At 43.3% G+C, this 83,156-nt stretch carries 78 protein-coding genes, 9 tRNA genes, 1 pseudogene and 1 riboswitch (1 of these 89 running past the window's edge); of the genes and pseudogenes, 15 read left to right on the top strand and 73 right to left on the bottom strand.

Translation table 11 applies throughout. The features are described 5' to 3' along the window. Positions 1 to 42: 42 nt before the first annotated feature. From E0D70_RS05275 to thrS, 16 genes are all read right to left on the bottom strand, one after another. Positions 43 to 119 (bottom strand) — tRNA-Asp (locus E0D70_RS05275). A gap of 50 nt (positions 120 to 169) precedes the next feature. Beyond that, positions 170 to 245, bottom strand: a tRNA-Val gene (locus E0D70_RS05270). Between the two features lie 50 nt (positions 246 to 295). Continuing rightward, a tRNA-Asp gene (locus E0D70_RS05265) sits at positions 296 to 372 on the bottom strand. Between the two features lie 50 nt (positions 373 to 422). Then, positions 423 to 498, bottom strand: a tRNA-Val gene (locus tag E0D70_RS05260). 144 nt (positions 499 to 642) lie between these two features. Then, positions 643 to 718 (bottom strand) — tRNA-Thr (locus tag E0D70_RS05255). A 42-nt stretch (positions 719 to 760) separates the two neighbouring features. Continuing rightward, positions 761 to 836 (bottom strand) — tRNA-Thr (locus E0D70_RS05250). Between the two features lie 46 nt (positions 837 to 882). After that, positions 883 to 958: transfer RNA gene (locus E0D70_RS05245), tRNA-Thr, on the bottom strand. Positions 959 to 1,026: 68 nt separating this feature from the next. Beyond that, positions 1,027 to 1,102, bottom strand: a tRNA-Thr gene (locus E0D70_RS05240). Positions 1,103 to 1,116: 14 nt separating this feature from the next. Beyond that, a tRNA-Pro gene (locus E0D70_RS05235) sits at positions 1,117 to 1,193 on the bottom strand. A 297-nt stretch (positions 1,194 to 1,490) separates the two neighbouring features. Then, positions 1,491 to 1,787, bottom strand: coding sequence for an integration host factor subunit alpha (locus E0D70_RS05230; RefSeq protein WP_133011221.1), 297 nt, complete (start codon positions 1,785 to 1,787; stop codon positions 1,491 to 1,493). A 4-nt stretch (positions 1,788 to 1,791) separates the two neighbouring features. After that, positions 1,792 to 4,176 (bottom strand): phenylalanine--tRNA ligase subunit beta, encoded by a 2,385-nt coding sequence (gene pheT / locus E0D70_RS05225; protein ID WP_133011220.1) that lies wholly within the window; start codon positions 4,174 to 4,176, stop codon positions 1,792 to 1,794. Between the two features lie 22 nt (positions 4,177 to 4,198). Continuing rightward, positions 4,199 to 5,194 carry a phenylalanine--tRNA ligase subunit alpha gene (gene pheS / locus E0D70_RS05220; RefSeq protein ID WP_133011219.1) on the bottom strand — a complete coding sequence of 332 codons (996 nt, stop codon included), beginning with the start codon at positions 5,192 to 5,194 and terminating at the stop codon, positions 4,199 to 4,201. 128 nt (positions 5,195 to 5,322) lie between these two features. Further along, the gene (gene rplT / locus E0D70_RS05215; protein ID WP_115898707.1) at positions 5,323 to 5,679 is read right to left on the bottom strand and encodes a 50S ribosomal protein L20; all 357 of its coding nucleotides are present in this window, start codon (positions 5,677 to 5,679) and stop codon (positions 5,323 to 5,325) included. A 46-nt stretch (positions 5,680 to 5,725) separates the two neighbouring features. Continuing rightward, positions 5,726 to 5,920 (bottom strand): 50S ribosomal protein L35, encoded by a 195-nt coding sequence (rpmI, locus tag E0D70_RS05210; RefSeq protein ID WP_036162540.1) that lies wholly within the window; start codon positions 5,918 to 5,920, stop codon positions 5,726 to 5,728. A gap of 62 nt (positions 5,921 to 5,982) precedes the next feature. After that, the gene (gene infC / locus E0D70_RS05205; RefSeq protein ID WP_133011218.1) at positions 5,983 to 6,516 is read right to left on the bottom strand and encodes a translation initiation factor IF-3; all 534 of its coding nucleotides are present in this window, start codon (positions 6,514 to 6,516) and stop codon (positions 5,983 to 5,985) included. A 14-nt stretch (positions 6,517 to 6,530) separates the two neighbouring features. Further along, positions 6,531 to 8,462, bottom strand: coding sequence for a threonine--tRNA ligase (gene thrS, locus E0D70_RS05200; protein ID WP_133011217.1), 1,932 nt, complete (start codon positions 8,460 to 8,462; stop codon positions 6,531 to 6,533). A gap of 245 nt (positions 8,463 to 8,707) precedes the next feature. Between thrS and E0D70_RS05195 the strand changes: the two genes are divergently transcribed. Further along, positions 8,708 to 9,334: an O-methyltransferase gene (locus tag E0D70_RS05195; protein WP_133011216.1), complete on the top strand. Its 627-nt coding sequence runs from the start codon at positions 8,708 to 8,710 to the stop codon at positions 9,332 to 9,334. Positions 9,335 to 9,430: 96 nt separating this feature from the next. Beyond that, positions 9,431 to 10,153, top strand: a complete 723-nt coding sequence (locus E0D70_RS05190) for a GIY-YIG nuclease family protein (RefSeq protein WP_133011215.1) — start codon at positions 9,431 to 9,433, stop codon at positions 10,151 to 10,153. Positions 10,154 to 10,274: 121 nt separating this feature from the next. On the opposite strand, the gene E0D70_RS05185 is transcribed toward E0D70_RS05190, so the two are convergent. From E0D70_RS05185 to E0D70_RS05165, 5 genes are all read right to left on the bottom strand, one after another. Beyond that, entirely contained in the window at positions 10,275 to 11,621 is a 1,347-nt protein-coding gene (locus E0D70_RS05185; RefSeq protein WP_133011214.1) for a class II 3-deoxy-7-phosphoheptulonate synthase, read from the bottom strand. A 48-nt stretch (positions 11,622 to 11,669) separates the two neighbouring features. Further along, the gene (locus E0D70_RS05180) at positions 11,670 to 12,281 is read right to left on the bottom strand and encodes a helix-turn-helix domain-containing protein (protein ID WP_133011213.1); all 612 of its coding nucleotides are present in this window, start codon (positions 12,279 to 12,281) and stop codon (positions 11,670 to 11,672) included. Positions 12,282 to 12,434: 153 nt separating this feature from the next. Further along, the gene (locus E0D70_RS05175; RefSeq protein WP_133011212.1) at positions 12,435 to 13,352 is read right to left on the bottom strand and encodes a GGDEF domain-containing response regulator; all 918 of its coding nucleotides are present in this window, start codon (positions 13,350 to 13,352) and stop codon (positions 12,435 to 12,437) included. Positions 13,353 to 13,358: 6 nt separating this feature from the next. Beyond that, entirely contained in the window at positions 13,359 to 17,786 is a 4,428-nt protein-coding gene (locus E0D70_RS05170; protein ID WP_133011211.1) for a PAS domain S-box protein, read from the bottom strand. An 89-nt stretch (positions 17,787 to 17,875) separates the two neighbouring features. Then, complete coding sequence (locus tag E0D70_RS05165) at positions 17,876 to 18,121, bottom strand: hypothetical protein (protein ID WP_133011210.1); 246 nt, start codon at positions 18,119 to 18,121, stop codon at positions 17,876 to 17,878. A gap of 433 nt (positions 18,122 to 18,554) precedes the next feature. On the opposite strand from E0D70_RS05165, the gene E0D70_RS05160 reads away from it, so the two are divergent. After that, positions 18,555 to 19,346 (top strand): nucleoside-specific channel-forming Tsx family protein, encoded by a 792-nt coding sequence (locus E0D70_RS05160; protein ID WP_133011209.1) that lies wholly within the window; start codon positions 18,555 to 18,557, stop codon positions 19,344 to 19,346. A 241-nt stretch (positions 19,347 to 19,587) separates the two neighbouring features. On the opposite strand, the gene E0D70_RS05155 is transcribed toward E0D70_RS05160, so the two are convergent. The 6 genes from E0D70_RS05155 to E0D70_RS05130 all read right to left on the bottom strand — a co-directional run bounded on the left by E0D70_RS05155 (position 19,588) and on the right by E0D70_RS05130 (position 27,788). Continuing rightward, complete coding sequence (locus E0D70_RS05155; protein ID WP_133011208.1) at positions 19,588 to 20,817, bottom strand: ABC transporter substrate-binding protein; 1,230 nt, start codon at positions 20,815 to 20,817, stop codon at positions 19,588 to 19,590. Positions 20,818 to 20,860: 43 nt separating this feature from the next. Then, entirely contained in the window at positions 20,861 to 22,846 is a 1,986-nt protein-coding gene (locus tag E0D70_RS05150; RefSeq protein ID WP_133011207.1) for a beta-galactosidase, read from the bottom strand. Between the two features lie 282 nt (positions 22,847 to 23,128). Beyond that, complete coding sequence (locus tag E0D70_RS05145; protein WP_133011206.1) at positions 23,129 to 23,761, bottom strand: 2-dehydro-3-deoxy-6-phosphogalactonate aldolase; 633 nt, start codon at positions 23,759 to 23,761, stop codon at positions 23,129 to 23,131. A 155-nt stretch (positions 23,762 to 23,916) separates the two neighbouring features. Further along, positions 23,917 to 26,058: an alpha-galactosidase gene (locus tag E0D70_RS05140; protein ID WP_133011205.1), complete on the bottom strand. Its 2,142-nt coding sequence runs from the start codon at positions 26,056 to 26,058 to the stop codon at positions 23,917 to 23,919. A gap of 3 nt (positions 26,059 to 26,061) precedes the next feature. Continuing rightward, entirely contained in the window at positions 26,062 to 26,913 is an 852-nt protein-coding gene (locus E0D70_RS05135) for a carbohydrate ABC transporter permease (RefSeq protein ID WP_133011204.1), read from the bottom strand. Continuing rightward, positions 26,913 to 27,788, bottom strand: a complete 876-nt coding sequence (locus E0D70_RS05130; RefSeq protein ID WP_133011203.1) for a carbohydrate ABC transporter permease — start codon at positions 27,786 to 27,788, stop codon at positions 26,913 to 26,915. Before E0D70_RS05130 ends, E0D70_RS05135 begins: the two co-directional genes overlap by 1 nt. Before the next feature lie 174 nt (positions 27,789 to 27,962). On the opposite strand from E0D70_RS05130, the gene E0D70_RS05125 reads away from it, so the two are divergent. Both E0D70_RS05125 and E0D70_RS05120 read left to right on the top strand, forming a co-directional pair. Continuing rightward, positions 27,963 to 28,751: an IclR family transcriptional regulator gene (locus E0D70_RS05125; RefSeq protein ID WP_133011202.1), complete on the top strand. Its 789-nt coding sequence runs from the start codon at positions 27,963 to 27,965 to the stop codon at positions 28,749 to 28,751. 10 nt (positions 28,752 to 28,761) lie between these two features. After that, the gene (locus tag E0D70_RS05120) at positions 28,762 to 29,868 is read left to right on the top strand and encodes an ABC transporter ATP-binding protein (protein WP_133011201.1); all 1,107 of its coding nucleotides are present in this window, start codon (positions 28,762 to 28,764) and stop codon (positions 29,866 to 29,868) included. Between the two features lie 104 nt (positions 29,869 to 29,972). Here E0D70_RS05120 and E0D70_RS05115 read toward each other — a convergent pair whose 3' ends face one another. The 3 genes from E0D70_RS05115 to sbcB all read right to left on the bottom strand — a co-directional run bounded on the left by E0D70_RS05115 (position 29,973) and on the right by sbcB (position 33,412). Beyond that, entirely contained in the window at positions 29,973 to 30,677 is a 705-nt protein-coding gene (locus E0D70_RS05115) for a dienelactone hydrolase family protein (RefSeq protein WP_133011200.1), read from the bottom strand. A gap of 232 nt (positions 30,678 to 30,909) precedes the next feature. After that, positions 30,910 to 31,947 (bottom strand): AI-2E family transporter, encoded by a 1,038-nt coding sequence (locus E0D70_RS05110; protein ID WP_133011199.1) that lies wholly within the window; start codon positions 31,945 to 31,947, stop codon positions 30,910 to 30,912. Between the two features lie 13 nt (positions 31,948 to 31,960). Continuing rightward, entirely contained in the window at positions 31,961 to 33,412 is a 1,452-nt protein-coding gene (gene sbcB, locus E0D70_RS05105) for an exodeoxyribonuclease I (protein ID WP_133011198.1), read from the bottom strand. 79 nt (positions 33,413 to 33,491) lie between these two features. On the opposite strand from sbcB, the gene E0D70_RS05100 reads away from it, so the two are divergent. Continuing rightward, a complete protein-coding gene (locus E0D70_RS05100) occupies positions 33,492 to 34,001 on the top strand; it encodes a YchJ family protein (protein ID WP_133011197.1) in 510 nt (169 codons plus the stop codon). Positions 34,002 to 34,128: 127 nt separating this feature from the next. Here E0D70_RS05100 and E0D70_RS05095 read toward each other — a convergent pair whose 3' ends face one another. The 8 genes from E0D70_RS05095 to alc all read right to left on the bottom strand — a co-directional run bounded on the left by E0D70_RS05095 (position 34,129) and on the right by alc (position 43,333). Continuing rightward, the gene (locus E0D70_RS05095; RefSeq protein WP_133011196.1) at positions 34,129 to 35,196 is read right to left on the bottom strand and encodes an ABC transporter ATP-binding protein; all 1,068 of its coding nucleotides are present in this window, start codon (positions 35,194 to 35,196) and stop codon (positions 34,129 to 34,131) included. Positions 35,197 to 35,260: 64 nt separating this feature from the next. After that, a complete protein-coding gene (locus E0D70_RS05090) occupies positions 35,261 to 36,907 on the bottom strand; it encodes an ABC transporter permease (RefSeq protein WP_133011195.1) in 1,647 nt (548 codons plus the stop codon). 66 nt (positions 36,908 to 36,973) lie between these two features. Continuing rightward, positions 36,974 to 38,038 (bottom strand): Fe(3+) ABC transporter substrate-binding protein, encoded by a 1,065-nt coding sequence (locus E0D70_RS05085; RefSeq protein WP_133011194.1) that lies wholly within the window; start codon positions 38,036 to 38,038, stop codon positions 36,974 to 36,976. Between the two features lie 107 nt (positions 38,039 to 38,145). Then, the gene (locus tag E0D70_RS05080) at positions 38,146 to 39,141 is read right to left on the bottom strand and encodes a sterol desaturase family protein (protein WP_133011193.1); all 996 of its coding nucleotides are present in this window, start codon (positions 39,139 to 39,141) and stop codon (positions 38,146 to 38,148) included. A 31-nt stretch (positions 39,142 to 39,172) separates the two neighbouring features. Further along, positions 39,173 to 40,540: a DUF4856 domain-containing protein gene (locus tag E0D70_RS05075; protein WP_133011192.1), complete on the bottom strand. Its 1,368-nt coding sequence runs from the start codon at positions 40,538 to 40,540 to the stop codon at positions 39,173 to 39,175. Between the two features lie 269 nt (positions 40,541 to 40,809). After that, positions 40,810 to 41,730: an aldo/keto reductase gene (locus E0D70_RS05070; protein ID WP_133011191.1), complete on the bottom strand. Its 921-nt coding sequence runs from the start codon at positions 41,728 to 41,730 to the stop codon at positions 40,810 to 40,812. Positions 41,731 to 41,806: 76 nt separating this feature from the next. Further along, the gene (locus E0D70_RS05065) at positions 41,807 to 42,337 is read right to left on the bottom strand and encodes an ureidoglycolate lyase (protein WP_133011190.1); all 531 of its coding nucleotides are present in this window, start codon (positions 42,335 to 42,337) and stop codon (positions 41,807 to 41,809) included. Positions 42,338 to 42,346: 9 nt separating this feature from the next. After that, positions 42,347 to 43,333, bottom strand: coding sequence for an allantoicase (alc, locus tag E0D70_RS05060; protein WP_133011189.1), 987 nt, complete (start codon positions 43,331 to 43,333; stop codon positions 42,347 to 42,349). Between the two features lie 208 nt (positions 43,334 to 43,541). Between alc and E0D70_RS05055 the strand changes: the two genes are divergently transcribed. Continuing rightward, entirely contained in the window at positions 43,542 to 44,447 is a 906-nt protein-coding gene (locus E0D70_RS05055; RefSeq protein ID WP_133011188.1) for a MurR/RpiR family transcriptional regulator, read from the top strand. A 63-nt stretch (positions 44,448 to 44,510) separates the two neighbouring features. After that, positions 44,511 to 45,788 carry a 3-phosphoshikimate 1-carboxyvinyltransferase gene (aroA, locus tag E0D70_RS05050; RefSeq protein ID WP_133011235.1) on the top strand — a complete coding sequence of 426 codons (1,278 nt, stop codon included), beginning with the start codon at positions 44,511 to 44,513 and terminating at the stop codon, positions 45,786 to 45,788. Positions 45,789 to 45,989: 201 nt separating this feature from the next. Here aroA and E0D70_RS05045 read toward each other — a convergent pair whose 3' ends face one another. The 8 genes and pseudogenes from E0D70_RS05045 to E0D70_RS05010 form a co-directional block, all read right to left on the bottom strand. Continuing rightward, complete coding sequence (locus E0D70_RS05045; RefSeq protein WP_133011187.1) at positions 45,990 to 46,313, bottom strand: chaperone modulator CbpM; 324 nt, start codon at positions 46,311 to 46,313, stop codon at positions 45,990 to 45,992. Positions 46,314 to 46,316: 3 nt separating this feature from the next. Continuing rightward, positions 46,317 to 47,303, bottom strand: a complete 987-nt coding sequence (locus tag E0D70_RS05040; protein WP_133011186.1) for a DnaJ C-terminal domain-containing protein — start codon at positions 47,301 to 47,303, stop codon at positions 46,317 to 46,319. A 298-nt stretch (positions 47,304 to 47,601) separates the two neighbouring features. Next, complete coding sequence (locus E0D70_RS05035) at positions 47,602 to 48,084, bottom strand: Spy/CpxP family protein refolding chaperone (protein ID WP_133011185.1); 483 nt, start codon at positions 48,082 to 48,084, stop codon at positions 47,602 to 47,604. Positions 48,085 to 48,308: 224 nt separating this feature from the next. Then, a pseudogene (locus E0D70_RS17760) lies at positions 48,309 to 48,983 on the bottom strand (methyl-accepting chemotaxis protein); the annotation flags it as partial. A 506-nt stretch (positions 48,984 to 49,489) separates the two neighbouring features. After that, complete coding sequence (locus E0D70_RS05025) at positions 49,490 to 50,893, bottom strand: APC family permease (protein ID WP_133011183.1); 1,404 nt, start codon at positions 50,891 to 50,893, stop codon at positions 49,490 to 49,492. A 37-nt stretch (positions 50,894 to 50,930) separates the two neighbouring features. Further along, the gene (locus E0D70_RS05020) at positions 50,931 to 52,223 is read right to left on the bottom strand and encodes an NAD(P)/FAD-dependent oxidoreductase (protein WP_133011182.1); all 1,293 of its coding nucleotides are present in this window, start codon (positions 52,221 to 52,223) and stop codon (positions 50,931 to 50,933) included. Between the two features lie 63 nt (positions 52,224 to 52,286). Next, positions 52,287 to 52,706: a RidA family protein gene (locus tag E0D70_RS05015; protein WP_133011181.1), complete on the bottom strand. Its 420-nt coding sequence runs from the start codon at positions 52,704 to 52,706 to the stop codon at positions 52,287 to 52,289. 80 nt (positions 52,707 to 52,786) lie between these two features. After that, positions 52,787 to 53,926 carry an ornithine cyclodeaminase family protein gene (locus E0D70_RS05010; RefSeq protein ID WP_133011180.1) on the bottom strand — a complete coding sequence of 380 codons (1,140 nt, stop codon included), beginning with the start codon at positions 53,924 to 53,926 and terminating at the stop codon, positions 52,787 to 52,789. Between the two features lie 233 nt (positions 53,927 to 54,159). Here E0D70_RS05010 and E0D70_RS05005 point away from each other — a divergent pair, with 233 nt between their 5' ends. Continuing rightward, complete coding sequence (locus tag E0D70_RS05005; RefSeq protein WP_133011179.1) at positions 54,160 to 54,993, top strand: helix-turn-helix domain-containing protein; 834 nt, start codon at positions 54,160 to 54,162, stop codon at positions 54,991 to 54,993. Between the two features lie 527 nt (positions 54,994 to 55,520). Here the strand turns inward: E0D70_RS05005 and E0D70_RS05000 are convergent. From E0D70_RS05000 to rsmI, 9 genes are all read right to left on the bottom strand, one after another. Next, positions 55,521 to 55,763, bottom strand: a complete 243-nt coding sequence (locus E0D70_RS05000; RefSeq protein WP_133011178.1) for a DUF2164 domain-containing protein — start codon at positions 55,761 to 55,763, stop codon at positions 55,521 to 55,523. Next, complete coding sequence (locus E0D70_RS04995) at positions 55,760 to 56,185, bottom strand: secondary thiamine-phosphate synthase enzyme YjbQ (RefSeq protein WP_133011234.1); 426 nt, start codon at positions 56,183 to 56,185, stop codon at positions 55,760 to 55,762. The genes E0D70_RS05000 and E0D70_RS04995 overlap by 4 nt, the downstream gene beginning before the upstream one ends. Positions 56,186 to 56,339: 154 nt before the next feature. Next, the gene (gene thiH / locus E0D70_RS04990; protein WP_133011177.1) at positions 56,340 to 57,503 is read right to left on the bottom strand and encodes a 2-iminoacetate synthase ThiH; all 1,164 of its coding nucleotides are present in this window, start codon (positions 57,501 to 57,503) and stop codon (positions 56,340 to 56,342) included. Beyond that, the gene (locus E0D70_RS04985) at positions 57,500 to 58,276 is read right to left on the bottom strand and encodes a thiazole synthase (RefSeq protein ID WP_276312841.1); all 777 of its coding nucleotides are present in this window, start codon (positions 58,274 to 58,276) and stop codon (positions 57,500 to 57,502) included. Before E0D70_RS04985 ends, thiH begins: the two co-directional genes overlap by 4 nt. 1 nt (position 58,277) lies before the next feature. Further along, a complete protein-coding gene (thiS, locus tag E0D70_RS04980; protein ID WP_240536990.1) occupies positions 58,278 to 58,487 on the bottom strand; it encodes a sulfur carrier protein ThiS in 210 nt (69 codons plus the stop codon). Then, a complete protein-coding gene (thiE, locus tag E0D70_RS04975) occupies positions 58,480 to 59,922 on the bottom strand; it encodes a thiamine phosphate synthase (protein WP_133011176.1) in 1,443 nt (480 codons plus the stop codon). The genes thiS and thiE overlap by 8 nt, the downstream gene beginning before the upstream one ends. A 13-nt stretch (positions 59,923 to 59,935) precedes the next feature. Next, the gene (gene thiC / locus E0D70_RS04970; protein WP_133011175.1) at positions 59,936 to 61,888 is read right to left on the bottom strand and encodes a phosphomethylpyrimidine synthase ThiC; all 1,953 of its coding nucleotides are present in this window, start codon (positions 61,886 to 61,888) and stop codon (positions 59,936 to 59,938) included. A gap of 189 nt (positions 61,889 to 62,077) precedes the next feature. Continuing rightward, positions 62,078 to 62,182, bottom strand: a riboswitch (TPP riboswitch). Positions 62,183 to 62,287: 105 nt separating this feature from the next. After that, positions 62,288 to 63,076: a transporter substrate-binding domain-containing protein gene (locus E0D70_RS04965; protein ID WP_207923199.1), complete on the bottom strand. Its 789-nt coding sequence runs from the start codon at positions 63,074 to 63,076 to the stop codon at positions 62,288 to 62,290. 106 nt (positions 63,077 to 63,182) lie between these two features. Continuing rightward, positions 63,183 to 64,064, bottom strand: a complete 882-nt coding sequence (gene rsmI / locus E0D70_RS04960; protein WP_133011174.1) for a 16S rRNA (cytidine(1402)-2'-O)-methyltransferase — start codon at positions 64,062 to 64,064, stop codon at positions 63,183 to 63,185. A gap of 11 nt (positions 64,065 to 64,075) precedes the next feature. On the opposite strand from rsmI, the gene E0D70_RS04955 reads away from it, so the two are divergent. Genes E0D70_RS04955 through E0D70_RS04945 form a run of 3 tightly spaced genes read left to right on the top strand, consistent with a single transcriptional unit; the run spans position 64,076 to position 66,856 of the window. Beyond that, a complete protein-coding gene (locus E0D70_RS04955) occupies positions 64,076 to 65,923 on the top strand; it encodes a penicillin-binding protein activator (RefSeq protein WP_133011173.1) in 1,848 nt (615 codons plus the stop codon). Then, positions 65,868 to 66,257: a YraN family protein gene (locus E0D70_RS04950; RefSeq protein WP_133011172.1), complete on the top strand. Its 390-nt coding sequence runs from the start codon at positions 65,868 to 65,870 to the stop codon at positions 66,255 to 66,257. Before E0D70_RS04955 ends, E0D70_RS04950 begins: the two co-directional genes overlap by 56 nt. 5 nt (positions 66,258 to 66,262) lie before the next feature. Beyond that, positions 66,263 to 66,856 (top strand): SIS domain-containing protein, encoded by a 594-nt coding sequence (locus E0D70_RS04945; RefSeq protein WP_133011171.1) that lies wholly within the window; start codon positions 66,263 to 66,265, stop codon positions 66,854 to 66,856. A gap of 87 nt (positions 66,857 to 66,943) precedes the next feature. Here E0D70_RS04945 and E0D70_RS04940 read toward each other — a convergent pair whose 3' ends face one another. The 8 genes from E0D70_RS04940 to zapE all read right to left on the bottom strand — a co-directional run bounded on the left by E0D70_RS04940 (position 66,944) and on the right by zapE (position 73,156). Further along, a complete protein-coding gene (locus E0D70_RS04940) occupies positions 66,944 to 67,327 on the bottom strand; it encodes a ClpXP protease specificity-enhancing factor (RefSeq protein WP_133011170.1) in 384 nt (127 codons plus the stop codon). Positions 67,328 to 67,511: 184 nt separating this feature from the next. Continuing rightward, positions 67,512 to 68,144 (bottom strand): glutathione S-transferase N-terminal domain-containing protein, encoded by a 633-nt coding sequence (locus E0D70_RS04935; protein WP_133011169.1) that lies wholly within the window; start codon positions 68,142 to 68,144, stop codon positions 67,512 to 67,514. A 101-nt stretch (positions 68,145 to 68,245) separates the two neighbouring features. Beyond that, on the bottom strand, positions 68,246 to 69,016 hold the full coding sequence (locus tag E0D70_RS04930) for a cytochrome c1 (RefSeq protein WP_133011168.1): 771 nt from the start codon (positions 69,014 to 69,016) through the stop codon (positions 68,246 to 68,248). Positions 69,017 to 69,019: 3 nt separating this feature from the next. Further along, complete coding sequence (locus E0D70_RS04925; protein WP_133011167.1) at positions 69,020 to 70,255, bottom strand: cytochrome b; 1,236 nt, start codon at positions 70,253 to 70,255, stop codon at positions 69,020 to 69,022. Further along, on the bottom strand, positions 70,255 to 70,848 hold the full coding sequence (gene petA, locus E0D70_RS04920; protein WP_133011166.1) for a ubiquinol-cytochrome c reductase iron-sulfur subunit: 594 nt from the start codon (positions 70,846 to 70,848) through the stop codon (positions 70,255 to 70,257). Before petA ends, E0D70_RS04925 begins: the two co-directional genes overlap by 1 nt. A 220-nt stretch (positions 70,849 to 71,068) precedes the next feature. Then, on the bottom strand, positions 71,069 to 71,461 hold the full coding sequence (gene rpsI / locus E0D70_RS04915) for a 30S ribosomal protein S9 (RefSeq protein WP_133011165.1): 393 nt from the start codon (positions 71,459 to 71,461) through the stop codon (positions 71,069 to 71,071). A gap of 14 nt (positions 71,462 to 71,475) precedes the next feature. Continuing rightward, on the bottom strand, positions 71,476 to 71,904 hold the full coding sequence (gene rplM / locus E0D70_RS04910) for a 50S ribosomal protein L13 (protein ID WP_133011164.1): 429 nt from the start codon (positions 71,902 to 71,904) through the stop codon (positions 71,476 to 71,478). Positions 71,905 to 72,055: 151 nt separating this feature from the next. After that, positions 72,056 to 73,156, bottom strand: coding sequence for a cell division protein ZapE (zapE, locus tag E0D70_RS04905; RefSeq protein ID WP_133011163.1), 1,101 nt, complete (start codon positions 73,154 to 73,156; stop codon positions 72,056 to 72,058). Positions 73,157 to 73,284: 128 nt separating this feature from the next. Between zapE and E0D70_RS04900 the strand changes: the two genes are divergently transcribed. Further along, complete coding sequence (locus E0D70_RS04900) at positions 73,285 to 73,731, top strand: ZapG family protein (RefSeq protein ID WP_133011162.1); 447 nt, start codon at positions 73,285 to 73,287, stop codon at positions 73,729 to 73,731. A gap of 65 nt (positions 73,732 to 73,796) precedes the next feature. Here E0D70_RS04900 and E0D70_RS04895 read toward each other — a convergent pair whose 3' ends face one another. Further along, positions 73,797 to 74,561 (bottom strand): Nif3-like dinuclear metal center hexameric protein, encoded by a 765-nt coding sequence (locus E0D70_RS04895; RefSeq protein WP_133011161.1) that lies wholly within the window; start codon positions 74,559 to 74,561, stop codon positions 73,797 to 73,799. Between the two features lie 14 nt (positions 74,562 to 74,575). On the opposite strand from E0D70_RS04895, the gene E0D70_RS04890 reads away from it, so the two are divergent. Further along, positions 74,576 to 75,643: a S1C family serine protease gene (locus E0D70_RS04890; RefSeq protein ID WP_133011160.1), complete on the top strand. Its 1,068-nt coding sequence runs from the start codon at positions 74,576 to 74,578 to the stop codon at positions 75,641 to 75,643. Here E0D70_RS04890 and E0D70_RS04885 read toward each other — a convergent pair. The 9 genes from E0D70_RS04885 to E0D70_RS04845 all read right to left on the bottom strand — a co-directional run bounded on the left by E0D70_RS04885 (position 75,637) and on the right by E0D70_RS04845 (position 82,575). Beyond that, entirely contained in the window at positions 75,637 to 76,191 is a 555-nt protein-coding gene (locus tag E0D70_RS04885) for an SRPBCC family protein (RefSeq protein WP_240536989.1), read from the bottom strand. The two genes, E0D70_RS04890 and E0D70_RS04885, sit on opposite strands and share 7 nt — an antisense overlap. Then, positions 76,184 to 77,533, bottom strand: a complete 1,350-nt coding sequence (hisD, locus tag E0D70_RS04880) for a histidinol dehydrogenase (protein WP_133011158.1) — start codon at positions 77,531 to 77,533, stop codon at positions 76,184 to 76,186. Before hisD ends, E0D70_RS04885 begins: the two co-directional genes overlap by 8 nt. After that, entirely contained in the window at positions 77,533 to 78,177 is a 645-nt protein-coding gene (hisG, locus tag E0D70_RS04875) for an ATP phosphoribosyltransferase (protein WP_133011157.1), read from the bottom strand. Before hisG ends, hisD begins: the two co-directional genes overlap by 1 nt. Position 78,178: 1 nt before the next feature. Continuing rightward, positions 78,179 to 79,441 carry a UDP-N-acetylglucosamine 1-carboxyvinyltransferase gene (gene murA, locus E0D70_RS04870; protein WP_133011156.1) on the bottom strand — a complete coding sequence of 421 codons (1,263 nt, stop codon included), beginning with the start codon at positions 79,439 to 79,441 and terminating at the stop codon, positions 78,179 to 78,181. Between the two features lie 22 nt (positions 79,442 to 79,463). Then, on the bottom strand, positions 79,464 to 79,700 hold the full coding sequence (locus E0D70_RS04865; RefSeq protein ID WP_133011155.1) for a BolA family protein: 237 nt from the start codon (positions 79,698 to 79,700) through the stop codon (positions 79,464 to 79,466). Between the two features lie 200 nt (positions 79,701 to 79,900). After that, entirely contained in the window at positions 79,901 to 80,521 is a 621-nt protein-coding gene (locus E0D70_RS04860) for an MlaC/ttg2D family ABC transporter substrate-binding protein (protein ID WP_240536988.1), read from the bottom strand. A gap of 5 nt (positions 80,522 to 80,526) precedes the next feature. Continuing rightward, positions 80,527 to 80,994 (bottom strand): outer membrane lipid asymmetry maintenance protein MlaD, encoded by a 468-nt coding sequence (gene mlaD, locus E0D70_RS04855; RefSeq protein ID WP_133011153.1) that lies wholly within the window; start codon positions 80,992 to 80,994, stop codon positions 80,527 to 80,529. A gap of 1 nt (position 80,995) precedes the next feature. Then, entirely contained in the window at positions 80,996 to 81,778 is a 783-nt protein-coding gene (mlaE, locus tag E0D70_RS04850; protein ID WP_133011152.1) for a lipid asymmetry maintenance ABC transporter permease subunit MlaE, read from the bottom strand. Further along, positions 81,778 to 82,575 carry an ABC transporter ATP-binding protein gene (locus E0D70_RS04845; protein WP_133011151.1) on the bottom strand — a complete coding sequence of 266 codons (798 nt, stop codon included), beginning with the start codon at positions 82,573 to 82,575 and terminating at the stop codon, positions 81,778 to 81,780. The genes mlaE and E0D70_RS04845 overlap by 1 nt, the downstream gene beginning before the upstream one ends. Positions 82,576 to 82,747: 172 nt before the next feature. Here E0D70_RS04845 and E0D70_RS04840 point away from each other — a divergent pair, with 172 nt between their 5' ends. Continuing rightward, positions 82,748 to 83,156, top strand: partial view of a calcium/sodium antiporter gene (locus E0D70_RS04840; RefSeq protein WP_133011150.1) — the 5' portion only. The gene runs 554 nt beyond the window's last position; 409 of the gene's 963 nt are visible here — the first part of the coding sequence; it begins with the start codon at positions 82,748 to 82,750; its stop codon lies beyond the right edge, outside the window.

Here is an 83,156-nt window from a genome sequence, read left to right as displayed (position 1 = left end):
CTAAACCCTACTAACCAATAACTTATTGCTTAAATAAGTAATTGGCGGAATGGACGGGACTCGAACCCGCGACCCCCTGCGTGACAGGCAGGTATTCTAACCAACTGAACTACCACTCCAATACTATGTGTTTTAAGTCCCAGCAGACTCATCTTTTACATCGATGCGATGGTGGGTGTGGAGAGGTTCGAACTCCCGACATTCGCCTTGTAAGGGCGACGCTCTCCCAACTGAGCTACACACCCGCATTAAGCTAAACCCTACTAACCAATAACTTATTGCTTAAATAAGTAATTGGCGGAATGGACGGGACTCGAACCCGCGACCCCCTGCGTGACAGGCAGGTATTCTAACCAACTGAACTACCACTCCAACACTGTGTATTTTAAGTCCCAGCAGACTCATCTTTTACATCGATGCGATGGTGGGTGTGGAGAGGTTCGAACTCCCGACATTCGCCTTGTAAGGGCGACGCTCTCCCAACTGAGCTACACACCCGTCATAATTTTACATCTTATTAGATGTGGAGTTTGAACTCCCAGTATCTCGCGCCTTGCTAGGAAACGAATATCCTAACTGAGCTACGCACCCAACAATAGCTTTACATCTTTTGTAGATGAGAAAATAACAATTCAAGTTAAATGGTGCCGCCACCAAGAGTCGAACTCGGGACCCTCTGATTACAAGTCAGATGCTCTACCAACTGAGCTATAGCGGCTTAACGCTGAATCAATTTTCTATACGACTCAATTAAGAGAAGTGGTGCCGCCACCAAGAGTCGAACTCGGGACCCTCTGATTACAAGTCAGATGCTCTACCAACTGAGCTATAGCGGCAATTCAATGACGCAGTTTACTTTTAAACTCATCTTCTATTAGAAGATGGTGCCGCCACCAAGAGTCGAACTCGGGACCCTCTGATTACAAGTCAGATGCTCTACCAACTGAGCTATAGCGGCTTTAATAAAAGCAAAATCTATTTTTTATTCATTCCTTCTAAAAGAAGAAAAGAACTTCGACCAAAATATGGTGCCGCCACCAAGAGTCGAACTCGGGACCCTCTGATTACAAGTCAGATGCTCTACCAACTGAGCTATAGCGGCATTTCTCAAATTTTTGGTCGGGACGGCAGGATTTGAACCTGCGACCACTAGCACCCCATGCTAGTGCGCTACCAGGCTGCGCTACGCCCCGATGCAAACAGCAACACTGTCGCTGTCAGCGGGGGCGTATATTACTATAACGAATTGAAAAGGGAAGAGTTTTATAAAGTTTTTTTTAATTTAATCGGATCTATTTATGAGTAAGGGAATATCGCTTACCTATTGATCTACATAAATTTCTGACTTCGTCAAAGCAACCCTACTCGCCGCCCTCCCATAACCAACAAACAATCGTTTCTTTAGGCGCCTACAGCATCACGTACAACATATAACAATATATGAAAAAAGCCACCCTATTACAGGATGGCTTTTCTGGATTCACTGCAAGCTATTCTTGCATATAACTCTCTACCTTTGACTTAAGCTTCTGCCCAGGCCGAAAGGTAACAACAGTTCGAGCAGTAATTGGGATCTCTTCACCCGTTTTAGGGTTACGACCTGGCCGTTGACTCTTCTCGCGAACTTCAAAGTTACCAAAACCTGATAACTTCACTTGCTGTCTCTCAACAAGAGTCTCTCGGATCACATCAAAAAAACCTTCTACAAGATCTTTTGCATCCTTTTTAGTAAGACCAACAGAATCTACTAAATTTTCGGCTAAATCCGCTTTTGTCAACGATGCCATAAGATTACCCCCTTACAACGGCCCCTAACTTCTCAGCTAATGCCGCAACAATTGTTTCCACAGAATTGTTTACTTCTTCATCACTAAGAGTGTGGGAAGGATGCTGCCACGTCAAGCCCAAAGCGACACTTTTTTTCGTCTCATCAATGCCTTGGCCTTGATAGATGTCGAATACAAGCACCCCTTTGAAAGCTTCCCCTGCGGTTTCAGAAATAACTTTTTCAAGATCAGCAACCGGCACAGAACGATCGACCAATAAAGCCAAATCACGACGCACTTCAGGGAACTTTGAGATCGCCTTATATTCTGGCAATTTCGCATCAAGCACAGCCGCCAACGCTATATCAAATACATACAAAGGCTGATTCGCCCCTAATGTTTTTGATAGTTGCGGGTGTAACTCACCCAAGATACCAACAAACTCACCATCAACGAACACATCAGCAGAACGACCAGGATGTAAGAACTCACACTGAGAACGCTCATACGTAGGCTGACGACCATCATTCAAGTCAAACAAAGCATCTACATGGGCTTTAAGGTCATAAAAATCGACCTTATCACTATTGTGATACCAAGCCTCAGAATCACGACTGCCCGCAATTAAACCTGAAATCTGTTGCTGTTGATCCAATTCATCCAGCGCATCAACCGTGCCAACAAAACGACGACCCGTTTCAAATAAACGCACTCGAGACTGTTGGCGATTCTGGTTATGCAAGTACGCTTTCACCAAGCCTGGAATCAAACTCGGACGCATCACACCCATATCGGCAGAAATTGGGTTCGCTAGTGGCACTGGCTCGATGTCTGGTAAAAATTGCTTACTAAGCACAGGATCAATAAAACTGTACGTAATAGCTTCTTGATAGCCTTGCGCAACCAACACTGAACGCAAAGCCTGAATCGGTGTTTTGCTTTCTGATTGAGGTGTAAAGTTCACCGCCGCTTGAGGCATAGAAGAAGGCAGATTATCGTAGCCGTAAATACGCGCCACTTCTTCGATCAAATCCGCTTCAATCGCGATATCAAAACGATGAGATGGCGCCTTCGTCACCCAAGCCTCATCCGTCACTTCAATCATTTCGAGACCAAGGCGCGTTAAGATATCCGTCACTAGGTCTTTGTCGATTGAAATTGCTAAGTATTGATCTAGCTTCTTACGACGCAATGTCACCACAGCCGCTTCAGGTAAAGAAGCAGGCGCCTCCTCACGAACGATAGGACCTACTTGTCCCCCAGCGATCTCAAGCACCAAGGCCGTTGCTCGCTCAATGGCTTTTTCCTGCAAGGTTGCATCAACACCACGCTCAAAGCGATGGGAAGAATCTGTATGCAAACCGTAGGAGCGCGCTTTACCTGCTAATGCAAGCGGCGTAAAGAAAGCACTTTCAAGTAAAATATCTTGCGTAGCCGCATTAACACCTGACCCTTCGCCTCCCATTACACCAGCAATGGCCAATGGCGCTTTTTCATCCGCGATTACTAAAGTGTCTTCGCGCAACGAGATTTCCTGACCGTCAAGCAAGACAATTTTTTCATTCTCTTTCGCCATGCGTACAACAACAGACTGGGACAAATGCGCCAAGTCGAATGCGTGCATCGGCTGACCTAACTCAAGCATCACATAGTTAGTAATGTCGACAATAGGATCGATTGAGCGAATACCGCTACGACGCAACTTCTCACTCATCCATAACGGCGTCTTCGCGGTAACATTTACACCACGAATAACACGACCTAAATAGCGAGGGCACGCCTCTGATGCGTCAACTCGAACAGAGAAAACATCATCAATCGTCACATCTGCCGCCACAACAGAAACAGGTGTGACATCAACTTTGTTCAATACGCCCACTTCACGAGCCAAGCCCGCTAAACTCAAGCAATCACTACGATTTGGCGTTAGATCCACATCAATAATTTGATCATCTAACCCCAAGAAAGCACGAAAATCGTCACCCGCTTGAGCTTCAGACGGCAATTCCATAATGCCATCATTGTCATCGCTCACACCCAACTCTGAGGCAGAACACAACATACCAAAAGACTCAACTTGACGTAGTTTGGCTTTTTTGATCTTAAAATCCGCACCCAACACAGCGCCAATTTTGGCAAACGGAATCTTGATGCCAGCACGCGCATTTGGCGCACCACACACAACTTGGAACTGCTCAGCGCCATCAGACACCTGACACACTTGCAGCTTGTCTGCATTGGGATGCGGCTCAGCACTGATGATCTCACCAACAACAACGCCTGAAAATTCAGCCGCTACAGGTAAAACCTCATCCACTTCAAGGCCAGCTAAAGTAATCTGAGTAACCAAATCATCACTATTGATGCTTGGATTGACCCATTCTCTTAGCCAATTCTCACTAATTTTCATAAAAACATCCTAGGTCGATTGGTTACTTAAACTGCTTAAGGAAACGTAAATCGTTCTCGAAAAACATACGAAGGTCATCTACTTTGTAGCGCAACATAGCAAAGCGCTCTACGCCCATGCCAAATGCAAACCCTGTGTATTTTTCTGAATCGATACCCGACATCTCAAGCACTTTAGGGTGAACCATGCCACAACCTAATACTTCCAACCAAGACTCTTCGCCTTTGCTGTTGGTACGCATGATATCCACTTCAATAGAAGGTTCAGTGAAGGGAAAATAGCTAGGACGGAAGCGCACCTTAAGATCATCTTCAAAGAAGACATTCAAAAACTGCTGCAAAATACCCTTCAAGTCAGCGAAAGAGATATTTTCATCAATCAACAACCCTTCTACCTGGTGAAACATCGGCGTGTGCGTCTGATCAGAATCGCAACGGTAAACACGACCAGGACAGATAATACGAATTGGCGGCTGAGAGGTCTCCATAGTGCGCACTTGCACTGGAGAGGTATGTGTTCTCAATACCGTTGTCGGATTAAAATAGAAAGTATCCTGCATCGCTCGCGCTGGGTGGTGCGCAGGAATATTTAACGCTTCAAAGTTGTGGTAATCATCTTCGATTTCTGGCCCTGCAGCCACATCAAAGCCAATCCCACGGAAAAAGTTTTCAATGCGTTCCATTGTGCGTGTTACTGGGTGAAGACCACCAATCTCTTGGCCTTTCCCTGACAATGAAATATCAATGGTTTCGGTTGCTAATTTTGCATCCAGTGCCGCCTTAGCAAGCTTACCCTTACGCTCAGTAATTTTTTCCTGAACTTGACCTTTGGCTTCATTTACCAACTGCCCAAATTTCGGTCTATCTTCTGCAGAAACATTACCTAACTGTTTCAACAAAGCGGTCAAAGCCCCTTTCTTTCCTAGGTAATGCACACGTACATCATCCAAGGCGGACTCAGTCTCAGACGCTGCCACTGCGTTTAACGCATCAGCAAGAATCTGTTTTAGATTCTCCATTTACATACTCCAAAAAATAAAATAGGGGAAGAGCGTTAGCTCTTCCCCTATTAAAGACTGCATTGGGTCATTCTTTCTATTAAGACAGGATCTTGCAAGATCAAATCACCCTAAGGCTACGTCAGAAATTAAGCCAAGCTAGCTTTCGCTTTTTCAACGATTGCAGCAAAAACTTCTTTCTCGTACACAGCTAGATCAGCCAATACTTTACGGTCGATTTCGATTGCTGCTTTTTTCAAGCCAGCAATGAAACGGCTGTAAGACAAACCATTGATACGTGCAGCGGCGTTAATACGAGCAATCCACAATGCGCGGAATTGACGCTTCCGTTGACGACGGTCACGGTATGCATATTGACCAGCTTTGATAACTGCTTGTTTAGCTACACGAAATACACGGCTACGTGCACCGTAGTAACCTTTAGCTTGCTTTAAAATCTTTTTGTGACGGCGACGAGCCTGAACACCACGTTTTACGCGAGGCATAATATAAACCTTATACTAATGAATTAATGAACTAAAAAATATCGACCTAGATGTATGGCAACATACGTACAATCAAAGCTTTATCGCTTTGAGCGATACTCTTCATTGCACGAAGATGACGCTTACGCTTAGTCGATTTTTTAGTCAAAATATGACTAGTATGAGACTGCTTATGCTTAAAACCATTCGCGGTACGTTTAAAGCGCTTAGCTGCGCCACTGTGTGACTTAATTTTGGACATGATAAAACCACTCTCGCATTCGTTAATGTTAGTGTAATTTTCAATAACAGATGTTATTTAAACTACTTCTTCTTTTTGGGGCCTAGCACCATAGTCAATTGGCGACCTTCCATTTTCGCAGCTTGCTCCACTACACCATAATCCTCTAAGTCTAAAGCGACTCGATTCATAAGCTGCATGCCAAGCTCCTGATGGGCCATTTCACGACCGCGGTATCGTAGTGATACTTTGGCCTTATCCCCGCCTTCAAGGAAACGTATCAGGTTGCGGAGTTTTACCTGATAATCCCCTTCCTCCGTCCCTGGACGGAATTTCATTTCTTTAACTTGAATCTGCTTAGCATTTTTCTTTTGAGCCGCTTTCGCTTTCTTCGCCTCAAAAATATGCTTGCCGTAGTCCATGATTTTACAAACAATGGGGTCTGAATCGGCAATTTGCACTAGGTCAAGGGTTACTTCTTGAGCCGCTTTCAGTGCCTCTTCAAGCGAGACAACGCCAACTTGTTCACCATCAGCTGCAATTAAACGCACTTCGGTGGCTCGAATGTTTTCGTTGATTAGAGGACGCTGCTTGCTTGCATTACGTCCACGATTCATATTACCTTTTATAGCTATTTCTCCATTTCTTGTTTACGACTACGGCGAGCTACTTCTTTATTAAGCAAATCTTCAAAATCAGAAATACTCATCACTCCAAGATCTTCGCCGGAACGAGTTCGGACAGCAACTTGTTGCTGCTCCACTTCTTTATCCCCAACTACGATCATATAAGGTACGCGTTGAAGAGTATGCTCGCGAATTTTAAACCCGATCTTCTCGTTTCTCAAGTCAAGTTTCGCTCTAAAGCCGTTTGAATTTAATCTTTTTTCCAAATCAGAACAATAATCTGCCTGACGATCTGTAATATTCATGATAACAACTTGTTCAGGCGCTAGCCAGACCGGAAAGGCACCTTCTGTGTCTTCGATCAAAATACCGATAAATCGTTCCAACGAACCAACAATGGCACGGTGCAACATAACCGGTGTTTGGCGAGAGCCATCTTCAGACACATATTGCGCATTCAGACGAGTCGGCATTGAGAAATCAACCTGGATCGTACCACACTGCCAAACACGACCAATCGCGTCTTTCAGAGAAAATTCGATCTTAGGTCCGTAAAAAGCCCCTTCACCAGGTAACTCTTCCCAATCCAATTCAGCGACATTTAATGCATCTGATAAGGCTTTCTCCGCTTTATCCCACACTTCATCAGAGCCAACACGCTGCTCCGGACGAGTTGATAAACGATAAATAATTTGATCAAAACCAAAGTCTGCATACACTTCGTGTAACAGATCGATAAATTCTGACACTTCTTGCTGAATCTGACCTTCTGTAACAAAGATATGACCATCATCTTGCACAAAGTTTCGCACTCGCATAATACCGTGTAACGCACCAGAAGGCTCATTACGGTGACAAGAGCCAAACTCAGCCATACGAAACGGCAAGTCACGGTAACTTTTCAAGCCTTGATTATACACTTGAATATGACATGGGCAGTTCATTGGCTTCACCGCGTAATCACGGTTCTCTGAGTGAGTCGTAAACATGTTTTCATGATACTTACCCCAGTGCCCAGACTTCTCCCATAACACGCGGTCAACAATCTGAGGGGTTTTCACCTCTTGATAATTGTTCTCACGCTGTTTGTTACGCATGTACTGCTCAATTGTTTGGTACAAGCTCCAGCCTTTAGGATGCCAGAACACCATACCTGGCGCCTCTTCTTGCACATGAAACAGATCCAGTTTTTTGCCCAACTTACGATGATCACGCTTTTCTGCTTCTTCAATGCGCGTCAAGTACGCCTTTAATTCTTTTTTGTCATTCCATGCTGTGCCATAAATACGCTGCAGCATTTCATTATTGGAATCACCACGCCAATAGGCGCCTGCCAACTTCATCAGTTTAAAGTGGCGTAATACGCGAGTGTTCGGGACGTGAGGCCCACGACACATGTCGACGTATTCTTCATGGTAATACAAGCCAACATTTTCTACCGAGTCATCCAAACCATCTATCAAAGAGATCTTGTAAGACTCACCGCGCGCTTCAAATTCAGCCCGAGCTTCTGCAACTGGCGTCATTTTCTTAACAACGTCGTAGTCCGTTTTTACCAACTCAGCCATGCGTTTTTCAATCGCTGCCATGTCTTCAGGGGTAAAAGAACGTTCATACGCAATATCGTAATAAAACCCATCATCAATAACCGGACCAATCGCCATTTTTGCCGTTGGGAACAATTGCTTTACAGCGTGTCCAACCAAGTGCGCGAATGAGTGACGAATGATTTCAACCCCTTCAGGGTCTTTTCCCGTTACGACACTGACATCTGAGTCTTCAGAAATAAGTTCGCAGGCATCGACTAAAGTACCGTTAATTCGACCAGCAATCGTTGCTTTCGCAAGACCCGGCCCGATATCTTCAGCCACTTGCATAACAGTAACTGGGTTAGAAAAAGTACGTTGGCTGCCATCAGGCAAAGTAATTACAGGCATTTTTTTCTCCTATTGGAGTCAGTGGTGCTCCATACCAAAGAGCACATGTCAATTTAAGGCGCCTAAAATAGCATTTTTACAGATATCTTGCGAACGCTTATTTACTGATTGCAAACACTAAAAAAACCAACAAAAAAGAATAGTTCAAAATCAAGCCTTTTTTCTTTTTTTAACCATAGACATTCTCGTCGGTCAGGGTAAAATTGTCGGCTGTTTCGCAACAAAATAAATCATTGAAAGGCCTTATGGATCTTAACCATCTCGACAACTACTGCATTGACACCACTCAATCAGAACCAGATCTTCTCATTGAATTGGTTGATAAAACCTATTCAGACATGGGATACCCTAATAAGTTGTCTGGCAAAATCATTGGCCGTACTTTGAAGATTCTTGCCACCATAAAGCAACCTAAGCGCGCTTTAGAGATCGGTATGTTTACCGGTTACTCTGCTTTATCTATTGCTGAAGGCATGCCAAGTGACGGTGAGATCATTTGCTGTGAAACCAACCCCCGAGCAATTGAGTTTGCTCAGTCTTTTTTTGATCGTAGTCCGCACGGATACAAAATTAAAACAATTTTTGGTCCTGGCTTAGATACAATCCAAAGTCTTGAAGGTCTTTTTGACCTAGTATTTATCGACGCAGATAAGCGCAATTACCTTAATTATTACGAAGCAGTATTACCACTCGTAAGTAAAGGCGGGTTAATAATCATTGATAACTCTTTATGGCAAGGCCGAGTCCTAGACCCTAAAGAGAATAGCGACATCGCCGTCAATGATTTAAACCAATTAATTGCGCAAGATAACCGAGTCGAAAATGTTCATCTCAACGTCCGCGACGGACTAAATCTCGTCGTAAAAATCTAAATTCTATTTTTCTATAGACCTGATTCGCTTTCGGACAACCATTAGCAAATCGGGTTTGTGTGCTATTCAAAAGATACTAAGTAAGAGGCAGCGATTTTGGTCGTTTTTAAAATCACAAATAATATCACCGGTAAGCACTACATTGGCACGTCTTTCAATAGCGGTTTTCAACGCTTTGAACAATACGTTGAAGCAGCGAATGAAGGTCTGGATTTCCCACTTTATGATGACATTCGAGAGCATGACATAAGTGCATTTGCTGTCGAAGAGCTTTTTGAAACAGAAGATAAGCAAGAGCTTTACGAATTAGAAAAAGACTACGTCTCCATTTATAACGGAGAAAGTCTACGCGGTTATAAAATTGGCCAAACAACAGCAAAGTCAGCTGGTCTAAGTTTTGGCAAAAAGGCTATGTTTGACGCAAACGGCGTCTCTACTGCCGAGCAGCCTAAGAAAACACGCAAGGCCGCTGTAAAAAAGTCAATTGAGCTACCAATAAAAAAAGAAGTTGCACCGAAGCCGACGGCTCGCTCCTTTTTTGGTGAGCTCATAGGTGAAGATCGTTTAGACTCTCCTGCATCGACCGCTATAGCAGCAGACCCCACAAAACCCTCTGACATAACAAAAGTCGAGCGCCCTAAAAGCAAAGCAAGCATGCAACGCATGCTTCGTGAAGCAGAGAAAACCTCTAAAAAGGAACGCGAAGACAAGCTGAAAGCGCAACAACAAGCCGAAGCTGAAGAGATGGCAATGATTATGGCGAAAATTGATATCACATCAAAAACCGCTACATCTTCTTTCCGTCGCCGTAAAGGCTAGACTATAGAGTCGAAGAGCTTCGCTCTGACAGATCAGCACATTAAAAAGCCCAGCGAATATTTATTCACTGGGCTTTTTTTGTCTAGGTATGCAAAACAGCATTCACCTCAGAACAACACACTTACGCACGCGCTTTTTTTAACGTATCCGAAATCATAAATGCCAACTCTAGAGACTGATCCGCATTCAAACGTGGATCACAATGCGTATGATAACGATCCGCAAGTCCCTCTTCTGTCACCTGAAACGCACCACCAACACATTCAGTGACATTCTGACCGGTCATTTCAAAATGCACACCACCAGCATAACTACCTTCTGCTTTATGCACTTGGAAGAATTGCTGAACTTCACGTAACACATGATTCACATGACGAGTTTTATAGCCTGAGCTCGCTTTCACTGTGTTGCCGTGCATTGGGTCACTGCTCCAAACCACTTCTTTGCCTTCTTTTTGAATGGCTTGAATCAGCTTAGGCATACCTTCTTCTACCTTATCGGCACCCATACGAACAATGATATTTAAACGACCTGGATCATTGTTCGGATTTAAGGCATCACACAGGCGCAATAAGTCTTCAGGGTCCATTGTTGGACCCGCTTTAACACCAATAGGGTTATTTACGCCTCGTAAGAACTCCACATGCGCACCATCTAGCTGACGAGTGCGATCTCCGATCCATAGCATATGAGCAGAACAGTCATACCAATTGCCAGTTAAGCTGTCTTGACGAGTCAACGCTTGTTCGTACGGCAACAACAAGGCTTCATGAGACGTGTAAAATTCCGTCTCTTGCAGCTGAGCCATACCACTACCAACACCACACGCCTGCATAAACTGCATCGCATCGTCTATTTTGTCGGCAATGCCTTGAAAGCGCTCGCCCGCAGGGCTGGCTTTTAAGAAGTCTAGGTTCCATTGGTGTACTTGATTAAGGTCTGCAAAGCCACCTTGAGAAAAGGCACGCAACAGATTCATGGTTGCCGCACTTTGATTATAAACCTGAACTAAACGCTCAGGATCTGGCACCCGCGCTGCTTCGGTAAAATCAATGCCATTGATAATGTCGCCACGGTAACTTGGCAGCTCAATCCCATTAATAATTTCAGTGCCTGCAGAGCGCGGCTTAGCAAATTGCCCCGCCATTCTTCCTACCTTAACGATTGGGCATTTTCCGGCATAGGTCAGTACCACCGCCATTTGCAACATCACTTTAAACGTGTCGCGAATATTATCGGCATGAAATTCAGCAAAACTCTCGGCACAGTCTCCACCCTGAAGCAAAAAGGACTCACCCTTTGCGACTTTAGATAAGGCTGACCTCAATTGACGCGCTTCTCCAGCAAATACCAAAGGTGGCATTTTACCAAGTGTGCCTTCTACCTGAGCCAAATGCTCGGCGCTTGGGTACACAGGCTGCTGCAATGCGGTTTTTTCTCTCCAACTGGCTGGATTCCATTGATTCATAACGTTTAAAACCTTTTTATTTATCTATTATTATTCTGGCGTTGATCTCTATCGAGCAACGACCCAGAGAATTTCTGCATCTTTGGTAGATGTCGATACCACAGTGTGACCCATGCTTGCATCATAATACACACTGTCCCCTTCTTTTAATTCAATTGGCTCATAGAGCTCAGAGAAAAAATTAATCTTTCCTTCTAACACCAACAAAAACTCTTCCCCATCGTGACGAACCCACTCTTTGAATTCATCAAAGCTTCTTGCTCGCACCTTCGTTTTAAATGGCACCATTTTTTTTCGACTGATGGAAAAATTTAACAATTCATGCTCATAAGTCGCTGTCGGGTGCGGCTCCCCTTTGCCCTTGCGCGTAATATCACGACGCCCTGCAATCGAATGCTCACTAGCCTCAACAAACAACTGAGGTAAATCCATTCCCAGCCCTTTAATCAGCTTTTGAACAATAGTAAAACTCGGCGACACCTGATCATTCTCAATTTTAGAAAGAGTAGATCGCGCAATCCCTGTCCTTTTGCTGACTTCCTCTAACGTCCACCCTTTGGTTAAGCGAATTTCCTTCACTCGCTTCCCCAACTCCAAAGGCTCAACAAAGCGATCAGGGTCCGATGCTGTAGCCGTTTCTAAAGACGGTCGACTTACCATAATTCACCTACTTTGCACTAAGACCTAAAAGTTTACTAAAAGAAACGACGTTAACCTATTGGATATTTCTTCCCTACTGCAATAAAAAGAAAAATGCCCGCTAATACGGGCATTTTACATGTTTATTTTTTAATGTTTTTGAATAAGTACGCCTTAATCCTGATATACCACTCTATCACGACCTGTCCTCTTCGCATCATATAAACAAACATCCGCTTTTTTATAGATCGATTTTTTTGAATCCGTTTCTACATTGAATGCAGCACACCCTATACTAATCGTAATTGGAATACTGACTCCCTTATAGACAACTGGACGCTCAGCGACTAATCGTCGATACCTCTCACAAACCAACTGAGCACCATCACCGACGGCATTAGAAATAAAGACACCAAATTCCTCACCTCCAACACGCCCTACTACATCATCAGTACGCAACCCTTTAGAGATTCTATCTACTATTTCAACCAGAACAATATCACCAGCATCATGGCCATATTCATCATTCACACGCTTAAAGTAATCTAAATCAAACAAAGCAAGAGAAAAAGAAGACGACAATCTTTGTGAACGTGCAACCTCTCTATCTAGCACTGCTTCAAAAGCTCGACGATTAAGTATTCCAGTCAAATGATCTATTGACGCTTGATTCTCTAAAATACCATTCGCAATAATAAGACGATGCCGCATATCAGCAATTCGCTGCATGGCTAACATTTTTGCAGCCAATACCTTTTGATGAATGGGTTTAATTAAATAATCATCTCCTCCAGTACGAATACCTTCTTCAATATCATCCACTTCAGCACTGGCACTTAAAAAAATAATAGGTACCCACTCTAAGTTGCGGGACTCTTGAATACTGCGAATTTTACTCACTGCTTCAAAACCTCCCATTTCAGGCATTTGCACATCCATAAGGATGAGATCAAGCTCATTGGCAACTTCAATGTACTGAATAATGGCCTGCTCACCATTGACCGCTTCGATCACATTATGCTCTAACTTAGACAAATACATTTTCAGCAAAAGCCGATCCGTATTCGTATCATCAACAATGAGTATATTCATAAAACCTTATCGTTCTTTATTAAGCAGTTCAGAAAATAGCGCATACTCTTTTATCAACAAGATGATTAACGAGTGAACACCTTGAACCTTTCCCTGCCGAGTTATGCTTTCTAATTGCGCAGAAAGAGCAGATAGCGCCCGCCCACCTAAATTTTGAGAAATGGATTTCATACTATGGGCCGCTCTAGAAACTACGTCTAGATCCACCTGCGAGTTTTTTTTCTGATTTTCTTTTTCTAAGATCATAACAATAGAGTCTGCATCTTCATAAAACGCATCAAACAACATAATCACATCGTCGCCTAGCACACCCTTTAATTCTTCTAATACTGTTAGATCCAATCTAATTTCTTTGCTTTCTTGCCAATCATTGCCTAACTCGCTTTTGGCAACTGAATTAACCAAACTCTCTTCCTGATGAAAGCACTGTTTGAAAATTCGCACCAGATCCTGTGTTTTAAACGGCTTAGCAATTAAGCCATCCCCACCAGCTGACTCCACATCAGACAACCTTTCATTAAGCGCATCTGCCGTCAATGCAAAGATAGGTACTCTTTTATTACCAGTCGACCCTTTCTCTGCGCTTCGAATAGCTCGCATAGCCGTTAAACCATCCATTACCGGCATATGTAAATCCATCAGAATCAAATCAGGCTGATAAGCTTTCCACTTTTGCACCGCTACTTCCCCGTTCTCAGCCTCAATAATACCGAGTCCCATTCTTTCAATTAGACCTCGAGCAACAGCTATATTAGCTTTCATATCCTCAACAATAAGCACAGTTCCAGAAAACTGCTGATGGTTTTCTTCTAGCGGCTGAACCATTCGCTCACCAAATTCAAAGTAAGATATTTGCTTTCCTATCACTTGACTATTAAGTGCTGCACTAAGACCTAAAGATAAAGAATGATTATCCACAGGCTTGGTCAAACAAACATTCACACCAGCCTCCTGTAGATCACTTCGATTTAAACGCCCGGACGAAGATGCAATAATGATTGCAGGACAATAGTTATCAAGACTTTGCTCTCGAATACGGCGACTCAATTCTAAACCGTCTAATTCTGGCATTTGGTAATCTAAGATAACTAAGTCATAGGGTTTCTTTTCATGCTCTGCATTGACCACACTCTGATAAGCATGCAGCGCATCAAGCTCTTGATCACACTGAATACCAAGCTCTAATAATTGATTTGATAAAATCATCAAATTAATCGCATTATCATCCACCACTAATGTTTTGGCACCTCGCCACCGAGAAAGATCCACTTTTTCGGGAGATTCTTTGACATAACTTTCCATCAACACAAGCGACACAGTGAAAGAGGAACCAACACCCTCTTCACTTTGCAACACCACACTGCCGCCCATTAATTCGACTAACTGCTTAGTAATGGCCAACCCAAGTCCAGTTCCACCGAATTTACGCGTTGTTGAAGAATCTTGTTGCGTAAAAGCCTTGAATAAGGAATCTTGAACACAGGCAGCAATGCCAACACCTGAATCCCTTACCTCTATAGAAAGGCTGGTGCTTCCAAGTAAATCGGCCTGTGACCTAACACTCACAACAACCTGACCTTGATGAGTGAATTTAATCGCATTACTAACAAGATTAATTAATACCTGCTTAATTCTAAAAGCATCACCAACAAAGCGCTTAGGCGTGTGACTTGTATACTCAACTAATAAATCTAAGCCTTTTTTTTCTGCACTAACAATTAATAAGCGAACCACATCATAAATCGTTTTTTCAAGATTGAAGTCGACATTTTCAATCGCTAGTTGACCCGCTTCTATTTTGGAAAAGTCTAATATTTCATTAATTAATTCCAACAAACTTTCGCCAGACTCCTGAAGAATAACCAGCTGCGAAGCCTGCTCATCCGTTAAAGTAGAATGTGAAAGCAGCTCAGCCATACCTAACACACCATTAAGTGGCGTTCTGATCTCATGACTCATCGTTGCCAGAAAATTGCTTTTTGCCTTATTCGCCATTTCTGCTTCATGACTTGCTTTACGAAGAACAACCTCCGTTTCGACTTGCGCCGTAATATCTAAATTCACTCCAATTAGCCTTGATGGCAGGCCATTTAGGTTACGCTCCAAAATACCTTTTGCCTTCAAGTGACGAATTTGACCATCTAAACGCACTATCCGAAACTCTGTATCATAACTGCCTACGCCCTGAATAAACTTTTCTAGCTTATCTCTTAACATGGCAACATCATCAGGATGGATTAATTGCAACCAGACACTATATGGATCACTTACCTCTTCCTTAAGTACGCCAAAAAGACGATACATCCAATCGTCCCACACCAGCTCATATGTATTTAAATCCCATTCCCAAACCCCTATGCCAGCGGCATTTGAGGCCATGGTAAAGCGCTGATTTGCTCTTAATGCTTCCTGCTCGCCTTGAAGTCGGCTAGTAATATCTGTCATATGACCAATATAACCTTCGACATTACCGTCTTTCCCTTTAATCATGCTTCCAGCGGTCTCACAGTAAAAAATACGACCACTTTTATCTCTGTAAGCAATGCGGTTTACCGGCTGTCTATTAGTACTATTTTCTGCATAACACTCAGCACCAATACGAGCATAATCACCTTGATCTGCATACAACATAGCAGTATCTTGACCCACAACCTCTTCGGCTGAATACCCAAAAAGAGCACAAAATGCAGGGTTTATCATAACGACCTTGCGAAGATTATTGACCAATGCAATCGCAGAAGGGGCGTCCACAAATAAAGATTCAAAGAGCTTTTTCTGCTCCAACACTTCTTGTTCAATTTCAAACTGCTTAGTTCTATCCTGAAAGGTAATGACAGCACCTTGAACCAGATTATCGCCATCCTTCATGGCGACACAATTATATTCACCAATAAAGACACCTTCCTTCCCCCACAAAGGCTCTGCCAGTGACTGGCTACTCTCGCCGGTTATCAACGTTCGATTAAACGGGCACTCTTCAAGTAAATAAGGCCTACCATCAAGATGAGAATGATGAAGCATATCGTGATAGTGCTGCCCCAATAGCTCATCTAAACGATAACCTGTTATATGACTGGCCGCTTGGTTAGCAAAAACAATTCCTCCCTCCAAATTAACACCAAGAAAACCATCATGGGCTGAATTAAGTAACAGGCTTTGTTGACGCTCCGACGCTTTTAGCTCTTTCAGAGCATTGTCTTGAGTTATTTCATTACCTACCCATTGAGCGAGTAGTTTCATAAGCTCAATATCATCTTCACTAAACAATTCTACTTTAGGGTTAGGGCTGGAAAAATTAAGCGTACCCCAACTTTCACCATCAATTTTAATCATTGCGCCAATATAGGCTTCCAAGCCAAAATTTTGATAACAAGGATGATCTTTGATCGTACTTTTGGCTGTATGATGAAAAAAGGTTGGTCTATCGTTATTGAAGGTATGCACACAGTACGTATGGCCTAAATTAAACGCCATACCGGGAGAAAGATCATTACTTGGGGAAATACAAAACTCTACTGTATAGGCTTCATCTTTGATCGAGCTGATAATCCCTAGAGGTAAATTATATTGAGAGACACCAACACTTAAAATACTTTGCAACTTTTCCTCTAAAGTTGTCGTGGAATTAGCCGTGATCTGATGAAGGTCTCGCAGTGTTTTTAATGTTTTTCGTTGTGCTGTTACATCTTGAGCAACAAGATACAAGCCTACAACCCGGCCGTTATTTTTTTTAGGCGTACAAATAGCTTCTAACACAAGTCCTTCAGTATCAAAAGCACCTTGTAACTCAACTCGAAACGATGTTTTTAAACCACTTAATGTTGAGTCTAAATAACTCTTTACTGCACAATAAACCCTCTCGCCAAGGAGGTCACAAATGTGCCTGCCCATTACTTCGTCGAGGGGTAAATTAAAGTTATTTATGAGTTTTTTATTAGCGAATCGAAAGCGAAACTGCTCATCAAGAATAGCAATGGCGCTTGAGTTATCATCCGCAAACTCAAGCAGATCATCATAATGATCAAAAAATGGCGTGAAATCCTGCTTAGTGGTATTCACCAAAATAAGCTGCTTCAAACTATTTGCTAAAAAATATAAATCATCAAAAAACTCATCAGAAAAACCGACACTTTCATTTTTAGTGAAAAGCATCAAATAGACAGCCTCAGCACCTCGATCATCAAGTCGCCGGACTATGATACTTCCGTGGGATACAATACCTTTCCAGAAGGCATTTAGTTGATCATGCGAATCTGCAAGACTTTCGACAGTAAGGTCAGACGTCAAAGATGAGTCTCGAAAAGACTCTATTAGTTGCACCATTTGCGTATCTTGATCATTTGCCAACACACTACTATTTTCAAAAATAATAGCGGCTGAACGCATATTCAAAAAACGCCCTGAGCTCTTCAACGCTGAAATTAACGCAATCATGCCAACTTACACTCCATTTTGATAAATCAATAATAGAATAAGCACATTAGGCATACAGCTCTATTACGTATAAAAATGTAAGTGACGCCTTATGGCAAAAATTTGTCTAGTAACACACAGTCTTTTGTTTCATTTCGGCTTGATTTCACTCTATCCAATATTTTTTGAGCTACTTCCTTTTGCCTAGATGGCACATATTTGGAATCTACTGTCTGCTGTACCGTCTCTAAATACGTATTTAGCTTAGGAGTGCAATAATCCTTGAAAGCAAAAGCACTAGATGAACTTAAAATAAGAACACCACTTAACGCAACAAAACCAATTTTTAACGACATATAACACTACCTTTATAAACCAACCTATAGAGCAATCAATAATAACGAAATACAGCTTTTTCTAAAACCTGTTATTTACTTATAGATGCACCTCGCTCCTGACTGTAAGTTTGAAAAGTTGTCCACTAGGACAATTTTTCAAAAAAACATTCAAAATTATTTTTCAACTGAAATGCACCAAAAGCTAACATTTACTCGTTATTTATTTTTTAAAAAAATGTAATGACTTGAATTTTAAGAATAAAAAAACAAATTCTAACGTCAGCCTATTGGTGCACTGAGAACAAAATCTCTCTAAAAAAGGGCATCATTTTATTTACATAAATTGCCATTGTAATGACAAAAAAACGATGTAACATCCACATTAAGGTCTTAATTTTGACCAGTTGGTTATATATTCAAATACTAATATCCACATAAAATGGAGAAAAAAATGCGCAAATTACTTTTGGCACTAGGCATGGCAGCCGCAACGACAACTGCCTTAGCAACTGATTATTCCGATGACATTCATAAAAACGATTACTCTTGGAAGCAGTTTAACCTGATGTATGCTTTTAATGAGCTACCAGGGAAAAATAGTCATGACTACCTAGAAATGGAATTTGGCGGGCGCTCAGGTATTGTAGATTTATACGGATACCTTGACGTTTTCAATATCACTAACGATGCCGACAGTGATAAGTATGGCAAAGACAAAATGTTTCTGAAACTTAACCCTCGATTCTCACTGGATGGCATTACTGGTAAAGACCTTTCATTCGGCCCTGTTAAGGAATTATACATCTCCACACTATTTAACCAAGATGGTGGTTATGGCACATATGCTGTAAACAATTATTTCGTTGGCTTAGGTGCGGATGTAGAGATGCCATGGCTAGGTAAAGTAGGCATGAATCTATACGCACTGTACGATGAAACGAATAACCGTGATGACTGGAATGGCTATCAATTTTCTACGAACTGGTTCAAGCCTGTGAAAACGTTTGATAACGGTTCTTTTATCGCGTATCAAGGGTATCTTGACTATCAATTTGGATTAAAAAGCCAATACAGCACCGCAAGTTCTGGTGGTGCAACATTTCAGGGGATTTACTGGCACTCTAAACGCTATGCGGTTGGGTACGGTCTGAAACTTTATAAAAATATTTACGGCATCCGAGACTCTTCTAGCTTGAGATCAACGGGAGTATCTAACTACCTTTCTGTCACTTATAAATTCTAAGCAATCATAATTTATAATGATTGTAGTGGCATAGATATCGCGGCCTACTATGCCACTAGCACACTGTGCTGTGGCCGTGATATTTGTCTAATCACCTTCTTCAAGCAAGATCTCTCTTTAATTATCCCCAAAAGATAGGGCACTTGTTTAAGACAATAAAAAAGCCCACTAGTCACTTCACTAGCGGGCTTTTTACTATGTATTTAGAAATATGATTCTAAACATTTCTAACCAATAACAATTATTTCACATCAAAAGAGCGTTTTCTCACGCCTTCTAGGCGTTTCAAAATAGCGTCTAAACGATCAGGTTTCACCATAAACTCTTGGAAACCTTTCATGCCTTCACGAGCCATAGTAGGCGATGTGTCTCGATCGTAAAACTGCGATGTACCAGAAGCAGCTTTAAGCATTTTCACACCATCATTTAGGAACACATTATCTGGAGCATGAGCGTCTATATTTGTTGGTATTTGCAATAACGCCGCATTAACCAAAGTCTGATTATCAGCTCGTGCCATAAACGCTAGGAATTTACGCGCGTCTTTTTTGTTTTTAGCTCGTGTTGGAATATGAACAGTATCCATTGGTGCATCTTCAGCCACTGGTACTTTAGAATTGATAATAGGGAATTGGAAGAAACCAATTTTTCCATCTAATTCTTTCGGGAAATTAGGCGTGATAAAGTTACCAATTAAGTACATAGCAGCCTTACCGTTATACAAGAAAGGTTGCGCTTCTTGCCATGAATAAGACGCGTGGTTTTTCAAGAAGTAACCAGGTTTAACCAACTCGTCCCAGTATTGAAATACCTTACGAACTCGTGGATCAGTGTAAGCCACTTTGCCGTCCATTAGGTCCATATGAAATTTCAAGCCATTCACACGTAGATCTAAGTAATCAAACCAACCTGCCGCAGGCCATAAGTACTTAGTCCCTATCGTAATAGGTGTTACACCATTCGCTTTTAACTTAGCGTTTACAGCTAAAAACTCATCCCAAGTTTTTGGAACTTTTAGGTCTAATTTGGCAAAAATATCCTTACGATAATAAAGGCCCCATTGGTAATAAGTATACGGTATACCGTACTGTTTGCCTTTAATCGTCATCGCCGCAGTAGCAGAAGGCATTAATTTTTTCAGATCTTCTTTTTTCCAAATATCACTCACATCTTCAAACATGCCGCGATCAACAAACGTTTTCATGCGGTTACCCGCATACCAAAATACAACATCTGGAGGACTTGTTGCCAACCAGTTACGAATGGCTGTTTTATAACCTTCTTTATCATATAGGTTATATTTCACTTTGATATCAGGGTTTTCGGCCTCAAATTTTTGAATCACTTCTTGAAACGCTTTTTTAGGCGCCGGATCCGCTTGATCTGAGTTGATCACCAAGGTACTGGCTTGAGCGAACGAAACCGCTGCAAAAGCAAATGCCCCAATAAGTAAATGTGATATTTTTTTCATTTGATAGTTCCCTTTTTCTTTTTATTGACGAAAGTAACAGCAATCACTTGCTATCAGCAGTGTCTCTCTGCCAAATAGCCAAACCTGCTGATGGTAAAGTATCAGCACCAATTATAAGCTGAGCATTATCAGGATGATAATACGCTGCTTGTAGTCCGTAATTAAAGGCAAAAATTAATTTACCTCGTTCACGAATTCGTACACCAGATGGCAAGTATTCCGTTGCCAATCCAGCCTTTTCTGATAATTTCACAAGGCACGCTTTTAACAAAGGTTTATCAAGGCAAGAGCCAAGGTAAAAGCGTTTATTGTCACCCACCAAAACAGGATTACCTGCATTGTCTTTTAACAGACAGGGTAAGTCGGTGGCAATTTGCTCATGCCAAGTATGTAATTTACCCTCACCCCAATAACCCGATACCGCAGGCTGGGTATGCTTTGGTAATGCATCAACTCGCTCAACCGACAAAGGTAGTAATGTCGCTAACGGGCCTGGTGCTAAATTTTCAGGAATTTGATAGCTGTCCGTTTTACTGCCGGTACGCGGGCCAGCTAAAAGCACGCCCTTATAGTCGTCTAGCCGTTTTTGAAGATCGCTAGAAATATGCGCTTGAGCGGGTAGTATTAACATTTCGTAAGTATCAAGTGGCGCATCAGCCGACACAATATTGATGGACAAGCCTATCTCACGTAATGCTTCGTATAAACGATAACACCAGCTCATATAGCTATATGCTCGTGATTGAGGCTGAATATCCAGCGACCAGCATGCGTCATAATCAAACATCAACGCGACCTTGCCAGATTCTGGTAAAGCCATCAAATCATCTGCATCTAGCCCCATGACTTGAGACAATTCCCGAACCTCTTGAGCTACCTGCGCCGCTTCTTTTGCCGCTTCAGCTTTCTGTCCATTAGGGCGCAACAAACCAGTGTGCATTTGCTCTTGCCCAAACGGAGCCTGACGCCAACGGAAATATGAGACAAGTTCAGCACCATGCGAAAAAGCCTCCCACGTCCATAAACGTACAGCACCATCCGCTGGCGTTGGATTATGTGGTGCCCAATTTACAGGTCCCGGTTGCTGCTCCATGATCCACAAGCGCCCTTTGCCACAACCTCGATATAAATCATGGTGAAAAGCGCCAAAATCTGGGTGACCAACTCGTAAATAAGTCTGCTTTTCTTCTGGTGTATAGATGTCTTCTTGATCCAAAAAGCCTAATGGATAAGTGTCCCAACTCGCTACGTCTAAGTCTTGGCCCACTTTATGGTGATCAAACGCAGTAAAAAAGCCCATGTAGTTATGAACTAAATCGCGCTCTTTTGAATACTGACGAAGAATATCTGCTTGTAATTTATTAAACGCGACCACTTGATCTGAACAGCAACGCTGGAAATCTAAACGATGAGATGGATTAGCTTCTGTCACTGTCAGGTTAGGCAAATCGACTTCATCAAACGAACAATAATCCATACTCCAAAAGACATTCCCCCAAGCCGCATTTAATGCATCAATGGTGGTATATTTGTCTTTTAGCCAAATACGAAAAGCCATTAAGTCTGCTTTGGCATAGCTCAAAATCGTATCATGGCAACCATATTCATTATCAGTCTGCCACGAAGCAACCGCTGGGTGCTGACCATAACGTTTAGCCATTAAGGTGACAATCCGATGGCACTCTTCACGATATTCAAGGCTTGCAAAAGTATAATGGCGGCGTGAACCAAAGTGACGAACACGACCCAGCTCATCCTTTGCTAACATGGATGGGTGACGATCAACCAACCATTTAGGCGGCGTTGCCGTCGGTGTCCCTAAAATAACTTTTAGCCCTTGAGCATATAGCGTATCCAATGACTCATCCAACCATTCCCAATGTAACTCACCGGGTTGTGGCTCAATCGTACTCCAGCTAAATTCGCCAATTCGCACATATTCAATGCCAATCTCTCGCATCTCTTTAGCGTCTTGCTGCCAACGACTTTTCGGCCAATGTTCTGGATAATAACAAACACCTAACTTCATTCTAGGCTCCTGCACATGACTGGCTTAATAGGCCAGTCACAATTAGTTCAACGGCTATAACATGACCAGTCAATGCTGTTGAGCTAATTGCTCTTCAGTTGTATCAACACTGGCCAGCGCAATAAAAAAGGGACTCTCTATCCACTCAATCAAAAACACAACTTGTTGGTTTTGAAAAAGATATTTCTAAAGTAGAAGATACAGAAGACACTTTTTTAGGCAACATCTAATGATCGTATTCAACGCTATTTTGATGTCTCAAACGACCAATTTGGTCGCATATTATGCCTGATATTTTTTCCAAGCCGCCATAAAGGACTCTGCATTGGCTTTAGTAACCGCTACCTCTTGTCCTTTTTTATACAAAGCAGACCCTAAACCGAATCCCCTAGCACCTGTGTCCAAATACTCTTTAACATTATTTGGTGTCACACCGCCGACAGGACACAACCAAGCTTGAGCAGGAATCACAGCCCCTAATGCTTTAATAACATTAATACTAGGCAATGCTTCTGCTGGAAAAAGCTTCACCGCATCTGCACCAGCATGCAAAGCAGCGAACGCTTCACTCGCTGTGAAAAAACCTGGCATAGCATACAAACCAGCAACTTTGGCTGCTTTAATCAGTTCTACATCGGTATGTGGACACACCATTAACTTTGCGCCAGTAGCAACAAGCTCAGTCAATTGAGGCATGGTCAAAACGGTACCAGCCCCAATAAGCGCTTGGTCACCAAACGTCTTTTGTAATAAACGAATGCTCGTAAACGCATCGGGTGAATTAAGAGGCACCTCAATTAATCTAAATCCTGCGTCGATTAAGACTTGAGTGTGTGCAACCACTTCACTAGGCTGAATGCCTCGCATAATGGCCACCATTGGAAACTCGGTCATTAATTCGTTGAAAGATTTCATTCTGTCATTCCTCTCTATTGTTTTTTTGTATGCAGCTTGGTAAAGACTGACTAGCCAAGCGCTTTAGACCTCGAATACTTGCCTCACTCGCTTCTAATGATTGAGTACGGACATTGTGAAAAGACAATGCTATTCGATACCGATGACTGAATTTTTTAGGTTGGCTCCCAATTCGATACGGCACGAATCGAAAGCAATAGTAAGGATTCCGGGTCCAAAATAGGCAATTGCAAACCCAGTTGACCTAAGGTCGCACCGTTTAAAATAAGATTGTTTTTCCACCATTCAGGGAGGGATTTCATCAAATGCCCTGGCAGTGGACTGTGTTCTAATACGGTAATTCGATAGCGCTGCTGCGGGATAAGTCCGGGCAAACGAATTGGCAATGTTTGTGCTTGTTTCGGCATCGCAAGCTGACTGTAAACCAATATGCCTGCCATGCCATCCTGACTTAGCGCCCATTGAGTCTGTGCGCGACCATCAGCACTAGGCAATCGCCAGTTGCGACCAGTATGCAAAATTGAACGATGATTTTTGTAGTGTAAAATCCAACGAGCAATGGTCTCTTTCTGCTGAGCATTCGCATCCAGCAAGTTCCACTCAATGCCCAAATGCCCCAATAAAGCGGTACCGGCACGAAATGCGACATTGTGGATTCGGCTTGTAGTATGACTTTGATCTGGACCGATATGCGATCCCATCACTTCCGGCGGAAAGAAATAACTAAAACCACGCTGAATACTTTGACGCTCTAATGCATCGTTGCAATCAGACGCCCAAAAACGTTTTGTGAATTTTAAAATACCAAAGTCAACGCGCGCGCCCCCAGAAGAGCAGCTTTCGATTTCTAATGCGGGAAATGCGGTATTTAATTCACCAAGTAAGCGGTACAAAGCCATTACTTGTTCATAAGCCTGCGGTGCAATCGCACCACTGGGTTGAGTATAATCTCGATTCATATCCCATTTAATATAGTCAATGGGATACTCTGTTAACAGACTAAACAAGCGTTCACGAATATAAGCATAGGCATCTGGTTCAGCCAAATTCAAAACCAGTTGATGACGAGCTAAGGCCGCATCGTATTGCGGTAACTGTAACGCCCATTCTGGATGCGCTCGAAAAAGGTCTGAATCGGGATTAACCATTTCTGGCTCAAACCATAAACCAAACTCCATCCCTAATGTCTTAACATGATGAATAAGTGGCAGTAACCCCTCGGGGTATTTTGCCGGCTCAACAAACCAATCCCCCAGTGCCGCCTTGTCATTATTACGATTGCGGAACCAACCATCATCTAGAATATATCGCTCTACACCTACTTGTGAGGCGGCATCTGCCAGTGCTTTTAAACGATCAACATCATGATCAAAATAAAAGGCTTCCCAAGTATTGATATGTACAGGACGTGGCTTAGTGAGTGCTAAGTATTGACGCGCTTCTTTATGGAACGCCTGGCTCATGAGATTCAGGCCAGAGCAACTGTGACTAGCAAATAGCTCTGGTGTCGCGATGGATTGAGCTGAATTAAGTATGATTTCATCAGGTAAATATAACGCTTCGGCTTGCAGGTAACGATGGCCTTCAAGGGTATAATCGGCTTTTAAGCGATGATTACCACTCCATGCCAAATGCGCTCCGATCAATTCACCTTGTTGCTCAGTAAATCCCTTTTCCCCAAGAATGACGCTAGGGAAATTGGCATGAGAATTTCGCCCGTGACGATTTTCTTGTAACCATGTTGATTGCCAATCACTGGATTGTTGCTGGAATTCTTGGCACCAGCGTCCATAGAAACTCATCATTTGAGTGAAATGACAAGGCATTGGCAAAGTGCAAGCAAGGCGATGAAGTGTGATATCCAATTGGCCATCATTGGTTAATGCCAACTGCTGACGCAATAGACCAGAACCTGTCAAACCAATTGATAAGCACACTGATAACTGCGCTACTGTGTCTTCTAGCTCAATATCAAAGCCAAATTCAAGTTGATGAACGGCCTTCAATGACCAACACATTGCCCAAGCTGGTCGGTCTACCGCGCTAGCTTCAACACCGGGTGACTGCAACCAACCACGTCCCGCTTCGGGGATCAAACTCATACAAACGGGCTTGTCCATATAAGCTTGTGGTATGGCTTGCTGCTGTGACAGGTATAAACTTTTTAAATGCGTGTCATCAGGTAAAGCTTGACCAAAATATACCAACTCAGGCGCACCTTCAAAAGGGCAAGCAATTACTAACGTTTTGCCATCTTGATCCTGTCGGTACAGTTCCGCATTTAAAATGTCGTCCATTTTTTATCCCTTTGTAGCACCTAACGTTAAACCAGCAATAAAGTGACGTTGCATTGCGAAGAATAAAACAACAGGAGGCAGCGCAGCGATAATAGAACCCGCTGAAATTAATTGCCAAGATGCCATCCACTGACCCTTCAATGCACTGATACCAGCCGTGATAGGTCGCACATCATCACTTTGTACCAAGACTAATGCCCAAAAATAATCATTCCAGATAAAGGTGAAAATCAATACTGATAAGGCGGCTAAAGCAGGTCTAACCAAAGGTAATACGATATGACGGAATATTTGCCATTCACTCACACCCTCTACACGCGCCGCTTCGATCAACTCATCTGGTAAGCCAATAATGAAGTTACGCATAAACAAAGTACAAAACCCTGTTTGGAAGGCAATATGAAAGAGAATCAAACCACTAGCGGTATCATACAACCCCATATCGATAGTGAGGTTTCGCACTGGAATCATTAAAATCTGAAAAGGTACAAAGTTGCCGGCAATAAATGCCGCAAACAACCCTATACGACCCCTAAATTTAAATTTCGCTAGTGCGTATCCAGCAAGTGTCGATAGCGCAACCGCGCCGATAACCGCAGGCACGGTAATAATTAACGAGTTTAACAAGTAACGCAGCATCGGCGTTTTAGTAAACACTTCCGTATAGTTCTGTATGAACATCCACTGAGTAGGTATGCCCCAGTAATTACCCGCATTTAAATCCGCCGTAGATCGTGCAGAGGTCAGTAACACGGCAATCAAAGGCAACAACCACAAAATCAAAGCAATCCAGATGGCCACTCGATAACTGATGTTAAAAGGTAAAGACTTTTTTTCTATAGGTGTAGGAAACATTAGGCTTTCTCACTCTTCAGCATACGCCATAGGAAATAGGCAATATAAATATCCATAATCAAGAACAGGATAGTGGCAATAGCTGCACCGTAACCCGCACGATAATTGAAGATAGATTGTTCATACATGAAGTAAGCCAGCACGCTAGAGCTACCAAATGGTCCACCAGCTGTCATAGTGGCAACCAAATCGAAACTTCGAAGAGCCCCTATTACGGTGACTACGATGGCAATAAAAGTAGCTGGTTTTAACTGAGGAAGAATCACATGACGTAGCATTTTCCAGCCATGCGCTCCGTCTAATCGAGCGGCTTCAATTTGGTCAGGACTAAGGTTATTTAAGCCTGTGAGATACAAAATCATGCAGTAGGCGATTTGTGGCCATAAGCCAGCAACGATAATGCCGAACGTGACCCAGTTCTCATCAGATAAGACAGCGATTGGTTGAAAACCAAATAGCTCAATTGCTTTGTTAAACAAACCAAAACTTGGATCGTAAAACCAAGAAAATACAAGACCAACAACGACTTGAGATATTACAAAAGGGAAAAAGAACATCGCTTTAACAAAACGAATCCCCATCACTTTCTGATTCAAAAATAACGCCAGCATCAAGCCAATAGGCGGCGCTAGCATAAAAAATATTAACCAATAAATGTTATTAACTAATGCTGTCCAAAATTGCCCATCACTGAACAATTCAATGTAATTACCAAAACCTACAAAGGTTTTTGCGCCAAGTCCGTCCCACTCAAAGAAACTTAACCAGATACTTTGAGCAATAGGGAAGATAACGTAGACCGAAAACAAAATGACTGCCGGGGCAAGAAACAAAAACGGCATCCATTGTTGCTGTTTGCTATGCATTTTCTGCATGGCTAACCCACCTCTTATTCTTATTAAAATACGGGTTGTCATACTTGACAGACAACTCACCTGATAAAATAATGGAATAGAGTCTTAGTTTTTGCAACAGATATTGAAAAAAATGTGGAACTTAGTACCAAAAACACATATAACCATAATACAAAATTATTTTTGGAGAAAAAAATGACAAAGTTGGAGCAAAAAAGCGGAGGCTCCTCATTGGATAAAGCCTTAAGTTTGCTCCAAGAAGTATGCAAAGCAAGCACTCCATTACGCTTTGCAGAAATTGTTGAAAAGGCACAACTTCCAAAAGCAACCGTTCACCGCATTCTATTATCTCTGGTTTCAAAAGGTTTACTACGTTTTGATAGCAGCACCCAATCATACCACCCAGGATATGGCTTATTAGAGCTTGCTCATAATGCTTGGTCACGTATGGATGTCAGAGATGTAGCGGCTGATCAAATAAGATATCTATGGAATAATACGGGAGAAACTGTTCATCTTGCTGTTCTAGATCGTGGCGATGTGATCTATATTGATAAACTTGAAAGCCAGAAAAGTTTACGCTTGTTTTCAGCGGTTGGCAGGAAGGGTCCAGGTTATTGTACCGGCCTTGGAAAAGCGATAATGGCCTTTTTAACAGAAGAGCAGCTTGAAGAAGCCATCAATGAGCAATCATTTATCCGTCACACACCAACCACCATAACAAACGCAGAAGCATTGAGAGCAGAGCTACTAACAATCCGAGAAACTAAAATCTCTTTAGATTTAGAAGAACACGAAGAAGGCATCCAGTGTGCGGCTTCTGTTATTTTTAATCACTTAAATGAACCCATCGCAGCACTCAGCATAACAGCTCCGAAGTTTCGAGTTGATGAGGCGCGTTTTCAACACTTTCAAAGCTTAGTTAAAGAAGCTTGCTTGGAAGTCTCCACACGAATGGGGGCCATCGCCTCCGATAAGCATTAGGAATAAGTTCATGGCAACAATAAAATTAAAAAACGTCATCAAGCGCTTCAATGAGGTTGAAACAATACATGGCGTTAACCTAGATTTGGAGGACGGCGAGTTTGTTGTTTTCGTTGGTCCATCTGGCTGTGGTAAATCAACATTGCTACGTTTGATTGCAGGTTTAGAAGACATTACAGACGGCACCCTAGAAATTAATGGCCAGAACATGAATGATGTGGCGCCTGCGGATCGCGGCGTTGCCATGGTATTCCAGTCGTATGCTCTTTACCCGCACATGACAGTTGAAGAGAATATGAGTTTTGGCTTACGAATGACGGGCGTTGATCCAGAAAAAATCAAAAAACAAGTTGCTAATGCTGCCAGCATCCTTCAGTTAGAGAGTTTGTTAGACCGCAAACCAAAACAACTCTCAGGTGGACAGCGCCAACGTGTGGCCATTGGTCGTGCTATTGTCCGTCAACCGGAAGTCTTCCTATTTGATGAACCATTATCGAATCTAGATGCAGAACTTCGTGTGGATATGCGGATTCAGATCGCTCAGCTTCATAATCGCTTGAAATCCTCAATGGTGTATGTAACTCATGACCAAGTTGAAGCGATGACACTAGCAGACAAAATCGTCGTGCTTCGTGCCGGTAACGTTGAGCAAGTTGGATCACCGTTGGAGCTTTACCATAATCCTGCGAATGAGTTTGTTGCTGGTTTCATCGGTTCTCCCAGAATGAACTTTTTAGACGCCAAGGTTCTTGAAATTGACGAGAAAAGTCTTGCCACGATTGATGTAGCAGGACAAACAATACAATTGACAGTCGACACATCAAAAGTAAGCGTTAATGTAAGCGTTACTCTTGGCCTTCGCCCAGAGCACGTAAAAGAAACAACAGAAGATGTCGACTTCTCTCTTGATGTGAAAGTAGACGTAGCCGAGCATCTAGGTGGCACTACCTTCTTATATGGCCATTACAAAGGACACAAACTCACCATAGAAGCGAGTGGTCAAAATCTGACTAAAAATGGTGAACTCGTAACGGTTGGCGTCAACAAAAAAGACTGCTACTTATTTAACAGCAAAGGGGAAGCATTAGTTAACCGCCCTGTTCCTGTCCGTGAATAAGACATTACAATTTTGTAATAGTGAAACAAAAATGCCCTTAATTAATTAAGGGCATTTTTGTTTAAATCGCCTTATTAGATACACTACACAGCAACAAAGCTTGATCAGAGTTCGTTCAGAAAGCCTTGTAAATAACGGTAGCCACGTTCCGCAACAATTGGGTTATACATGCTGCCATGTTCTGGATTATTGGCACTAGGCAACATAAAAGAATGCATTGTATTGCCAAAATCAATGAACTGAAAATCTATCCCTAATCCTGCCCAGTACTGCTTTGCAGCCAAGGCATTCTCATCAGTGACAGAACGGTCATCATAGCCATTTAACACCATGATTTTTAAATCACGATTAACTTGATTTTCTGCCGCTCGATTAAAACTCATCAAACCATGAAAACTCACCGCACCCACAGTATTTTTAAAATGTAGACCGGCCTCTAATGCCAAACGCCCACCTAAACAAAAGCCGATATGAACGACCGTTTTATCACTGATATTGGCCGTTGACTGCTCGGTTAAAGAACGCTGCAAACCATGAAGCGATTCTGCATTTTCAAGTAATACACCCATTAGGGATAACTTCTCTTCCACACTCTCCAATATACGATCTGAACCATACAAATCGACGGCGGTAGCTGAATAACCAAACGAGGCAACTTTGTCAGCTATGGATTTTTCAAACTCTGACAACCCCGAAAAAGTTGGCCAAATGACCACATGGATAGGCTTACTATCAGCGACAGATGAGTCCACTTGGTAATGCTTACGGTTCACATTGTCGATAAAAAGAGATTGAAAATTGTCGCTCATTACTATGTCTCCTAACCTTAAAATACCGCCGCGATGGGCGGCGGTGTGAATTCTGTGACCTGAGTGTATCTAGCCAAGCAATTCAAAATCAACGCTGTGAGACCGACTTTTGACAATGTCGCCTTTTTTGCTTATTTAGCCAGAATATAACCCCTTTCTTTTGCTTAAGAGCACACTCTAATAATTAGCACATTCTACCAATTAGCACATTGCGATCACTTGCATTAAGAGATTAGTCATCTAACTTTTGATTACTGCTGGAGTCAATCATAACGGCCAGCCATTTCATACGAGGATTCGCTTCTAACGCCAGCTTTACAATAATAGTAAGTGGAATAGAAAGCAGCATGCCTACCGGCCCAAAAACCCAACCCCACAATAACAAAGAGAGGAAAACAACTAAGGTAGAAAGCCCCAGCCCTTTACCCATATAGCGAGGCTCGATCACATTGCCGACAAACAAATTGACTACCACAAAACCCAACGCGGTTAGTCCGGCAGAAAGCGGCCCTAGCTGTACAAATGCCAACAAGACCGCCGGTACTGCCGCAATAATAGAACCAATGTTGGGTACGAAATTCAGTAGAAACGCACACACACCCCATAAAATCGGAAAGTCTACGCCCAGAATCCATAACCAGAGCGTGATCACCACACCCGTTAGCAAACTCACAGAAGTTTTAATAACCAGATAACGATTCACCGAATTAATAAAAGATCGAAAATGCTCTAAAGACTGAGTGGCATCAGTCAAAGCAAGAGACAGTTTTTTAGGCAATTCAACCGCCTCAAACAAAATGAACACAACGGTCATGATAACCAACACAAAATTAGTCAACGCACTGCCCAAACCACTTAACGCCTTAGCCACCAATTGCATTAGCGATGAAGGATCTATATACCCCTTTATTTTGTCATAAGAAATATGAATACCAACATCCTTTAAACGGGCAAAAAGATGCGACATTTCTTCACCAAAACGCGCTTTATAGGTTGGCAGCTGATTCGATAAATTGTCCAAAGACGAGCCAACTAATACCGCTACAACAGCAACACCAACTAAAACAACCGCTACCACAAGTAAAATAGAGAGCCATGTTGGTATTTTTCTACGACGTAAGCTGGCCATTAAAGGGGCACAAACAATGGCGATAAACACCGCTAACATAAAAGGTACCACAATCTGTGTTGCTGCCTTCAATCCAGCGATGATGATCACAAAAGCGGCCAGACCAACTAACCAGTGTATTCCTCTACGCTGTTCGCTCATTTCAACTCCTAATTTATTCTATTGGATAGATACTTTGGGCGTAGTCTGACAAATCTTGCAGCATGATTTGTTTTGACTGAGGCAAGTCTGGTGTTTGTGCAATAGCGTTTAAACGCTCAAAGTAACTCTGCATTTCAATCGAACCTCCACCTTCTTTGTCCAGCAATTTAAAGGTGCGGTATTCTTCCCATTCCTCACGCTGCGGCTCAGTTAACTGCTCGGGATAGTTCCGCGCAATATACCGCGTCAACATTTCCGGCAAACGACGATCATCAAATGACATTTCGAGTTCGCTTAACGCCTCTGGCGGCGTACTTCGAATAGTGTCCATTCGAACTTTGTCTTCGCGCGAGAAGAAACCGCCCGAATACAACATCAAATCTGGGTCTTTAGGAATGCTGCGTTCTTCTTGCACAAACACCTTGCTGATTTTTTCAGCCAAGCCTGGGAAAGACTTTAACAAGGCAAGATTCTTACGGCAGGCATCGCCATCCAATTCAAGACGCGCCACGACTTTTTCGTCTTTCAAAAAGGTCGCTGGTGCCACCGCTGGCGCCTTATTGTAGTGAATTACTTTTAATGGCAAGCGTGGAAGGTCGCCCAATTCATCTTGACGAGTAAAAACCCGATGTCGAATTTCCTCGACACTAAGATCAATCAAAGGTTGCGCATCGCTCATTAAATCAAACACAATCACACCATTTTTATTGGTTGGATGCGGTGCGATCGGAGCCACAAATGCGCTGTATTTTTTCACCTGACCAAACATGCCAGAAACATGCAAAAACGGTTTCATCCGAACCGGATCAATAAACTGTTGCAACTCGTGTTTCTGACGCATCTTCAAGTAATAATCAAACAATTTAGGGTGTGTTGTTTTGATTAGCTTAGCCACTTCAATGGTGCCGTAGACATCAGATAGGGCATCGTGCGCTTGTTCATGGGCAATGTTATTGGCTTTGGTCAGCGCTTCGAGTTTCATCGAGACCTGGCCGTCGTCACCCGTTGGCCACTCAATGCCCTCTGGACGCATAGCATAGGTCATACGCACTAAATCAATAATGTCCCAGCGCGAGCAATTATTTTGCCATTCACGGGCATACGGATCGATAAAGTTACGATAAAAACCGTGGCGTACCACTTCATCATCAAAACGAATGCTGTTGTAGCCCAACGAACAGGTGCCGGGTAATGACAATTCAGTTTCAATCGCCGTCATAAACTCCGCTTCGCAAAGCCCTTCTCGATTGGCTTCTTGCGGACTAATACCCGTTAGCAAGCACGCCTCTGGCTGCGGTAAAACATCGTCTGGAAGGCGGCAATAAAACATCATAGGTTCGCCGATCACATTAAATTCAAGATCGGTGCGAATACCCGCAAACTGCATTGGCCTATCTCGTGCGGGGTCTGTTCCAGTGGTTTCAAAATCAAACCATAAAAATGAAGTGGGTCCCGATGAGTTCACAAATAATTCCTGTTAGCCATGAAAGAAACCCGTATTATACGCATCTTAATGACGATTTGGCGATGCGAGGAGCCGAACAATGGCAAACCTAATACCCTGCCCCTGCGGCACTGAAAAGAACTACCAAAACTGCTGCGCTGTCTACCATCAAAACCCTGGTTCAGCTCCAACGGCTGAGGCCCTAATGCGCTCACGTTTTAGCGCGTTTGCACGCAACGACATAGACTATATTCAACGTACTCAGCAGCTCGAAAACGACACCAGTGAAGATGACACACAAGCGATAAAAGAAGAAAACAGCACAACGTTATGGACGCAATTAGACATTTTGGAAACCGAACAAGGCCAAGCAGAGGACGACACCGGCAGTGTCACCTTTCGCGCCCGCTTTACAGAAGGCAAACACCAAGGGGAGTTGAGCGAAAAGTCACTCTTTAACAAAATAAATGGCCAATGGTTTTATGTGTCCGGTCGCCATGAAGTGAGCTCAAGCCCACAAAAAATCGCCCCTGCAGAAAGCTATAAAGTCGGCCGTAATGACCCTTGCTCTTGCGGCTCAGGTAAGAAGTTTAAAAAGTGCTGCGGATAAGTGTCAGGTAAGAACAATTCGAAAAGCAGGCAAACCCTATGAGAGTTTGCCCGCTCTTTTGTTGGCAACAACAAAGATTGACCTGCAAAAAGGCTATTTATTTAACGACATTATTGACTAAAAACCGCTATTTGGTGAACACCACCAGATGATCGAGTTCAATATTGATGCCAATTTCTTGGCCAATCGCGTGATTATGATGAGAAGACGCAAAGCAATACACCACCAGACCTGACGACAATTTCACCCGATACAAGAAGTGCGAGCCGCGAAACCACTTACTCATCACCAAGCCTTTAAACTCACTGGCATCGTCGTGGATCACATCGTCTGGACGTACTAACAAGTCCACTTCAGTACCAATGGCGAGCTCATCGCTCAATACCCCACGAATGCGCCCCAGATCCGACTCTAAACAATGGTAATCGCACACCACCGCAGACAGAAAATCCCCTTGGCCGACGAATCGTGCCGTAAAGCGACTTTCAGGTCGATGATAGATCTGATATGGCGTTCCATATTGATGAATTTCCCCCGCTTCCATCACCGCGATAACGTCCGCCATGGCAAACGCTTCCATTTGATCATGGGTAACCAAGATGGCGCTCATGCCTTCATGCTTTAGAATCTGGCGAACGTCTGGCACCAACTCTTCGCGCAACTTGGCATCCAAACCCGAAAACGGCTCATCCATCAATAATAACTTAGGCTTGGGCGCCATCGCTCTGGCCAACGCCACCCTTTGCTGCTGACCACCGGACAATGAATGTGGGTAGCGCATTTCATAGCCCACCAAACCAATCAATTCCAGCAACTCATCCACTCGAGCTTTGGTCGCACTTTTAGTCATGCCCTTAAGACCGAATGCAATATTCTCCATTATGGTAAGGTGCGGAAAAAGCGCAATATCTTGAAACACCATGCCAATCTGACGTTGCTCTGGAGGCAGCCAATAGTCAACGCTGGAAATCACCTCGCCATTCAATGAAATAGAACCCGATAAAACTGACTCAAAACCCGCAATGGCACGTAACAAAGTCGATTTACCACAACCACTTGGGCCCAATAGACAGCCAATTTGGCCAGCGGTTAAATCAAACGACACATTATGCACTACCGCTTGCCCGTGATACCCGACAGACAATCCGCTAACCGTTAACTCTTGCAGTACCTGACTTGATGAAAAAGAACTCATGACGTTTCCTGAATCGACCCTGTGGCTAACCGGGTTTTATAAAAATAACGCCACCAAACGCGGCCTAATGATGTTTTGATATTGAACGATTAAGCAGTACGACTGGGATCAATCCCACTAAGACGATCATTATCGATGCCGGAGCCGCGTCGACTAAACGCTCATCCGAGGCCAATTCAAACGCTCGTACCGCCAAGGTATTAAAATTAAATGGCCGCAGAATTAACGTCGCAGGCAGCTCTTTTAACACATCGACGAAAACAATCAGCAAGGCCGTCAGTACAGACCCTTTAAGCAATGGAAAATGCACGCGTTTTAACACCTGCAGAGGCGTCAAACCTAAAGATCTCGCCGCCATGTCCATGCTGGGTTTAATCTTACCGAGACCACTTTGTACCGCCCCTAAAGACACCGCCATAAAGCGCACCGCATAGGCAAACAATAACGCAACTATGGTGCCAGAGAACAGCAAACCAATGTTATCGCCGGTGACCTCTTTTACCACCTCGATCAACCTATGATCCAGCCAAGCCAACGGCACAATTACACCAATCGCAATGATGGTGCCAGGCAACGCATAACCAACGCCAGCACTGGCAACTGCGCTGGAAACACTCCGACTAGGATGCAAACGCAATGCGTAAGACAACACCAAAGCCAATGCAACGACAATTAAAGCGGCCAAAAAGGCCAAGTAAAAAGAGTGCCACGCCAGTAGAAGAAAATCCCATGTCAAAGGCTCAGCCTCAAATAGGGACCAATACAACAAGACTCCCGCAGGCAATAAGAAGCCAAATAGCACCGGCAAGCAGCAAAATCCACACGCAACCACACCGCGCCAACCCGACAACACCAGCTCCCTCTGACTCGCTTTGCGTAATCCCGACGCGTGATAGCGTAATTTACGTCGAGAATATCGTTCGGTGAAAATCAGCACACAGACGAACAATAGCAAGACGCCCGCTAATTGTGACGCCCCCGCAAGATCACCAAAACCGTAAAAGGTGCGCATGATGCCCGTCGTAAAAGTAGCCACACCGAAATATTGCACCGTACCGTAATCGGCAAGCACTTCCATCATCGCCAGTGTTAAGCCCGCGATAATCGCTGGACGTGCCAATGGCAAAGCCAAGCGAAAAAACGCCGAGAGATTTGAATAGCCCAGCGTTCGACTCACTTCTAATGTATTCGCCGACTGCTCTAGAAAGGCCGCTCGGCTCATCAAATACACGTAAGGATAAAGCACCAGACTGAGCATGATCACCGCCCCACCTAAGGAGCGAATTTCAAAAAACCAGTACTCACCGTAACCCAGCCCACTCAAGGCCCGAATGGTCTCTTGAACAGGGCCAGCAAAATCCAGTAAACCGGTATAGGTGTACGCAATGATGTAAGCTGGCATAGCCAACGGCAACAGCAGCGCCCAGCTCAAAAAAGACGAGCCGGGAAAGCGACAGACACTGGTTAGCCACGCAACAGGCACCCCGATCAACAGCACACCAACAGCAACACCGACCATTAAGAGCAACGAATTACTCACATAATCCGCTAACACAGTGCGCCATAAATGGGCCCATACGCCGTCACTGCCCGCAAACACATTGGCCACGACCACCAACACAGGCAAAGCAAGAACCACAGCAATCGCCATGGTCAGCCACTTTAACCAAGCAAAAGGAGCCTGTGTCTGCGCTATTTTTTGCTTAGACATTTTCATTCGTCCACATCGAGTGCCAACAAAACAAAGCCCAAAAAGACAAGGTTTTAGACAAGAATCCTACTTCCAACCTGCTTCATCCATCAATTCAACCGCAAAGCGATTATTATCACCCAAGACACTCAATGACAATGAATCGGCTTTGAAAGTGCCAAAATTTTGCAATACTTTAGGTGGCTCAATGCCTTTCACCACAGGGTATTCATTGTTCACTTCTGCGTACCATTCTTGCGCTTCATGACTCGTTAAAAAACGAATCAACTTCACTGCGTTTTCTTTATGTTCAGCGGACGCCGTCACCCCAGCACCACTTACATTAACATGGGCGCCACGCTGCCCTTGCGCTTGGTTAGGCCAGAAAATGGCCAACGAATTAAACACCGCTTGATCCTTCGCTTTGTCGCTATTGCCCATACGCCCAAAATAATAGGTATTAGCTAAGGTAACGTCACACACACCCGCCGCAACGGCTTTAAGTAAGTCGGTGTCGCCACCAAACGGTGGTCGAGCGAAGTTCGCAACAAAACCTTTTAGCCATTTTGACGTCGCTTCTTTACCATCGGCATCAATCATCGACGCTACCAGCGACTGATTATAAATATTACTTGATGAACGTACACAAATACGACCCTTCCACTTTGCATCGGCCAACCCTTCATAGGTTGAAAACTCACTGGCATCGACTTTTTTCGGATTGTAAAAAATCACTCGCGCGCGCTGCGACAGACCAAACCAGTAGTCGTCGCTGTCTTTCAAGTTAGCAGGAATAGTACTTTCCAATTCAGCGTCTTGAATCGGCTGTAAGACACCCGCTTTCTTCGCTCGGTATAAGCGACCGGCGTCCACCGTAATAAACACATCTGCTGGACTTGCTGAGCCTTCAACTTGCAAGCGACGTAGTAGCGCATCCGCTGAGCCAGTCACCAAATTCACGTTAATGCCTGTGTCTGTGGTAAAACGATCGAGCATAGGCTTGATTAAAGCTTCTTTTCGAGCCGAGTAGACATTCACTTCTTCTGCAGCAGAAGCGGCCATTGACGCGCCTAAAATCGACGCGGCCAACACCACATGAGAGGCGCGCGCTGGCGATGAGAAAGATGAAAGTGCAGACCATTGAAACGTCATAATTGACTCTCTTATTTGTTCGCAATAATAAAATATAATTGGCATCGTCCATTGATATTGAATCGAAAACCAATCACCAGTAATTCACAATCAAGACAAGATAACCCTTAGGCGAGAGGACTATCTTGTCTTGATTCTGTTGCCGTCGCTGTTTTTTTCTTCGCGCGTATTTTTATACTCTGAAAAGGCGATACGTATTGCCCTATCACGCTAGCTTGGTCGAGAGCAGACAAGGTACCATAGCGCAATGTTTGCTGGTCACTGCCGAATTGAAAGCATCGAAACCATCGATCCCAGATGGACAACACCACCCCAAAATTACAGTCATAATGTTCCACAGCAACCGAATGATGCAATTGATGCTGAGCCGGTGAAATTAGCCAACGCTCTATGGTTTTGCCATAACTTATCGGTACTGGAGAGTGCCTCAAATTCGCACCACATACATTAAAGACATAAGTAACGACAAACACGCCGCCTATCATCAACAATGAGACTTGGCCTGGAAATACGCTAACGAACAATGCAACTAACGCGCCCTGAACCAGTAAAGAACGGCCATAAAACAGCAAACCTTCAACAGGATGCGTTCTTAATACGGTAAAGGGGGTTAACACCTCGGCACTATGATGCACACGATGAAAAGCCCACAACCATGACCAACGATGCATTAACCAGTGCAAACCAAACCGTGAAAAATCATCCAGTAAAAAATAACACAAGGAAAAGAGCCCCACGACACTCCAATCTGGCAGAGCGACAGGCAACGGCGATAAGCCTAGCTCACGTAATTGATACATCAACCACGTTACTATCCCAAGGGTGGTAATCACCTTGGGAAACACCAACGACAATATCAGCCGGTTGCATAACCAAAGACCATAATCAACCCGTGCGGATGGGTGCCACCAGAGACGCCAAGAAAACAGCATTTTCAAGCGTCCGATGCCCTTTTTTCCATAGCGAAACAGAAAGAGAGTAAACGCAAAAAAGAGCGCCGATACTAAATACCAGATCGACACTCTTTTACTAGGGTTTAGCAAATCACTCGCTGCCAAAGACAGCTCGTTGATTAACCAAACCCCATAATCGGCCATTATCATGATGATAAAACGTCGCTAGCCATAAAACGGATTAATCGTTTTCTGCGCTAGGGCCGGATTTTAGTTGCTCTAACACATCGTCCATGCCGCCCGTGCGATCATTTAATTTCGCCGTTAATGCAAAATGACTGCCTAATAGATTCTGTACTTTCAGCATATTCAGTTTGTATTCTTGCATGGTCATTGATTCAGACTGAGTAAACGCCCCCTTGCTGTTTACCGCGATCACTTGAGCGTTGCCAAACAACACTGGGCTAAAACCAATCAAACGATCCAATTGTGATTGAGCACGACCTAGATCACGACCTGCTGCTTCAAGAGACAAGGCAAAACCTTTCAGTTCACCCCAATGTTTTACATAGCTACGGTAAGCTTTTTTCACATCACCGTTAGACTCTTCAATGATGGCGATTTTTTCCAAATCCGCGTACACACTGCCCGCGTATTTAAACGCCGCTTCAGCAATCACTTGTTGCCAAGCCACACCAATCACGTTCGCGTAACCTTTTAGTTCTTCACGTTGTGCGGCACTAAGCGCTTTGCCTTTGGCGTCTTGAATCAAGCTGCGACCATCGTAGAAGGCTTGCAAAATCGTATGGAAATAATTTGTCTTACCGCTGGCGTCAATACTCGCAGCGTAATATGCGTGCGCAAAGGCCATTTCTGTTTTCAGATCAACCACACCGTCTTTATTTACATCCGCTTTTGCGAAGTATTCAGGGTTCAATTTTACAATTTGAACCACTTCTTTTGGCGTCAATTCCAAGCCATTTATTGGCGCACCAAAGTAACCAAACGCTTCATCCCAAACGTGTTCTTTGCCGGTATAAGCCGCGCCCTTGCTATAAGGCTTATCGTTTGGCTTAACATCCGCTTCGAGTTTTTCGTCAAGGTAGCCGTTCACTGCCTTGTTATAAAACACCGCACCCATAGTGAATTTAGAAATCAACTGTGTGTAATCATAACCATTAACAGGGTCGTAACCGCCCTTTGTGTTGGCGGCGTTCGTAACCATCTGTTGTAACACTTCTGGACCCGTTAAATTACCCGGCCAACCAGTAATAACGCCAGGATAAGCACCTGACATTAGATCTTTGCCTTTTGATAGCTCATCAATACTTGACTGCTTGATTGGGAAGCCTTTTTTACTGACAGGATCTAAAATACTCAAGCCTTCTGCTTTGCTGGAAAAATACGACTCCATCAGAGCTAAATCACCGCTTGTAGAGGCCTTCTTAAGGGAGTTGTGCAATGCATGACGAGCAATTTGACCGCCATAAGAAACCGATGAAGTCGCATCGCCTTTATAATCTGGCAAAGAAACTGGAAACTCATAAGTCTGTGCATGAGCCGACAGTGCGCTCGCTCCAATAAGAACCGTAAGTATTGTTTTTTTCATAAAAGCTACCTAGTTACATTCAAAAAAGATCAGAACAAAAATGGGTAATGATAAGACTCAAATAAAATTTGAATGAGATTTGTTATCATTACTGTTCTTTTACAGTTTAACTGACCCTAGCAATTCTCATAAGTTCCAAGAAATATTCAAAAATAACCAAATACACTTTTAATCAGTAAAAAACAGCCCGAATTTACTCATTAAAAAGGCCGTTTAAGTGAATACTTAAACGGCCTTAGAGAATGCCTTAGATTAATAAAACTTACCGCCTAAGGCACTGAATGCCCTTGAGAAGCCGTCCAAATTCTGAACCAATCATCATCGCTCAATACTAATTTAGTCGCGCTAACAACACGCTCAAGTCGCTCAATTTTTCCCGACCCCATCACTGGACAAATCCCTGATGGGTGGCGCAACAACCAAGCAACAACAACCTTATCTATAGAAACTTCGCGTCTCGTTGCAATCTCTTGCAACACACACCGCACTCTTAGTATTTTTTCATTTCCCTCTACCCCTTGGTGATCAGAAGCTGAGAACAAAGCCCCTCCTGCCAACGGCGACCACGCCATTGGCGTCACTGCATGTTGCTGAGCGTGGTCTAAGGTGCCGTCTTCAAAATGCTGTAGTGCAATAGGCGACAGCTCTAGTTGATTAACCACTAAAGGCGCATCCAAGCGAGACTGTAAAAGATCAAACTGAGAAGCGGTGAAGTTAGAAACACCGAAATGCTTTACTTTACCCAGTGTAAATAAGTGATCAAGCGTTTGCGCCACCTCATCAGCATCCATCAAAGGGCTGGGGCGATGCAACAACAAGGTATCTATGTATTCACATTGCAAAGCCGCTAACGAAGCATCCACGCTGTCAATAATATGTTGGCTACGGTAATCGTAGCGATGAAAACCAATATCAGGTCGATTAGCAGAAGGCAGAAGAATACCGCATTTAGTGATGATCTCCATGTTATCGCGTAATGCAGGCTTTAGCGCTAAAGCCTCACCAAATAACCCTTCACACAGATAATCGCCATAAATATCGGCGTGATCAAACGTGGTCACGCCTAACGCCAAACTTGCTTCAATAAAAGCCAATCGCTCGGCCGGTGACATATTCCATTCAGCACAACGCCAAAAGCCTTGTGCGATTCGAGATCCTTCAAACCCCAAAGGGTGATATTGATGGCGCATAACGGAACGTCCTTTCGTGTTTTAAATACAAATATGCATTCTAAGCCATCTCACTTTCATCGCAAACTCTCAGCGTTTATTTCCATTTTTCAATGGTGAATATCCCTTCTTCTGGAAAGAAAAACTCGTCGCAGTTAGCACCACCACCGATTCGATCCACCACCAAAAAATCAGACGTTTCCTGTAACGCTAATAATGGATGATGCCAAGTACCTTGACGGTAATTAACGCCTTGCTTGGAATGAACATAAAACAAGCGAAGTTTCGCAAGATCTGGTTGATCATTGTCACCATTAGGAGCAACAACAACCAAATACGGCAGATCTTGCAGTGGAACAAAAGCTTGCGACCCTTTCGGGTGCCTTTCCAGCATATTAATAGGCATTGGGAAACGCCTAGCTTGCCCTCGGAAGACGCTTATACCAGCACGAGCGTTATCCGTTGATTGAGCACTGTCACCTCCTTCAAAAGCCACCTCAGCTAGATTATGAAAACGCTGAGTCGTCCCGCCATTGATCAAAAACGAATGAGCCGCCTCATTCGCCTCGATCACATCTCCAAAAGGCGCAAAAGCCTCTACCGTTAATGTTTCTGGAATAAGTATCATAACAACGCCTTAAAGAACGGGTTTACCGATTGCTCGAATACGACTGATACCACCATCAGGGAAGATATTTACCCGTAGATGTGTAATCGGACCTACACTCGCCAACGCTTCTTTAAATGAATGTTCTTGATCGGCACCTAATTTAGATTTTGGTAACAGCTCTTGCCAATATAAGCTTTGAGCCGCCAGTGTACTTTCTGGTAAATTTTGAACATCCGCGACCTGGATAGAGCACGCATCAGCGAAGTTGCCTTTAAAGAAAGCGGTATCAATGATTATTTCTTCAATGTCACCACGATGACCCAATGCTAAAATAACCCAATCATTACCTGGTTCACGACGGCGACGAGTTTCCCAGCCATCGCCCATATTAAGACCTTTACCTGGTAAGTTTAAGTTGTGTTTAGTGCCGAAATGCTCATCATTAGCACTGATCGCACGACCACCCACTTCCATCGCTAACAAATCCAACGATTGTGATGCTAACCCGTCCCACTCTACTTCAGGCTGACCATAAACACGCAAGCGAGCGACGCCGCCGTCAGGGTAAATATTTAACCGAATATGGGTATATACCTCGTTACTTTCTATATCGACAAGCTTTTGGGTATTGCCTTCAAGTGCAACTGTTTCTGTAAGCGGTGTCCATACTGTCGTTTCCGTTGGCGCGCCATCACTAAAACACGCGTCTAACATTGCCGCCGGTGCAAAATTACCCGTAAAGTGGCGCGTATCAATTTCCACTTTATTAATGCGTCCAGATACAGCTAATTGAACAATACAGTAATCATAACCTTGTTCACGTTTACGTCTGGTTTCCCAGCCGTCCATCCATTTACCATTATCGTCGTATTTTCCAGGGATAAAGACAGGATCACTGTCTTGTAGCATTCTTTCTTTTGGCGCAAAAAAATCGTCGTTGGCAAACAGTGCTTTTGCACCTAAACGCTCTGAGGCTAGATTTACACCATACCAAACGGTGGTAGATTGAGACATGAATACTCCTTATATAGCGGCACAGAACAGAGAAACATTCCAAGCATAATTGTGATTTAATGAATACATAGATAATACATTTGTTTCAAAATAAGAAAAGGTAAAACTTTTGAATCTTTTATTTAAGTAACCAATCGAGAACTAACTTTGCACGCCCCCTTCCCTGTCGCCGCGTTTTCCTTCATTATTTGTCAACTCGCGAATTAATATGACACTAATGATGCAAGATCAATCGATAGAACAACGAATTAAGCTTATTTACGACCAACTTTCGCCTACTCAGCAAAAGCTGGCTGCCTGTATCCTAAACCATCAGGGGGACATTGCGACCTACTCTGCTACTGAGCTTGCTAAGCTTGCTGATGTTTCTAAATCCGCCGTAACGCGTTTATTACAACGCCTAGGGTACAAGGATTTTACCGAAGTAAAAAAACAGGTACGCGCCGCTCGTCGCTGGGGAGCCCCTATTGCCGAGAAACAACCGGATAATCGTCCGCTGTCGACACTCTTTCAAGATTACGTTACCTGTGATCAGAGCAATATTCGTCGCACCTTAGAGTCGATCAATACAAAAGATTATCAAACGGCTATTCGCTGGATTAGCCTTGCAGAAAAAGTCTACATTATTGGCTATCGAAATAATCACGCCCTTGGTTTACACCTGCGTCAACAGCTCACTCAATGTCGAACTGGAGTGCAACTATTGCCACTACCAGGCCAAACACTGGGCGAAGAAGTGGCCGGTTTCACCAAAGAAGACATCGTGATTATTATGGGAGTGCGACGTCGTCCTTCTTGGCTAAAAAACCTCATGATAAGCTTACGCCAAAAAGGCATTAGGCTGGTTTACATTACTGACCATGCAGATGTTAATCCTCACGAAATTAGCGACTTACATTTCCCTTGTGTCGTCCGTGGCGTTTCTGCCTTTGACTCCTATGCCAGCGTGATGAACCTAATCAGCATGATCGCCAGCAGTGTTTATCAAGAAAGCTATGACAGCGCGAATGAGCGCATCCAAACAATCGAAGCCACCTATCAAACACTCAACGAGTTAGATATGGCGGCGCTAAACAATGGCGCCTTAATCGATAATTTTAGCGAAAACGAATAAGCAAACGGTGAATCACTCACCGTCATAATACGAATATATATAAGAAACCTAACGGACTTTATGATGAACTCAATAACACTTGGCCCTCTTTCCCACGCCAATGGCGAAATCCAAATACCCGGATCTAAAAGCCTTTCAAACCGTATTTTACTACTGTCCACGCTAGCCAAGGGCACCACTAAAATTACAAATTTGCTAGACAGTGACGACATCAAACACATGCTCGCTAGTTTAACAAAGTTAGGGGTTAACTACTCTCTAGAAGACCAAGGCACTACCTGTATATTGGAAGGCCTTGCAGGCCCAATCCAAGCTGACTTTGGCGATTTATTCTTAGGCAATGCAGGCACCGCCATGCGACCACTGACTGCAGCGCTTTGCTTAGGTCAAGGTGAATTCCACCTTCACGGTGAGCCACGCATGCACGAGCGCCCAATCGGTGATCTAGTCGATGCGTTGCAAGCACTTGGTGTAGACATTAGCTACGAAGGCGATACAAACTACCCACCACTTTGCATTAAAGCCAATGGTTTATCCGGTGGCGAAGTCTCTATCAAAGGGAATATTTCTAGCCAATTCCTAACCGCCATTCTAATGAGCGCCCCTCTGGCTCAAGGCGACTTAACCATCAAAGTAGACGGTGAATTAGTCTCTAAGCCTTATATCGATATTACACTGCACGCGATGAAGCAATTCGGAGTGGAGGTAGAAAATCAAAATTACCAAGCCTTTGTTGTCAAAGGCCAGCAGACGTACCAAAGCCCTGGTGAAATCATGGTGGAAGGCGATGCGTCTTCAGCATCTTACTTCTTAGCGGCAGCAGCCATTGCTGGGGGTAAAATTAAGGTGCACGGTGTCGGTACAGACAGCGTACAAGGGGATGTGAAATTTGCCGATGTGTTAGCTCAAATGGGCGCCAAAATCACTTACGGCCCTACTTGGATAGAAGCTGAGCACTGTGAATTAAATGGCGTAGACTTGGATATGAATCACATCCCTGATGCGGCCATGACCATTGCGACAACCGCACTATTTGCTAAAGGCCCTACCACGATCCGCAATATTTATAACTGGCGCGTCAAAGAAACAGATCGCTTATACGCCATGGCGACCGAGCTTAAAAAACTGGGAGCTGATGTTATTGAAGGGGAAGATTTTATTACCGTTACCCCAGTAGCCAAGCTAAACCATGCTGCGATCGACACCTACAATGATCACCGCATTGCCATGTGTTTCTCACTGGTTGCTTTTTCAGACACCCCAGTCACCATCAATGATCCGGGTTGTACCTCAAAAACCTTCCCGACCTACTTTGAGTTATTCAACACGGTTACTAGCTAAAACGTCATTTGAAATAGAAGACACCGCCTCCCATCTTGTAAGGTGAGACGGTGTCATATTCATGTACGTAACATCCCTCACGCCTTCGGCACTGTAGATAATGCCACTGCCCTTTTTTACGGTCTGATATTATCAATAAAAAAGCCCCAGTTTTATACAACCGAGGCTCAGTTCAACATCAATCTATTGGCTTGATTTAACTTAAGGCAGCTGACTTTTCAATACCGCTATGTGATTTTGCAAATCGTCAATTTTATCCAGTAATTCAAGACTAAGAGCAACACCCGATAAGTTTAGCTCTAACTCATCCATCAATCTTTGCGCACGCTGCAATCTGACCACTGCTTGCGTATTAAAATGCCAAATAGTAGGAGATGGACGCTCGATGGGCTCCACAATTCCGTATTCAATCATTTCAATAATGATGTCAGTATGTGAACCACATCGCTCACAGACTTCCTCTAAAGTGAATAGCCTATGCTCGCTTAGAGTAGACTCGATAACCACTATCTCTGACTTAGACATAATCTACCCCTCGAAAACATGGCGTGGGTTAAAATCAGCTTCACATTCAGATAACTTCTGATAAAGCGCTTCTGCCTCACTACTGTGTGAAGTTGGCAAGCTAACTTGTAGTGTAACAATTTGATCGCCTGCTTTTTCACCTGTTTTGCCAACCAAGCCTTTGCCTTTAATGCGCAGCTTGTTACCACTGTTGGCGCCTTTAGGCACTTTCAATTTCACCTTGCCACTGATAGTAGGTGCTTCTACTGACGTACCCAGCGCGGCTTCCCAACAACTAATAGGCAAAGTAAGTAAAATATTTTTTCCATCTACAGCAAAATAAGGGTGCGGAGCAAATTCAATCTCAAGCAGTAAATCACCTGCTTTACCTTCACCAACACCCGCTTCGCCCTGTCCGGCCAAACGAATATGCTGGCCCTGCATCACGCCTGCAGGAATTTTAACATTGAGTACTTTATCACGCTGTCTTATAAAACCATTTTCATCTGGTTCAGAAACCCGTAAAGATAATTGTCGCTGGCAACCTTCATAGGCTTCTTCTAAAAACAGGGCGATTTTATGGTGTATATCGCGCCCGCGATGATTGGCCGAATGGTGGCTTTGAGAACGATGAGCTGAACCACCGGCCTGATGAAAACCACCACCTTGAGCGCCAAAAATTGAATCGAAGAAATCACTAAAGTCGCCACTCCCTCCTGGACCAAACCCGCCATTATCAGCGTGAGCATTCTGCCAATTTGGCGGTGGTCTAAATCCACCATCTGCCTGACGTGTCCCTTGCTGACGCAACATATCGTATTCAGCTCGTTTTTCGGCGTCTTTTAATACGGTATAAGCTTCACCAACTTCTTTAAAATGCTGTTCAGCATCTTTTTCTTTGCTGACATCGGGATGATATTTTCGAGCGAGTTTTCGATAGCTCGATTTTATCGTCGAGACATCAGCTTGCTCAGGCACACCCAAAATTTTGTAATAGTCTTTAAACTCCATAATGTCTCTCTTTCATAAAAAGAACCCCTGTTACGGCTTTAAGGAAGGTATAAATAAATTACTACTATTAGCATACTCTTTTGCTCGGCTTGCGCTGTCTAATATTCACACAAGATTGATCTAGATCGTCCTTACAGGAAACATAATGCGAATTGTATGACATGGATCGCCTCTGCTTTGGCATTAAAAAAGCCCCAGTTTTTTCAAACTGAGGCAATACTCTCAACAACAATCGAATAATGTATTTAAATCTGACTCAATTAAGCTATTTTAAGAAACATAGCTTAAAACTATAAAATCAACTTTCTTTGGGTGGCTTAGGTGCTTGTTTTCCGTAATTCTCTAACTTCTTAATTTGATCTGGGGTCAATAATGCATACAACTCAGCACGGCTTTTCGCGTATTGAATGGTTAATTGCTTAGTAAGGTCGGCGCTTTTCTCAGCTAATTTATCCACTTGCTTCATGTACGTTTTATCTTTTGGAGATAGCGCATTCAACGCATGACGATTTTCACCTAGCTGCATTTGCATAGTGCGGATTTTTTCGCCATCTACTTTAAACAATGAAGAGACCTTCTTTTCAGTCACCGCATTCAAATCTAATTTTTTGGCCATATCGGCGGCCATGCTATCCGCAATTTGTTGACTCGTTGCTGCGGTGGTATGAGCTTTTGGCAATGATGATTGGGTGTCTGCAAGTGCATTGGTGGCCACTCCCGACAGAATAACGGCACTTAACCCAACAACACTTAGTATTCCTGCTTTTTTGCGATTCAGCATAATAATTCTTTAAGCCCCTTCTCAACTGATTTATTAGATTTCATTATGGCGATAAATTCGCCAAACAATACCAAAGAGAGAGGAATAAGATGCCAAACTTGTCATCAAAACGTAAAAGAAAAGTCGTCATTACAATGTAATTTAGTAAAGTCCGAAGCAACGCTCAAGAGTGTCATACAAAAATACATATCTATCCATGTAGTGAAGGGGGTGCGTTTTTTTGATCAAATGTTTTTGAATAAATACTGCAAAAGCGTATGCATAAAGTCATGGATGGCCAGTACATGGTTCATCATTTCACGATCAATTTGAACTAATTGAGCAATGTCAGATTTCGGTATCCGGCCAAGCTCTTGAGCCAGTTGATTCAACAAGTCCATCTCATCTGCAATACTCAGATAGCTAGGTTGAGAGCGAAAGTTAAATTCATTGTCAGTGCCATGGTAGTACCAATCTGCAAACTTCGTTGTTTTAACATCCAAATTTAGCGCAGATAAATCCCCTTTTGAAACAGCCAAAACCACTTCTGTTTGCCATTTAGTCAACTCAAGAACAGCAGAGGACATATGAGCAAAGCCCATCGATTGATAACCGGACTCCATAAGCATAGCGATATTACTCGCGGTGTTTTGAAAAGAGGCCGCCAACGCTGAGCTAGAATCACTGACCTTTTGAGATGAACAATGAAGCAATTCAATTTGCCCACAGACTAAGGTTGTTCTTTCGTCAATACGCTGGACTAAAGCTGAAATATTTTCACTAGATTCCCTAGTCTTATTTGCCAACGACCTAACCTCATCAGCGACGACCGCAAAACCACGTCCATGCTCCCCTGCTCGAGCTGCTTCAATAGCGGCGTTCAACGCAAGTAAATTAGTTTGTGCAGAAATACTTTGTATCGTATCAATAAAACCTTTTATGTCAGCGGCAATGCCTTTAAGCTCGTTCATATCTTGCAAACTAAGACTTGTTTGTAAGGCGATGTCAGACATATCTTTTGTTAATGTAACAATCCCTTGTTTGTTTTTCTCAATATCGCCATTCGTCCCTTCAGACGCACTCATCGGATCAAACAAACGTTCTGAAATTTTATTAATGGTGTCTAATACAGGGCCTAAAACAGCTTGCTTCGCATCAAGAAATTGTTCTGAATAACTATTGGTTGGTGGTAAATTTTGTTGTTCAAGCGCCTGCACTACACTTTTTTCTCTTAGCGAAAACACCTCTTCTTCTAGCAAGCGTTTTTCTTTTTTAACGGCCATTAATTCATTTTCTAGCAACTTAATTCGTTTCGTTCCAAACAGCATAATCATCCTTAGTGTTGAATACTCGCCAGAGCGCATACAAAAGCTAGCCGCCAGCGACTCATCATTTAAGCTGGCGGCGACTCTCAAAATTCGACTCTTTAATCCATGTCTGCTTCAAACAAATCTCGTTTCATATAAAATTTCACCCACACTGCAGCAATCAAACAAATCACACTCAGCATGCCACCAGCAATACTGTAGACCGTTTGCGTCATTTCAGGAGAGGGTGAGTTGTTCAGCGCTACATACACCATGGCTGCAATACCGAGAATCTGAGGCAACGGATAAAACGGTGTCTTGTATGGGCGTTGATGCTTTGGCATGCGCATACGCAATACAATGACATCCACATGAGCAATGATATAAGCCAATAAGTAGCTAGTCGTCGCGGCAATGACCAAGACAATCAGTGAATCAATACCAAGCGCTATAAAAGGAATAGATGACAACACGGCCATCATCACTATTCCAACCCAAGGCGTGTTGAAACGGTTCGTTGCTTTTAACACTGGAAAGGCTTGTTTATCTTTAGCCATGCCATGCAACATACGCGGTAAAGCCGCTAAAATAGTATTGATGGTACTGCATGTTGCCGCCAGTCCCATAATAGTCGCAATGAACAAACCCGCTTTGCCAAACACCGCGTTCGAGTAATCTAAATACGGAATGGGTGATCCCAATAAAGTTTCCGTATTGAGATATAAACTCGCACCATATACAAACAAGGCAAATATTCCAAAGATGGCAAATAACGACAACTGCATGGCTTTGGGGATATTTTTCACTGGGTCTTTTACCTCATTAATCATTGGGCAAATATATTCAGCGCCAACAAATAACCACATTGCCAGAGCAATAAGCCCGATAAAACTACCATCGACAACGCCATCAAATCCCCAGCTAACATGGGTGCCTGAAACAACAGCATGAGGCTGATCTATCCCGGTAATGGCCACTAGCCCGAGAATAATTAGCGCACTTACAAGAATGAATGCCAGCACATTCTGTACCTTGGCAAATACATCCGCTCCGACCAAATTTGTAATAGTCAGCACAACAAGAATTGCTAAAGGGATGACTTTTTCTGGGAACACGCCGGGCAATAGCTCACCTACCATGGCATCGACCAAAAACATTTCTACCGGTATTGCTAAGCAAGCCACAACAACATAACCGGCAAACACAGCAACAATCGCTGGAAAATGACCAATTGCCTTTTGGGTATAAGTGGCCAATGTCCCTTCTTGAGGAAACATCAACGACAATTCCGCAAAACTCATGGCATTACACTGAGAAATCAACAGTGCTGCCATCATGGCGAATAGAAAGGTGGTTCCACCCATCCCTACCCCTTGTAAACCAGAGATCATCGCTCCCTGTACAATAACCAAGCCGATACAGATCGACATCATGGTCAATAACCCAATCTTTTTCGAGCTTGAGTTTAGTAAGGCATTACTGCTCGCCATTTTTGCGTTTTGTGTCACGGTAAGGTCACTCATAATAATGTTCCTTTTCAATGAATAGAAATTAGCTATTTCAGAACCGATCAAATCGGTAAGGGCTTGGGTCAATAAGAGGAGCAGCATTGGATACAAGGTCCGCGGCCAATTGTCCGGCAGCAGGTCCAGTACCAAAACCATGTCCTGAAAAACCCGTTGCGAGCGTCAGTCCTGGTATTGCTTTTACATGATCGATAACAGGATTTGAGTCAGGAGTGATGTCAATCAGACCTGCCCAAGCTTCCGCCAACTCCGCATTATTGAAAATGGGCCAAGCATCACGAAGGTTCGTCATCGCTTCATGATTGAGCGCGGGGTTTACTGCAGGGTTCATGGTACGAATACGCTCAAATGGGCTAACACTGTCCGCTTTCCAGCGGCGTTTCAGCGCCAAATCTTTAAAGAAATAACGCCCCATTGATACACGTAAAAAACGTCGTTGAGCACGCAACTGCTCTAAGTAACGCCATCCCACAGTGAAATGGTCTAGCGTAATAGGCGCATCTAATGCCCCACGCTGAGTGACGATAAAGCCACCATCTTGATGTTTTCTAAAAGAGAAATCCGGTGCACCCACGGCAATATCCGTTGGACCTTCCATCGGCTTGGTACGCATAACAGAGCAAATTACTGGCAGAGTCGGTAACGAGATACCATGATTCCCTAAAAAGCGTCGCGACCACGCACCACTCGCTAGCAATACTTGTTCACAGCGAATTTCCCCTTTTTCTGTGACCACACCACTCACCTTGCCTCCAGAAGTCGACAACATACGAACGGCGCAGTGCTGAATGATAATGGCGCCCTTTTCAATCGCCGCTTTGGCCATCATAGGAACAGCATCAGAAGGCTCGGCTCGACCATCAGAGCCGGTATAAATGCCACCTACCCAATTCCCTTTTCCACCTGGAACGCGTTGATCAACTTGTGCAGAACTTAGTAAAGTAGAATCAAGGTCAAACGACTTCACCGAGTTTAGCCACGCTTCATGAGTTGCCATTTGTTCATCGTCTTTGGCAAGAAACATGATTCCTGCTTGTTGGTAACCCAATGAATGACCCACACGCTCTGGCATTTCGGACCACAAGCGATCTGCGGCCATCGCCAATGGAATATCTGCCGCATGCCGGCTGGTTTTACGCACCCAACCTAAATTTCGCGAAGACTGTTCACCCGCCACATGGCCTTTTTCAATCAATACAACTGGAATATTGCGCTCGGCTAACGTCAGTGCCGCGGACACCCCCACAATACCGCCGCCAATAATCACCACCGTCGTCGCTGCAGGGAGTTCATCTGTCGTATTGAATCTATCGAGTGTTTTTGTCATACCCTTGCCCTATCCATTACTTAATACCCAAAGCCATTCAGCCCAATCATGACGGAATGCCGCTTAAGACAGCTGTCTCTTTTCAAGCTCCGCTGTGGCGGCACCACGATACGCAGTCACCTCCAATTCAACCTTATATTCGCTGGAACCTAATGGTGGCGATGTTACCGTCGTAGCAGGGTCAATGCCTTTAAACTTAGTGCCGATAAAGTTCATCACGGCCATGGTGTCCGCAGGATTCTGAATAAAGACTCGAGACATCACAACATCGCCTAAACAGGCCTCTACCGACGCTAACGCCGCTTCAATGTTGTCGAACACTTGTTGAGTTTGTTGCAGTAAATCGTCTGGAATTTCTTTGCTGACAGGATTGCGGCCCGCTGTATTGGAGACATAAATCCAATTATCAACGGCTACAAGTCGGGAATAGCTCGCGGACTCTTCGAATTTAGAGCCCGTTTTTAGTTTTATAATTTTCGCCATGGGGTTACCTAATAAGTTAAATAAGAATGATCTGAAGAGCACAAAACACACTTAATGCACTCTTCAATTGCACGATGAAATTAACGAAGTTCTGGGGTATCCCAGAGATTCAATTTCACACCAATATTCTTCTCTAACGCATTACGATAAATTTTAGTGGCCCATGCCACGTCTTCCGTTGGCAACCCACCGACAGACAAGATGATAATTTCTTCGTCATTTAAACGCCCCGGCGCAGCACCAGCCGCTATGGCTCCTAGGTCTTCAAGGCTGTCTTTACTCATTAGTCCCTCTTCGACCATATCTAGAAAGCGACAGCCGATGATAGGAATGTACATATGAGACGGTTTTGGCGCTTCTTCATACCAAGCGTCGTATAGACCTGGGTTGTCGAGAATTTTACGAACATCGTCTTTTTCAAGATCTTCGTCTAATCGGCAATAGGCAGGCATAGAAATATACGCCCCTGATTTCACCCACTCTCGCTTCACTATCGGGTAAGTCGACACATCCCCTGTTTCACCTGAGTTGCAGTAAGTGACTATGTCTGAATCACGCACCACCTCTTCAAGGGTATCCACCACTTGTACATTGGTGATTTGTGGAAAAGTGACATTTACCCAGGTTAAAAAGTCATCCAAACTCTTCTGACCACGCCCTTTTACTTTTAAGGTATCAATATTCGGACATACCGCCATAAACGCAGCAACCGACGTTTTTCCCATAACGCCAGGCCCTAATAGACCAATAACCTTTGAGTTTTTACGTGCTAAATGACGCGCTCCCACACCTGGAACGGCTCCTGTGCGATAGGCCGATAATAAATTGGCAGACATATGGGCCAAGGGTGCGCCAGTATCGACATCGTTTAGTGTCATCATCAAAATGGAGCGTGGTAAACCCCTTTCACGATTTGCTATGTTTGAGCCATACCACTTCACGCCACATGTTTGGTAATCGCCCCCTAGATACGCCGGCATCGCCATCAAGCGACGATCTGGCGTATGATGAGGCATGTTAGGAATGTCAGATGTCTCAGGGAATGTCACCATAGCGCCATGGGAATCATTGTTGGCTCCAGCCATCCGATAGTCACCCTTATAAAGCAGAGCAAACATCTCTTCCATGGTGTCGACGCAAGTCGGCATATCGGTTACGCCCGCCTTGATCATGTCTTGTTCAGAAAGATAGATAAAATCGATTTTTGTATTGTCAGACATAGCATCACCCAAAATATAAAATTGAATAAAATTCTGCTAATTCGAAAATTACTTTTTAGAAACCTAACAAGCTCTATAAAATAAAAATGAATGTTTAGCAGGCATTTCGATATTAGTAATACCGATTTATTTCGTATTGTATTTTTGGGACATAAGACTATAAATATTACCAAAATAATATTGGCACTTAATTTGCTATATGTAATAGATTACATAAATGTCAGGTTATACGTATGTCTACTCATGAATTGTTATCCAATTTAAAAAGCATTCGTTCTAAACAACCTTGGATGGTACTCAGTGCTGCACAAAAGTTTTCCCTTTCGAATGCTCGCAATGCGTCTATCTCACATTTTTACAGCTTTGAGGTGAAAGACGATGATGAGGCTATTTTTGCGATTCCTGACGGCTGTGTAGATATTCTTTTTGATTGCGACAGCAGCCGGCCAAGCGCCAAGGTATATGGCACGCCACTGGAAGCCACCAGCATACCATTCAATCGCGGTCATCGTTATTTTGGGGTGCGTTTTTCTGCCGGCATAATGCCGGATTTTCTAGCCACGTCGGCACAAGAACTGGTCTGCAACGAACACACCCTAAATGAAATAAATCCCAATATAAATCAATTATTTGAACAAATAATAAACACAGAATGCTTTACTGAACAAGTCGCCTATTTTGAACAATTCTACGGGCACCAAGAAGCACGAAAATGCTCCGCAACAACGTACCAAGTAATGAAAAGTATTTATCAGCATAACGGCAATATAAAAATACAAGATATGGAAGCACTAACCGGCTACACAAGACGCACTATCCAACGCTTATTCATTGATGACATTGGCGTATCACCGAAGCTTTTTAGTCGCATCGTACGCTGCCAGTCTGCGGTTTATAATATCAATCACAGCGACCACCTTGAGCTTTCAAATTTAGCCTTTGATCTAGGTTTTAGCGATCAGTCTCACTTTCAAAAAGAGTTCAAGAAGCTGGTTAGCACCACGCCTTTACTATATAAAAACAGTGTAAAACATGATGACTATATTAATAAACTTCATTATTTATGATCCAAACTAGAGCATAATTTAGTTACACACAACAAAATAGTGCATGAAAATATTTAAACCATAAAAAAAGTATTAAATAATATTGGTCAATTTAAATTGTATTTTCCAATTTAAATTGCATTGAAATTCACTCTCATCTAGATTTAAAAAAAGTGATGTGCTTTATTATCTTAATTTAGAAGAATTGAAAATAATTTGATTGTACTTTATATAAAAAAGCCCCAGCCTTTGACAACTGGGGCAACACTCAACAACTATCAATGAAAAATTGGAGCTCTAATATCCTTACTGGTGTGAAAACCTGCATCATCTTCAGATTTTCACACTTACTTCCACATCGCCTAGGCTGCCCAAAGGGAACAAAGAACAACCCCTACAACATGGATTCAGTATAAGAGTTTTTTTGTCAATGTATGTCAGTGCGCTGAAACTGCTTAGTAAATCTTGTCAGACTGCTGTCAGGAATAATTCTTTATTCGTGGCTTATCACCCAACAACCCTATTTATAACAGACACTTAGCCGGCTATTACGTCGGAAGTTCTAGTTCATAAAGAGCATCATGAACAGTTTCCATCTTTTCTTGCATCACTTGCTGAGCGTCCCTCAGGCCTTTGTTATAATAAGTGGCAGAAAAATTATCAGTGATGAAATCCAATAGAAATTCGACATCAAAAGCCCCAACACTCAGGTCAAACTCTTGTTCTAAATAAGATTTTAATTGGTCAGTCATCTTAACCTTATCCGCCTCATCTAGCGTTAATTTACTCATAACCTCTCTCCGTTAAGGGTAATAATAAGCGAGCGTTCGCCCCCTTGGTCTCGATGCTCTCCTAAATAAATGCCTTGCCAAAGACCCATGTTGAGCTGGCCATTGCTAATCGGTATCTGCACGCTTGCACCAAGCAAACTGCTTTTTATGTGGGCGGGTAAATCGTCGTCACCTTCGTCATTATGACGGTAATAGGGCTCACCTTCTCGCACTGCCCGGTTGAAATAGCTTTCGAAATCCTCGCGCACGGTAACATCCGCGTTTTCGTTTATCGTCAGTGAGGCAGAGGTGTGTTGAATAAAGACATGGCACAAGCCGATTTTTATCGTCCGTAGCTCAGGTATAGCGCGGATAATATCGTCTGTAATGAGGTGAAAACCTCTTGGCTTTCTTGGCAGTGTAAGCTCTTTTTGATACCACATAGTACACCTTGCTGATGATGATTTAAGACAAAAAACCCCATGCTCAGCCGCTGATTCATGGCTGCACATGGGGCTATCCTATACTATCCAGAAGCATGAATAAAAATACGCTTTACTTAATGATCCAGACTCAACGGTTTAATGACTCAATAACTTAATGACTCAATGCTGGGTCCCAATCTTTCCAGATGACTTCACGCCCTTGGCGGCGGATCATCTCTGCGATGTCGTCCACCGATCGCTCATCACTGATCTCAAATTGCTCCAACGCTTGTGGAGCGTCTTCTGCATACCCCCCTGGTTGGGTTTTGGATTCAGCACTCATGGTCGTAAAGCCCATCCGCACCGCATGATCTCGAAACTCAGCCGACTCTCGCGTGGATAGACTCATTTCAAGATCCGCATCAAATAAACGCCACGCCGCAATCAATTGCACCAGCTGACGATCAGAAATCACTGATTTAGGCACTATGCCACCAGCGCAAGGACGAATACGAGGAAACGCTACGCTAAAACGACTGCGCCAATAGCGCTTTTGCAAATGACGTAAATGCTTAGCCATCATGATCGAGTCAGTACGCCAATCTTCTAATCCTAATAAAACACCTAAGCCAATTTTATGAATACCAGCCTGACCGATGCGATCTGGGGCATCGAGACGATAATTAAAATCGGACTTATTTCCGCGTAAATGATGCTCTAAATAGGTTTGTCGTCGGTATGTTTCTTGATAGACCAACACCGCATCTAAACCAATACCTTGCAGGGTTTTATATTCTTCAGATTCTAGCGGCTGCACTTCCATAGAGAGCTGACTAAAGTGCGGCTTAATCAAGGGAATCATGCGCTTGAAATACGGCATCGATACCTTATTCGTTTCTCCCGTGACCAACAAAATACTGTCAAAACCTTTGCCTTTGATCGCCGTCATTTCTTTGGCGATATGCCCTTCGTTTAAGGTCAGTCGCTTAATCGCATTGCTCATGGAAAAACCACAATAGGTGCATTCATTCGCGCAGGTATTCGACAGGTATAAAGGGGCAAATAAGCTCACTGTGTTACCAAAACGCTGTTTCGTCAGTTGCTCCGATTTTGCCAGCATTTGCATTAAATAAGGCTCTGCAGCAGGCGAAATAAGCGCCGCGAAGTCATTAATGTCCAAGCGTTTCTTAGCCAATGCAAGTTTAACGTCCTGATCGTTTATTGACTCATGCAAACGGCTGGTCTGCTGCCAAGACTGCGCGGCCAGCACAGCACTAAATTGCCCTTCGACCTCAGGACTCTGCGGGCAAATATGAAGTGTTTTAGCGGTACTCATGACAAGCTACCAACAAAATCTGTGAAAGGGCTAGACGCTTGCGCCTGCTGACGCTTTTCACCCAAGCCAGATTCATACGCCAAGCGCCCTGCTTCTACCGCCATTTTAAAGGCCAAACTCATTTGCGCAGGATCTTGCGCCACGGCCATTGCGGTATTCACCAGCACCGCATCGGCGCCCATTTCTAACGCTAAGGCCGCATCCGATGGTGCTCCGATACCCGCATCCACAATCACGGGCACCTGACTCTGCTCAATAATAATTTCCAAAAAGGGTTTGCTAGCCAAGCCCATATTAGAACCAATAGGCGACCCGAGTGGCATCACACATTGGCAACCGACTTCTTCCAAACGTTTACATAACACTGGATCGGCATGCACATAGGGCATCACTATAAAGCCCTGCTTGACGAGCTCTTCTGCGGCGGCCAAGGTTTCAATCGCATCAGGCATTAAATACCTAGGATCAGGATGAATCTCTAACTTAACCCAGTTAGTCTCCAATGCTTCACGCGCCAATTGGGCGGCAAACACCGCCTCTTTTGCAGTGCGAGCACCTGAGGTATTGGGCAGTAACTTAATGCCATGCTGCTGCAATGGCTGAAGAATATTGTCACTTTGGTGTTTTAAATCCATACGACGTAACGACAAGGTAACCAGCTCACTGCCACTGGCATTGATCGATGCCATCATCGCCTCAGCGCTGGCGTATTTACCGGTACCGGTAAATAATCGTGATTGAAATTCATGACCTGCAATCATTAAAGATGACACGTTAACCTCCTGCAATAGATTCAAAAATAAACACATTCATATTGTCTTCAAGCAGGGTCGTGGCCCATACGCTTTTAGGCACCACGGCGTGATTGATCGCCACCGCAATGCCTTGAGACGGTTTCTCAAGTTGTTGCAATAAATCCGCTAGCGTCTTGCCAACACAAGACATTGGGCTGTCATTCACATAAAGCATGATTTCGTTACTCATCAAGAAGCGCCTTTTCGGTTTGATACACAGACAATAGATCGCGCGTGGCTTGCTCTGGGTTCAGAGCTTTCGTAATCGCGGTCACCAAGGCTACACTGTCGACCCCTGTTTTCAGTACAGGAGCCACACGCTCAGCACTGATACCGCCAATGGCAACCGTCGGATAAACACCTTTGAGCAAGGCAGCATAAAGCGCTAACCGTGTCAGCCCTTGTGGCTGTGATGGCATGTCTTTGGTTTGCGTAGGAAAAATATGACCCAGTGCGATGTAACTGGGGTTGATCTTCATCGCGTTGGCAATTTCAAAATAGCCGTGGGTGCTGATACCCAGCGCCAGTCCTGCTTGGCTAATGGCCGCCAAGTCAGCAACCTCTAAGTCTTCTTGCCCAAGATGAATACCAAAAGCACCATGTTCAATGGCCTTTTGCCAGTAGTCATTAATAAACACCTGAGCCTGATAACGCTGGCCAAGGGCCACCGCACTTTTAATTTGGCTGTCTAATGTCGACGTACTAGGGTCTTTAATACGCAGTTGAGCCGTGGTGGCGCCATTTTCTAGCACCAATTCCAACCACGCTAAAGAATCGACCACCGGGTATAAACCAAATTTCTGTTTATCGATCGTGGCAAACGTTAGCCTACTCGCGGTTGTTTTAGATTCGACGGCGCCTGCTTGGCCGTCGCTTAACTCAGTCACGGTCGGTAAGTACTGAGTTTGATTAGGCCAGCCAGCATGACCATCAAGATCACTGGCCAAATAGGTTTGCGCCATGGTAGTGGCATCCAGCTCGTCGTAACCATGACCTAAAAAACAGGCCATTGAAAAAGCTCGGCGGTAGGATTGCGCCTGTGTTAAAGCAACAGAGTCACAGGCAAACGAGAAATCGTACATTTTCTGCTTCGTCACATACCACACCGATGAATCCTGCTCATCGGTCAACAGCCACACAGCGTCAGAGACTGCAAACCAAGGCACTAACGCGGTATGAACATCTGCTACAGACGTCGTATCGTGACAATCTATTAAGCAATCAAGCTGACGCTTCGGCGCTAGAACGACATCCGTACAGGCGAGTAACTCACTCAAAAAGCGCTGACAATTCACATTGCTACCAAGGTCAGCATTGAGCACCACAACCACTGACGGCAATAACGCCTTGATATGCTGAAGCCATTTAGCGCAGCACACGACCAATTCGTTGGATGGCAGTGCATGCAGATAAATGACATCGGGCATAGATTGATCAAGCAGCGTTTGCCATTGGTCATCGAACTCGACAAATGAGCAGGGGTAAGTGGACGCGCCTGCTTGCTGATAACTGTCGATATACTTCATAACACACGGTAAGTGCTCGGCAATCGACACAGATAAGGCAAACGAGTCAGAGCAAGATTGACGTGCGCCAACCTGCCAAATAACGGGAAGTTTATTCATGTTATCTCTCAACCTAAGCCAACTTGTCTGTGATTAACTTGTCTGTGGTCAAATAGACATCACTGCCCAACTCACGAAACTGCTCAGACATTTTCTGCATACCCTCTTCGGCATCTTGCTGTGCCGCTGCCGCTTGATCTTCTAAGCCTTTGGCATACTCACGTACTTCTTGAGTGATTTTCATAGAGCAGAATTTCGGACCACACATAGAGCAAAAATGCGCGACTTTACCAGACGCCTGAGGCAAGGTTTCATCGTGATAAGCGCGCGCTGTGTCTGGGTCAAGCGCAAGATTAAATTGGTCTTCCCAGCGGAACTCAAAACGCGCCTTCGATAACGCATTGTCACGTACTTGAGCGCCGGGGTGACCTTTAGCTAAATCCGCGGCATGGGCGGCGATTTTGTAGGTAATCAAACCTTCTTTAACGTCTTCTTTATTCGGTAACCCCAAATGCTCTTTGGGCGTCACGTAGCACAGCATGGCACAGCCATACCAACCAATTTGCGCGGCGCCTATACCAGAGGTAATGTGATCGTAACCCGGTGCAATGTCTTGAGTGAGCGGCCCTAAGGTATAAAATGGCGCTTCATGACAATGTTCCAATTGCTCGGTCATGTTCTCTTTGATCAACTGCATTGGCACATGACCAGGGCCTTCGATCATCACTTGCACATCGTATTCCCACGCCACTTTCGTCAACTCACCTAGGGTGCGCAGTTCTGACATTTGTGCTTCGTCGTTGGCGTCCATAATCGAACCGGGGCGTAAGCCATCGCCCAACGAAAGTGACACATCGTAGGCGGCGCAGATTTTACAAATATCGCGAAAACGCTCATACAAGAAGCTCTCTTGATGGTGAGCCAAGCACCATTTCGCCATGATGGAACCACCACGAGACACTATGCCGGTTAAGCGCTTTGCCGTCATAGGTACAAAACGCAGTAACACACCGGCATGAATGGTGAAATAATCCACGCCTTGTTCAGCCTGCTCGATTAAGGTGTCTTTAAAGACTTCCCAATTAAGCGCTTCAGCCACGCCGTTCACTTTTTCTAACGCTTGGTAAATCGGCACAGTACCAATGGGCACTGGAGAATTACGCAAGATCCATTCGCGGGTTTCATGGATGTTTTTACCGGTGGACAAATCCATCACGGTATCAGCACCCCAACGGGTTGACCAAACCAACTTTTCGACCTCTTCTTCAATGGAAGATGTCACCGCTGAATTACCAATGTTGGCGTTCACTTTTACCAAAAAGTTACGCCCAATGATCATCGGTTCGCTTTCTGGGTGATTAATATTGGCAGGAATAATAGCGCGACCAGCGGCCACTTCATCGCGGACAAATTCTGGCGTAATGCGCGTTTGGATATTGGCGCCAAAGCTTTGTCCAGGATGCTGCTTGCGTAATAACTCACTTTTTATGGCGTCTAAATTTTGATTTTCACGCAGCGCAATGTATTCCATTTCAGGGGTAACTATGCCTTGTCTAGCGTAGTGCATTTGAGTGACACACTTACCTTTACGGGCTTTTCGTACTGTCAGTAAATTTTGAAAACGCAGGGATTCAAGGGCAATATCCGTCAATCGCGCTTGAGCAAATTCTGACGACACATGGGGTAATGTTATGGAGTCTTGACGGCGTTCAATCCAAGGCGCACGCATGGCCGCCAAGCCTTGGTGCACATCTATATTGGCTTCTGGGTCTGCATAAGAACCTGAGCAATCGTACACGTAAATCGCTTCATTAGGTTCGAAGGTCAAATTATCTGGATCTGAACCGATTGGCGTATCCGTCAGATTGATTTTGCGCATTGGCACGCGAATGGACTCTTCTGATCCCGTAAGGTAAATACGCTCAGACGCAGGAAAAGGCCTTGCTTGTAGGGATTCGATAAAAGTTTTGGCATCAAGACGCGCTTGATCTCGGGTTTTTTTAGTGATTTTTTGTGAGGTTGACATAAGCAGTTCCTACTATGAAAAAATAGAGAATTGCTTGTCTGGGTGCTCGATTACGACAAAAAATACCCATTATTAACGGGATTTAGTTCGCAAAAAAGATGAGCCCTGTGGAGGTATTAAAAGATGATAAAAAGAACGCGACATCAAATTAACAACCTTCACAGGAGTTCATTTGATGCAGATAAGAAAAATAGAGACTTTCTTGTTTCCTACGCGGGTGTTAACCCGATCAGGTTCTGCGGATCCCGCACTTAATGATGCGATCTCAGCCAAATGGCACTCCGACAAGTGCCAACGAGTATACCCAGTCTTTCTCTAATGTAAACACTCAGCGCCCACATTAGAGTCGACCAGGCGATCAAAAAAAAACAATAAGAATGGTTCTTTTTGTAGCCCTAATTACTCAGATATACCCCAATGTTTAGCTAAAGCCATTTTATCTGAGCCTTCAAGCCAAGCATTGATTTTGTTAAGTAATTGCTTATTATCTTTCTTGACCATATACGCTTTAACACTTGAGGTGCCCGCTAATATTTGTTTTGAAGAAACACAAAAAACACCTTTTTCTTTTAGTTGATAATAATTACCTTCAATCAAATCAGTAATCATCACATCGGCTGTGTTTTCACGAATCCCCTGTAAATTAGCAAAATTATCTTTGGTTCTAATAATCTTCGCATTTGTAATATGGGAATCAACGTAGGCTTGGTTCGTCCCACCTGGGTTTACAATCACACTAACATTAGGTTTATTGATTTCTTCTAGTGTTTGAAGTGACTTAGTATTCGCACAGTTAGTCAGAATTATTTTGCCATTTTTAGCCACGGAATCAGACAAATAAAATTGTTTTTCACGCTTCTGCGTTTTCGTTACACCACCAGCCGCTACATCAAATTTGTCAGCGGCAAGATCTGCCGACAGCGTTGGCCAGCTCGTCTTAACAAAATGCACTTTTAATCCCATTGATTTTGCTAGTCGTGTCGTCATATCGACATCAAAGCCTTTTAATTCTCCCGTTTTGCTGTGAAACGTTAACGGTGAATAGTCGCCTGTCATGCCTACTTTAAGCTCGCCACTTTGCTGAATTTGATCCCAAGTGCGTGCATGTGCAAGCTGAGAACCCAACAAAACCAAAGAGGCAAGAGACAAAAACTTAACCATGTTTTTTTTATTATTTTTAAATGACATATGAATACATCCATTGTTTGATTGATATCGCTCTAATTAATCACTTTTATCAGAAATTAATTTACTCATTCTATCTTGGATTTTTTTAAGGTTTGAACCTATTCCATTATGTATTTTGCATTTCTAGTGCCATTTTATAAAGATAATTCTTCTTCTCACCCGTTAATTTAGCCGCCATTGCCGCGGCTTGCTTAACCGGTAAATCTTCTAACAAGATCCCCAAAATACGCTTGGCTTCAAGTTCTTTTTCATCACCACTTTCTTGCGTAAAACTCAGCATTACCACGAACTCGCCGCGCATTTGGTTCGCATCGGCATCAAACATCGCGAGTATTTCCGCCGCCGTACCCGATAAAAAAGTTTCAAACGTCTTAGTAACTTCTCGAGCAAGCACGAGTCGAGCATCGTCACCGTAGACACTCAAAACATCCTTAATTGAATCATAAATACGATGGGTTGATTCGTAAAATACTACGGTTCCCGCTTGCGTTTTCCATGAGTCAAACAAATCACAACGCGCTTTGGACTTCGCTGGTACAAAGCCTGCAAAAAAGAATTGGTCCGTCGGCAAACCTGAGGCACACAAAGCAGAAATCAAAGCACAAGCACCTGGTACAGGCGCAACAGTTAACCCTCGAGCCCGCAAAAAGCTGACAATGTGATAACCTGGGTCAGAAATAAGCGGCGTTCCAGCATCCGACACTAAGGCCACGCTTTTGCCCTCTTCGAGCAAACTGGCGACGTACTCGGATTTGTCTTTTTCATTATGATCGTGGATCGAAAAAAGCTTCGCCTCGATACCAAAGTGATTCAATAGACGGCGCGTATGACGCGTGTCTTCTGCGGCAATATAGTCTACTTCCCGTAAAATCTTTTCAGCTCTTCTACTAAAATCATCAAGATTACCAATCGGAGTTGCAACTATGTATAGCGTGCCCCTCACATCATCTGAACTATGTGCTACCATACTGCCTCTTTTATCTGTCATTTTATGAGCTTATGAGCCTAATTAATCTCCGCATCATATCATTAACCGTCTGTGCATTGCTGCTAAGTGCTTGTAGCTCGACGAATTTAAATAGATCTCAGGACAATTCACCTCAGTACGCACCACCTGGAAGCCAAGAAAGTGGAGCGCCTGACAGTATTTATCACCCCTATAAAGCGCCAAAAGAATTAACAGACGCTTATGACAATGCCCTACAAAGCTATAAAGATGGCGATTACCTAAAAGCCCGAGACGCACTAGGTGATAAAATATTAACTACGCCTTCACGCATACAGTTTAAAGCATTGTTACTAGCATCACTTATTGCAGCGAAGCGCGATGATCCAATGAGTGCAATGGATTTATTAGCCCAAGCTGAAGCACTACCATCCGCTAATGAAACTGAAAACCAAATACAAATAAGTGAAACAAAAGCCACTATTTTTGAACACACTGGCAATTGGTCAGAAGCCATAAAGCTACGCCTTTCTCTGGACGACACTTTAACTGGGGATAACAAAAAGCTTAATCAAGCTCAGCTATGGACATCGATCCAAAATCTGACAGATACGCAAGTACTAGAACTGAAGCAAGCCAACCTACCCAACCTCAACGGCTGGCTCACTATCAGTAATATTTTACGCAACCAAACGCTTTCCATAGAGCAACAACTTGTACAGTTTCAACAATGGCAAGGCCAACACCCAGAACACCCAGCTGCAATTAACCCGCCATTGGACTTCCAAATTATTGCAAAATTAGGTGAAACCCCGCCAACTAAAATCGTATTAATGTTGCCGATGAGTGGCAAACTGGAACGCGCTTCTCAAGCGATTATTAAAGGGTTCTTCTCCGCTTATTATCACCAAACAAATAAACGTGCTGACATCGCCATTGTTAACACCAATGATTATAAAGAAATAAGCGACGCCATAGCGGCAGCCAATCAACTGAATCCCGACGTGATTATTGGCCCTCTTAAAAAGAACAACGTTGCACGCATTAGCCAAATGAACTTAGAACATCCAGTCATTGCGTTAAATCAGCTTGAAAGTAATGCCAAGGTACAGAACCTATTTTATTTCTCACTCAGCTCGGAAGACGACATACATGAGCTAATTAGTTTTGCAAAACAAGCCGGGGCAAAAAAAGCCGCTATTTTAAGCACCCAAGACACCTGGGCATTACGGCAGAGTGATGAATTTCTTCAGACCGCACAAAAAGACAATATTAGTGTAACGGCTAACCTTTCATATAAGAACACATCAAGCGATCGCCAACGCGCCGTTCAAAAGCTCTTACTAATAAATGAAAGCAAGCAACGCATCGCTCTAATCAAAAGATGGACTGGTGAAAAAGTAGACAGTGTCGTGAGACCAAGACAAGATTTAGACTATATCTATTTTGTTGGCAAACTAAGCGAAGCAAAACAAGTTCGCCCTTTGCTGGATTATTACTTTGCTCAAAGCATTCCAATGCTGTCTAGCAGTACATTAAACGACACACCGCCCGAACAAAATATTAATTTTAGTGATATAGAGCGCATTATTTTTACAGAAATTCCCGCTATCGCACAAAAAAATAACACCCTAAATGAAGTGTCTACTGATCGCGACTCGAATATTTTGCGCCGCTTACACGCGCTAGGTGCCGATGCGTATTTACTCGCTAATCGCTTTCCTTTGTTTGTTCAGTTAAAGAGCACACGACTTTCTGCAAACACTGGCATTATTACTATGGATAAAAATGGTATATTTCATAAACGACCTGAGATTATGACTTACCAAAGAGGACATTTGGTTAATGCCATCAGTACCCAATTTTTTCACAAAGCAGAAACGAGCGACGCCCAAAAATAATGGAGAGAAGGCTGAAGAAGCAGCTGAGCTCTACTTGCAGCAACAAGGGTTACGACTCATTGATAGAAATTATCATAGCCGTATGGGAGAAATTGATCTCATATTCCTAGATAATAAAACCTATGTTTTTGTTGAAGTACGTTTTCGTGCGAATGCATTTCATGGGAGTGCAGCTGAGAGCCTAAACCCCTCGAAACTGAGAAAAATCAGGCTCACAGCTGAGTATTGGCTACAAAAAAATAACAAATCAACAAGTGCCTGTCGTTTTGACGCCATATTGTTTGATCAAGAAATCGACACCCAACATTTAACCTGGCTTAAAGCAGTATTTTAACCATTATGGATTTTCAAGAAGCGATTTACACACAATTTGCTCAAAGCTTTGAAGCTCAACAACAAGCGTTGGAAAGCTTACCACCTTACATAGAACATGCTGCTCGAGTCCTCTTCTCAAGCATTGCTTCTGGTGGCAAGGTCATTTGCGTAGGCAACAGTACTGGTTCACATTTGGCTCAATACTTTAGTACGCTAATGCTGGATAGAATGGACAGAGAACGCCCAGGCTTGCCTGCGATAAACCTAAGCGGTGACGGCGCCGCCCTATTAGCCATTACCCATAGCGACAGCTATCACGATGTTTTTTCAAAGCAAATCACCGCCATTGGTAATCCTGGCGATGTTTTATTTGTCATCGCGAATAGAGGCAATACATCCCCCATTATTCAGGCCATTCAAGCGGCTCATGAGAGGAAAATGAGCATTGTCGCCCTGACGAGCCCAGAAGCTAAAAACGTGTCTTCACTCACATCACGTGACGACACGGAGATAAAGATAAATCTATTAGGCACAGCCCGTGTCCATGAGTGCCAAATAACCGTCATTCACACCTTAATCGACCTACTTGAACGCCAGTTATTTGGTTACGACGAATAAAAAAAGCCTGACATACGACCAAAAAAAAGAGCCTCATATCAAAATAAGGCTCTTTTTCTGAACAACGACAACCTGAGTTAACGTTACTTATTTTACGACTTTCAAAGTAAAGCCTTTTTTCTCTGGTTTAGAGGGCGTAGGCGTAGAAGGTCCCTCAGGAAAGTCCTCCTCAGGAAACACAAAACCATCTCCATTTTCTTTAGCGTAAAGCGCTAATGCTGCTTTTATTGGCACATATACCTGCATAGGCTTACCACTAAAACGCGCTTCAAAAGACACCGCTTCTTTGTCCATAATTAAATGACGCACAGCAGACATACCAATGTTCAAAACAATCTGCCCGTCTTGCACAAACTCTGTTGGGAGAACCGCACCTTCATGGTTAGCATCAACTAAAAGGTAGGGTGTCATATCATTATCAGACACCCATTTGTAAGCAGCATCCAGTAAGTAAGATCTTTTCGGTAACATCATAACTCCTATTGTTTTAGCCTCAACGCATTACAGCTAAACCGATATTTTACACTTCGTTTTTTGAGCTTTTATAATCAATATAAACGCAGCCCTAATAGACCACCATCTCAAATAAATACCAAAATAAACGAACAAAAAAGGAGCCATAAAAGCTCCTTTTTTATATCAAATCATAGACAAATTAGTCTAGACGCATTTCTTCTTCGGCTTCAGATAAACTCTCTTTAAATGACTCACGAGAGAATACTAATTCCATATACTTATGAAGAGCAGCAGCTTGGTCTTTTGGAATATCAACACCAAGTGATGGTAAACGCCACAAGATAGGCGCTAAACAACAATCAACAATCGTGAAATCATCACTCATGAAGTAAGGTTTTTCTTCAAAAATTGGCGATACGCTGATTAAGCCTTCACGCAATTCTTTTTGTGCTTGCGCAACCGCTTCTTTGTCTTTACTGGAAAGAATTAAATCTACCAATTTCGCCCAATCGCGTTGAATACGATACATATACAGACGACTTTCCGCGCGAGCAACTGGATATACAGGCAGTAAAGGCGGATGAGGAAAACGCTCATCTAAATATTCCATCATTACGTTTGGCTCATAAAGAACCAAATCACGATCCACTAATGCTGGTAATTCATTGTATGGATTCACATCAGCCAATTCTGCAGGCTTATTGAATGAGTCCACATCAATGATGTCAACAGTAACGGCTTTTTCAGCCAGCACAATACGCACTCGATGGCTATAGTGATCTTCCCCATCAGAGAAAAACGTCATTGAGGAGCGCTTAGCAATAACACCCATGTAAAACCCCTATCTTAAAAACAACAAAAGCCCAAAAGGGCAAACTAATAAAATGGCCAATTAACTCATCTATTTTAAGACTCATTAATTAGACGCTAATTTTACGCAATATCTCGCCAAAACTCTTTTTTTAGCAGATAAGTAACGAATACAAATACACTAAGAAAAAGCAGTACCTTCAACCCAAGAGACTCCCTGTCCGATCGCGAAGGATCTGAAGCATAAGCCAGGAAATTCGCGACATCATAAGCCACTTGTTTAAATTCTTGATCTGTCAGTTGACCTTTTTTCACCCCATCAACAATATCACACTTTGAATAGCTCGAATTAGTCAATGCAGAATACTTATTGCCTGAAGGTTTTGTTATACCTTGGCAACTCAGCACCCTCTCTCCTTGTAAATGCTCTAATACATTAGGCATCATTGAATCTGGAGAAAGCGCGTTATTCACACCATAAGGACGCGAACTATCCTGATAAAAACTTTGCAGATAACGGTACACCCAATCGGGGCTCCGTCGACCTGCTTCAAGCGATAAATCCGGCGGAATAACGCCGAACCAAGCTTTAGCATCTGCTTTTGTCATTGTCGATGTAATTTGGTCGCCCATTCTAGCATATTTTGGTAATAAATTTTCTTCAAATAATGACTTAGGAATACTTAAATCATCAGCAATACGACTATAACGCACATATTTAATTTGATGACAGCCCGAACAGTAATTTGAATAAATAGCCAAGCCTCTTTGTAGCGAAGCCTTATCGTCATAATTGGGCGTCATTTTCTTGTGCACCACATCCGCAGACAATGCTGCAGAAGCACTCAATATCAGTAAAAAGAAGACAATCACTCGCGACAAAAGATAGCTCATACACTAAACCCTTTCCGGTACAGGTTTGGTCGTTTCATATCGAGTGTACCAAGGCATCAGAAGAAAATAGGCAAAGTACAATAGAGCAAAAACTTGTGAGATCAAAGTAGAAGAAGCACTGACGGGCAGCATCCCAACGACACCCAAAACAAGAAAACTCAAGCAAAACAAGGCTAAGAAAATCTTACTCAAACACCCCTTATAACGTATTGATTTTACCGGGCTTTTATCCAGCCATGGTAAAGCAAACGGAATAATAACGGATGAAAACATAGCCAAGGCACCAATAAATTTAGCATCCAATCCAAAAAGAGAAAATGTCACCGCCCTTAAAATCGCATAAAAGGGCGTAAAATACCAAAGAGGCGAAATATGCTCTGGCGTATACAATCGGTTTGCAGGCTCTAGGTTTGCCTTCTCCAGAAAATACCCTCCCACTGTGGGAAAAAAGAAAACGACCGTACAAAATAAAAATAGAAAAACACCAATCGCAAAAATATCTTTGCTTATAAAATAAGGATGAAATGGAATCGCATCTAATGGAATGTCATTTTCATCACGGTATTTTTTAACATCAACCCCCTTAGGGTTGTTTGAACCGACATGACGCAAGGTAGAAAGGTGTAAAAAAACAAACAACAAAAGCAATATAGGAAAAGCAATGACATGCAAAGCATAGAAACGATTTAACGTCACACCAGAAACAAAATAATCCCCCCTTACCCACTCTTGCAGGCCTACACCGACAACAGGAATACTTCCAAATATCGAGGTAATCACTTGAGCACCCCAATACGACATCTGCCCCCATGGAAGTAAGTATCCAAGAAAAGCTTCAATCATAATAATAAAATAAAGCGTCATCCCAAACAGCCAAACCAACTCTCTTGGCTTTTGGTAGGAACCATACAGCAGACTACGTAGCACATGAACATATAACACAATGAACAATGCCGATGCGCCAGTCGTATGAAGATAGCGAATCAACCAGCCAAAATGCACATCTCGCATAATATACTGAATTGAAGCAAACGCTTTGTCAGGCGAAGGGTCATAACTCATGGCCAACCAAATCCCTGTCAGCAACTGATTCACTAACAGGAAAACAGCTAGCACACCAAAAACATACATAAAATTTAAATTTTTAGGTACGTAGTATTCAGAAAAGTGCTTTTTATACAGTGATTTAATCGGAAAACGCTCATCGATCCAATCGGACAATTGCTCAAAAAAAGCCATTAAACAGCCGCCTTTTGACTGATTCCGATTTCGATTATCGTATCATCTTTAAAAAAATAAGGAGGAACAAGGAGATTAGATTGAGCGGGGTAATTTTTATAAGCTCTTCCAGCCAGGTCAAACCTTGAACCATGGCACGGGCAAATAAAACCACCCCGCCATTTGTTATCCGAATCATCCGCACCAACATCTGGCCGATAGGTTGGAGAGCAACCGAGATGAGTGCAAATACCCACCAAAACAGATATTTCAGGCTTTATCGAACGGTATTCATTCTGCGCATAATCAGGCTGCTGATCTTTATTTGATAATGGATCGATAAGCTGCTTATCTAACGACGCTAAATCCGCTAAATTTTTAGCGGTCCTCCTTACAATCCAAATAGGCTGCCCTTGCCACTCAACCGTCATTTGCTGACCAAACTCTAACTTACTAATATCAACTTGAACTGGGGCTCCAGCGGCCCGGCTCTTACGACTTGGCTGCCAAGAGGTGATAAATGGCGTAGCTATGCCTGCCGCTCCAACCGCACTCAAGGCGCAAGTTGAACCGATAAGAAATTGACGACGCCCTTTATTCACTTCTGCTGCCATTGAATACACACCCTCTTCCAAGACCACTTCACACTAATATATCGTTATATTGAATCACCGATCGAAAAACCATAACTATTTTGCAAAGACTACACACAGTTAAACACATTCCACTTAATAAATACGCTGAACTCTATGGCTTCTAAATTTTCTAAATTTAAAATAAAAAAAACGCCTGGTGAATAAACACCAAGCGTTTTGATAAGTCTGAAAACGAAAATTAACGTTTTGAGAACTGAGGACGACGACGTGCTTTGCGTAGACCCACTTTTTTACGCTCAACTTCACGAGAGTCGCGAGTAACGAAACCGGCAGAACGTAGAGTGCGGCGTAGAGTTTCATCGTATTGCATCAATGCACGAGTGATACCGTGGCGAATCGCACCAGCTTGACCAGAAATACCACCACCTTTAACAGTGATGAAAACGTCAAATTTTTCAGTAGCGTTAACAAGTTCAAGAGGCTGACGAACAACCATCTGAGCCGTTTCACGACCGAAGTACTGAGAAAGCGAACGGTTGTTGATAACTAGGTTACCAGTACCGGCTTTAAGGAACACACGAGCGGTAGACGTTTTACGACGACCTGTACCGTAGTATTGAGTAGCTGACATAATGATCTTCCGTATTAAATGTTAAGGGCTAGAGGCTGTTGAGCAGCATGTGGATGCTCAGTACCAGCGTACACTTTCATTTTCTTGTGCATTGCGCGGCCCAAAGGACCTTTTGGCAACATACCTTTTACGGCGATTTCAAGAACGCGCTCAGGAGCGTGATCAATCAACTTCTCGAAATTCATAGAACGCAAGCCGCCTGGGTAACCAGTATGGCGGTAGTATTGTTTCGCAGCTGCTTTGTTACCAGAAACGTGAACTTTCTCAGCATTGATAACGACGATGTAATCGCCAGTGTCAACGTGTGGAGTATATTCCGCTTTATGCTTACCGCGTAAACGGCGTGCAATTTCAGTAGCCAAACGGCCTAGAGTTTTGCCTTCAGCATCAACCACGAACCAGTCGCGGCGAACTTCAGCAGGTTTAGCTGTAAAAGTTTTCATCAAAAAACCCTTTCAATACACGTGTTCAAGACACGCTATACCTATTATTATTGGTTATTAAACCGCTACGCAGCTCAATAACGTACACTTACCTTTAAAAAGGCGAGCGAAGTATATAACAACGCTCGTTAAGAAGAAAGCCAAAACACCGCTATGGGCGATGCTCAAGAGACAAATAGTCTTCAGATTGCATTTCTAACAACCGACTCACAGTACGGTCATACTCGAACGCTAATCTCGTGCCTGTGTAGATATCTGGAATCGCGACCTCGGCGGTGATGATAACTTTTACATGACGATCGTAGAACTCATCAATCAAGTTGATAAATCGACGCGCCAAATCATCTCTACTAGAATCCATTTTCGGCAAGTTAGAAATTAATACCGTCGAATACAACTTAGCAATTTCAATATAGTCAACTTGACTACGAGGCCCGTCACACAAGGCATTAATATCAAACCAAGCCATTAAATCACAGCTTTTAATAAAAGGAATTTGACGACCCTCTATTGCAACACTGCCATTCTCTTCAACATGAGAAACATCTGAAATCAAACTCATAAAGCGCTCAGCCAAGGCCTCATTCGCTGCCGGCGTTAATGGATGATAATAAAGCTGGGCTTGTTTCAGCGTCCTTAGACGATAGTCAACACCACCATCTATATTCATCACCTTGGTATGCTTATTAACCAAATCAATCGCAGGTAGAAAGCGCGCACGCTGTAGGCCATTAGTGTATAGCCCATCTGGCTCAATATTCGACGTTGCGACCAGTGTCGTGCTATTTTTAAATAACACTTCTAACAAACCAGCTAAAATCATTGCATCGGTTATATCTGTGACAAAAAACTCATCAAAACAAAGCACCTGCGCCTTATCAGAAATTTGTTTGCCGACAATTTCTAATGGGTTTTTTACATGATCCAGCTTTCGCATCTCTTGATGCACCATTTGCATAAAACGATGAAAATGTAGGCGCATTTTCTTTTCAGTTGGCAGACAATCAAAAAAAGCATCCATTAAATAGGTTTTGCCACGCCCTACTCCACCCCAGAAATATAGCCCTTGCTCTACTTCAATCTCTTTCTTTTTACGAAATAAACCAAACAAGCCAGCAGAGGAAGGCTGATCTTGTTTCGCTACTAATCGATCAAACAAGTCCTGCAGTGCCTTTACTGCCTCTTCCTGCGCCGGATCATAATGAAAGTCATCTCTTTCTAAATCTTGTCTATATCGAGTAATAGGTGTCATCGTTGCTCTTTCGTTGCAATTAATTTATAAAATACATTCTAACAAATAGATGTTAAAACAACACCTAGCAAGGTGTTATCGTGGGAAGGATTTCGGCTATAATAACGTCTGATTTTTGGGAGAACATTATGAACTTGGAAGAATTCAATATTATCGTTTTTGTTACTGGGGCTATTGTCGGCATTGCTGCCACCCTCATATTGAAAAGCATTACATCAAAAAGCACAGAGAAAGATTCTTCCTCTAGCTCAATTACTATTAAGTCTCTTCAACAAGAGCTAGATAAAAAGCAGGTTATCATTGATAACTTTTTCTCAGACAGCAGCGAATATCTACTAACCGCTGAAAAGCGCCTAGCTGAATTAAGAAAAAACCTATCCGCTAGCGCAAGCCAACTAAGCCACATAGACATACCGGCTACAACAGTATCGCAAAATGCCATTGCGCATGATGATGAAATCACAGAACCCCCTAGAGATTACGCCCTAAAAGGGAAATCTGAACAGGGAATGTTAAGCGAAGATTTCGGACTAAAAAACAAATCAGAACCACTCGAACCAAATAGAGTGATTTAATAAAAAAGAGGCTTAATGATAAGCCTCTTTTTTTTGCCAATACTTTTCCCATATTCCCCCATAGATTAAGCTGGATTATCTATGTCTATAAACACAGCATCCATACCATGTTCATCTCTTAAAAAAGCCGCGATGGCTTGCGCACCAAAGCGCTCTGTCGCATGATGACCCGCGGCAATAAAATGAATCCCAAGCTCACGAGCAAGATGAATCGTTTGCTCTGACACTTCTCCCGTAATAAAAACATCCGCACCAGCCTGATGAGCCTGCTCGATATAACCTTGCGCACCGCCAGTACAGAGCGCTACCGTTTTAATATGCTTATCAGACACCGCTTCAAGCAAAACACTTCTACCAACTGACTTTTCTACCAAACACTTAAACGCCTCCACTGTTAACGCTTGATCAAGCTCTCCCACAACACCGATAGCTTCTTCCAACGGAAGGTTGGCCTGTAGCGGTCGACGCTTAGCAGACAAGCCCAGCGCATTGGCCAAACCTGCGTTGTTGCCATACACAGGATGAGCGTCTAAGGGTAGATGGTAGCCAAATAAGCTAATGTCATTCTTAATTAAAGCAGACACTCGGCGATATTTTATTCCCGTTATTTCAGGCGCTTCATTTTTCCAGAAATAACCATGATGGACGACAATAGCATCTGCACCATACTCAATAGCCGCATCGATTAGCGCTTGACAGGCCGTTACACCGGTCACCACTCGCGTAATATTATTTTTCCCTTCCACCTGAAGGCCGTTGGGCGCATAATCCTTGAATCTATGCGGGCTCAATGTAAGATCTAACAACTGTTTAAATTCACTTCTCAGCAAAACAACCTCTATCTATGAATCAGAAAAATCAGTGGACATCACCTATTATCGCCATACTACTTGGTACTTGTATAGGCCTCACCACACTACTTATCCAGGAAAAAACCAAGGTAGTGAGCAACAGCTACGCTGCCCCTGTGGAAAAAGCAGCGCCATCCGTCGTTAGCATTTACACCCAAGTATTACAAAAAAACGACCTCATTAATGATGGCATTTTAAAAGAAACCCCAGCTTCTCAGGATCTCAACCTAGGATCAGGCGTTATCGTTTCCAAAGATGGTTTAATTCTAACCAATCATCACGTCATCCAGAACGCACAGCGAATAATCGTAGGCCTAAACGATGATCGACAAGTTGAAGCAAAATTAATTGGCTCAGACCCTTCGACCGACCTCGCGGTATTAAAAATAAACATCCAAAACCTAACACCAATACAACTAGGCAATAGCGATTCAGTCTCTGTTGGTGATAAAACCCTCGCCATAGGAAACCCTTTTGGTATAGGTCAGACTGTTACGTTTGGCATCATCAGCGCCAAAGGGCGCAACAGTATTGGTTTAAACACCTATGAAAATTTCTTACAAACCGACGCCGCGATCAACCCCGGAAATTCTGGTGGCGCGCTCATCAATCTAAAAGGTGAATTAATTGGCATAAGCTCTGCTATATATTCCAGTAGCGGAGGCTCACAAGGCATTGGCTTTGCTATTCCAATTGATGACGCAGTACAAGTCATGTCGGATTTAGTAAAGAACGGAAGAGTCGTTAGAGCTTATTTAGGTATGGACGCAAAAAAAGTCACATCAGCACTAGCAAAAAGCCTAGCACTGCCTGTGGATCATGGACTACTTGTGAGCGAAGTAACAAAAGAAAGCCCTGCCGATAAAGCTGGCATTCAAATAGGGGATATCATAGTAAAAATCAATAACACCACCAGCGACAACCCGCTTAAAACAAGAAGCCGAATTGCCTCAATGAAGCCTGGCACCACCATCTCCCTACTTGGTTTTAGAGGAAAACAATCATACCAGACCAGCATTACACTAGAGACACAACCCGCAATGCAAAGCATTGCCTATTGAGTCAATTCTACCTTTTCTTTTAAATGCTGAAGACTTGTTTCAAAATTGCGACCAGCAATTTTATTTGCAAAAAAAGCGAGATAAGGACTTAAAAAACCTGTTCTAAGCTTGCCGCTAATCTCCCAATCCACATTGGTACTTTTATTATCGCCGCTGATATAAATTGTGTTATGAACAACGTCAACATCTGGCTTTGGCTTAACATCAAAAGCGATTGAATTAGTGGTTACTGCCGTAAAAAACAATTCCCCCTGCACCTTTGAGTCATCGTATGAAATTGTCGCCTTGTCACCTTGCTGGTAATCCCCTTGGCGCAAATCCACCTTACCACCACTGACAAACATCCAATCAGATAACGAGTCACCACCTAGCAAAGCCTTCACGACAGCATCATGGGGCTTATTAATTATAATACTGCGCTCTACACGATAGTCAGTAGGCAGAAAGAAACCAATCACAACCGCCGCCAAGATAACCAGAGCAGATATTCTGGTTATCTTTCTTAACTGATATAACGCCTTAGGGTGAGAAGAACCTTTCTTACTCACCTGTCGCCTCCAACTCTTTTTCCTCAGTACCATTCACTTCAGACAAAATACGGTACTCAGCTGACATTGCATGCGCTTCAAGAGACTCTCCTCTTGCAAGTGGTGCTGCAATTTTAGCCAAGTCACTTGCACCCTGTGGAGAACAATTAATTATCGAGCTGCGCTTCTGGAAATCATAAACACCAAGCGGTGATGAAAAACGCGCAGTACCAGAGGTTGGCAAAACATGATTTGGACCGGCACAATAATCACCCAATGCCTCAGGTGTATGACGACCCATAAAGATAGCGCCAGCATGTCGAATTTTTTCAGACCATTTCTCAGGCTCATCAATTGATAATTCAAGATGTTCAGCAGCAACTATGTTCGCAATATCCATCGCTTCATCCATATCTTTTACATGGATAAAAGCACCTCGACCTTCTAAAGAAGCTTTAATAATCGCTTGGCGACTTTGCGTCTCGATCAAGCGCTCCATGGAGGCTTTCACCTCTTTAATAAAAGTCTTATCGGGAGAGATCAAAATTGATTGAGCGTCTTCATCGTGCTCAGCCTGTGAGAACAAATCCATGGCAATCCAATCTGGATTCGTCTTACCATCGCAAACAACCAGTATCTCTGACGGGCCAGCTATCATATCGATGCCAACCGCACCAAATACCATGCGCTTTGCTGTCGCCACAAAAATATTACCAGGACCTACAATTTTATCTACTTTAGGCACAGTTTCAGTACCATAAGCGAGAGCCGCAACAGCTTGGGCACCGCCAATAGTAAAAACTCGATCAACCCCTGCAATGTAGGCTGCCGCCAACACGATGTCGTTGACAATATTATCTGGTGTAGGAACCACCATAATAATTTCGCCCACACCCGCAACTTTAGCAGGCATAACATTCATTAGCACAGAAGATGGGTACGCTGCCTTGCCACCAGGAACATAGACACCAACACGATCTAATGGCGTTACTTTTTGACCAAGCACAGTGCCATTAGACTCTTGATACTGCCATGAAGGCTGCTTTTGACGCTCATGGTAATCGTGAACTCGCTGAGCGGCTGCTTCAAGACTAACAATAAGCTCATCACTTACTCTTGCCTTTGCAAGTGCCATTTCCTCACGTGAAATCTCAAGCTCAGAGGCCGAAACAATCTGCCGACGATCAAAACGATTTGTAAACTCAACAACCGATTTATCGCCATTTTTACGCACTTGAGTAACGATATTAGCAACGCTTTCTTGCACAGAGATATCTGACACAGAATCCCAAGCAAGTAAGGCCTCTAGCTCAACTAAGAAACCTTCCGACTCCGTTGAAAACTCTCTAATATTTAAATTCACTACTTGCCCTCGCTATCTTCGACAGCACCACGCAACATTTCGATTATAGGTTCAATTTGAGCGAACTTCGTTTTATAAGCCGCTTTATTAACCACTAGGCGCGTACTAATGTCTGCAATAAATTCTCTTGGCTCTAATCCATTTGCTTTAAGCGTATTACCAGTATCTACAATATCCACAATCAGATCAGCCAAGCCCATAATTGGTGCCAATTCCATTGCACCATACAGCTTGATAACGTCAGCTTGTATACCTTGCTCAGCAAAATACGCCTTCGCAGTTTTAGTAAATTTAGAGGCCACTTTCAAACGGCGCTTTGGCATACCTTCACCAACAACCCCTGCTGTCATCAATCGGCACTTAGCAATCTTTAAATCTAATAATTCATATAGATTCTTAGTCGTCGCTTCCATCAAAACGTCTTTACCGGCCACACCAAAATCCGCTACACCATGTTCAACATAAGTAGGCACATCGGTTGCGCGTAGAATAACCAACTTAATATGCTCATGGTTAGTGTCAAAAATTAACTTTCGGCTTTTACTAATGTCTTCGGCTGGAACAATATTCGCTTTTTTTAACAAGGGTAAAGTTTCACCGAGAATTCGCCCTTTCGATAATGCTATCGTTAATGTTTTGCTCATTTTAATTTAAAACCCGTGAAATTTTTGCACCCAATGATCCGAATTTTTCTTCAATACATTCATAACCACGATCAATGTGGTAAATACGATCAATCTTTGTATCACCCTCCGCGACTAACGCAGAAAGCACCAAGCTTGCAGACGCACGAAGGTCCGTCGCCATAACTGGCGCACCTTTCAAAGATTCACAGCCACGTACAATTGCCGTATTACCATTGACTTCAATATCCGCACCCATGCGCAGCATTTCATCAACGTGCATAAAACGGTTTTCAAAGATATTTTCAATCACTCGACCTACCCCTGTAGCAACCGAGTTCAGCGCAACAAATTGAGCCTGCATATCGGTTGGAAACGCTGGGTATGGCGCAGTACTAATGTTAACTGCGGTAGGACGACGTCCTTCCATATCCACTTCAATCCAATCCTCACCGCAGGTTACTTTTGCACCGGCTTCTTCTAATTTAGCAAGTACGGCTTCGAGAGACTTCACATTAGTATCAATCACTTTAACTTTGCCACCAGTAATCGCTGCAGCAACTAGAAAGGTGCCTGTTTCAATGCGATCTGGCATGACAGGATAAGTCGCACCATGCAATGCCTCTACGCCATCAATGACAATCGTATCTGTTCCGTGACCTGTGATTTTAGCGCCCATAGCAATAAGGCATTCTGCCAAATCAACCACTTCAGGTTCTTTCGCTGAATTCTCTAAGATCGTTTGACCTTCCGCTAGCGTTGCTGCCATCAATAGATTTTCTGTTCCGGTGACGGTTACTTTATCGAAGAAAATACGTGCGCCCTTAAGACGACCATCGACACTTGCTACGATATCGCCACTCTCAACTGAAATAGTGGCACCCATCGCTTCTAAACCACGAAGATGAAGGTCGACAGGACGACTACCAATGGCGCAACCACCAGGCAAAGAGACGACGGCTTTACCAAAATGACTCACTAATGGCCCAAGCACTAAAATAGAGGCGCGCATCGTTTTTACTAAATCATAAGGCGCTTCGCAGTTGTTTAACGTCGAAACATCTAACTGAACACTCATTTTTTCATCAACAACAACACCACACCCCATAGAACCAAGCAGTTCTAGCATGGTAGTAATATCATGAAGATGAGGTAGGTTTTTAATAGTAATTAATTCTTTCGTCAGCAATGTTGCCGCTAAAATAGGTAACGCCGCATTCTTCGCTCCAGAAGCACGAACGACACCATTCAATCTTGTACCACCGGTAATCAGTAGCTTATCCATATGTTTAATCTCTTTAAGTATTTTATAGCGCGCTGTTTTGTTCTGGCGTAAGAGTTTTCATTGTTACGGCATGAATAGCCCCACTGGATATTGCGTCATTTAGATGTGAATAAACCAGCTGCTGTCTTTTAACGGTAGACATACCTTCAAATTCAGAGGAGACAACAATAATTCGAAAGTTACACCCTTCACCTTCAGCCGTTACTTTGCAATCATTGATAGTAGATTCTAAAAGTGCTTTAACTTCGCTTGCGTTCACAATCGCTCCAATATTAAATATTCATAGATCCCATTATTCTACCTTAGTCGAAGCAACTTCTTAACACCCATTCACACAACTCATCGTAAAAAAATCATCTGTTTTGTCATTATCTCTGAGTCTTAAGGATTATTGTGACAAAAAAAATCCGAAGCAGGCTGACCTACTTCGGATATCTAATCATTGCCTATAAAAGCCCGCTAAGATTTCTTCTTAAGCGATTGCTCCCAGGCATCAATCGCAGAATCGATATTATTACGATTCTGCTGCATCATGACGGCAAATTGTTTTCTAAAGGTAAGCCCGAAGTTGATATTGTTAATGACAACATTGCTCAACTTCCAATCATCATTACCATAGTCTTCCATGTAAAAATTTAAGTTAAGAGGCGCGCCATCCCCCGTTTTAAAATCCACATCCACTTTAACTTCATCACCACTTCGTTGCGGACCTAATGGCAACACATTGATTTTATCGGGATCCAAATCCAGCAAAGAGCCGCTGTAAGTCTTAAGCAAGGTGTCTCGAGTCACGGTAACAAAACGTGAACGCTGATCTGGTGTTGCTCTTCGATAATACTTACCCATCACTTTTTTTGAAAAGTCATCAAAATTAATAACAGGTGTTAATATTTTATCGATTCGTTGAGACAATAATTCAGGATTCTTTGCCAACTGAGCTTTATCCGCAATAATTTCGGTACGAAAGGAATCAACCACACGAATAACCGTCTCACGAGCCGCCTCTTGACCTGCCCACACCGAAGATGAAATTAGCGCCCCCATCATCAGCATTACCTTTATTACTCTTGGCACATTCATTTCCTCTATTTATCTGAGCCACTGGTCTTATTAAATAAGAACTGGCTAATCAAGTTCTCTAATACAAGAGCGGATTGTGTATCACGAATTTCATCACCATTTTTCAGCATTTTATCTTCTGCACCAATGGAAATGCCTAAATATTTTTCACCCAACAAACCGCTGGTCAAAATAGCTATCGAGCTGTCCTCAGGAATATTATTCACATCTGAATCAATACTCATGGTCACTTTAGCCATATAAAGTTTTTTGTCATAAGAGATTGAATCAACACTACCGACGGTCACACCCGCAATGGTGACCTTGGCTCGATCGCTTAAACCACCAATATCATCAAATCGTGCAACAACATGGTACGAATCCTTTTTACTATTAAACCCAAGCCCACTCACTTGCACTGCTAAGTAAACAAATGCCAACAAGCCCAATACAATAAAACTTCCCACTAATAACTCAGCGCGCTTACTTCTCATCCTAAAAATCTCCAAACATCGCAGCGGTTAACACAAAATCCAATGCCAAAACGGCCAATGAGCCCAACACGACCGTTCTAGTAGTCGCCTTACCAATTCCTTCCGATGTAGGAACGCATTCATAACCCTGATAAACCGCAATCCAAGTGATAGCAACGGCAAACACTAGGGCCTTTATTAAACCATTAAGTATGTCTGTATCAAAATTAACCGACTGTTGCATCAAGGACCAAAAAGAGCCATCACTAACACCAAGCCAACCAACAGACACTAACAAGCCGCCAATAATACCTGCGGCTGAAAACACCATACTAAGCAAAGGAAGACAGATTACCCCAGCAATAAATCGTGGGGCAATAACTCGGCGTAACGGGTCAACACCCATCATCTCATAACTAGACAACTGCTCAGTGGCCTTCATCAAACCGATTTCTGCCGTTAATGAAGACCCAGCACGACCAGCAAATAACAATGCAGTGACAACAGGTCCTAACTCTCTCAACAAAGACAAAGCCAACAGTTGGCCAACCGAGTCCTCAGAGCCAAATTTAGCCAAAACACTGTAACCTTGAAGCGATAACACCATCCCAATAAACGTTCCTGAGACAACAATAATCACGAATGACAAGACACCAACAGAATAAAGTTGACGCACCAAAAGGTTAACAGATTCACCAAAACGAACAGGAACTCTAAAAATACTTTGAGCAATAAAAATACCAGCTCGACCAATCGCTTCAAGCCAGTCGAAAAACCATGCCCCTAAGGCAATCAAACTTTTCATTACCGCTTTCCTCCATGGTCCGACATTGTATCTTCAGGATAATTAAATGGCACTGGACCATCTGGTTCACCATGTAAAAACTGCTTCACCTGCGCATTTTGTGACGCACGAATTTCTTCAGGCGACCCTTCTGCAATCACGCGACCACCCGCCATAATGCACACATGATCGGCGATAGATAAAGATTCTTCTACGTCGTGAGAAACTAAAACAGAAGTAATTCCTGCTGAAGCGTTTAACTTACGTATCAACTCAACCAATACACCTTTCGAAATAGGATCTTGTCCAGCAAATGGCTCATCGAACATTACCAATTCAGGATCAAGAGCAATGGCTCGCGCCAGCGCAACACGCCTTGCCATCCCACCAGACAGCTCAGACGGCTTTAAATAAGCCGCTCCACGCAAACCCACACTATGAAGTTTTTCTAAAACAATCTCTTTAATTTTCGCAGCAGAAAACTTAGTGTGTTCCTCTAATGGAAAAGCGACATTTTCAAACACACTCATATCACTGAATAGAGCGCCACTTTGAAATAACATGCCGATTTTTTCTCGAACCTTATATAATGCCGATCGAGATAATTCATCCACATTCTGTCCGTCCACAGTAATTGTTCCACTGTCGGGAGATAATTGAGCACCAATGAGCCGCAACAAGGTTGTCTTACCGGTACCGCTTGGCCCCATTACTGCAGTGATTTTTCCCCTAGGAATAACTAGAGTTACATCATCAAAAATCACCCTATCCCCTCTAGAGAAGCGAAGATTCTGCACTTTTATATACACATCTAGCACTTATTCACCTTTCCAGTCCTGATTAAAGTATTGAAGAATAGTACCACCCACCTGTCGCAAAGAGAATCACGCTTCATACAGAATCGAATTTGTTTCAAAGATCAAGTCTTGAATTTCACCCGTAAACCTCATTAAATGGAGCATCATTTTATTTACGAGTAAATTCAAGGTTATGCTGCTGTTTTCCGCTGCTCTTATTGCAGGTCTAATCCTGCTAATCATTAGTTCTGATAAATTCATTGAACACGCTGCTCTTGTTGCAGAAAAGCTCAATGTAAACCCTATGGTCATTGGCGTTACACTGGTCGCATTTGGCACGTCAGCCCCTGAAATGGTGGTATCCACCATGGCGGCCCTCGATAACGCTCCGGAAATTGCCATTGGCAATGTACTAGGGTCGAACATCGCGAATGTTGCACTCGTATTTGGCGTAACCTTATTGTTTTCTGCGATTCCGATTTCGAAAGGCTTAATCACGAAAGAAGTGCCACTGGTTATTGGCATAACATTATTAACGGGGTGGTTGCTGCATGATAGTTACCTCAGTTTTTACGATGGTATTATTCTTCTTATCGCATTCG

This window comes from Marinomonas flavescens (assembly GCF_004352835.1).
GTDB lineage: Bacteria > Pseudomonadota > Gammaproteobacteria > Pseudomonadales > Marinomonadaceae > Marinomonas > Marinomonas flavescens.
Note: the sequence above shows the minus strand (reverse complement) of the source record. Positions and strands in the feature narration are given on the sequence as shown.

What these genes read in the sequence shown, in the direction of transcription:
- E0D70_RS05230 (WP_133011221.1), bottom strand. Translation starts at nt 1,787, where the DNA reads ATGGCATCGTTGACAAAAGCGGATTTAGCCGAAAATTTAGTAGATTCT.
- pheT (WP_133011220.1), bottom strand. Translation starts at nt 4,176, where the DNA reads ATGAAAATTAGTGAGAATTGGCTAAGAGAATGGGTCAATCCAAGCATC.
- pheS (WP_133011219.1), bottom strand. Translation starts at nt 5,194, where the DNA reads ATGGAGAATCTAAAACAGATTCTTGCTGATGCGTTAAACGCAGTGGCA.
- rplT (WP_115898707.1), bottom strand. Translation starts at nt 5,679, where the DNA reads ATGCCTCGCGTAAAACGTGGTGTTCAGGCTCGTCGCCGTCACAAAAAG.
- rpmI (WP_036162540.1), bottom strand. Translation starts at nt 5,920, where the DNA reads ATGTCCAAAATTAAGTCACACAGTGGCGCAGCTAAGCGCTTTAAACGT.
- infC (WP_133011218.1), bottom strand. Translation starts at nt 6,516, where the DNA reads ATGAATCGTGGACGTAATGCAAGCAAGCAGCGTCCTCTAATCAACGAA.
- thrS (WP_133011217.1), bottom strand. Translation starts at nt 8,462, where the DNA reads ATGCCTGTAATTACTTTGCCTGATGGCAGCCAACGTACTTTTTCTAAC.
- E0D70_RS05195 (WP_133011216.1), top strand. Translation starts at nt 8,708, where the DNA reads ATGGATCTTAACCATCTCGACAACTACTGCATTGACACCACTCAATCA.
- E0D70_RS05185 (WP_133011214.1), bottom strand. Translation starts at nt 11,621, where the DNA reads ATGAATCAATGGAATCCAGCCAGTTGGAGAGAAAAAACCGCATTGCAG.
- E0D70_RS05180 (WP_133011213.1), bottom strand. Translation starts at nt 12,281, where the DNA reads ATGGTAAGTCGACCGTCTTTAGAAACGGCTACAGCATCGGACCCTGAT.
- E0D70_RS05175 (WP_133011212.1), bottom strand. Translation starts at nt 13,352, where the DNA reads ATGAATATACTCATTGTTGATGATACGAATACGGATCGGCTTTTGCTG.
- E0D70_RS05170 (WP_133011211.1), bottom strand. Translation starts at nt 17,786, where the DNA reads ATGATTGCGTTAATTTCAGCGTTGAAGAGCTCAGGGCGTTTTTTGAAT.
- E0D70_RS05165 (WP_133011210.1), bottom strand. Translation starts at nt 18,121, where the DNA reads ATGTCGTTAAAAATTGGTTTTGTTGCGTTAAGTGGTGTTCTTATTTTA.
- E0D70_RS05160 (WP_133011209.1), top strand. Translation starts at nt 18,555, where the DNA reads ATGCGCAAATTACTTTTGGCACTAGGCATGGCAGCCGCAACGACAACT.
- E0D70_RS05155 (WP_133011208.1), bottom strand. Translation starts at nt 20,817, where the DNA reads ATGAAAAAAATATCACATTTACTTATTGGGGCATTTGCTTTTGCAGCG.
- E0D70_RS05150 (WP_133011207.1), bottom strand. Translation starts at nt 22,846, where the DNA reads ATGAAGTTAGGTGTTTGTTATTATCCAGAACATTGGCCGAAAAGTCGT.
- E0D70_RS05145 (WP_133011206.1), bottom strand. Translation starts at nt 23,761, where the DNA reads ATGAAATCTTTCAACGAATTAATGACCGAGTTTCCAATGGTGGCCATT.
- E0D70_RS05140 (WP_133011205.1), bottom strand. Translation starts at nt 26,058, where the DNA reads ATGGACGACATTTTAAATGCGGAACTGTACCGACAGGATCAAGATGGC.
- E0D70_RS05135 (WP_133011204.1), bottom strand. Translation starts at nt 26,913, where the DNA reads ATGTTTCCTACACCTATAGAAAAAAAGTCTTTACCTTTTAACATCAGT.
- E0D70_RS05130 (WP_133011203.1), bottom strand. Translation starts at nt 27,788, where the DNA reads ATGCAGAAAATGCATAGCAAACAGCAACAATGGATGCCGTTTTTGTTT.
- E0D70_RS05125 (WP_133011202.1), top strand. Translation starts at nt 27,963, where the DNA reads ATGACAAAGTTGGAGCAAAAAAGCGGAGGCTCCTCATTGGATAAAGCC.
- E0D70_RS05120 (WP_133011201.1), top strand. Translation starts at nt 28,762, where the DNA reads ATGGCAACAATAAAATTAAAAAACGTCATCAAGCGCTTCAATGAGGTT.
- E0D70_RS05115 (WP_133011200.1), bottom strand. Translation starts at nt 30,677, where the DNA reads ATGAGCGACAATTTTCAATCTCTTTTTATCGACAATGTGAACCGTAAG.
- E0D70_RS05110 (WP_133011199.1), bottom strand. Translation starts at nt 31,947, where the DNA reads ATGAGCGAACAGCGTAGAGGAATACACTGGTTAGTTGGTCTGGCCGCT.
- E0D70_RS05100 (WP_133011197.1), top strand. Translation starts at nt 33,492, where the DNA reads ATGGCAAACCTAATACCCTGCCCCTGCGGCACTGAAAAGAACTACCAA.
- E0D70_RS05095 (WP_133011196.1), bottom strand. Translation starts at nt 35,196, where the DNA reads ATGAGTTCTTTTTCATCAAGTCAGGTACTGCAAGAGTTAACGGTTAGC.
- E0D70_RS05090 (WP_133011195.1), bottom strand. Translation starts at nt 36,907, where the DNA reads ATGTCTAAGCAAAAAATAGCGCAGACACAGGCTCCTTTTGCTTGGTTA.
- E0D70_RS05085 (WP_133011194.1), bottom strand. Translation starts at nt 38,038, where the DNA reads ATGACGTTTCAATGGTCTGCACTTTCATCTTTCTCATCGCCAGCGCGC.
- E0D70_RS05080 (WP_133011193.1), bottom strand. Translation starts at nt 39,141, where the DNA reads ATGATAATGGCCGATTATGGGGTTTGGTTAATCAACGAGCTGTCTTTG.
- E0D70_RS05075 (WP_133011192.1), bottom strand. Translation starts at nt 40,540, where the DNA reads ATGAAAAAAACAATACTTACGGTTCTTATTGGAGCGAGCGCACTGTCG.
- E0D70_RS05070 (WP_133011191.1), bottom strand. Translation starts at nt 41,730, where the DNA reads ATGCGCCATCAATATCACCCTTTGGGGTTTGAAGGATCTCGAATCGCA.
- E0D70_RS05065 (WP_133011190.1), bottom strand. Translation starts at nt 42,337, where the DNA reads ATGATACTTATTCCAGAAACATTAACGGTAGAGGCTTTTGCGCCTTTT.
- alc (WP_133011189.1), bottom strand. Translation starts at nt 43,333, where the DNA reads ATGTCTCAATCTACCACCGTTTGGTATGGTGTAAATCTAGCCTCAGAG.
- E0D70_RS05055 (WP_133011188.1), top strand. Translation starts at nt 43,542, where the DNA reads ATGACACTAATGATGCAAGATCAATCGATAGAACAACGAATTAAGCTT.
- aroA (WP_133011235.1), top strand. Translation starts at nt 44,511, where the DNA reads ATGAACTCAATAACACTTGGCCCTCTTTCCCACGCCAATGGCGAAATC.
- E0D70_RS05045 (WP_133011187.1), bottom strand. Translation starts at nt 46,313, where the DNA reads ATGTCTAAGTCAGAGATAGTGGTTATCGAGTCTACTCTAAGCGAGCAT.
- E0D70_RS05040 (WP_133011186.1), bottom strand. Translation starts at nt 47,303, where the DNA reads ATGGAGTTTAAAGACTATTACAAAATTTTGGGTGTGCCTGAGCAAGCT.
- E0D70_RS05035 (WP_133011185.1), bottom strand. Translation starts at nt 48,084, where the DNA reads ATGCTGAATCGCAAAAAAGCAGGAATACTAAGTGTTGTTGGGTTAAGT.
- E0D70_RS05025 (WP_133011183.1), bottom strand. Translation starts at nt 50,893, where the DNA reads ATGAGTGACCTTACCGTGACACAAAACGCAAAAATGGCGAGCAGTAAT.
- E0D70_RS05020 (WP_133011182.1), bottom strand. Translation starts at nt 52,223, where the DNA reads ATGACAAAAACACTCGATAGATTCAATACGACAGATGAACTCCCTGCA.
- E0D70_RS05015 (WP_133011181.1), bottom strand. Translation starts at nt 52,706, where the DNA reads ATGGCGAAAATTATAAAACTAAAAACGGGCTCTAAATTCGAAGAGTCC.
- E0D70_RS05010 (WP_133011180.1), bottom strand. Translation starts at nt 53,926, where the DNA reads ATGTCTGACAATACAAAAATCGATTTTATCTATCTTTCTGAACAAGAC.
- E0D70_RS05005 (WP_133011179.1), top strand. Translation starts at nt 54,160, where the DNA reads ATGTCTACTCATGAATTGTTATCCAATTTAAAAAGCATTCGTTCTAAA.
- E0D70_RS05000 (WP_133011178.1), bottom strand. Translation starts at nt 55,763, where the DNA reads ATGAGTAAATTAACGCTAGATGAGGCGGATAAGGTTAAGATGACTGAC.
- E0D70_RS04995 (WP_133011234.1), bottom strand. Translation starts at nt 56,185, where the DNA reads ATGTGGTATCAAAAAGAGCTTACACTGCCAAGAAAGCCAAGAGGTTTT.
- thiH (WP_133011177.1), bottom strand. Translation starts at nt 57,503, where the DNA reads ATGAGTACCGCTAAAACACTTCATATTTGCCCGCAGAGTCCTGAGGTC.
- thiS (WP_240536990.1), bottom strand. Translation starts at nt 58,487, where the DNA reads ATGAGTAACGAAATCATGCTTTATGTGAATGACAGCCCAATGTCTTGT.
- thiE (WP_133011176.1), bottom strand. Translation starts at nt 59,922, where the DNA reads ATGAATAAACTTCCCGTTATTTGGCAGGTTGGCGCACGTCAATCTTGC.
- thiC (WP_133011175.1), bottom strand. Translation starts at nt 61,888, where the DNA reads ATGTCAACCTCACAAAAAATCACTAAAAAAACCCGAGATCAAGCGCGT.
- E0D70_RS04965 (WP_207923199.1), bottom strand. Translation starts at nt 63,076, where the DNA reads ATGTCATTTAAAAATAATAAAAAAAACATGGTTAAGTTTTTGTCTCTT.
- rsmI (WP_133011174.1), bottom strand. Translation starts at nt 64,064, where the DNA reads ATGACAGATAAAAGAGGCAGTATGGTAGCACATAGTTCAGATGATGTG.
- E0D70_RS04955 (WP_133011173.1), top strand. Translation starts at nt 64,076, where the DNA reads ATGAGCCTAATTAATCTCCGCATCATATCATTAACCGTCTGTGCATTG.
- E0D70_RS04950 (WP_133011172.1), top strand. Translation starts at nt 65,868, where the DNA reads ATGCCATCAGTACCCAATTTTTTCACAAAGCAGAAACGAGCGACGCCC.
- E0D70_RS04945 (WP_133011171.1), top strand. Translation starts at nt 66,263, where the DNA reads ATGGATTTTCAAGAAGCGATTTACACACAATTTGCTCAAAGCTTTGAA.
- E0D70_RS04940 (WP_133011170.1), bottom strand. Translation starts at nt 67,327, where the DNA reads ATGTTACCGAAAAGATCTTACTTACTGGATGCTGCTTACAAATGGGTG.
- E0D70_RS04935 (WP_133011169.1), bottom strand. Translation starts at nt 68,144, where the DNA reads ATGGGTGTTATTGCTAAGCGCTCCTCAATGACGTTTTTCTCTGATGGG.
- E0D70_RS04930 (WP_133011168.1), bottom strand. Translation starts at nt 69,016, where the DNA reads ATGAGCTATCTTTTGTCGCGAGTGATTGTCTTCTTTTTACTGATATTG.
- E0D70_RS04925 (WP_133011167.1), bottom strand. Translation starts at nt 70,255, where the DNA reads ATGGCTTTTTTTGAGCAATTGTCCGATTGGATCGATGAGCGTTTTCCG.
- petA (WP_133011166.1), bottom strand. Translation starts at nt 70,848, where the DNA reads ATGGCAGCAGAAGTGAATAAAGGGCGTCGTCAATTTCTTATCGGTTCA.
- rpsI (WP_133011165.1), bottom strand. Translation starts at nt 71,461, where the DNA reads ATGTCAGCTACTCAATACTACGGTACAGGTCGTCGTAAAACGTCTACC.
- rplM (WP_133011164.1), bottom strand. Translation starts at nt 71,904, where the DNA reads ATGAAAACTTTTACAGCTAAACCTGCTGAAGTTCGCCGCGACTGGTTC.
- zapE (WP_133011163.1), bottom strand. Translation starts at nt 73,156, where the DNA reads ATGACACCTATTACTCGATATAGACAAGATTTAGAAAGAGATGACTTT.
- E0D70_RS04900 (WP_133011162.1), top strand. Translation starts at nt 73,285, where the DNA reads ATGAACTTGGAAGAATTCAATATTATCGTTTTTGTTACTGGGGCTATT.
- E0D70_RS04890 (WP_133011160.1), top strand. Translation starts at nt 74,576, where the DNA reads ATGAATCAGAAAAATCAGTGGACATCACCTATTATCGCCATACTACTT.
- hisG (WP_133011157.1), bottom strand. Translation starts at nt 78,177, where the DNA reads ATGAGCAAAACATTAACGATAGCATTATCGAAAGGGCGAATTCTCGGT.
- murA (WP_133011156.1), bottom strand. Translation starts at nt 79,441, where the DNA reads ATGGATAAGCTACTGATTACCGGTGGTACAAGATTGAATGGTGTCGTT.
- E0D70_RS04860 (WP_240536988.1), bottom strand. Translation starts at nt 80,521, where the DNA reads ATGAATGTGCCAAGAGTAATAAAGGTAATGCTGATGATGGGGGCGCTA.
- mlaD (WP_133011153.1), bottom strand. Translation starts at nt 80,994, where the DNA reads ATGAGAAGTAAGCGCGCTGAGTTATTAGTGGGAAGTTTTATTGTATTG.
- mlaE (WP_133011152.1), bottom strand. Translation starts at nt 81,778, where the DNA reads ATGAAAAGTTTGATTGCCTTAGGGGCATGGTTTTTCGACTGGCTTGAA.